Genomic DNA, 110791 nt, shown 5'->3' with positions numbered 1-110791 from the left:
GTCGACAGGAACAGGCTCTCCGGTCGCAGCGCCTCCATCAGCAGGGCGCCCACCACCGGGCCGATCATGGTGCCGAAGCCGTAAAGCAGCAGCAGGCCGCCCGACACCTTCACGAAGTCCTCGTTCGCGGCGTGGTCGTTGGCATGCGCAACGGCGATCGAATAGAGCGTGTAGGCAAGAGCGCCGTAGGCACCGGTCAGGATGATGACCGCGATGCCGGAGCGGGCCGAGGCAATGAAGATCACCAGCCCGAAAAGCGCCGCGCCCAAGGAGGCCGCCGCCAGCACATAGCGGCGATCGGTGCGGTCGGAGATGCGGCCGGCCGGCATCTGCATCGCAGCGCCGGCGATCACGGTGATACTCATCATCAGCGCGATCTCGGCCGTCGAGATGCCGATGCGGGCGCCATAGACGGCGCCGAGTGTGCCCCAGGCGCCGTTGGCGACACCGACCAGGATGCAGCCGGCGAAAGCCACCGGCGAATTGAGGTAAAGCCCCTTGAGGTCGAGCGAGACGCTGTGCAGCGGTCGCGGGCTGGCCTGGGCGGAGATGGCGGTCGGGATCAGGGCAAGGCAGAAGAAGATGCCGGTCACCATGAAGAAGGTCGGCGTGGCGACGTCGCCGAGCGCGATCATCATCTGGCCGGCCATGATCGCGGCGTAGGTGACCATCATGTAGAGGCCGAAAACGGTGCCGCGGTTCTCGTTGGTGGCGCGTTCGTTAAGCCAGCTCTCGATCACCATGAAGGCGCCGGCCATGGCGAAACCGGTGAAGGCGCGCAGCACGATCCAGACGTATTCGTGGACGACGAGACCGGTCAACAGGGCTATGATGGCGGCCGAGGCGGCCAATGCGCCAAATGAGCGGACGTGACCGACCCGGCGGACCAGCCGCGGCGCGAACAGGCAGCCGGCAACGAAGCCGCCGGCCCACGCCGTGCCCAACAGGCCGAGCGATGCGGTCGAGAACCCTTCTTCCTGGCCGCGCAAGGGCAGAAGCAGGCCATGCAGACCGGACGCCGCCAGCAGAAAGGCGGTTCCGCCCAACAGCGACAGGATGGGCGCGAAATTCCTGATCATGCCGGTCTCCGCTTGCGGTCGGGATACATTGTCAAAGTGGCGGAGGGGTTGCGGACGCCATCCGCGTTCAGCCGCGGCGGAACAGGGCTTCCGCCGCCGCCTTGGTCGAGCCCTTTTCCTTCATGTCAGCTTCGAGGCGGTCGATTTCGGCGCGAAGGACGCCAATGCGCTGCGCCAGTTCGTCGACCGAAAGCAGCGACAGGTCCTGCCCGATCTCGTGCGGAACGGTCTTGGCCCGCGATTCCTCGTCCGGAAAACTCATAACCAGCTCCCGTATTTGGCCGGATTTCGCCGAAAGGATACATTTCATGCTGGCGGAGAATCAATTCACCCGCCTCCACGAATCGAAGGAGCAACAGCGCATGGCCAAAAACCTACCGGAGACGATGACCGCGATCGCCATCTCCGAGCCGGGCGGGCCGATGGTGCTGAAACCCGAAAAGCGCAAGCTGCCGGAACCGGCAAAGGGCGAAATCCTGGTGCGGGTTCGCGCCGCCGGCATCAACCGGCCCGACGTGCTGCAGCGCAAGGGAGCCTATCCGCCACCGCCCGGGGCGTCGGACCTGCCGGGGCTGGAAATCGCCGGCGAGGTCGTCGCCTGCGGCGAAGGCACGAGACGCTGGACGGTCGGCGACACGGTGTGCGCGCTGGCGCCGGGTGGCGGCTACGCGGAATTCTGTGTGGTGCCGGAAAGCAATGCATTGCCGATCCCGCATGGCTTCACCCTGACCGAGGCGGCGGCGCTGCCGGAGACTTTCTTCACCGTCTGGCACAACGTCTTCGAGCGCGGCGGGCTGAAAGAAGGCGAGCGCTTTCTCGTCCACGGCGGCTCCTCCGGGATAGGCACGACCGCGATCCAGCTCGCCAAGGCGTTCGGTGCCGAGGTGTTCACGACCGCCGGCTCGGCTGACAAATGCAGCGCCTGCGTGGAGCTCGGCGCGGACCGCGCGATCAACTATCGCGAGGAGGATTTCGTCGCCGTCATCAAGGAAGCGACCGGTGGCAAGGGCGTTGACGTCATCCTCGACATGGTTGCCGGCGATTATGTCGGGCGCAACTACGAGGCCGCCGCCGTCGACGGACGCATCGTCCAGATCGCCGTTCTCGGCGGCCCGGTCGCGAGTGCCGATTTCTCGAAGCTGATGGTCAAGCGCCTGGTTCACACCGGATCCACGCTCAGGCCGCGCAGCGTCGATTTCAAGGGTGCGATCGCGGCGGCGCTGGAACGCGAGGTCTGGCCATTGCTTGCCGAGCGCCGCATCGCGCCGGTCATGGACATGATCTTCCCGCTGCGCGACGCCTGGCGGGCGCATGAACGCATGGAGGAAGGCGATCATATCGGCAAGATCGTGCTCGACGTCGGCTAGAGGGCGGGACGCCGGCTGGCGGCCAAACGCGGCGGGTCGCGATCAGGCCATACCGAGGGCGGCCTTGTAAAGGTCGAGGATCGCCTCCTGCTCCTGGCGCTCGGCCTGGTCCTGCTTGCGCAGCCTGACGATGGCGCGAACGGCCTTGGTGTCGAAGCCCGAGCCCTTCATCTCCGCGTAGACCTCCTTGATGTCGTCGGAGATCGTCTTCTTTTCCTCCTCGAGGCGCTCGATGCGCTCGATGAAGGCACGCAGCTGTCCCGCGGCGACGGTCTCGGTGGTGGGCTCGTTGGTCTCGTCGGCCATGTCGGTCTCCGGCTGGTTCGGAATCGGCGCCGCGAGGTCGCGGCCAGGGTCGGCGCGTGGATGCCCCAGTCGCCCTTTCCGGTCAAGCGCCGGGCGCGATCAATCCGGTCGTCGCACCAATACTGAGGTCGAGGCTGGCGCTCAGCCCTCGGCGCGTGCCTTGACGGTCAGCCGCGTCGTCAGTGCCTCGATGCGGTCGGCGACCTCGGCCAGCGTGCCTATCAGGGCGGCGTCGTTCTTGTCGGCCTTGACGAGGGCGTCGTCACGGGTCTTGCGCAAGGTGCCGATCTCACTTTCCAGCCCTTTCACGCGGCGTTGCAATTCGGAGAGTTCGTCCATCACCATGATGCCGGCCATGACGGCCAGCCGATGGTCGCCGATCTCGCCGAACGAGCCCTTGAGGTGTCCGATATAGCGGTCGAAGCGCTGGGCAAGGTCGAGCAGATGCTCTTCCTGGCCCTCGTCGCAGGCCATCCGGTACGACTTTCCGTCAATGGTGACCGTGACCTGGGCCATGGCGACGTATCCTATCGGTCGAGAACGGCGCGGATCGTCTCCATGGCCGTCACGAGGCGCCGCGACACCTCCTTGTTGGCATCCGCCAGCCGCTCGGCGCGCGCCTCGGAGGCATCGAGTTCCTGCGCAAGCCGCGACCGGTCGGCGTTCATGCGCTGCACCTCGGCCTCCGCCTCGGCATAGTCCTGATCCTGCTCGATTCGGGCAGATGCGGCATTTTCAAGCGCATCGAGCGCCTTGGCGAGACGAGCCAGAACTTCCTTAAGTGTCGATTCGCCGGTCATTCCCTTGGGGCAATCCCGAATCAAGGCGCGATCGTAACGCCTTATCGATGAAAGATTAGACGGCGCGTGAAAGCCGCGTCAACAAAGTCGCGCGGGCCTCCCCAGCTATTGCGTGCTGCCAGGCCAAATCCGCGGGTTTCGGCCGCCGCAAGCGGGCGGTTTTGTTGACTCCCGGTCGCCAACTGCTATTTGGAGCCGGCCTGAATGGGGCGAAATTCGGGACCGGCCTCCCCGCGCAGCGGCGCTTCACGACCAGAGAGCAAAAAATGTCCTCACGCGACAAACACGACCGCATGGCGAATGCGATCCGTTTCCTTTCCGCCGATGCCGTCGAAAAGGCGAAATCGGGCCATCCCGGCTTGCCGATGGGCGCTGCAGACGTCGCGACGGTGCTGTTCAAGAAGTTTCTCAAGCACGATCCGCACCATCCGCTTTGGCCCGACCGCGATCGTTTCGTGCTTTCTGCCGGGCACGGATCGATGCTGCTTTATTCGTTGCTTTACCTGACCGGCTACGAAGACATCACGATCGACGAGATCAAGAATTTCCGCCAGCTCGGTTCGAAAACCGCCGGCCATCCGGAATTCGGTCATGCGGCCGGGATCGAGACCACTACGGGCCCGCTTGGCCAGGGACTGGCGAATGCCGTCGGCATGGCGCTTGCCGAACGCATCCTCAACGCCCGCTTCGGTGACGGTATCGTCGATCACCATACCTATGTGCTCGCCGGTGACGGCTGCCTGATGGAGGGCATCAGCCAGGAAGCGATCACGCTGGCCGGGCATCTGAAACTTGGCAAGCTGATCGTCTTTTTCGACGACAACAACATCTCGATCGACGGGCCGGTCTCGCTGGCGGACTCGACCGACCAGTGCGCCCGCTTTGCGGCGTCCGGCTGGCATACGCAGCGCTGCGACGGCCATGACCCGGACGCGATTGCCGAAGCGATCGAGGCGGCGCGCGCCTCGGACCAGCCGAGCCTGATTGCCTGCAAGACCACCATCGGCTTCGGCGCCCCGACGCGTGCGGGCACCAACAAGGCGCACGGCTCGCCGCTGGGTGCGGAAGAGATCGAAGGTGCCCGCAAGGCACTCGGCTGGGAAGCGCCGGCCTTCGAGGTTCCTTCCGACATTCTCGACATGTGGCGGCTCGCCGGCCTGCGCTCGGTCAAGGACCGGAAGGAATGGGAAGGCCGGCTGGCGGCTGCCGACGCCGAATTGCGCAGCGAGTTCGAGCGGCGCATGCGCGGCGAATTGCCGGGCGGCTTCGAAACAGTCATCGCCGACTACAAGAAGGCACTGGTGAAGGACAAGCCCAAGGTCGCGACGCGCAAATCCTCCGAGATGGCGCTCGAAGTGATCAATGCCGCGCTGCCGGAAACGATCGGCGGCTCGGCCGACCTGACCGGCTCCAACAACACCAAGACCAGCCAGACAAAGCCGATCACGCCGGACGACTTTTCCGGCCGCTACATTTACTACGGCGTGCGCGAACATGGCATGGCGGCGGCGATGAACGGCATCGCGCTGCATGGCGGGCTCATCCCTTATGGCGGCACCTTTTTGGTCTTCACAGACTACTGCCGCCCGGCGATCCGGCTTTCGGCGCTGATGGGGCAGCGCGTCGTCTACGTCATGACGCATGACTCGATCGGGCTTGGCGAGGACGGACCGACGCACCAGCCGGTCGAGCATCTGGCGGCGCTGCGCGCTATCCCCAATCTGCGTGTGTTTCGGCCGGCGGATGCCGTGGAGACGGCGGAGTGCTGGCAGCTTGCGCTCGCCGACACCAGCGGACCGTCGGTGCTGGCCCTGACGCGACAGAACCTGCCGGCCGTTCGCAAGGAGCATTTCGAGGAAAATCTCTGCGGGTTCGGTGCCTACGAACTGGAGAAGCCGGAGGACGAGGCAGAGGTCACGATCTTCGCCACGGGGTCGGAGGTCGAGATCGCGCTCGCTGCACGCAAGCTCATCGAGGCGAAGGGTCGTCGCACGCGCGTGGTTTCGGTGCCGTCAATGGAGCTGTTCGTGGCGCAGAGCGCCGAATACCAGGCGGCGATCATCGGCGAGGCTGGTGTCCGCGTGGCGATCGAGGCGGGCGTCCGACAGTCATGGGACCGCCTGATCGGACCGGACGGCATCTTCATCGGCATGTCGGGCTTCGGCGCCAGCGCACCCTACGAAGATCTCTATGCGCATTTCGGCATCACCGCGCAGGCTGCTTGCGATGCCGTTCTGGAGCGGCTTTCGACCGCAAGCTGACGCGGCTTCGGCCCATTTGCCCGGCAGCAGGCAAGAATCCACCGGTCCAGCGGCGCTGGCGGCTGGATTCTTGGCCCTTGCGTCGCTATGAAGCGCCTCGTCTGCGGCCTGCAGCCTTCGCTTGCACTGAAATGAGGGCAGCGGCCGATCGATCACCGGCGTGGCACCCGCGCGCAAGCTCCTGAAGGAATTATCGATGACCGTAAAAGTCGCCATCAACGGATTTGGCCGCATCGGCCGGAATGTCGTGCGGGCCATCTATGAGTCGGGCCGCAAGGACATCGACGTCGTGGCCGTCAACGACCTCGGCCCGGTCGAGACCAATGCGCATCTGCTGCGCTACGACAGCGTGCACGGCCGCTTTCCTTCCGAGGTCTCGGTTTCCGGCGACACGATCAATGTCGGCAGCGATTCCTTCAAGGTGCTGGCCGAACGCGACCCGGCCAAGCTGCCCTGGGGCGAACTCGGCATCGACATCGTGCTGGAATGCACCGGCATCTTCACGTCCAAGGACAAGGCCTCGGCGCATCTGACCGCCGGCGCAAAGCGCGTCGTGGTGTCGGCACCGGCCGACGGTGCCGACCTGACGGTGGTCTATGGCGTCAATCACGACAAGCTGACCAAGGACCATGTCGTTATCTCGAATGCATCCTGCACGACCAACTGCCTGGCCCCGGTCGCCAAGGTCGTCAATGACGCGTTCGGCATCGAAAAGGGCTTCATGACCACGGTGCATTCCTATACGGGCGACCAGCCGACGCTCGATACCATGCACAAGGATCTCTACCGTGCCCGTGCGGCGGCGATGTCGATGATCCCGACGTCGACCGGCGCGGCCAAGGCGGTCGGCCTGGTGCTGCCGGAGCTTCAGGGCAAGCTCGACGGCGTTTCGATCCGCGTGCCGACGCCGAACGTCTCGGTGATCGACTTCAAGTTCGTTTCGAAGAAGACGGTCAGCGTCGACGAGGTCAACGCCGCGCTGGTCGCGGCAGCCGAGGGGCCGCTCAAGGGCATCCTCGCCTATACCAAGGAGCCGCTGGTCTCGATCGACCTCAACCACAACCCGGCGTCGTCGACCTTCGCCCTCGACCAGACCAAGGTCATCGAGGGCAATCTGGTTCGGGTGATGTCGTGGTACGACAATGAATGGGGCTTTTCGAACCGCATGGCCGATACCACGGCGGCGTTCGCCAAGACGCTCTGAGAACGCCTCGTCAGCTATCCGATCGACGCCCGGACAACTCGTCCGGGCGTTTTTCGTTTCGGGCTTTCCTGCGCGCTACTGGCCTGTGCGGACAGGAAAAATCGCGTCACGGCTTGCACATTGCCTCGGCTTCGCCCCACTCTAGCAGCACGGACAAGGGGAGGCCGAGCGGAGCGGGCGGATGGAAGGCGTTTACGTGGTGGTTCTGGTCGGCACAGCGCTGATCCTTGCCGCCGCCTTTTCCAGCCTGATCGCCTTCCGCTTCGGCGCCCCGCTGCTGCTGCTCTTCCTCGGCATCGGCCTTGCCGCCGGGGTCGACGGCCTCGGCATCAATTTCGACAATGCGCAGGTCGCCTATTTCGTCAGTTCGCTGGCGCTGGCCGTCATCCTGTTCGATTCCGGGTTCGGCACCAGGCTGGCCTCCTTCCGCCAGGCTGCGGGGCCGGCGCTGTCGCTGGCGACTGTGGGCGTGGCGCTGACCACGGCGCTGTTCGGGGTGGCCGCACATTATTTGACCGACCTCAGCTGGAGCGCATCCTTCCTGTTGGGAGCCGCCGTCGCCTCGACCGACGCCGCGGCCGTGTTCTTCCTGCTGCGGGCCGGCAATCTGCACATCCGTGACCGCGTGCGCTCGACACTGGAGGTCGAATCGGGTTCGAATGACCCGATTGCCATCTTCCTGACCATCACCTTCGTCTCGCTCGTGGCGACGGGGCTCGACCCCGAGGCCGATGTGCTGATGGTCGATATTCTGGTCGGTTTTGCTGTCCAGATGGGACTTGGCCTTGCCGCCGGCGTCACCGGCGGTTTCGTCATCGCGAGGCTGGTCGAGCGGCTGACGCTCGATCGCGGGCTGCTGCCGATCTTCACCATCACGCTGTCGCTGCTCCTGTTCGGGCTCGCCGGCGCGGTCGGCGGGTCGGGGTTCCTCGCCGTCTATGTGGCGGGACTGATCGCCGGCAATTCCGGCGTGCGTTCGGAAGCGCATCTCAAGCAGTTTCAGGACGGCATCACCTGGCTTGCGCAGATCATCATGTTCCTGGTGCTCGGGCTGTTTGCGACGCCGTCGGAGTTCCCTGCGATCGCGCTGCCGGCCGTAGGGCTCGGCCTGTTCCTGATCTTCATCGCGCGGCCGGTGGCGGTGTGGCTGTGCCTGGCGCCTTTCCGCTTCACCCGCGCGGAGACGGCCTTCGTGTCCTGGGTCGGCCTTCGCGGCGCCGTCTCGATCCTTCTGGCGCTGACACCCTTCCTGGAGGGGCTCACGGTTGGCAGCGTCATCTTCAACACGGCCTTCATCGTGGTGCTGGTATCGCTGATCGTGCAGGGCTGGACGATCGGGCCACTGGCGCGGCGCCTGGGACTTGTCATTCCGGCGCGTACCGGGCCGCTCGACAAGGTCGAGCTCGAACTGCCAGGTGCCGCCCATCACGAGCTTCTCGCCTACCGTGTGGTTGCTGGCAGTCCGGTCGCGACCGGTGTGCGCATTCCACGCTGGGCGCGCCCGTCGCTGGTTGTGCGCGAGGGGCGTTCGATGACCTATCAATATGCCGGACGGCTGGAAGCGGACGACCATGTCTATATCTTCGTCTCCGACCGCTACCCGCGCCTGCTCGACCGGCTGTTCGCCAGCCGGGCCGAGCTCGATCCCGAGGACGCGGAATTCTTCGGTGCCTTTGCGATCGACGCCACCCGACCGGCGGCCGATCTCGACGCCGCCTACGGGCTCGGCCTGACCGAGGCGGAAGCGGCGATGCCGATCATCGATCTGATGCGCCTGCGGCTCGGCGGCAATGCCGAATATGCCGACCGCGTCACCATCGGCCCTGTCGAGCTGATCGTGCGCGACGTCGACGAGAAGGGCGCGATCACCGAGGTGGGGCTGTCCTTCGAGCCGCATTCGGACGCGCCGAAGATCCCGGTCTTCCTGAGCGCGGGCGAGATCCGCGACCGTATCCTCGACTGGCTGCGCAACTGGCGTGAACGCCGTCGCGCGCGCCGACTGCGGCAGGCTGACAAGCCGAAGCCAGGCGGTGCGGGCGATCATGACGATGCCGACGAGGTGATTTTGCCGAGATAGGGGCGGTGCAACGGCTTGCGCGGCGGCGCGCAGCCGCTATGGTCCGCGCGATTTCGTGCCAAGGAGACCAGCGGCCATGCCGGCATTCAAGACCCTCGATGACCTCGGCGATATCGCCGGCAAGCGCGTGCTGGTGCGCGTCGACCTGAACGTGCCGATGAAGGACGGCAAGGTCACCGACACGACGCGCATCGAGCGCGTGGCGCCGACGATCCTCGAACTGTCCGACAAGGGCGCAAAGGTGATCCTGCTGGCGCATTTCGGCCGGCCGAAAGGCACGCCGGCACCGGAGATGTCTTTGGCGCCGATCGCCGGAGCCACCGAGGCCACGCTCGACCGCCGGGTGCACTTTGCCGCCGACTGCATTGGCGACAAGGCCGCGGCCGCAGTTTCGGCGATGGCCGGCGGCGACATCCTGCTCCTGGAAAACACACGCTTTCATGCCGGCGAGGAGAAAAACGATCCCGATTTTGTCGCAGCACTGGCGGCCAATGGCGACATCTATGTCAACGATGCGTTTTCCGCCGCGCATCGCGCCCACGCATCGACCGAAGGACTGGCGCACCGGTTGCCGGCCTTTGCCGGACGTACCATGCAGGCCGAACTCGAAGCGCTGCAAAAGGGGCTCGGCGACCCGGCACGTCCCGTGGCGGCGATCGTCGGTGGGGCCAAGGTCTCGACCAAGATCGACCTTTTGATGAACCTGGTGAAGAAGGTCGACGCGCTGGTGATCGGCGGCGGCATGGCCAACACCTTTCTGGCGGCGCGCGGCACGAATGTCGGCAAGTCCTTGTGCGAGCACGATCTTGCTGCGACCGCGAAGCAGATCATGGTCGAGGCGGCTTCGGCAGGCTGCGCCATCGTCTTGCCGGTCGACGGCGTTGTGGCGCGCGAGTTCAAGACCGGTGCCGAGAGCGAGGTCGTCGACATCGACGCCATTCCTTCCGACGCGATGGTGCTCGATGTGGGCCCGAAAACGGTCGATGCCGTCACCGGCTGGATCGAGCGCGCGGCGACGCTGGTCTGGAACGGCCCGCTGGGCGCCTTCGAGATCGCGCCCTTCGACGCGGCCACGGTGGCGGCAGCCAAGTTCGCCGCCGCACAAACGGAAGACGGCCGGCTGGTCTCGGTGGCGGGTGGCGGCGATACCGTCGCCGCACTCAACCATGCCGGCGTTGCCGACGATTTCACCTATGTCTCGACTGCTGGAGGCGCGTTCCTGGAATGGATGGAAGGCAAGCCGCTGCCGGGCGTCGAGGTATTGACGAGCTGAGGCTTCCGGCACTCTTTCCCGCAGTTTGACTTGTTAACAATGGCGTTGGAAAGCCTCAAAGCTAAACCGATTGAAGTTCTTTCAATCGATTCAAAGGTTTGGCCGCCCAGTTCCGTTTCGCGGCGGGCTCTGGTAGACGCCGGTCCAGTTTGGAACGCAGGACGAGGCGCACGATGGGCGAAACGCTCGCAGACAACACGCAAGCCATGGCCGAGCAGGTCGCAAACAAGGACGGGTTTATTGCGGCCCTCGACCAGTCCGGCGGTTCGACGCCGAAAGCTCTGAAGCTTTACGGTGTAGAAGAAGGCTCCTGGTCGAACGAGGCGGAGATGTTCGACCTCATTCACCAGATGCGTGCGAGGATCATCACCTCGCCGGCCTTCAGCGGCGACAAGGTGATGGGCGCGATCCTGTTCGAACAGACTATGGACCGTGATATCGTTGGTACGCCGACCGCTCAATATCTTTGGGACAAGCGCGGGGTCGTGCCGTTCCTCAAGGTCGACAAGGGGCTCGCGGAGGAAAAGGACGGCGTCAAGCTGATGAAGCCGATGCCGGGCCTCGATGCGCTGCTCGAGCGCGCGGCGGCGAAGGGCGTCTTCGGCACCAAGATGCGCTCCGTGATCGATGCGGCGAACCCCGCGGGGATTGCCGCCATCGTCGGACAGCAGTTCGAAATTGCCCGGCAGATCCTTGGCCATGGCCTGGTGCCGATCATCGAGCCGGAGGTCACGATCTCGATCGCCGACAAGGCGGAAGCCGAGGACATCCTGCTGGCCGAAATCAAAAAACATCTCGACGGCGTGCCGGCGGGCCGGCAGGTCATGCTAAAGCTGACACTGCCGACCAAGCCGAACCTCTACAAGCCGCTGATCGACGACCCGCGGGTGATGCGGGTGGTTGCGCTGTCGGGCGGATATTCCCGTGACGAGGCGAATGCGAAGCTGAAGCAAAATGCGGGCATGATCGCGAGCTTCTCGCGCGCCTTGACGGAGGGGCTGTCGGCACGGCAGAGCGACGCCGAGTTCAACGCCGCCTTGGCTTCCGCGATTGACAGCATTTTCGAGGCCTCCCGCGCCAGTTGAGGCTGCTGCCTGACAAGCCAACCAAGCCCGGGCATCAATGTCCGGGCTTTTTCTTTCGGACGCGGGGCACTATTCGGATTGTGAAACCGAATGGACCCACGCCATGTCTCGACTGCTGCCGCTCCTCTCCTGGATTGCCTTGCCGGTCTACGCCTGGCAGGGACTGGCCGTCAGGCGACGGACCGAGCGGCTGACGCCACCAGAAGGGGCGTCCCTACACACAATCCCGGGCCGCGGCGAGCCGGTGCGGCTGCTGGTGATCGGCGATTCCTCGGCCGCCTCGGTGGGGATCGACGATCCCGCCTACGGGCTGGCGGCCCGGTTGGCTCATGGGATCAACCTCGAAACCGGACGCCCGGTCGCCTGGCGCGCAGCCGGCTTCAACTCGGCGACCTCGGGCCAGTTGCGCGACCACGTCGTGCCCAACCTCGCCGCCGAGCCATGGTCCCATATCGTCGTTTCCGTCGGCACCAATGACGTCAAGAATTTCCACACGGTCGGGCGCTTCAAGAAAGAGTTCGGCGGACTGCTCTACGCCATTCGGGCCAAGTGGCCGCTGGCGCGCATCGTGTGGTCGCCGGTGATCGACATGACGCGGGTGCCGGCCTTGCCTTCAGCGCTCGGCCGTATCCTCGAAATCCGGGCGCAGGCGATCAACGCGATGGGCATACGGCTTTGCCACGAGCGCGGCGCGCTGCCTGCGACACGGCTGCCGATCATCGATCCGGCGGGATTTTCGAGCGACGGCTTTCACGCCTCCAGGGCGGGCTATCAAGCCTGGGCGGATCACGCGCTGTCCTTCCTAATGGGCACGGACGAGGTGACCGCCGGCGAAGAAGGGCCGGTCGCGTTCGATCATCCCCCGCACGGGTGATGAAGCCGGCCGCCTGGCTGCGCATCTTGCGGGCGAATTCGGTCCGCCAATCGGGAGCGCCCAGCCATGCAACGCTCGATGCTTTTCGCCGTCCTGATCGTGACAAGCGCCACCGGCATTGCACTGGCGGAGAAGAAGACCAAGCCCGGCACGCCCGAGCGCTCTGCGCAATGCGAGTTCGACAAGCAGTCCTGCGAGTTGATCGGCGACGACCTCTATCTCGGCAAGGACATGAACAAGCTGCGGGCCTGGTACCAGGACTGTTTCGACGCCTACGAATATTGCCTCGTCAAGGACCGCACCGCCGGAAAGGGTTCGGTGGGCGGTCCCGGCAGCACCGTCCGCGATCCGGGCAATGCAGGCCGCAACGTCAAGCCGTTCAGCCGCGCGAAAAGTTTTGCACAGGACTGAGCCGCGCGCGTCGCCGGCGGGCTACAAGCGGGACCGGCTACCGCTTACGGCTGACAGCGTTTGCTGAAGCCGGCGTCAACGGCCGTGGCTGAGCAAGACCGTGAGCGAAATCGCGGCGATCGCCAACAGCGCCAGCTTCCAGAAATCGCGGCGGTAACGCAGGCCCGGCAGGCCGAGCGGCTTGATGATATGGACCGCCATCATCAAGATAATCACGAGCGACAAAATCTTGGTCATGCGGCCTCGTGCGCTGCTGACGGGGCGAGTGTTGCTGCGCCCTTTGACCAGCATCAAGGCGACGTGTCAAAGCTTGCGGTGTAGGAGCATAGTCAAATGGACGCCCGCAGGCCTGTCCGGGTAGAAGGGCGCCGGATCAAGGTCGCGGCGAGGGAGGTGCAGTATGGCTTCGCGCTATCGGGAGGTTTACGACAGCTGGAAGAGGAATCCGGACGCCTTCTGGGCCGAAGCGGCGAAGGCAATCGACTGGGTTTCGCCGCCTGAACAAATCTTCGACGCCGCAGCCGGGGTCTATGGACGCTGGTTCCCCGATGCGACCTGCAACACCTGCTTCAATGCCGTCGACCGCCATGTCGAAGGTGGGCGCGCCGACCAGATCGCCCTGATCCACGACAGCCCCATCACCGGCCGCAAGAAAAACTTCACATTCGCGCAGCTGAAGGCCGAGGTCGAGGCGCTGGCCGCGGTGATCTCGGATCAGGACGTGACGAAAGGTGACCGGGTCATCATCTACATGCCGATGGTGCCGGAGGCGGCGTTCGCGATGCTCGCCTGCGCGCGGCTTGGTGTCGTGCATTCGGTCGTGTTCGGAGGCTTCGCGGCCAAGGAACTGGCAACGCGCATCGACGACGCGCAACCGAAACTCATCATCACCGCCTCCTGCGGCATCGAGCCGGGCCGGGTCATCGCCTACAAGCCGCTCTTCGACGCTGCGATCGAGATGGCGCGCCACAAGGTCGACGGCTGCATCGTGTTGCAACGGCCGGAGCAGCAATGTGAACTGACCGAGGGCCGCGACGTCGACTACGCCGGGGCGGTTGAGGCGGCGAAATCCGCTGGGCGCGAAATACCGTGCGTGACAGTGAAGGCCACCGACCCGCTCTATGTGCTCTACACCTCCGGCACGACCGGCCAGCCCAAGGGCGTGGTGCGCGACAATGGCGGCCACATGGTCATGCTGAAATGGTCGATGGACAACCAGTTCGGCGTCGCCCCGGGCGAGGTGTTCTGGGCCGCATCCGACGTCGGCTGGGTGGTTGGCCATTCCTACATCGTCTATGCGCCACTGCTGCACGGCTGCACGACGGTGCTGTTCGAGGGCAAGCCGGTCGGCACGCCCGACGCGGGCACCTTCTGGCGGGTGATTTCCGAGCACGGCGTTGTCGCCCTGTTCACGGCGCCGACGGCCTTCCGCGCCATCAAGGGCCAGGATCCCCAGGGCGAGTTCGTCGGAAGATACGACCTGTCGACGTTCCGCACCCTGTTCCTGGCCGGAGAGCGCGCCGACCCGGAAACGATCAAATGGGCCGAGCAGAAGCTCGAGGTGCCGGTGATCGACCATTGGTGGCAGACCGAGACCGGGGCCCCGATCTCCAACAATCCGGTCGGGCTCGGCATGCTGCCGGTCAAGTACGGCTCGCCGGCGGTGCCGATGCCGGGATACGACATGCGGGTGCTCGACGATGCCGGACACGAGGTCGGGCACGGCAAGCTCGGCAATGTGGTCGTCAAGCTGCCGCTGCCGCCGGGCTGCCTGCCGACCCTGTGGAACGCCGACCAGCGCTTCAGGAGCGCCTATCTCGAGGAGTTCCCTGGCTATTACAAGACGGCTGACGCCGGCTATGTCGATGATGACGGCTACCTCTTCATCATGGCGCGCACCGACGACATCATCAATGTCGCCGGGCACAGGCTTTCGACCGGCGGCATGGAGGAGGTGGTCGCCGAACATCCTGATGTCGCCGAATGTGCGGTTATCGGCATCGCCGACGCGATGAAGGGACAGGTGCCCTGCGGCTTCGTGGTGCTCAATGCCGGAGTGGCGCGCGAGCCTGCCGACATCGAGCGCGAGGTGGTGGCGCTGGTGCGCGACAAGATCGGTCCCGTCGCCGCGTTCAAGTCGGTGGTGACGGTGAAGCGGCTGCCGAAGACGCGCTCGGGCAAGATCCTGCGCGGGACGATGCAAAAGATCGCCGACAAGGAAGCCTGGAACATGCCGGCGACGATCGACGATCCCGCGATCCTCGACGAGATCACGACGGCGCTGAACGACAAGGGTATCGGCATCTGAGGCTGGCGCGAGGACGGCGTAATCGTATGTCGTGGCTCTGGCCGCGCCCAAGCGTCGGCGTTATAAGCCCGCTCATGTCATCAACGGGAGTATCCCATGCCGCTTGACGGAAAAATCGCCATCGTGACCGGTGCCGCGGGCGGCATCGGCTACGCCATCGCCGAGCGCTTTCTGCGCGAAAAGGCCAGGGTACTGATTGCGGACATCGATCCGGAGAAAGGCGGCAAGGCAGAGGCAGACCTCTCGCCGCTTGGTGAGGTGCGGTTCGTCAAGGCGGATGTGGGCAAGCGCCTCGACGTGCACAATCTGGTCGCTGCGGCGATCGACGGGTTTGGAGATATCGACATCCTCGTCAACAATGCCGGCATCGTGCATGGCGCCGATCTTCTCGACCTCAAGGAAGAGGATTTCGACCGTGTCCTCGACGTCAATTTGAAGGGTACCTTTCTGACCGGGCAGGCGGTGGCCCGCTACATGGTCGACAAGGTCAAGAGCGGCGGGACACCCGGCGCTATCGTCAACATGTCGTCGATCAACGCCGTGTTCGCGATCGCCAACCAGGTGCCCTACTCGGTCTCCAAGGGAGGTGTGAACCAGTTGACCAAGGCGATGGCGCTATCCTTGGCGCCGCACGGAATCCGGGTCAATGCCATCGGTCCAGGTTCGATCATGACGGAAATGCTGGCCAGCGTGAATGCCGACCCGGCTGCGCGCAACCGCATCCTGTCGCGCACGCCGATGGGCCGCATCGGGGAACCGTCGGAAATCGCTTCGATCGCGGCCTTTCTGGCTTCCGACGATGCCAGCTACATCACCGGCCAGACCATCTATGCCGATGGCGGCCGTCTGCCGCTCAACTACACGGTGCCGGTAAAGCACGACTGACGCTGCCGATCGCGGCAGGCTGCTGACGAAGGGCTGTCGGGAGCCCTGTGCGATGATGCCTTCATCGAAATCGACGGAGGCACGCCATGAACCCTTTCTCCCGTTCCCTGATCTCAGCCGTTGGCCATTTCGTGACCGAGTGGCGGGCCCTGCGCGACGTGGCGCGCACCGAGCGTATCCTTGGCGAATTGTCGCCGCATATCCGCAAGGATATCGGCTGGCCCGACGTGTTGCGCAAATCCTCCCCTGACGGGCCCGTCAGACATTGACCGGCCCGAGCTTCGATGGAGGAGGCGGCGGCATGACTCCGGAAAAGGCGATCGGCTTCGTGTTCATCGACCGGTTCGCTGACTGGGAGTATGGTTTCCTCTCCGCTTCCGCGGTCGAATGGTTCGGCGCGCGCGTGACGGCGATGACGCCGGGCGGTAGATCGGTGATCTCGGCGTCCGGCTTTGAAATGAAGGCCTTGCGCGGCCTTGGTCCTGCCGACGCGGACGGCCTCGACGCGCTGGCGGTAATCGGTTCCGATGGTTGGACGGCGCGCGACGTGCCCGACCTGTCAGGCCTGTTCGAAGCGGTCTCCGGGCGCGGCGGTGTGGTCGGCGGCATCTGCGCCGGAACTTTGCCGATGGCGCGAGCCGGACTGTTCGATGGTCGCCTCCACACAAGCAACGGCCGGGTCTGGATCGCCGACCACCTAGCCACCTATCGCGGCCAGGGTCACTACCGCGACGTGCCGCACGCGGTCGCCGACGGCAACATCATCTCCGCGCCCGGCACGGCGCCGGCGAGTTTCGCGCTGGCCTTTCTCGGAGCACTCTATCCGGGGGCGGCTGCCCAACTGGAGCAGATGCGAGCCCTCTTCGCGGCGGAACACGTCTCGCGCGAGGCTCAAACGGAAATGCACTCCTGACACTATGCTGTCAGCAGGAACATGTCACTCTCACCAGCTTGGAAGGAACCTGCCATGAACGCTTTCGTGCCCCAAAACGCCGTCGTATGGGCCGAGATCCCCGTGACCGACATGGACCGCGCCAAGGCGTTCTATGCGACCGTGCTGCAGAACGAGTTGACCGAGCAGAACGATGGCCCGAACCCGATGGCGGTCTTTGCTGCCGGGGACAAGGAGGCGATTGCGGGCCATCTCTATCCGGGCAAACCTGCGGCCCACGGCACCGGCAACACCATCCATCTCGCCGTGGCGGCGCCTCTGGAAGCGGCGCTCGAGCGGGTCACGGCCAGCGGTGGCAGCGTGATTTCGCCGGTGATCGCCATTCCGGCCGGCCGCTTTGCCTATTGTCTCGATCCCGACGGCAACAGCATCGGTCTGTTCAGTTCGTGACCGCACCGAATGGCGACGAGGAACGGGGCTGGCAAGGAAAAGGCGCCTGCGACCGGCCGCTGCAAACGGCTGCTGATCTGGTGGATCGGTGTGACCATGACTATCTTTCCGTCGCGGTCACCGAAAAGGTGCATGAGGCTTCGGGCGGGGAGCTTCCGGAAACGACATCACGCTTTGCAGGCGTGGTTTCGACATGAGGGTGCCGGTGACCGGGCGGCGGGCCTTCGAGGCCGCTCTCGTCGCCGGGCACCGAAACGAGAGGGCCTGCCCGATGAGACGTGCCGACAGACTGTTCCAGATCGTCCAGCATCTGCGAGGCGGGCGCCTCGTAACTGCCCGTATGCTGGGAGAGTGGCTTGAGGTATCCGAGCGTACCATCTACCGAGATATCGCGGACCTGCAATCGACCGGCGTGCCGATCGATGGCGAGGCCGGCGTCGGCTACATCATGCGTTCCGGCTACGAGTTGCCGCCGCTGATGTTCACCCGCGACGAGATCGTGGCGCTGGTCGCCGGGGCGCGCATGGTCCGCGCCTTCGGTGGTGCGGCGATGGCACGCTCGGCCGAGGAGGCGCTGGTCAAGATCGGCGCCGTCCTCCCCGACAATGAGCGAGACCGCATCGCGCGCACCGAAATTCACGCGCCGCTCTACGTCGTGTCGCAGAGCGACCGTGAATCGATCGACCGTATCGAGCGCTCCATCGAGGCGCGCACGGTGCTGACGCTCGACTATCGCGACGAGGGCGGGCGCAGCACGATGCGCGACGTGCGACCGCTCGGGCTATGGTTCTGGGGCAAGGTGTGGACGCTGGTCGCGTGGTGCGAGATGCGCGGCGATTTCCGCGCCTTCCGCATCGATCGCATCGCCACGCTCAAGGCGGCCGGCCGCACGTTCCGGCCCGAGCGCGGCAAGCAACTGGCCGATTTCTACCGCACGATGGAAATCCGCGAAGGCGAACCGCGCAGCGTGCCCGAGAAGAAGCCGGCCTGAGGAAAAAGCCATCAACCGGACTTGGTGGCGGGGGATGCAACACGGGGCCCGTGTCGGCCGACTCTGGCTGATGGTGTTGGCGCGATGCCGTACCATCGTCCACAGCGCGCTGAGGGGCGGTCATTCCGTGTGGCTTCGTCAGTGCTTGCGCGACAGCTCTTTCGTCGCCGCTTCGAGCCCGGCCAGCGTCAGCGGATACATGCGATTGGCGAAGATATCGCGCATCATGCCGATTGAGTGCGTGTAGCCCCAGTGCTTCTCCTGTACGGGGTTGAGCCAGACCGCGTTCGGCCACTGGTTGAGCACGCGCTGCAGCCAGAGGATGCCCGGTTCCTCGTTCCAGTGTTCCACCGAGCCACCCGGATAGGCGATCTCGTAAGGGCTCATCGAGGCGTCGCCGACAAAGATCGCCTTGTAGTCGTGGCCGTATTTGTGCAGCACGTCGAAGGTCGGAATGACCTCGGCATGCCGGCGGCGATTGTCCTTCCATACACCCTCATAGAGGCAGTTGTGGAAGTAGAAATATTCGAGCTGGCGGAACTCGGCCCGCGCCGCGGAGAAAAGCTCCTCGACAACGCGGATATGGTCGTCCATCGAACCGCCGACATCGAAGAACATCAGCAACTTGACCGCGTTGCGGCGTTCGGGGCGGGTCTGGACATCCAGGTAGCCGTGCTCGGCGGTTGCGTGGATGGTGCCGGGCAGGTCAAGCTCCTCATGCGCGCCTTCGCGCACCCAGCGGCGCAGGCGCTTCAGCGCCACCTTGATGTTGCGCGTGCCGAGTTCCACCGTGTCGTCGAAGTTTTTGAACTCGCGCTTGTCCCAGACCTTCACCGCGCGGCGGTGGCGGGATTCGTGCTGGCCGATGCGAACGCCCTCGGGATTGTAGCCATAAGCGCCGAAGGGGGACGTCCCGGCGGTGCCGATCCATTTCGAGCCGCCCTGGTGGCGACCCTGCTGCTCTTCGAGCCGCTTCTTCAGCGTCTCCATCAGCTTTTCGAAGCCGCCCATCGCCTCGACAAGCTTCTTTTCCTCCTCCGTGAGGTGTTTTTCCGCGAGCCGCCGCAGCCATTCCTCGGGAATTTCGGCAACGTCGACTGCGCCGTCGCCCGACACCGCCTCGACGCCCTTGAAGACATGCGAGAATACCCGGTCGAAGCGGTCGATATGGCGCTCGTCCTTCACCAGCGTCGAGCGCGCGAGGTAGTAGAAGCCTTCGACGTCATAGGTGACGAGATCGGCCTCCATGCCTTCGAGCAGGGTGAGATATTCGCGCAGCGAGACGGGAACGCGCGCGACTTTCAATTCGAGGAAGAAGGGGATGAACATCGGTGCAAACTAATTGGCCTCGGCTGCGTTGTCAGCCCGCAAAAACCGGTCACCCGACCTGTCGCCAGAGGCAGAGGGAATACATGCTGGAGTTGTATCTGGTGGATATTTGTCGGTACACTGGCAGCGTGGTTCTTGAAGCGACTACGCCAATGGCGTATATGAGAGGCAAGCCGCGTGGCGCTGAAGGTCAAGTTCGAATCGGCGGACGAATTCAAGCTTGCCTGGGCCGACTACGGGCTGTCCGAGGATGCGCTCAGCCTCTTGAAACGGAATATCGCGCGCAATCCGGTCATCGGAAAGGCGTCGAAAAATGACCCCCAGATCAGACGGTGCAGGTTCAGACAGCATGTCGTGGCGTATACTGTGCTCGATACCAATCTCGACAAGGGCGAGGTGGTCATATGGTTGCTGAACGTAACGCCCGCGCAGGAGCCGCAGTCGGCGCTCGGGCGCTGGAGCAGAAGGGCTCTGGCAGGCGCAGCCTGGGTCATGCGCTTCAGGCGCGGTGATCTTCCTGGAGATGATGATGACGAGTAACAGGCAAACCCATCGGCGAGTGCGCGAAGCCACGAAAGTCGAGGCGGACAAGGCCGAGGAGTCGCGACTCGACCGTGCGGTCCGCCAGATGATCGAGGTGGAGAGCGGGCGGCTTGCGCGACCCGAAGGCGGCAGTGTCGAAATCGTCGACGATCCGGACATCGGCGGCATCCGGCGTGATCTCGGTCTCACGCAGCAGGAACTGGCGGCCATGCTCGGCATGCCGATCGGCACCCTGCGCAACTGGGAGCAGGGCAGGCGGAAGCCGTCGAATGCGGGCAAGCTGGTGTTGCGGCTGCTGGCAGAAGCGCCCGGCGCAACAGGCGAGACGGTGAGCGGGGAAGTTGACGCCGCCACCATGACGATCGGACGAACGGAACTCGCTCAGGCGGTAGCAACGGCGGCGCATCTGACCGTCGGCGAGGCCCGTATCGTCGTGGAGACCGTGCTTGACGAGATCGCTACGGCGCTGGCGCATGGCCATTCCGTGAAGCTGAAGGGTTTCGGCGCATTCAGCGTCGCACGCCGCGAGGGCGGCAAGGCGCGCCATCCCCGTACAGGGGACATCGTCGAGGTCGCGCCCCGCAATGTCCCGAAGTTCATGCCTGGCAAAGGTCTGAAGGACGCTACCAACTAGAAGACGTGTCGATCGCCGGGCGCACCGCTCTCAGCGCTGGTATTTGATGAACGGGGTCAACCGCGCAATGCGATCGTAAAGCTGGCGCGCCGTCGTGTTAAATTCCTGGGTCATCCAGTAAACGCCGGCGGCATCCTGCCGGTCGGCAATGTCATAGACGGCTTCGATCAGGGCGCGGCCGATGCCTTTGCCGCGAACCTCGGGATCGGCGTAAAGGTCCTGCAGATAGCAGTTGTTCTTCTGCGACCAGCAAGTGCGGTGAAAGATATAGTGCACCAGCCCGACCGGCCGGTCGTCGGCGATGGCAATGAAGCCGTTCGGCTCGTACGCACCGGGGTCGAAAAGGCGCTTCCAGGTCGTTGCATAAACATCTTCCGGCACCGAGGTCTGGTAGAACTCCAGATAGGCGGTCCACATGCGCCGCCACTCGTCATGGTCATTTTCCTCGAGCGGGCGGATGGTGATGTCGGTCACGGTCGGGCTCCCTCCACGGCAGTCCGCACCCTTTGCCCGCAAGCCGCGGGCAGCAAGAGCCAGGCCGGGAGGAGCGGTTGCGCCTGCCCGGTGCAACGACCGTCAGCGCGGGAAGGATGCCAGTGCTGAGCGGGCGACCTCCTCGCCCCATTCCTGAACGAAATGGCCGGCATCGGGCAGCACCAGCGGCTCCGGGCATCCGCGGATCAGCTTGCGCATCGCCTGCATCACATCGACGCCAAGCACGGGATCCTGGGCGCCAATTGCCATGAAACTTTGCCCGCGCCAGGCCTCGCGCCAGAACTTCGCGGCCCGTTTCGAGGTCTCGACGCCATCCATGTCGGGGTCGGTCATCACCATCGCCGGGAAACGACGTACGCCTGCCTTGTAGGAGACGTCCGGGAAAGGAGCATCGTAGGCAGACGCTTCCGCATCGGTCAGATGCGGGCAAGACCGTTTCATCAGCTTGCCGACGGCAAGATCGGGATTGGCGGCCACATAGGCGCGCCATTGCATGAAGCCGTCGCTGGGGGCGACGCCGGTGGCAAGGGCGGTGTTCATGATGATCAGGCGGGCGAAACGTTCCGGCATTTCCATAGGCAAGGTCAGACCGAGCAAGCCGCCCCAGTCCTGGACCACGAGCGTGATGTTGCCGAGGTCCAGCCTTTCGATGAAGGCAAGCAACATGTCGCGGTGGAAATCGAACGTGAAGAGGCTATCGTCGGCCGGCTTGTCGGAACGGCCGAAGCCGGCAAAGTCCGGCGCCACCACGCGGCCGCCGGCGGCTGTGAACACTGGGATCATGCGCCTGTAGAGATAGGACCAGGTCGGCTCGCCATGCAGGCAGAGATAGGTGTGTTCGGCATTGCGCGGGCCTTCGTCGAGATAGTGGATGCGCAGTCCATCGAAGCGGGTCAGGCCGTCTGCGTAGTTTGGCGCGAAGGCGAAGCCGGGCAGATTGTCGAACCGGTCCTCCGGCGTGCGCAGGATGGTCATCGACGTTGCTCCCCCTGTTGCGGTTGAAGACGCTGCGTTTGCAGGCGCTACCCCTGCCGCCTGGCCATGAAGGCAAGTCGTTCGAACAGGTGCACGTCCTGTTCGTTTTTCAACAGCGCGCCGTGAAGCTTGGGCAACGCGTTCTTGGGGTCGGCACGCAGATCGGCCGGGTCGATGTCGTCCGCGACGAGAAGCCTGATCCAGTCGAGCGCCTCCGAGGTCGAGGGTTTTTTCTTCAGCCCCGGCACGTCGCGGATCTCGTAGAACTGGTTCAGTGCCGCGCGCACCAGGTTCTGCTTGATGCCTGGGTAGTGGACCTCGACGATTTGCGCCAGCGTTTCGGCCTCGGGGAAGCGGATGTAGTGGAAGAAGCAGCGGCGCAGAAACGCGTCCGGCAGTTCCTTCTCGTTGTTGGAGGTGATGACGACGATCGGGCGATGTCTCGCCTGGACCGTCTCGCCGGTCTCGTAGACGAAGAACTCCATGCGATCGAGTTCCTGCAGCAGGTCGTTGGGAAACTCGATGTCGGCCTTGTCGATCTCGTCGATCAGCAGCACCACCTTCCTGTCAGCCGCGAAGGCCTCCCACAGCTTGCCGCGCTTGATGTAGTTGGCGATGTCGTTGAAGCGCGCGTCGCCGAGCTGGCTGTCGCGCAGGCGCGAGACGGCGTCATATTCGTAGAGCCCCTGCTGCGCCTTGGTGGTCGACTTGACGTGCCACTCGATCAGGTCGAGGCCGAGTGCAGCGGCCATCTGGCGGGCCAGTTCGGTCTTGCCGGTGCCCGGCTCGCCCTTGACCAGCAACGGCCGCTCCAGCGCGATCGCCGCATTCACGGCCACCATCAGATCCTTGTCGGCGACATAGGCCGACGTGCCTTCAAAACGCATTCACACAGTCCCGGATAATTGTTCAGGTTTGGCGCAAACCGTAAGCAGGCGCGGTCGGAGGCGCAAGGTCCGTTGGCAGTGGAAATGCGCCTGGCAGGCTCTGGCGGACAACCCGCGCGGCGACTATATTCGGCGGCGACGGTCTGCGCCTCGCGGCAGGAGTAACATTCCCCGGGGCCTTATTGATCCCAAGGGAGCTGTCCCTGGCCGGGCTCGTGGGCTCGGACATACGGCGCCCACCTACTTTGTAGGCACCCGGGATCAACCTCTCCACCGGTGTGTGCGGATCGTCGCGCTTCCCCGATCGCCCGATACCATCCGCCCCGCGTGCCCGCTTGGTGGGTTCAGCGTCCCGAGCGCACCTCGGCCATGCGCCGTTCGGCAAGACCGCCATCGGTAACGGGCCGTTCGATCGATATGATGCGGATCGTGCGCTGGCGCAAGGAGCGCTCCGGCGGGCTGGCAGCGCGGTTGACAACCGCTTCGGTGCCCCGGTGCGCATCGGAGACGCTCGGCGACAGCCGGCCGCGCAATTGCGGCGCTTCCTGTGCGAAGGCGCCGGGCATCGTGCCTGCGAGGGCCAGTGCCGTAAGCAACAGTCGGTGCATGCCAGGTTCCTCATGCGTGCCCGAAGCTACTCATCGACGTTTTCGAGCCGACGGTCAAATCGAAGCTACCGGCGGTCTACACGGACCCGCGCCGGCTCACGGCCGACGCGGGCGCATCCAATTTTGAGATGTGTGGTCAGCGACCGGAATAGCGGTCGTCCTGGAACCGATCATACGGCCTTGGCGTGGGAGTCGGGACGCGCGTGGCTTCCCGGGCAAAAATCGACGCGACCGGATTGCGGTCGAGCCCCTGTCCAGTCCGTGGCCGGTCGCGGTTGTACTGCCGTTCCACGCTGGCGGAGAGATTGCCGATCAATTGCGGGGCTTCCTGGGCCACAGCGAGTGCGGGCAGTCCGGCAAGCAGCGCCGCCGACAAGAGAACGCGTTTCATCGTCTTCTTTCTTCTCAGTTGGAGGAGCACGAGAGCGTCGTAGGCCCGGCTCCAAGGGTTGGATCACAAAGCCGTTCTGGGCTTCGTTTGTCACGTGGGTGGCTCGGCGAACGCGTTCAATACAACAATGTTTGATCGAGGGCGTAAGCCGGCCTCGAGCCTCCGTGAGATGTGGGTAGCACCGCGTTGGCCAACGCATGCCTGCCGCGCGCCGGGAGACTTGACCACCGCCCGCGCTATGCAGTCTCCTCCGGGCGGGGATGGGGAGTTTCATGATGGAGCATCAGCGACTGAAACGACAACTGCGCGCCGCCGCACTTGCCCGGCGTGACGCGCTTGATCCGCAATGGCGTATCGAGGCCTCGCTGAGGATCGCCGAGTTCGGAGCGCGCGCCATCGCGATCGACCCCGGCGACGTCGTTTCGGGGTTCTGGCCGATGCGCTCGGAGGTCGATGTGCGGCCGCTGCTGTTTGCCTGCCGCGAGCAACTGGCGCGGCTGTGCCTGCCCGCCATTATCGACAAGACGACGATCGTGTTTCGCGAATTGTTGCGCGGCGCCCCGATGATCGACATGGGTTTTGGAACGATGGGCCCGACGGAGGACGCCGAGGTCCTGTGGCCGACAGTGATGCTGGTGCCGCTCGCCGCCTTCGACAGGCGCGGCCACCGCATCGGTTATGGTGCCGGCTACTACGACCGTGCGATCGCGCGCCTGCAGGAGAACGGCCACAGCCCAAGGCTGGTCGGCATCGCCTTCGACTGCCAGGAGGTCGAGGCCGTGCCCGACGAGGCTCACGATGTGGTCATCCCGGAGATCCTGACCGAAACCGGCTTGCACAATTTCGCCACCGCCCGCTAGATGGCCGCTCGCTTCCGGTGGCCGGCTCGTCCCGAGCTTCCGGTCGGGTGCGGTGTGTGCAGGTTGGACTGTATGAGGCTTCTTTTCCTGGGAGACATGGTGGGGCGGACCGGCCGTACGGCGGTATGGGAAAAGCTCCCGGGGCTGATATCCGACTTCAGGCTCGACTTCGTCATCGTCAATGGCGAAAACGCCGCCGGCGGCTTCGGTATCACCCAGGACATCTTCAAGACTACGCTCGAGGCCGGGGCCGATGTCGTGACCACAGGCAACCATGTCTGGGACCAGCGCGAGGCGCTTGAATTCGCGCCGCGCGAGGAACGCTTCCTGCGCCCCGCCAATTTTCCGCCCGGCACGCCGGGCCGCGGGACCGGCGTCTATGTCGCGCGCAACGGCGCCCGGGTCATGGTTTCCAACATCATGGGCCGCGTCTTCATGCATCCCGAACTCGACGATCCGTTCCAGGCCGCCGAGCGCGAGATCGCCGCTTGCCCGCTCGGCGAGCAGGTCGACGCGATGGTGTTCGACTTCCACGCCGAGGCGACCAGCGAAAAGATGTGCTTTGCGCATTTCGTCGACGGCCGTGCAAGCGTCGTTGTCGGTACCCATACCCATCATCCGACGGCCGACCACCAGATTCTCAATGGCGGCACCGCCTTCATGTCGGATGCTGGCATGTGCGGCGACTATGATTCCTCGCTCGGCATGGACAAGGAGGAGCCGCTCAACCGCTTCCTCTACAAGGTGCCGAAGGGCCGCTTCGAGGCCGCCGCGGGACCGGCCACGATCTGCGGGCTGGGCGTGGAGATTTCCGACCGTACAGGGCTTGCCGAGAAGGTGGCGCCGCTCAGGCTGGGGCCTCGGCTGGAGGAGACCGTACCGTCCTTCTGGAACGGGCATTGACCCTCAAAGCCGCCGCGAATACGTCTGGAACCCTTCCGTCCTGACAAGCGAGGGTCTTCGACGATGGCGATCATGGAGTTTCTGGCGCCGCATTTTGCGTGGCTTTCCGATCCGGCCGGCTGGGTGGCGCTGGCGACGCTGGTGGTGCTTGAGGTGGTGCTCGGCATCGACAACCTGATCTTCATCTCGATCCTGACCAACAAGCTGCCGCAGGAGCACCAGAAGATGGCGCGGCGGCTGGGCATCGGCGCCGCGCTGGTGCTGCGGCTGGTGCTGTTGGCGACGATCTCGTTTATCGTCCAACTCACCACGCCGGTGTTTGAACTCTTCGACCACGGCTTTTCCTGGCGTGACCTGATCCTGATCGCGGGCGGGCTGTTCCTGGTCTGGAAGGCGACCAAGGAGATCCATCATTCCGTCGATCCCGAAGACCCCAAGGACAACATGCTCGGGCGCGCGGCGACGATGACCGTGGGCGCCGCCATCTTCCAGATCCTGCTGCTCGATCTGGTGTTCTCGATCGATTCGATCATCACCGCCGTTGGCATGACCGACGAGATCGCCATCATGTACATCGCGGTGATTGCAGCCGTGACGGTGATGCTGATCGCGGCCGAGCCGCTGTCACGCTTCATCGCCAAGAACCCGACCATCGTCATGCTGGCACTGGGCTTCCTGCTGATGATCGGCACGACGCTGATCGCCGACGGCTTCGGCTTCCACGTGCCGAAAGGCTACATCTACGCCGCCATGGGCTTTTCGGCGCTTGTCGAGGCGCTGAACATGCTGGCCCGGCGCAAGCGGGTGCTCGACAAGGCGAACGCGGCCAAGGAGCAACCTGGTGGCTAGATGTCTTCTCCGACCGGTCCGGGCGGCTCGGGCAGGAGCATGGAACGCTCCTTGAGCCAGGGATGGATGCCCACGGCTCGGCGCAGCGCCTCCTGCGCGAGCCGTGGGCGGCCCTGCTGCATCAGGATGATCGCCTTGCCGGCAAGCGCGGCGAAATGTTTCGGCTCCAGCTCGAGGGCGTGGTCGATGTCTTGCAGCGATTCGTCGAGATTGCCCTGAAGGAAGTGAATGAAGGCGCGCTGGTTCCAGCCTTCGGCATAGCCGGGCGCCGCCCTGACCACCTCGTCGAGAATGTCGCGGGCGCGGGCAAAATCGTAGCCGTCGCGCGCCGACATTGCCTCGGCGACATCCCGGCGGATCGCCGCCGTCGGCGCCTCGGCCATCCACAAACGCCAGATCGCGTCTTCGACGGCGCGGCCCTGCTGCTCGGTCGGAGCCGATTCCAGTTCCGCGAACAGGCGTGCGCGCTCTTCCGATAGCGCGTCGGCATCTTGCGCGGCGGCGGTCGTGATCCCCGCGGCGATGGCGAGGACCAGGGCGATTGCAAGCCGCATCAGACGCCGTCGAGGATCAGGATGGTCGGCCGGCGCGGCAAGGTCCTGAGCGATACGGTGAAGCTGCGCTCGGGCCTGAAGTCGGTGGCGAAGTCCTCGCCCATCATCGCCAGGAACTCGCCGATCGGGGTCGAATGCCGGTGCATGGGCAGCACGATCGACGAATAGAGCCGCTCGGCGATCTGGCTCATATTGACCAACGACTGGGTCATGCCGCCGTCGACCGGCACCATCAGGATGTCGAGGCGCCCGATCGCTGCGTAGTGGGCGTCGGTCAGGTCGTGGTGCAAGTGGCCGAGATGGCCGATGCACAGGTCGGCGACCTCGAAGATGAAGATCGAGTTGCCGTCCTTCTCCATGGCACCGAAGCGGCGGATGTCTGTCGGCACGTTGCGGACATAGACGTCGTCGACGACAAGCGCGTGGCGAGCCGGCCCGTCGCCTTCCGGATTCCAGCCGGGCAGCACATGTTCGATCCCGGGGTCCGGGTTTGGCGTAAAGTGGGTGCGGTGGGCCTTGTTCATGGTCACCACGCGCGGCAGCGGGTCGCGCCCGTAGATGCCCGAATAGTCTGTGGCGATGCGCACGCCTTTCGGCGTCTCGATGACGTAGGTCGAATGGCCGGCATAGGTGATGGTGACCTCGTCGGTCGCCGCGGTGGAGCCGGCGGGCGTGAACGACGCCAGCATCACCGACGGCAGCGCCTGCGCGATGGCGAGGCATTTCGAGGGCACGGGGTCGTTTTCCTGGGCCACGGCGAGGGCCGGCGCCGCCAGGAACAGGATCAGGAATGCGGCCATGCGCAGAAGGGTCATGATGGGCTCCTTTGCGTCCGCTTGCGAGTGCCGCATTAGCGCATGGAGAGGCGGGCGCGCGTAGTCACGATTTCGAGAGCGCTCGGCTGGCTGCTTCTGGACCTCAAAGCACGAAATATCTATAAGGCGCGCCAAATCCGCAGAAAAGCAACGACAGGGGCGCCATGGCCGGCCATTCTCAGTTCAAGAACATCATGCATCGCAAGGGACGCCAGGACGCGGCGCGCTCCAAGATGTTCTCCAAGCTCGCGCGCGAGATCACGGTTGCGGCCAAGCAGGGCATGCCCGATCCGGACATGAACCCGAGGCTGAGGCTGGCGGTGCAGAACGCCAAGGCGCAGTCGATGCCGAAGGACAACATCCAGCGTGCCATCAACAAGGCCTCTGGCGGCGATTCCGAAAATTACGAGGAAGTGCGCTACGAAGGTTACGGGCCGGGCGGGGTGGCCGTCATCGTCGAGGCGCTGACAGACAACCGCAACCGCTCGGCCTCCAATGTGCGCGCCGCCTTCACCAAGGCAGGCGGCTCGCTGGGCGAGACCGGCTCGGTCGCCTTCATGTGGGACCGGGTCGGCGAGATCGTCTATCCGGCCGCGGCGGGCGACGCCGAGAAGGTGATGGAGGCAGCGATCGAGGCGGGTGCGGAGGACGTCCAGTCCGACGAGCACGGCCACACCATCCTGTGCGCCTTCGAGGATATCGGCGACGTATCGAAATCGCTGGAGGCCGCCCTCGGCGAGGCCGAATCGGTCAAGACCATTTGGCGACCGCAGAACACGGTGCCGGTCGACGAGGACCGGGCGCAGTCGCTGATGAAGCTGATCGCCGTGCTCGAGGACGACGACGACGTGCAGAACGTCTACGCCAATTTCGAGGTCGACGACGAGACGCTGGCCAAGCTGAGCGCCGCGTGAGTGACGATGTCTCACGGTCGCAACAAGTATCAATCGCGCGAAAGTCGAGGCCGTGTACGCGAAGTGTTCCTTCGTGATTGGGATCCGATGGGCATCTCAGACTTCCCGGGCTTTGACCATGAGTACGACAACTACGCCGACAGAGCCTATGTCATGCTGATGGATGAGAACGCAGGAACAGAAGAGATATACTCGTACCTTGTCGAAATCGCGTTTGGCCATATGGGGCTGACAGGGACGCCCAAGCTTCGGGCGAGGTGCCGAACAGCTGCGGAACGGTTGGTGTTTCTTCGCCCAGAATTCCTGACGCATTAGCATGGCGGAGAACATACGCCCGGCAGTCCGCATTACCTATTGCACCCAATGCCAATGGCTCTTGCGCGCGGCCTGGATGGCGCAGGAACTGCTGTCGACCTTCGGCGCCGATCTGGGTGAGGTGACCCTGGTGCCCGGCACCGGCGGTGCGTTCGAGATCACGCTCGACGGCGAGACGATCTGGGAACGCAAGCGTGACGGCGGCTTTCCCGAGGCCAAGGTGCTGAAGCAGCGCGTGCGCGACCGGGTGTGGCCGGAGCGCGATCTGGGCCACAGCGATCGGTGAGGAGCGGCGGCGGGACACGTGGCGGTTGACGCTCCGATGCCAGACGGCTACGGGCGATCATGGAAACCGTTGAACCCAAGAAATCCCGAGTGTCGGTGCGAAAGCGGGCGGAGGCAATCAGGTCGTTTCGCTGCAAGAACCTTGTTGCCGTCATCGAAGACCCGAACGACATCAAGAACATCGGGACGGTGATACGAAACGTAAACGCGCTCGGTGTCGAGAAGGTCTACATCGTCGATCCGCGCAAGGCACTTCCCGACGACTGGCAGGACATGCGTGAGCGGAAGGGGCTTTCTGCGACATCGGTCTCTGCTGTCAAATGGACCTTTGTGAAGCGTTTCGACAGCACCGAAGCGTGCCTTGCCCACTTGGCGAAGCATGGTTTTGTGTCGATCGTCACGTCACCACATGTGAAGGGCAAGACCAATGTCTACCTGCACGAAGGCGACTACACGCTGCACACGAAGCTTGCCGTCTGGTTCGGCAACGAGAAACGCGGGATCAGCGATCTTGCGGTCGAGCACAGCGAGATGTGCGTGGCGATCCCGATGTTCGGCATGATTGAGAGCCTCAATCTCGGGACCAGTTCCGGCATAGTCCTCTACGAGGTCGCGAAACAGCGACGCCAGTATCAGAGCCAATACCGGCGTCGCAAGCGGAAGGGCAAACGGACCGAGCCGCTGCCGACGGTGATGCCGCGCGAAGGCGAGCCGTTTTCCGCCGGCTGATCCGGACGGGAAATGGCGCCGCACCTCGTGTGTGCATCAAAAAATCTTCTGATGCACACTGCTTAGTGCTGGGCGGCTCGCGGCGTTGGTTTGACGGATAGCGAACTACTGGTGTTCGACGCGGCGATCATCCGGCGGCAGCCACGTTCGGCCTTGGCCCGAGCGTGTCCGCGACGAGCTGGGTGTCCATATACTCAACCAGTTCGACCAGCTGGCCATCGCGCAGGCGGCACACCCAGCAATAGCGGTTGTTGTAGGGCTTGCCGGACTTGGTCACGACGTCGCCGCGGCATTCCACGACGACCATGTCGCCCTCGGCCACCATGCGCTGTGCGGTGTTGGTGTAGCGGGTGGCAAATTCCTTCATCAGCGGCTTGAGCAGGTCGCGGCGTACCGCGTCGCGGCCGCGATAGGTGCCCGACCAGGAATTGGAACCGATCATCACCCAAATGAAATCCTCGGCCATTGCCTCGTTGAAGGGGCGCCCGTCACCGTTCGCAAGGGCGTCGAAGATCGACTGCATCAGCTTCTTGTTGGCGGCGGCGGACATGGCGCTCCTCCGGTATATTGTTCAATGATGAACAATATACCGGAGATTGACAAAAGAAAACCCCGCCGAAGCGGGGTTCCTGACATGCCGCAAGATTTCGCGTCGCGGCTCAGATGCCGAGATTGGCGAACTTGTTCTTGAACTTCGACAGGCGGCCGCCGCGGTCGAGCAGGTGCTGATGGCCGCCGGTCCAAGCCGGATGCGTGGTCGGGTCGATGTCGAGATGCATCGTGTCGCCTTCCTTGCCCCAGGTGGAGCGGGTGACATATTCGGTGCCGTCGGTCATCACGACCTTGATGGTGTGGTAGTCGGGGTGGATCTTGGCTTTCATCGGTCTCGTCCTGATCTTCCGGGGCGCTGTCGGCCCGCCCGCCTGCGGCGATGCGCCTGCCCTGTAAAGCTTGAAGCCGCGGCCATTCACGGCTACGGCTTCGGCAATGGTTGGCGGGCCTATACATCAGGCGCTCAGGATTCACAAGACCGGGACGCCGCGTGGCGGCAGATCGTATTCGGGAGCAATCATGGCGGAGCAGGCGGCAGATGCGGAGGCACGCAGACGGTCGCTCAGGCCGCTGGCGACGCTGTTTCCCTATCTCGGCCGCTATCCGCGGCTGGTGGCGGGCGCAGTGTTCTTCCTGCTCCTGGCGGCCGGTACGACACTGACCCTGCCGCTGGCGGTCAGGCGCATGGTCGATCACGGTTTTTCCGGCCAGGATTCGACCTTCATCGCCAACTATTTCTCGATGCTGATCGTGATCGCCGCCGTCCTCGCGCTCGCCTCGGCCTGCCGCTACTATTTCGTCATCTCGCTCGGCGAGCGTGTGGTCGCGGACGTGCGCCGCGACGTCTTCGCCCATGTCGCCAGCCTCTCACCCGGCTTTTTCGACAAGGTGCAGTCGGGCGAGATCGTGTCGCGGCTGACAGCCGACACGACGCAGATCAAGTCGGCGGTCGGTGCGACCGCGTCGCTTGCCTTGCGCAACACCATCCTCGGGCTCGGCGCGCTGGCGATGATGGTCGTCACCAGTCCGAAACTGTCGCTGCTGGTGATCGCGGCCATCCCGGTCATCGTCCTGCCGCTGGTGGGGTTCGGGCGCTCGGTCAGGCGCAAGTCGCGCGCCGCCCAGGACACGCTTGCCGAGGCGACGGCGTTCGCCAGCGAGCAGATCGGCGCCGTGCGCGCCATGCAGGCCTTCACGAATGAAGGCTTCGTGGCGAAAAAATTCGCCGCCGCGGTCGAAAGCGCCTTCCGCGCCGCGCAGTCGTCGATCTTCGCACGCTCCTTCCTCACCTTCTTCGCCATCTTCATGGTGTTTTCCTCGGTGGTGGCGGTGTTGTGGATGGGCTCGCGCGACGTGCTTTCCGGCGCGATCACGCCAGGTACGCTCGGCCAGTTCCTGCTCTATTCGGTGTTTGCCGCCGGGGCGCTGGGCGCGCTGTCGGAGGTCTGGGGCGAACTCAGCCAGGCGGCGGGGGCGGCCGAGCGGCTGACCGAGCTTCTCGCCGAGACCTCCCCGATTGCTACCCCGGCCCATCCGGTGCCGTTGCCGGAACCGGCGCGCGGCGAGGTCGAGTTCCGCGACGTCGAATTCGCCTATCCCTCACGCCCCGACCAGTCGGCCCTGCACGGGCTGTCCTTCACCGCCCGGCGTGGCGAGACGATCGCGATCGTCGGCCCATCGGGCGCCGGCAAGAGCACCGTCATTTCGCTGCTCCTGCGCTTCTACGATCCGCAGGCGGGCGAGGTACTGATCGACGGCGTCGACCTTGCCGAAGCCGACCCGAAGGAGGCGCGGAGCCGCATCGCGCTGGTGCCGCAGGACCTGACGATCTTCGCCGCTAGCATACGAGACAACATCGCCTTCGGCCGACCGGACGCGAGCGAGGCGGAGATCGTCGCGGCAGCGCGCGACGCGCATGCGGAAGAATTCATCATGAAGCTCGACAAGGGCTACGACACGCCCGTCGGCGAGCGCGGCGTCACGCTTTCCGGCGGCCAGCGGCAGCGGGTGGCGATCGCCCGCGCCATCCTGCGCGACGCGCCGATCCTGCTGCTCGACGAGGCGACCTCGGCGCTCGATGCGGAGAGCGAGACGCTGGTGCAGGCCGCGCTCGAGCGGCTGATGCAGGAACGCACCACGATCGTCATCGCGCACCGGCTGGCGACCGTGCTCAAGGCCGACCGCATCCTGGTGCTGGAGGACGGGCGCATCGTCGAGGAAGGGACGCATGCGAGCCTGGTCGAGAAGGACGGCGTCTATGCGCGGCTGGCGCGGCTGCAGTTCGAGCTCGGCGCCGGCGCGTTCCGCAAGGCGGCGGAGTAGTTTCGGCCGCTACGGCGGCGCAGCGGGTCACAGGAACGTCGCGATCTCCTCCAGCGGCTTCTTTTCCATGGCGTGGGCGGGGATGGTCGCGCCCTCCTTCGGATAACCGACAACCATCAGGATATAGGGTTTGTCGTGCGGGTCGCGGCCGCAGAGTTCGTTGAGAAAGCTCATCGGGTTCGGCGTGTGCGTGAGTGTCGCAAGGCCGGCGTGGTGCAGGGCAGCGATCAGGAAGCCGGTGGCAATCGAGACCGATTCCGGCACATAGTAGTTCTTGCGCCTGACCCCGTCGGCCGAACGGCTGCGGCGCTCGCCGAAGACGCAGATCAGCCACGGCGCCTCCTCCAGGAACGCCTTCTCGGCGTCGGTGCCGAGCGGGGCCAGCGCCTGGAGCCATTCCTCTCCGGCGCGGCCTTCGTAGAAGGCGCGCTCCTCGACCTCGGCCGCCTCGCGGATGCGCCGCTTGACGGCCGGATCGCCGATGACGGCAAAATGCCATGGCTGGTGGTTGGCGCCGTTGGGCGCGGTGCCGGCGGCGCGAATGCAGGTCTCGATGATGTCGCGCGGCACCGAGCGGCTTGAAAAGTCGCGCACGGTGTGGCGCGTCCTGATCTCGTCATAGAAGGCCTGGGCGCGCCTGCGCATCTCCTCGACGGGAAGCTCGACATAGTCGGGCAACGGCACGGGATGGTATTCCTTGGTCGCGGCAACGGTCACCCGAGTCTCCTGAGGCATCTCGATCTTGACTGACAATATTGTCAGACAATATTTCGTGTCAAGCCGGTGAAGCTGCGAAATGCTCGTCCGACAGCGACTGGATAAGGCGTCGAGACCGCTCGACATGGTCGCGCATGGCAGCTTCCGCCGCCGCGGCGTCGCCGGCCACAATGGCGTCGACGATCCTGTCGTGTTCGCGGTTGGTGTCGAAAACGGCCGGACGATCGACCAGGACGCGAAACTGCAGCCAGTAGATTGTGTTCGAAAGCCGCGTCAGCGTCTGCGCGAGCAGCGGATTGTCGGCGGACGCCGCCAGCAGCGCGTGGAAGCGGGCATTGCCGCCCGTGAAGCGGTTCATGTCGCCGGCCGTGGCCGCCTCGTCCATTTCGCGGCGCAGGGCGACGAGTTCATCCGGTTCGGCATGAAGGCGGCGCGTGGCGAGTGATACGACAAGCGCTTCCAGCGTGCCACGGATCGCGAACAGGTCGTCGACTTCCTTGCGGGTCAGCTGGCGTACGGCGACCCCGCGATGCGGGGCGAAATCGAGCAGCCCGTCTGCAGTCAGTCGCCGGAACGCCTCGCGCACGGACGAGCGCGAGACGCCGAGGCGGGCGGAATATTCGGCCTCGGTCAGGCGCTGGCCGGGCACGATGCGTCCGGCGCGTACGGCCGCGACGATCGCGGCGGTGACCTCGTCAACCGTGGAGACCGCATTCACGTTCAAGACCGCCCCGCTCCTCGTGTCCGGTTTCAGTTGCATGTCATCGGCGCATTGCCGCCAGACAATCGTTGCCCGACGACAGGACCGCTAGGCCCGGGCAATGTGGCGGCCGGCATTGCGCCCCGAAAAGATGCAGCCGCCAAGGAAAGTGCCTTCGAGCGCATTATAGCCGTGATAGCCGCCGCCGCCGAAGCCTGCCACCTCGCCGGCGGCATAAAGGCCTGGCACCGGGTCGCCGGAGTGTCCCAGCACCTGGCTGTCGAGATTGGTGTGCAGTCCGCCAAGCGTCTTGCGGGTGAGGATGTGGAGGCGCACCGCAATCAGCGGCCCGTTGGCCGGGTCGAGGATCTTGTGCGGCGCGGCGGTGCGGATCAGCTTGTCGCCGAGATAGTTGCGTGCGCCGCGAATGGCGGTGACCTGGGCGTCCTTGGAGAAGGGATTGTCGATCTCGCGGTCACGTGCCTCGATCTGCGCCTTGAGCCGATCATGGTCTATCAGCTTTTCGCCGGCGAGCGCGTTCATGGCGTCGACGAGATCGGCGAGCGTGTCGCGGACGATGAAGTCCTCGCCTTTTTCCTTGAAGGCCTCTACGGGCGGCGGCGCGCCGGCACCGCGACGGCTTTTCAGAACTTCGCGCCAGCTCTTGGAGGTGAAGTCCGGATTTTGTTCGGACCCCGACAGCGCGAATTCCTTCTTGATGACCTTCTGGGTGAGCACGAACCAGGAATAGTCGTGCCCGGTGGCCAGGATATGCTTCAGGGTCGCCAGCGTGTCGAAGCCGGGCAGGCAGGGCGCCGGCAGCCGGTTGCCGGTGGCGTCGAACCAGAGCGAGGACGGACCGGGCAGGATGCGGATGCCGTGCTGTGGCCAGATCGGGGCCCAGTTCTTGACGCCTTCGGTATAGTGCCACATTCGGTCGGCGTTGATGATCGTGCCGCCCGCCTCCTTGGTGATCGCCAGCATGCGGCCGTCAACATGGTGCGGCACGCCGGCGACCATGGTGACCGGCGGCAGGCCGAGCCGGTCGACGGGCCAGTTCTTGCGCACCAGATCGAAATCACCGCCGATGCCGCCGCTGGCGACGACGACCGCTCCAGCGCCAAGCTCGAACTCGCCGGTGACGGTGCGGCCCGACTTCTGCCCGCGCTCGGCCGTTGACGGCTCAAGCACCTCGCCGGCCACGCCGCTGACTGCGCCATCGGTCTTGATGAGGCGGCTGACGCGGTGGCGGAACCTCAGCTCGATGCGGCCCGCATCGGCATGTTCGCGTACCCGGCGCAGGAACGGTTCCAGCACACCGGGCCCGGTCCCCCAGGTGATGTGGAACCGCGGCACCGAGTTGCCGTGGCCATGCGCGAACCCGCCGCCGCGCTCGGCCCAACCGACGACCGGGAACCAGCGCATGCCCATTCCGTGAAGCCAGGACCGCATCTCGCCGGCGGCGAAATCGACATAGGCATCGGCCCAGCGGCGCGGCCAGGCATCCTCCGGACGATCGAATCCGGCCGAGCCGAGCCAGTCCTGCAAGGCGAGCTCGCGGCTGTCCCTGATGCGCAGCCGGCGCTGTTCGGGACTGTCGACGAAAAAAAGCCCGCCGAGCGACCAGAAGGCCTGGCCGCCGAGCGAATTTTCGCCTTCCTGATCGAGGATGACGACGCGCCTGCCGGCATCCGCGATCTCGGCCGCCGCGACCAGACCGGCCAACCCTCCGCCAACGATGATCGCGTCCGCATCCGCCATGTCGCAACGTCCCTCCCACGCGGCTCTTCTTGCGCCGCGGTCGCCATCGTAGGCGTTTTGCAACCGCTGACAATCACGGCCGTGCGGTTGGGGCTTGCGAAGGTGGCGAATTGCAGGGTTAGCTGGGGCAAGTTCGACGCCACGAGGACATCGTCATGATCGCCAGCATCCTGACCGGGCTTGTCGCCCTGCTGCACCTCTATTTCCTCTATCTGGAGATGCTGGTCTGGAACACGCCCGCCGGCCGCAAGGTGTTTGGCACGACTGCGGAGTTCTCGGCCCAGTCGAAAGCGCTGGCAATGAACCAGGGGCTCTATAACGGCTTTCTTGCCGCGGGGCTTGCATGGGGGCTGTGGCTGGGAGCGGAAGGCTTTGCTATCAAGGTGTTTTTCCTTGGCTGCGTGGTGGTGGCCGGGCTGTTCGGCGCCGCCACCGTCTCGCGCAAGATCCTGTTCGTGCAGGCTGTTCCGGGCGCGCTGGCGTTGATCGCGGTGCTGGCCGGCTGGTAGCGGCTAGCGCTCGGTCAGCTTGAGTTCGATACGGCGGTTGCGGGCCCGAACCTCGGGGGAATCGCCCTCTTCTAGTGGCTGGTACTCGCCGAAGCCGGCGGCTACCAGCCGGTTGGCCGGCACGCCGTTTTCGACCAGGAACTTCACCACCGAGGTCGAACGCGCGGTCGACAGTTCCCAGTTGTCGCGGTAGCGGCCCGTGCCCGACAACGGAACGTTGTCGGTGTGGCCGTCGACGCGCAGGACCCAGTTGATCTCGGGCGGAATTTCCTTCTGCAGGTCGAGGATGGCGTCGGCAAGCTTCTGCATCTCGGTGCGTCCGGCGTCGTTGATCACGTCGGAGCCTGAGGGAAACAGCACCTCCGATTGGAACACGAAGCGGTCGCCGACAATGCGGATGTTCTCGCGGTCGGAGAGGATTTCGCGCAGGCGGCCGAAGAAATCGGAGCGGTAGCGATTGAGCTCCTGCACGCGCTGGGCCAGCGCGACGTTCAGCCGGCGGCCGAGATCGGCGATCTTGGTGTTGGACTCGCGGTCGCGCTCCTCGGAGGCTTCCAGCGCGTCTTCGAGTGCTGCGATCTGCTTGCGCAATGCCGAGATCTGCTGGTTGAGCAGTTCGACCTGGCTGAGCGCCCGCTGCGAGATCTGGCGCTCATCGTCGAGTTCGTCCGACAGCACGCCGATGCGGTCGCGCGCGGCCTCGTCGGCGCCGGCCCCGGCCGCCAGAAGCTGTTGCAGCCGCGAGCGCTCTTCCTGCGCCGACTGAAGCGACGCGCGCAGATTGGCGAGCTGGTCCTCCGCGTCCTGGGCGTTCGAGCGTTCGAGCGCCAGCAACTGGGTCAGTTCGTTGATCTGCGAGTTCAGCCGGTTGAGCACCTCGTCCTTGCCGGTGATCTCGCGGCTGAGCAGAAACTGCGCCAGAACGAACACCGACAAGAGGAACATGATGGCGAGCAGCAGCGTCGACAGGGCGTCGACGAAACCCGGCCAGTAGTCGACGCCGCGATTGCGTTGCCTTGCGCGCGCCAGGGCCATGTCAGTCGGCTCCCTGCTTCTGGCGGTCGAGCGCCTTGGCAATCTTTTCGAGCGCGGCCCGGGTTGCCTTCTGCTCTTCCGACTGCGCCTCGACCCAGTCGCGCATCATCTGCTGCTCGTTGCGCATGTTCTTGACTAGTCCCGAAATGCCTTCGGCGAGGCTGGCCATCGAGGTGGCGACGCGCTGGCTGGAGCCGCCGGCCTCCTGCAAGGACCGCAGCCTTTCAGCCACAAGACGCAGCTCGTCGGCCGAGCCCCCGTGCGCGCCTTCGACCGGAGCGGGCATGTCGGAGCCGAGATCGGTGACCGACGAGAGCCAGTTTTCGAGTTCGGTGTAGAAGCGGTTCTGCGCGCGACCGGCCTGCAGATCAAGGAAGCCCAGCACCAGCGAGCCGGCAAGGCCGAACAGCGACGAGGAAAACGCCGTTCCCATGCCGGCGAGCGGCGCCGACAGGCCCGATTTCAACGCATTGAGCACGTCGTTGGTGTCGCCCGAAGCGGGATCGAGCGACTGGATCGTGCTGCCAATGGCGCCGATGGTCTGCAACAGGCCCCAGAACGTGCCGAGCAGGCCCAGGAAGACCAGCAGTCCGATCAGGTAGCGCGAGATGTCGCGGCTTTCGTCGAGCCGAGTGGCGATCGAATCGAGGATCGATCGCATGGACAGCGTGGTCAGCGCCGTCGCCGAGGAGCGGCTCAGCATGACCTTCATCGGCGCCAGCAGAACCGGATTACCGGTCTCGCTTCCCTGGCGAAATGAGTTGACCCAGCGGACCTCGCGGAAGAGCCGCGTCACCTGGCTGAAGACGAGCAGGATGCCGACGGCCAGCACGCCGAGGATCAGGCCGTTGAGGCCGGGGTTGGTCGAGAATGCGGACGAAATCTGCCGGTAGAGGATGGCGGCGACAAAGCCGGCGATCGCCAGAAAGATGAGCATGGACAGCAGGAAGACCTGCGGGCTCGACAGCTTGTGCGGGTCGTAGTCCGCGCTGCCCGCCAGGCCGTCATCCGCCAGATTTCTGAACCATGCCATGTGCCAAGCCTCGAATCCGATCCCGCCAAATCGTGTGCGCGACTCTAAGCGGAATTGTGACGAAATTGAAAGGCAATCGCCCGGCGCGCCGGGCTCAGAAGCGGTTGATTACCAGGAGGTCCATCATGGCGGCGAGATGCAGGCCGGCGCCGGAGACGACGAAGCCGTGCCAGACCGCGGACTGGAAACGCAGCTTCTGCCAGGCGAAGAACAGCACGCCGAGCGAATAGACCATGCCGCCGGCGACGATCAGCCAGATCGTGCTGTCGGGAAGAACCTTGCCGATGTCGCCGGCGATCACCACGCCGCTCCACCCGATCGCCAGATAGAAGGCGACGGCGAGGCGGTCGAAGCGTCCGGGCAGGAACAGCTTGATCGCGATCCCGAACAGCGCGGCAGACCAGACGACGGCCAGCATGGTGGTCGCGCTGGCCGGCTCGAGTTGCGCCAGAAACGGCGTGTAAGTGCCGGCGATCAACAGGTAGATCGCGGCGTGGTCGAAGCGCCGCAACACCCATTTGAAGCGCGATACCGGCCACAGATTGTAGGCGCAGGACACGGAAAAAACGGTGAGCAGCGAAGCGACGTAGAAGATCACGGCGACATATTCGGCCGGCCCGGTGCGGAAGGCTGAAAGCGCGAGCAGGGTGGCGCCGGCAGCAATCGCCAGCACGATGCCGACCGCATGCACGATGCCGTCGGCCCAAAGCTCGGCGCGTGAGTGATGGAAGCGTCCCTTGAACGGGATTTCGATGCTTGTGCCGCCTTTTGCCGAACCTGCCATGCCGACATCAAAGCAGCAGGTTGTGACGATAATGTTGACGTCCGACGAAAATCGTCGCCGTGTCAGGCCTTGGTCAGCGGCTTCTTCAGCTGTTTCAGCAAAGCGCGGTGGATCGCCTCGTTGCCTGCGACGATCGAACCGGTGTCGAGGAAATCGGCCCCGCCGTCATAGTCGGTAACGAAGCCGCCGGCTTCGCGGATGAGCAGTGCGCCAGCGCCCATGTCCCATGGCGAAAGGCCGTGCTCCCAGAAGCCGTCGAGGCGACCGGCCGCCACATAGGCGAGATCGAGGGCGGCCGCGCCCATGCGCCGCACGCCGGAGACTTCGCCCATGACATTGCGCAGCTCGATCAGTGCGTTGCCGTGATGACCGCGGCCAAGATGCGGAATGCCGGTGCCGATGACGGTGTCGGCGAGTTTTGAGCGGCTGGCGACGCGCAGGCGGCGGTCGTTCATGAAGGCCCCACCGCCGCGTTCGGCGGTGTAGAGCTCGTCCATGGCCGGGTTGAAGACCACGGCGGCGGCGAGTTGGCCTTGCCGCTCGAGCGCGATTGAGACCGCAAACAGCGGAATGCCGTGCAGGAAATTGGTGGTGCCATCGAGCGGGTCGACCAGCCAGCGGTGCTGGTCGTCGTCGCCCTCGATCACGCCGCGCTCCTCCATCAGGAAGGCGTAGCCCGGTCGCGCCTTGGACAGTTCGGCGTGGACGATCTCCTCGGCCCGGCGATCGGCCTGGCTGACATAGTCGCCGGGTCCCTTGAGCGAGACCTGCAGGTTCTGCACCTCGCCGAAGTCGCGCGCCAGCGAGCGGCCGGCCTTGAAGGCGGCCTGGACCATGACGTTGATGATGGCCGAACGCGCCATTGGCGGCGTGCCTTTCCCCGAGGTTGCGAGCCGTCAGTCGGCGCGGCGGACGTAGGTGATCTCGTTGGTGTCGACGATGATGCGCTCGCCCGATTCGATGAAGGGCGGCACCATGACGCGGATGCCGTTTTCCATCATTGCGGGCTTGTAGGACGACGCCGCGGTCTGGCCCTTCACGACGGGGTCGGCCTCCGAGATGGTCAGCGTCACCTGGTCGGGCAGCGAGATGCCGATCGGCTTTTCCTCGTAGAGTTCGACCGTCACGGTCATGCCGTCCTGCAGGAAGGAGGAGCGGTCGCCGACGAAATCCTTCTGCAGTTCAAGCTGCTCGTAGCTTTCGGCATCCATGAACACCAGCGAGTCGCCCTGCTCGTAGAGATAGGTGAATTCCTTCTGCTCGAGCCGCACCCGCTCGACCGTCTCGGCGGAGCGGAAGCGCTCGTTGAGCTTGGTGCCGTCGATCAGGTTCTTGAGTTCGACCTGGTTGTAGGCGCCGCCCTTGCCCGGCTTGACCGCGTTGGTCTTCACCGCGACCCACAGGCCGCCATTGTGCTCGATCACGTTACCCGGGCGGATTTCGTTGCCGTTGATTTTCATCGTTTCAGTTCCGGAAAGACATTCTGGCGCGCCAAGGGCGCGCTTCGCGGCCTCCAAGACCACAATTCAGCCGGGGAGGCAAGAGAGCCGAGCAGGCGGGCCTGGCCGCGCCTGCGCGCTCAGCGCAGCCGGTTGGCGCGTTCGATCGCCTGCTTCTGCTGTTCGGTGGTGAGGCCCTGGAGAAAGTCGTCCATCTCCAGGTCGCGCAATCCGGCGCGCCGCGCGCTGATGTACCAGGCTGCCGCCTCGATCGGGTCAGGTTCGGTGCCGAGGCCGTGCATGTAAAGCTTGGCGAGACGGTTGCGGGCAGCGACGTTGCCGCTCTGGGCGGCGCGCTTCATCCACCCGAACCCCGCCTCGTAGTCGCGCTTGCCGCCGCGTCCCTCGACCAGCCAGGTGGCAAGGTCGAGCTGCGCCGTATCGTAGTTCTGCCGCGCAGCCCGGGCGAGGTAGCGGCGCGCTTCCTCCTCGTCGCGGGCGCGGTCGCCGGCGCCGTGGGCAAGTACTTGCGCCATGGCGTATTGCGCGTCCGGCAGGCCGAGCCGGGCCGACTTCTCATAGAAGGGAATTGCCTTGGCCATGCCCGACGGGCCGGGTTCGCGGTTGGTCAGCATCTGCGCAAGGTTGAACATGGCCAGCCGGTCCCCGGCGGCCGCGGCATCCTGCATCAGTTCGAAGGCGCGTTCGCGGTCCGGGCCGGCATAACGCCCGTCGATCAGCACCAGCGCATATTGCAGCTGGGCCTCGGGGATGCCGGCCTCGGCCGCCTTGCCGTACCATTCCGCCGCGGCGGCGGCGTCGCGGGCGACACCGAGGCCGCGCGACAGGATCTCGGCCACGAGCGTCTGGGCCGCGGCGTCGCCCTCTTTCGCGCGCGGCAGGGCGAGATTGTAGGCGGTGAGGTAGAGCCCGCGCTGATAGGCACCGAAGGCGGCGTCGTCGGCCTTGCCGCCGAAACGGCCCGGATCGATCTGGCGGGCGTCGCTTGCCTTGGCGCGGTCGGTCTCGGCCGCGGTTGCCGGCATGCCCGGCGCCAGCAGCGCGGTCAGGGCAAACAGGGCGGCCAGGCGTCTCATGACGCTGTCTCGAATGCGGGTGCTGTCTCGTCAAGAATGCGGTTCGCTTGCGCGACCGCAGCCGTCGCGTCGACGCCTTCACCGAATACCGCCGTCGAAAGGACGACGAATTCGGCTCCGGTGGCGGCGACGTCGGCGACCGATTCGACGGTCGCACCGCCGAGGACCAGGCAGGGAATCTCGACCATTTCCGACCACCAGCGCCCGAGCGCCAGGTTGCGCGCATGCGGCTCCGTTTTGGTGTCGTAGCCGAAGCGACCGAAGAAGAGGTAATCGGGACGCAATTCCCCCAGCTCCAGCGCCGCGTCGCGATCCTTGGCGCCGCCGGCGCCGACCATCATCTTCGGCTGGTAGCGGTCGATCAGGTCGGCGAGCGCCGCGCGGCCGCCTTCGGCATGGACGCCGTCAGCTCCGGTGCGCGCGGCGATGCGTGGCTCGCCGGCAATCATCACCGCCACGCCCTGCGCCTGTGCCGGCGCGACCACCGCCTCGGCCAGTGCCTGGAAGGCGGCGTCGTCGAGACCGTATTGCGGCAGGATCAGCGATGCCACGTCTCCGCCCGCGCAGGCGTCCGCGATCCTTGCTGCCAACGACGCGCGATCGGCGCCGGCGGGCGCGGCAAGAACCAGGCGGCAGCGAGTGGGTGGCGTGTCGTTCATTGTTTCCGAAATCCTGTCCGCTCTTGGCGCGCGAACGTGGTCGCAATGCGGCATAGCGGAGGCGGGGTCGGATGGCCATAGGTCGCGGCCGACCATGAAGCGCGTTCGGGACCCTCGCCATTTGCCGGCAGGAGCGCTATTGCAGGTTTCGAATCACGCCTGCGACCTGATGCTCTCCCTTATCACCGATCCCACCTTCTACCTCGCTGCGATCCCCGCGGTCGTTCTCGTCGGCCTCGCCAAGGGCGGCCTCGGCGGTGCCATGGGCTTCCTCGGCGTGCCGCTGATGGCCCTGGTGATCTCGCCCGTTCAGGCGGCGGCGATCATGCTGCCGATCCTGGTGATGATGGACGTGGTCTCGCTATGGTCGTGGCGCGGCTTCTACGACCGCCGCACGCTCGCCATCATGCTGCCCGGCGCACTGGTCGGGATTGCCATCGGCTGGTTGACCGCCGCCATGGTCACTGCCGACATGGTACGGCTCATCCTCGGCATCGTCACCTTCCTATTCGTGCTGCGCTGGCTGGTTCAACTGGTCGCCGGAAGCGGTCGCGCGACAAGCCACAGCGTGCCGCTCGGCGCGTTCTGGGGCACGGTCAGCGGCTTCACCAGCTTCGTCGCCCACGCCGGCGGTCCACCCTACCAGGTCTACACCTTGCCGCAGCGGCTCGACCCGAAGCTCTTCACTGGAACCAGTGTCATCTTCTTTTCCGTCGTCAATGCGGTGAAGCTTGCGCCCTACTTTGCACTTGGCCAGTTCGACAGCGTCAATCTCGGCACCTCGCTCGCCCTGTTGCCGCTCGCCCCATTGGCGACGCTCGCCGGCGCCTATGTCGTCAAGCGCATGAGGGCCGAAGTATTCTACCCGCTGACCTACGCGACCGTTCTGGTCGTTTCGCTCAAGCTCCTTTGGGACGGCGCGGCCGCACTCTATGGGTGAGGGTCGTCAGTGTCGCGCATAGCGGTTTCTACGCGGATGACGGCGTGCCGATTGGCGGCTAATCTCATCGAAAACACCTCAGGGAGACCAACGTGCCGGGCATTTTCGAGACGGACCTCGACCGCAACGCCGCCAATTTCCAGCCGCTGTCGCCGCTTTCCTATCTGGAACGCGCCGCGCGCACCTTTCCCGACCAGACGGCGATCATCCACGGTGCCCAGCGCATCTCCTATCGCGATTTCTTTGCCCGTTCGCGCCGTTTTGCCTCGGCGCTCGCGGCCAGGAGCATCGGCAAGGGCGACACGGTCTCGGTTATGCTCTCCAACACACCGGCCATGCTGGAGGCGCATTTCGGCGTGCCGATGGTCAAGGCGGTGCTGCATTCGCTCAACACGCGGCTCGACGCGGCGATCATCGCGTTCCAGCTCGACCACGCCGAAACGAAGGTGCTGATCGTCGACAGGGAGTTCTCGGGCGTGGTCGAGGAAGCGCTGGCGACGACCAAGGTGAAGCCGCTGGTGATCGACTATGACGATCCCGAGCATGGCACGGATGCCCCCTATCCCAAGGGCGGACGCATTGGTTCGCTCGACTACGAGGAATTCGTGGCGGCGGGCGATCCGGAATTCGCCTGGTCGATGCCCGACGACGAATGGGACGCGATTTCGCTCAACTATACCTCCGGCACCACCGGCAATCCGAAGGGCGTGGTCTATCATCACCGCGGCGCAGCACTGATGGCCTATGCCAACACCATCCATGCCGGCATGGGCCGGCACCCGGTCTATCTGTGGACCTTGCCGATGTTTCACTGCAACGGCTGGTGTTTCCCGTGGACGCTGGCGGTGCAGGCCGGCACCCATGTCTGCCTGCGCTGGGTGAGGGCCAGCGCCATGTATGACGCCATCGCCGACCATGGCGTCACCCATCTCTGCGGCGCGCCGATCGTCATGGCGACGCTGCTCAACGCGCCGGACGAGGAAAAACGCGACTTCCCGCACACCGTCACCTTCAACACGGCGGCCGCGCCGCCGCCCGAAGCCGTGCTTTCGGGCATGGCCGATGCCGGCTTCGCCGTGACCCATCTCTACGGCCTGACCGAGACCTACGGCCCGGCGGTGGTCAACGAATGGAAGAGCGAGTGGGACGCGCTCGAGAAGGGCGCCCGCACCACCAGGAAGGCGCGACAGGGGGTGCGCTACGCGGCGCTCGAAGACTTGACCGTGATGGACCCGGCGACGATGGAAAAGACCCCTGCCGACGGCGAGACCATCGGCGAGGTCATGTTCCGCGGCAACATCGTCATGAAAGGCTATCTGAAGAACGCCGCCGCGACGGAGGAGGCGCTAGCCGGCGGCTGGTTCCATTCCGGCGATCTTGGCGTGATGCATCCCGACGGATACATCCAGCTCAAGGACCGCTCCAAGGACATCATCATCTCCGGCGGCGAGAACATCTCCTCGATCGAGGTCGAGGACGCGCTGTACAAGCATGCCGCCGTCGCCGCCTGCGGCGTCGTCGCCAAGGCTGACGACAAATGGGGCGAGACGCCGGTTGCCTATGTCGAGCTGAAACCCGGCCGGACGGCGAGCGAGGCCGAGATCATCGAGCACTGCCGCACCTTGCTGGCGCGGTTCAAATGCCCGAAGCAGGTGATCTTCGCCGAAATCCCCAAAACGAGCACCGGCAAGATCCAGAAGTTCCGGCTGCGCGAGATGGCGAAGGAGCTTTGAACCTGGCGTAGTCGCGCCTTCGTCGCCCCAGTTTTTCAGGCGTTGGGCGCGGGCCCTGTCAAAAAAGTCGCGATGCGTTAACCCGGCGTTAAGCTTTATGGGTGTTTACTAATTCCCGTCCAGTTTTCTGGATTCTTACCGAGCGGCTGGGGCTGCTCTGTTTGACGCCTCCCTGTTAAACTCCTGAGAGCCGCTGCCCGCGGCTCTTTTTTTGTCCGCATTCGGGGCAGGTCGCCGGCGCGGCGTTAACCGTCCGTTAAACATCACCTTGCCTTCGCGGGGGAGAACGCGCATTTTTCGCCGCCAGAGGCGTGAGGCTGCGCGGCCCGGCGGGTTATATCCGGGCGGAGCCGGCCAGAAGACGTCGAGCGTGCGGGGTGAAGTTCAATGCGTGAACCGGCAAGAGACAGCGGTACGACCATCAATCTCGCGGAGCGCCGGCTGTTCTCGCCGTCGTTCAAGCCGCTTTATGACGAGGGCATGGGGCTGGTCGAGCGCACGGCCGAATATCTGGACGGCGCCGGTCGCGCCGAGGCCAAGAAGCTGTCGCGGGTGGCGGCCACGCTCTATGCGGCCGAATCGATGCGGCTGACCACCCGGCTGATGCAGATCGCGTCGTGGCTCCTGTTGCAGCGGGCGGCGAATTCCGGCGAGATGACGCGCGAGCAGGTGGCGTCGGAAAAATCGAAGGTCAGGCTCGATACGGCGTCCGCGCATGAGGAAGCCGCGGGCTGGAACGAATTGCCGGACGCCTTCCGCGCCCTTGTCGAGCATTCGCTCAATCTCCAGTCGCGGGTGCGCCGCCTCGATGCCGAGATCTATGGTGATGGCGCCGACGCCGCGTCCGGCGTTCATCAGGCGAACCCGGTGTCCGACCAGATCACACTCCTGAACACCGCCTTCGCCCGCGGCTAAGACGGGCTCTAGTCTAGGCCGTAGCTCGACCGAGAATGGCAAAGAGCGGGTCGGCAGCCGGCAGCGCCAGCAATGCCGCGAGCAGGATGAGCATCAAGGTCGTGCGGCGATAGGCTTCCTCGCTGGCAAGCCCGAACAGCCGCCACCCGCCGAGAAGGCCGAGAAAGTAGACCGGAGTGGCGGCCAGCCCCAGCATCACTGCCGGGCGCTCGAACAGGCCCGCGATCCACAGATTGCCGATCGACAACACCTCGGCCAGGAAAAACAGCACCAGAAGATTGGCGCGCACGATCGCATGCGAGAGCGGCGACGCCAGCCAGTACATGATGACGGGCGGGCCGGGGATCGAGGCGATGCCGGATAATGTTCCGGCGATGCCGCCGACGGTCAGCGAGACCGTAGCGTTGCGTGGACCGCGATAGCGAACGCCGCGCCACAACCCGGTCGCGCAGGCGAGAATCGCGACGCAGATCACCCAGCGCAGCATCAGCGGATCGCCAATTCTCAGGATGGCGACGCCGGCCGGCAGCAGCAGCGCCAGCCCTACAAGCACCGGCACCACCTCGCGCCAGCGTGCGTGGCGCATCGCTGGCAACGTCAACGGGATCACCGGCAGTGAATCCATGATGACGATGATGACGAGAGCCGTTTTCGGGCCGTAAAGGGCGCCGGCGACCGGCGCCACGATCATGCCGGTGCCGAAGCCGGACATGCCGCGTGCGACCCCGGCGACCAGGACGGTCGCAAGGAGCAGGAAAAGCGGCAGGTCGGGTTCTGGAAAGGGCAAGGCGGGCACCATGCAAAATTCCGGGGCTCGGCGGGCCGTTATGCGCGAGTTTGTTTCTCATTTGTTCACATTCGGCTGGCAATGGTCCTGCGCGCGATTAAGGTAAGGCCATGCAGCAGGCGATTCGTATCATGGGCGTCGATCCGGGGCTTCGGCGGACCGGCTGGGGCATCGTCGAAATCGTCGGCAACTCGCTGCGTTTCGTGGCCGCGGGTACGGTGCGGTCCGACGATCGCGCCAGCCTCGCGGCGCGGCTTTGCCAGCTCCATGACGGGCTCTCGGACGTTGTGCGCGACCACATGCCGGAAGAAGCGGCGGTCGAACAGACCTTCGTCAACCGCGATGCGGCGGCGACCCTGAAACTTGGACAGGCGCGCGGCGTTGCGATGCTGGTGCCGGCGCTTGCCGGGCTGGTGGTCGCCGAATACGCGCCCAACGCCGTCAAGAAAGCGGTGATCGGCGTCGGTCATGGCGACAAGAAGCAGATCCACATGATGGTGAAGGTGCTGATGCCGAAGGCGGTCTTCGACACGGACGACGCCGCCGACGCGCTGGCGATTGCGGTCTGCCATGCCCATCACCGGCAGAGCGTTCCGGCCCGGCTCGCGGCCGCACAGGCGGGCGTCGGCGCATGATCGGCAAGCTCAAGGGCACGCTCGACGAGATCGGCGAGGACTATTGCGTGGTCGACGTTCACGGCGTCGGCTACGTCGCCTACTGTCCGGCCCGAGTGCTTGCCGGCCTGCCGGGTACCGGCGAGGCGGTGACGCTGTACATCGAGACCTATGTGCGCGAGGACATGATCAGGCTCTACGGCTTCGCCTCGGTGCTCGAACGGGAGTGGTTCCGGCTGCTGCAGAGCGTGCAGGGGGTGGGCGCCAAGGTGTCATTGGCAGTGCTGTCGACGCTGTCGGCGACCGATCTCGCCAATGCCGTGGCGTTGCGCGACGTCGCCATGGTGAGTCGGTCGCCTGGCGTCGGCAAGAAGGTCGCCGAGCGCATCGTCAGTGAATTGCGTGACAAGGCGCCTGCCTATGCGGGCGCCGCCACCGGCACCATCGGGTTGAAGCAGGAACTCGGGGAAGGTGCAGCGCCGGCGCCGGTCGCCGACGCGGTCTCCGCGCTCACCAACCTCGGCTATGGGCGCGATATCGCCGCCAATGCGATCGCCGCGGCAATGAAAGCGGCAGGAGAAGACGCCGATTCGGCCAAGCTGATCCGCCTCGGACTGAAGGAACTGGCTCGGTAAATCGCCGAATCGACCAAATCCGGAGCCGGCAGATATGCTCTCGGCAAATTAGAATACTCTAATCTGTTTGCGGCGCTGTTCTTGCGGTTCAGGCTTCAAATATAGCCAAAGCACTGTTTGATCGTCCGCCCCATCGCTGATACCTTTTGCGGCAGCTTGAGGTGCGGGTGAACGGCCATGTTCCTTGATCAGGTTGTCTGTGGCGCAGTCGGCGGGTTCATGAACCTGCGACGGGCGGATTTTCCCAAGATCATCCGTGTCGAAACCACGAATGGCTGCAACGCCAAATGTGTCATCTGTCCGCATTCCGCCATGGAACGGCAGATCATCAACATGCGGGCCGACCTCTTCAAGCGGATCGTCGAGGAAATCAGGCAGGAAGGGCTCGACACCATCCACCTGCACAATTTCGGCGAGCCGCTGCTCGACAAGAACCTGGAAGAGCGGGTAGCGCTCTGCCGTGAGATCGGCATCCGCCGGGTCAAGATCTTCTCCAACGGCTCGCTGCTCAACGAGCGCCGCGCGCGGGGGCTGATCGAGGCCGGGCTCGACGAGATCATGATTTCCTTCGACGGCGCCAACAAGGAAGAGTTCGAGCGCATCCGCTACCCGCTGAAGTACGATGTGGTGATCAAGAACGTCATGCGTCTCGTGGACCTGCGCAACGAGATGAAGTCGCCGATGCGTATCGGCGTCGGTTGTGCGACGACCTCCGACAAGGACGAGACGATGCACGCGCTGGAAGACTACGTCGACCGGTTCAGCTTCGGCCGGCTGCACAACTGGTCGGACTGGGACGATCCGGAGGTTTCCGACGCGCATATTTCGAGAGGCATTCGCCAGCCCTGCTCGCGCGTGTGGCGGACCTTCACCATTCTGAGCAACGGCAAGGTGGCGCTGTGCTGCCTCGACTACGAGGGCAAGATCGAACTCGGCGATCTCAACGAACCGGGCACGACGATCAAGTCGATCTGGAACAGCGCCCGTTATCACGAGATCCGCGAATATCACCGCACCGGCCAGCAGGCGAAAATCCCGAATTGCGCCAATTGCTCGAAGGCCTATCTTCACATAGGTGATTCTCACTAATATCGGGTTTCGCCGACACTTGGGTTCCGTGGCGCCTTGCGGGCGGACGAACGCGGGTGTCGCCATGCCGGGCCGCAGGGTTCGCATGTCCCTGAACGCACCGGACCACGGTCCGGCAAGACGGTAAGCTGATGAACGAGGCCACGCGGCTGATCTCCTCGGAAAAGCGCGGCGAAGACGCCGACGCCTCGCTCAGGCCGCAGTCGCTGAACGAATTCGTCGGTCAGCAAGCGGCGCGCGCCAACCTGAAGGTGTTCGTGGAAGCGGCGCGCTCGCGCGGCGAGGCGCTCGATCACGTGCTGTTCGTGGGCCCGCCGGGGCTGGGCAAGACGACGCTGGCGCAGATCATGGCGCGCGAGCTCGGCGTCAATTTCCGCTCCACCTCGGGCCCTGTGATCGCCAAGGCTGGCGACCTTGCGGCGCTGCTGACCAACCTCGAAGACCGCGACGTCCTGTTCATCGACGAGATCCACCGGCTCACCCCGGCGGTCGAGGAAATCCTCTATCCGGCTATGGAGGATTTCCAGCTCGACCTGATCATCGGCGAGGGACCGGCGGCGCGTTCGGTCAAGATCGACCTCGCGCGCTTCACGCTGGTTGCCGCGACGACGCGGCTCGGCCTGCTCACCAATCCGCTGCGCGATCGCTTCGGAATCCCGGTCAGGCTCAATTTCTACGAGGTCGGGGAACTGGAAACCATCGTCAGGCGCGGTGCCCGCATCCTTGGCCTGCCGATGGCCGACGAAGGTGCGGTCGAGATCGCGCGACGGGCCCGCGGCACGCCGCGCATCGCCGGCCGGCTGCTGCGCCGGGTGCGCGACTTCGCCTCGGTCGCCGGTGCGGAGATCGTCGACCGCAAGGTCGCCGACGAGGCGCTGTCGCGGCTCGAGGTCGACGGGCTCGGCCTCGACCAACTCGACCGGCGCTACCTGACCATGATCGCGCAGAATTTCGGCGGCGGGCCGGTCGGCGTCGAAACCATCGCCGCCGGGCTTTCGGAACCGCGCGACGCCATCGAGGACATCATCGAGCCGTTCCTGATCCAGCAAGGTTTCATCCAGCGCACGCCGCGCGGACGGCTCTTGACGGCGAACGCCTGGCGGCATCTCGGGCTGGAGCCGCCGCGCAACCTGGCCGAGGTACAAGGCCGCCTCTTCGAGGAGGAATAGGCGCTCCTGACGCGATGCTGTCAGGAGCCGGGGCATAGGTTCGGGGCGATCGTCAGGAGAGCCGATGCCGACCGCCCGCAAGCTCAACCGTACCCTGCGCGCCTTCATCGAAAGGCAGCCCCTGTTCTTCGTCGCCACCGCGGCCAGGGACGGCAAGGTCAACGTCTCGCCGAAGGGTTTGGACAGCCTGCGCATCCTTGCCGACGACAGGATCGTCTGGCTCAACCTTTCCGGCAGCGGCAACGAGACGGCCGCGCACCTTCGCGATGTGCCGCGCATGACCCTGATGTTCGCCGCCTTCGAGGGTGAGCCGATGATCCTGCGGGTCTACGGCCGCGCGCAAACGTTTCATCCGCGCGACGTGGAATGGCCCGAGCATGCGCCCCGCTTTCCGGACATGGCGGGCAGCCGGCAGATTTTTGACCTTGCGATCGATCTCGTCCAGACATCCTGCGGCACCGGCGTGCCGGTGATGAATTTTGCCGGCCAGCGCGGCGACAGCGAGCTGCTGCCCTTCTATGCGGAGATGGGCGAAGCCGGTGTGCGCGACTACTGGCGCCGGAAGAATGTCGTCAGCATCGACGACAGGCCGACGGGTATCTTTGGTCTGGAGGACGACGGAGACTAAACGGGCAGACAGTCCAACCTAGCGACGAGGCAGGCCGCGAACGACCGTCAGGACATCGTTCTCGGCCGCGTTGCCCTCGAACGCTTCGACCACGCCGAAGGCACCGCCATAACCCCATATCGACCAGGAAAAGCCGTGGCCTTCGGCAAGCGCGATCATGTCGGCGACGTAGGCCGCGCGCCACTCGGCCGGCATGACGAAGTCGTTGCCATATTCTTGGCGGATCATGCCGAACTCGCCCAGCAGAATGTCCGAAGGTGCGATGCCGTGCCGGTTGGCCCAGGAAGCGACGATCTCGAAGGGTGCGGCCATGGCCGCGCCCAATTCCACCTCCGTGTCGATCTTCGCGATTTCCTCGTCGAGATAGGCGAGCATGCCGGCACGGCGCGTCCACGGCGCGTCCGCCCTTATCTTCTCGCGCACCTTTTCGAGCGCCGTGTCGAGTTCGACCGGTGGCACTGCGTGCGGCGGATAGGGCAGGCCAGTCACGTAGGGGATGAAGTCGCCGGCCCAGGTCGCGCCCTGATGGGTCAGCAGAAACGGCGCGTAGGAATGGAACGACCACAGGATGTTGTCGTCCGGGATCGCCTTCGGGTCGAGCGCCGCCAGTCCCTCGGCCGAACCCCAGCAGGCGCCGGAAAGCACCAGCGTCAGCCGGGTGGCCGACGATCGTGCGGCGGCAAAGAGGCGGTAGAGCCGGTCCGGCCATTCGGTATCGCCTGGCCCGCACTCAAGCGTCGGCTCGTTCATCAGTTCGAGCGCTACCTGCCGAGGGTCCTCGCGGGAGAGCGTTTTGGCCATCTCGCGCACGATTTCAAGGTAACGTTCGAACAGGATGGGATCGGCCATCACCTCGGCCATGCCGATCGAGCGGTTTCCCCCCGCATGGAAAAGATGCAGGTCGACGATGACCTTCAGGCCCGCGGCGTTGATGGCGCGTGCCGAGGCCAGCACCTCCTCGTAGAGCCGGTCGCGCAATCCGGCGGTCCGGTCGGAGAGGAAGGGGGAGGGATCGATCGGCATGCGCACGAAATCGAAGCCGTCGTCGGCGAGCTTTTTTAGCGCTGCCTCGTCGACGCTGCGGCGCCATTCCGGGAACGGGAAGAGAACCTCAGGATCGTGCCAGCGGCTTTCGTCGGGCCAGGTGGTCCAGATGTCGAGATTGAGACCCCGGCTCGCCTCGAAGGTCGTTGCCTGCGAGGCCGTTGCGAGGGCAAGCAGGATAAGCAAAGCGGCGACGCCGTTCTTGAACAATGCCGCCGGGAATGCCATCGAGTTGCGCAGGCGCCTCATGGGCGCTGAATGGCAGAGGCGGCGGGCGAAGGGAAGCGCGATGGCGGATCATGGTGAATGGCCGAAGGGTATTGCCGGCGTATGGACCGCCGACGGCCACCGCCTCTACGCACGGGTCTATTACGCCGACACCGACTTTTCCGGTGTGGTCTACCACGCCCGCTACCTCGAGTTTTTCGAACGCGGACGGTCCGATTTCCTGCGCCTTGCAGGCGTGCATCACACCGAACTGGCCGACGGCAAGCATGGCGAGAGGCTGGTCTGGGTGGTGCGCAAGATGGAGATCGAGTTCCGCGCGCCGGCCCGCATAGACGACATCCTCACGATCGAGTCGCGCACTGCCGACATCTCCGGCGCCCGCATCTTCATGGAGCAGGAACTGAAGCGCGGCGAAACGGTGCTGGTCACAGCCAAGGTAGAGGCCGCGATTGTCTCGGAGACCGGTCGCCCGCGCCGCTTCCCCAAGGAGTGGGCCGACGCCTTCCTGCGTCGCACGCAAGGCTAGCCGCGAGGGCTGCACGTAGGCGCGGAATTTCGTCCAACCGTCGGTGGTCGGAGCCAAATCCTAACTGGTCCTTAACCTTAACCCTTCATCAAGGGAAAGGATCGGATTGTCGCCAATCGCCGCGCCTTTGTTTGACCAAGATTCCTCTCGAAAAGGCCGAATTCGCGCATCGGGGTGGAAGCCGGCACGATCTGGTCCGCCGGACGGGCGAAGGCGATGCGTGCGAGCCGGCGATCCGCGGCTCTCCACTTCTTAAGGACGGGACATCCCATGGAATCTCTTGCTCTCGCAGAGCCGACCGCGAGTCTATCGGTCTGGACGCTGTTCTGGCAGGCCGGCTGGGTGGTCAAGCTGGTCATGATCGGGCTGCTTGCGGCCTCGATCTGGACCTGGGCCATCATCATCGACAAGCTTATCGCCTATGGCCGCATGCGCGGTGCGCTCGACCGTTTCGAACAGAGTTTCTGGTCCGGACAATCGCTGGAAGACCTCTACCGGGCGCTGTCCGAGCGCACCACCACCGGAATGGGCTCGATCTTCGTTGCCGCTATGGCCGAGTGGAAAAAGAGCTTCGAAAAGGGTGCACGCTCGCCGATCGCGTTGCAGACACGCATCGACAAGGCGATGGACCTCGCGCTTACCCGCGAGATGGAGCGGCTGGAAGGCCGGCTCGGCTTCCTTGCCACCATCGGCTCTTCGGCCCCCTTCATCGGCCTCTTCGGTACGGTGGTCGGCATCATGACCTCGTTCCAGGCGATTGCCGGGTCGAAGTCGACCAGCCTCGCGGTTGTCGCACCCGGTATCGCCGAGGCGCTGCTGGCGACCGCGATCGGCCTGCTCGCCGCTATCCCGGCGGTTGTCGCCTACAACAAGCTTTCCTCGGATGCCGGCAAGATCGCGGTGCGCATGGAGGGCTTCGCGGACGAGTTCTCCGCCATACTCTCGCGGCAAATCGATGAAAGAGTTTCCCAGAAGGCCTGATCGGCAGGAGCAGCAGAAATGGCCATGTCGGTAATGCAGTCGGGCGGACGCGGAGGCAGGGGTCACCGCCGCCGCGGACGCCATCACGCGCTGATGTCGGAGATCAACGTGACGCCGTTCGTCGACGTCATGCTGGTGCTCCTGATCATCTTCATGGTCGCGGCGCCGCTCCTGACCGTCGGTGTGCCGATCGACCTTCCCGAGACCCAGGCCAAGGCGCTCAACTCTGATACGCAGCCGATCACCGTCTCGGTGAACAACCAGGGGCAGATCTTCCTGCAGGAAACCGAGGTGCCGATCGACGAGGTCGTGCCCAAGCTTGAGGCGATCTCCCGCACTGGCTACGACGAGCGCATTTATGTGCGCGGCGACAAGGCCGCCGACTACGGCACGATCATGAAGGTGATGGCGCGTATTTCGGCGGCGGGCTTCCGCAATCTTGGCCTCGTCACCCTTCAGGAACAGGACAGCTGATTTCGCATGAAGGTCGGCCTCGTCACCTCGACGGCGATGCATGCGGTGCTTCTGGGCTTTGGCCTCGTCACCCTCTCGGCGCCGCGCGCCTATGAGACGGTCGAGGAAGAAGCGGTGATGGTCGACACCATTCCGATCGAGGAATGGACCCGGATCCAGGAAGGCGAGAAGGAAGCTCCGGCGCGCGAGACGCCGGCGCCGCTGCCCACCGAGCGCCCGGAAGTGGTCGAGGAGGCGCAACGCGCGGGAGAGAACACCGTCGACACCGAAGTTGCGCCGACGCCGGAACCCAAGCCGAGGCCGGTGGAGACCGCGGCGTTGCCCGAGCCGCCGCCAGAGCCGGCGCCGCAGCCCGACCCCGAGCCGGAGCCCGCACCGGCCAAGGCCGCCGAGGAAAAGCCCGCGCCGGTGCCGGCGACCGAGGTGACGCCCGAGCCGCAGCCGAAGCAGGAGGTCGAGCCCGACCCGGTCGCCGAGACCGTCGTTGCGGAAAACCCGGAGGCCGAGGCAACTAGGCTTCCCGATACCGCGCCGACGCCGGAAGCCCGTCCGCAGCCGCCGCAGGCACAGACGGCCAAGGCGCCGGAACGCAAGGATGCGCAGGAGCCGGCCGAAAAGCAGGCCGCGAACCTGGCGGAAAGCTCCGACGAACTGCTCGACGACGTCGCCGCGCTGCTCAACAAGGAAAAGCCCTCCGGCGGTGGCGCCAAGCGCTCGACGCGGGAAGCCTCGCTGGGCGCCGAAACGCGGCGCAATGCCGAGAAGCTGTCACGCAGCGAGATGGACGGGTTGCGGCAGAAGCTTGCCGGCTGCTGGGCCATACCCGCCGGCATCGTCGATTACGAACTCCTGAAGGTGTCGGTGCGCTTCCAACTCGACCGCGCCGGCAACCTCGAGGGGCGGCCAGAGATCATCGAGGGCGGCGCTTCATCGGGCCCCGGCCGCATCGCCGCCGAATCGGCGGTGCGCGCGGTGCAGAAGTGCGAACCGTTCAATCTGCCGAGCGAAAAATACGATACCTGGGCCGAAGTGATTGTCCATTTCGATCCCAGCGATATGTTCTAGGGCTTTGATCGGCACTGCCGCAGCCCGCCCCTGACGACAAGACGAAGGGATAGTGATGAAGCTGACGATGAAATCCGTGCTCCTGGCGCTTGCGCTTGCCGTGTCGGGCGCCGCCATGGTCGCGCCGGCGCGTGCGCTGGTCGAGATCGACGTCAACAAGGGCGTCATCGAGCCGCTGCCGATCGCCATCACCGAATTCCTGTCGGCCGGTGCGCTCGGCAAGGAGATCTCCGATATCGTTGCGGCCGATCTCCAGCGCTCGGGCCTGTTCGCGCCGATCGACCGTGGCGCCTTCATCGAGAAGATATCCAATCCCGACGCGGCGCCGCGCTTCGAGGACTGGAAGGTGATCAACGCGCAGGCGCTGGTCACCGGCCGCGTCACCGAAGAAGCCGACGGCCGCGTTCGCGCCGAGTTCCGCCTCTGGGACACCTTCGCCGGGCAGCAGATGATCGGCGAGCAGTTCTTTGCCTCCAAGGCGAACACGCGCCGCGTCGCTCACATCATCGCCGATTCCATCTACGAGCGGCTGACGGGCGAGAAGGGCTATTTCGACACGCGCGTCGTCTTCATCGACGAGTCCGGGCCCAAGAACCAGCGCCGCAAGCGGCTGGCGATCATGGACCAGGACGGCGCCAATGTGCGCTATCTGTCGGACGGTCGTGCGATCGCGCTGACGCCGCGCTTCTCGCCCAACCGCCAGGAAATCACCTACATGTCCTACGAGAGCGGGCAGCCGCAGGTGTACCTGCTGCAGATCGAGACCGGGCAGCGCGAACTCGTCGGCAATTTCCCGGGCATGACGTTCGCGCCGCGCTTTTCGCCAGACGGGCAGAAGGTGATCATGAGCCTTCTGCGTGACGATGGAAACTCCAATATCTACACGCTGGACCTCAGGAGCCGGACCACGACCCGGCTGACCAATTCAAACGCGATCGACACCTCGCCGTCCTATTCGCCGGACGGCAGCGAGATCGTCTTCACCTCGGACCGCGGCGGCCGCGCACAGATCTACGCGATGAGCGCCGACGGCTCCAACCAGCGCCGCATCTCGTTCGGCGATGGCGCCTATTCGACCCCGGTGTGGTCGCCGCGTGGCGACTTGATCGCGTTCACCAAGCAGTCGGGCGGCGAGTTTCAGATCGGCGTCATGCGCACGGACGGGTCCGGCGAGCGCATTCTTTCGAGCGGCTTCAGCCAGGAAGGGCCGACCTGGGCGCCCAACGGCCGGGTGATCATGTTCTTCCGCCAGCCAGCCGGCGCGGCCGGGCCGCAGCTTTATTCGATCGATCTGACCGGCCGCAACGAGCAGAGGATCGGCAGCCCCAACTTCGCCTCCGATCCGGCCTGGTCGCCACTGCTCGACTGAGGCGCCGCGCCAGACGCAAAAGCGTTGTTCTTGCGCAAAATCGTGACCGGGCGCGCACAAAGGGCCGTGTTTCCGCCGCATTTTGGCATAGTTTGCGCGCCAAGTGTGCCGGTAGGACGGGCGCGCTCCAGGGGAGCAACCGAAAATTAACCTCGTTTCTTGTGCGCCGGTTAACCCAGCCGTGGTTACTGGAAGGTCAAAGAAACCCTTATAATGCGAAGGAGTGGCGGTCATGCGCCGTATCGCAGCGCTCAGCAGGAATCCCGCGGCCATGGCGCTTTTCATGGCCCTGGCGGTTGCCGGCTGCGCATCCAAGAAAATTCCCAACAACCCGGCCGACCTCGGCCTCGGCGCGGCAACGCCCGGCTCGGCGCAGGACTTCACGGTCAATGTCGGCGACCGCATCTTTTTTGATACCGACTCGTCGCTGATCCGCGCCGATGCCCAGGCGACGCTGGCCAAGCAGGCACAGTGGCTGGGCCAGTACGGCTCCTACGCAATCACCATCGAGGGCCACGCCGACGAGCGCGGCACGCGCGAATACAATCTGGCGCTTGGCGCCCGGCGTGCCGCCGCGACACGCGACTTCCTGGTGGCGCGCGGCGTTGCATCGAACCGGATCAAGACGATCACCTACGGCAAGGAGCGTCCGGTTGCGGTCTGTGACGACATTTCCTGCTGGTCTCAGAACCGGCGGGCGGTGACGGTGCTGAACGGCGCCGGCAGCTGATCCGGGCGGCATTTAGCAGCAAAGAAGCGGTCCCTGCGGGCCGCTTCTTGCCGTTTCAAGCCGGATCAACGGGTGCGCGTTGGGCCGAAACAAAATTTGGCCGAACTCGCGCGCCCTGATAATGTCGACGAGCGGGCCGGGGCGGCCCGAACTCTCAAGATTCCACAGCGGGACAGTCGATGAAATCGAAGATCACTTTTCTGGTGGCCGTCGCACTGCCGTTCGCGTTTTCCGCGCTCGCTCATGCCGGGCCGGCGGGAATGCCGGTAACGGGACTGCGCGCGGTCGATGGCGCGGCCAAGCCGCGGATCCTGAAGGTGCAGGCCAACGATCCGCGTATCGGTGAGCTCGAGGAGCAGGTGCGCCAGCTCACAGGCAAGGTCGAGGAACTGACCTTCATGATCCTGCAGATGCAGGAACAGGTGCGCAAGATGCAGGAAGACAACGAGTTCCGGTTCCAGCAGCTCGAGGAAAAACGCACCGATGCCGGCGCGGCATCGCCACAGCGGCAGGCCGCCGACGGTGCGACAGACGAGTCGGCCGGGAGCAATGATCGCGGTGAATTGCCGAAAAATCTCGGTACGATCACGTTCGACGAGAACGGCAACCCGACCGGCGGTACCGTCGAGACCGACAACGAGCTGCCGGGCGTCGAGGTGACCGGCGAAGGCGCTGGCGAGGCTCGCGATGAAACGGTGGTGGCCGCGTTGCCCGATACCGACAATCCGGACGAACTCTACCGCAACGCCTATTCGTTCATCCTGTCGGGCGACTATTCGACCGCCGAGGCGGGATTTCGCGAGCATATCGAGCGCTTTCCGGATGACGAGAAGACGCCCGACGCGCATTACTGGCTCGGTGAGGCGCTGCTCGGCAAGCAGGAGTACCGCGGGGCGGCGGAGATTTTCCTGAACGCCAGCCGCGACTATCCGCAATCGACCAAGGCGCCCGACATGCTCCTGAAGCTCGGCGTGTCGCTGGCCGCCCTCAACCAGCGTGACGTGGCATGCGCGACCTATCAGGAGATCGGAAAGCGCTACCAGAACCTGTCGCCGGCGCTGAAAGAGCGGGTCAAGGCGGAGCAGGCCCTGGCGGGTTGCTGAGCGCGGCTGAACGCTTTCTCGCGAACGTCGAATTCGATCCGGCCCGGCCGGTCATCGCCGCCGTTTCCGGCGGGGGTGATTCCCTCGCGCTACTGATCCTCCTCCATTCACATCTGAAACGTCACCATCCCGGGACAAGGCTGCTCGCGGTCACCGTCGATCACGGGCTGCGGGCCGGATCGGCGGCCGAGGCGCGAGCGGTGGGGGAGATCTGCCATCGGCTCGACCTCGACCACGAGGTGAGAAACTGGACCGGCGACAAGCCGAAGACCGGACTGATGGCGGCGGCGCGCGAGGCGCGGGTGCGGCTCCTGCTCGAAGCCGCGCACGATGCGGGCGCGCAGATGATTGTCACCGGCCACACGCTGGATGATCAGGCCGAAACCGTCCTAATGCGCCGCGCGCGTCGCTCCGGGCGCGGGCTGGCGGGTATAGCGCCGGCGACACTGCTTGGCGGGCGGACGTGGCTGTTGCGCCCCTTGCTCGGAGAGCGGCGAAAGACCTTGCGCGGCTACCTAGGCCGTGAGGGGCTGTCGTGGACCGACGACCCGAGCAACGAAAACGCCGACTTCGAGCGTGTGCGCGCACGCCGCGAGATGGCATCGGGCGGCGCGAACTTGTTCGAGGAATTGATCCGGGAGGGAAACGAAGCCGCGCGCCGGCGAACCGACGAGGGACGGCGCGCGGCGGCGCTGATCGGGAATTACGCCTGTATGGCCTCGCCCGGGCTACTGCGCCTGGCGTCCGAACTCCCCGATGATCCCGACTGCGAGGCAGCCGTGCTTGCGCTGCGTGCGCTGATCGCTGTCGTGGGCGGACGCGAACAGCTGCCGGACGAGGCGCGGGTCGCAGACCTGCGCACAAGGCTTGCGACCGGCCCGTTGCGCGCCACGCTCGCCGGCACCGTCATCGACAACCGCAAGGCCGGCATCTTCCTGCGTCGTGAATTCCGCAACGGCTGGACGAGTGCGGCGCCGGCGCGGCCGGGCTTGCTCTGGGACGGGCGTTTCCGTGTCGTCGGATCGGCGCCGCGGGGAGCTAGGGTCGAGGCCGCCGGACACGAGCGGGCGACGAGCCGGGCGGAACCTTCGCCTGACGTGCCGGTCTCGCTGCAACGGTTGGCCATGGCGGCCGAGCCGGTGCTTGCACAGCCGTCGGGAGGCGGCGAGATAGAAGCCTCGGCGGAGGTGTTGCGGCGTGTGCCGGCGCCATGGGCGCGCTACCTGCCGTTGTTCGATTTCGCTCTAGCCGAAGCCGTCGCGGTGCTCCTCGATGCGGAGCGTTTTCCGCCACCGCCTTTGCGCGGTCACAATGCCGCATATTCTCCTTAACCGAGCCCGCCGCAATTGCTTGGCAAGGCGCGGGGCCGACCCTATGTTAGGCGGAATAGTTTTCCAGGCACGCGCGTCGCCGCCTCAGACGCGTACGGGACGCAACGTATGAATCCGAACTATCGCAATCTCGCGCTCTGGGCGATCATCGCCGTACTGCTGATCGCGCTCTTCAACCTGTTCCAGACGCCGCAGCAACGTGGCAGTTCGCGCGAGGTCGCCTATTCGGAGTTCCTCCAGGATGTCTCCAACGGGCGGGTGAAGTCGGTGACGATTTCCGGCGAACGGATCACCGGCACCTACAATGACGGCGGCGGCAGTTTCCAGACCTACTCGCCCGGCGACCCGACATTGGTCAGCCGGCTCGAGGATCGCGGCGTGACCATCAATGCGCGACCTGAAGCGGATGGCTCCAACTCGCTCTTCGGCTACCTGATTTCATGGCTGCCGATGATCCTGATCCTCGGCGTATGGATATTCTTCATGCGCCAGATGCAGTCGGGCTCCGGGCGTGCCATGGGCTTCGGCAAGTCGAAGGCCAAGCTGCTGACAGAGGCGCATGGTCGCGTGACCTTTGCCGATGTGGCTGGCGTCGACGAGGCCAAGGAAGACCTCGAGGAGATCGTGGAGTTCCTGCGCGACCCGCAAAAGTTCCAGCGCCTCGGCGGCAAGATCCCGCGCGGCGTGCTTTTGGTCGGCCCGCCCGGAACCGGCAAGACGCTGCTGGCGCGCTCCGTCGCCGGCGAAGCCAATGTGCCGTTCTTCACCATTTCCGGTTCCGACTTCGTCGAGATGTTTGTCGGCGTCGGCGCGAGCCGCGTGCGCGACATGTTCGAGCAGGCCAAGAAGAACGCGCCCTGCATCATCTTCATCGACGAGATCGACGCTGTCGGCCGCCATCGCGGCGCCGGCCTCGGCGGCGGCAATGACGAGCGCGAGCAGACGCTGAACCAGCTGCTGGTCGAGATGGACGGCTTCGAGACCAATGAAGGCATCATCCTGATCGCGGCCACCAACCGGCCCGACGTGCTTGACCCGGCGCTGTTGCGGCCGGGCCGTTTCGACCGCCAGGTGGTGGTGCCGAACCCGGACATCTCCGGCCGCGAGAAGATCCTCAAGGTCCACTCGCGCAACGTGCCGCTGGCCCCCAATGTCGACCTCAAGGTGCTGGCGCGCGGCACGCCGGGCTTCTCCGGTGCCGACCTTGCCAACCTCGTCAACGAGGCAGCACTGCTTGCGGCGCGCCGCAACAAGCGGCTCGTCACCATGGCCGAGTTCGAGGACGCCAAGGACAAGGTGATGATGGGCGCCGAGCGTCGCTCGCACGCCATGACCCAGGAGGAGAAGGAACTGACCGCCTTCCACGAGGCGGGTCACGCCATTGTCGCGCTCAACGTGCCTTCATCCGACCCGCTGCACAAGGCGACGATCATTCCGCGTGGACGGGCGCTCGGCATGGTGATGCAACTGCCCGAGGGCGACCGCTATTCGATGAGCTACAAGTACATGATCTCCAGGCTGGCGATCATGATGGGCGGACGTGTCGCCGAGGAGCTCAAGTTCGGCAAGGAAAACATCACCTCCGGTGCGGCCTCCGACATCGACCAGGCGACGAAGCTGGCGCGCGCCATGGTGACGCGCTGGGGCTTTTCCGACAAGCTTGGTCAGGTTGCCTATGGCGACAACCAGGAAGAGGTCTTCCTCGGCCACTCGGTGGCGCGGCAGCAGAACATGTCGGAGGAAACCCAGCAGATTATCGACGCCGAGGTGCGCCGGCTGATCGACGAGGCCTATGATGCCGCGCGCGATATCCTGACCAAGAAGAAGAAGGGCTGGATCGCGATCGCCGAAGGCCTGCTCGAATACGAGACTTTGTCCGGCGACGAGATTCGCCAGTTGCTGGCGGGCCAGAAGCCGTCGCGCGACCAGGGCGACGACACGCCGCCGTCGCGCGGCTCGGCGGTGCCCAAGGCCGGCCACCGCGCCGAAGGCAAGAAGAAGGGCGGCGACGAACCCGAAGGCGGGATGGAGCCGCAGCCGCAAGGCTGAAGATCTCGCCGACCAAGTTGCGAAAAAGCCGCGGCCATGGCGCCGCGGCTTTTTTCATCCGGCAGCGGTGGAAAACGCGTTAGCGTGCCGCATTTTCGCCTACCGAACCCGAAAAGATGACATTTGCGTCCCATGGCGCTAGACTCGGCTTGGATCATCAGAAGCAGGGCGGTGGGTCGATGCTTCGTCGGTCAGCAACAATTTTTCCTCTTCGTGCCGGTGTGGTGCTGATTGCACTGGCGTTTGCGACGATGGCGGTTATCTCGTCTGCCCAGATCGCGGCGGCGCGCGATGGCGCGTTGCTCGTGAACCCGCGAGATTTCAAGCAGAAAGAACAACCGGCCAAGAAGGCCGCTACGCCGGCGCCGGCGCCGAAGGCCAGGAAAGCGGTGTCAAAGCCGCCGACGCCGCGCAAGACGATCCGCCGCACGCAGCGCCGCGTTCAGGCTCGATCAGTGCCACGGGAGACGGCGCCGAGTGGTCAGCCTCCGGCGGACGAAGCCCGCTTCATCAACGATCAGGTGATCGTGCGGTACCGGCTGAGTGCGGCCCAGTCGAGCATGGATGCACTGGTTCGGCGGCTCAATTTGCGCCACCTAGACGGCGCGACCTTCCGGCTCGCGGGCATCACGGTGCATCTTTACGAAATCGCCGACGGCAGCTCGGTAAGACAGGTGATCGCGGCGCTTGAGAACGATGCGACCGTAGTCTACGCCCAACCCAACTACATCTACGAGCTGCAGCAGGATTCCGCATCGGGCGGTCCGCAATATGCACTGGCGCGCATGGCGGTGGGTGCGGCTCACAAGCTGACGCGCGGCGCCGACGTGCCGGTCGCGGTGATCGATTCCGCGGTCGACAGCAGCCATCCGGAGTTCAACGGCACGGCGATTGAAACCGCCGACGTCACCGGCAAGCGCCCGGCGCCGCACCAGCACGGCAGCACGATCGCGGCGTTGATTGCTTCCAAGGGAACGCTGGTCGGCATCGCGCCGGATGTGAGGCTGCTTGGCATTACCGCCTTCGATGTCGATAGTGCCGGCAACGCGACCAGTTCGTCCTGGGCCATAGCGTCGGCGATCGACATGGCCGAGGAATGGGGCGCGCGCATTGTCAATATGAGCTTCGCCGGGCCGAAGGATCCGCTGATCGAGCGCAGCAGCAACGGCATGGCGCGGCGCAAGATGATTGCCGTGGCGGCAGCTGGCAACGCCGGTCCCAAGGCCGCGCCGCTCTACCCCGCCGCCTACGACACGGTGGTGGCGGTGACTGCGACGGATCGTTCCGACGCCGTGTTCGACATGGCGAACCAGGGGGCCTACGTGGCGCTTGCCGCTCCGGGCGTCGACATTCTCGGCATCGCGCCCGGTGGGCGCTACGCTGTGTCGTCGGGCACGTCACTGGCGGCTGCGCATATCAGCGGGCTTGCCGCGCTGATCCTTGGGCGCGCCAACGGCATCGACGCCGACGACCTCCTGGAGGCGCTGATCTCGACATCGCGGGATCTCGGTGATCCGGGGGTCGACCCGGTCTTCGGCGCCGGCCTGCCGGACGCTCGGACGGCCATCGTTCAGGTTGGTTCCTGACCAGCGTCTGCAAGATAATATAGTTTAAAATCAATTCGTTGATGCCAGGTCGCACGGCACGTGCGCTTTTTTTCGCGATCCTCCGTGAACCTTTCCAGCCCTGCCGCGACCAAGAGACATGGCCTTCGGGCCGCAAAGCAGCAAACCCTGGAGGATCAAATGTTCACGAAGCTCATCACCACCGCACTCGTTTCCGGCATTCTGGCGACGTCGGTTCTGCCCGCAACGGTTGCTCACGCCCGCGACGGCGGCGGCATGGTGCCTTTCGCCCGCCTGCACAATCCGGACGGTTCCACCGTCACCTCGCGCGGCGGCCCCAAGGAATCGCGGATCGAGACACACCGCAACAAGGGTGGCAAGGTCGTGAAGCGGATTCCGCATCGCAAGCCGATGAAGATTCGCGGCAAGCGTCGCAGCGTTCCGTGGGCGAGCTCGTATGACCGCCGCACCGGCACCAGCATCACCTCGATCGGCAATGGCAACGGCACCCGCACCGTGATCACCATCGGCATCGGCGGGTTCGGAATCAGCATTTCCCGCTAATCACCGGCGTACGGCACGGGTCCGCACAAATGGCGGGCCCGCTGCCTTGTAAGACAATGGCAGGAGGCAAACATGGCAGAACGTTTCGAAATGAGCGAAACTCGGCTCGGGCTGGCGTCATCCGGCCTGATGGCGGCTGGCTGCCGAAACACAAAGGGGACGCGGTTTGGCGCAGGGCGCGCAGGAAACGGACGAGGGCCTTATTCGACGCATCGAGGCCGGCGACCAGGCGGCCATGCGTGTGCTTTATGCGCGGCATGCGAAGCGGGTGTTCCATTATCTCATGCGTTTCACGCGCGACAGCGCGGCAGCGGAAGATCTGACCAACGACGTCTTCATCGACGTCTGGAAGGGCGGCAACCGCTTCGAGGGGCGCTCGCAGGCCTCAACCTGGCTCCTGGCTATCGCCCGCTACAAGGCATTGTCGGCGCGGCGACGGCAGAGGGAGACGGTCGATTCCGAGACGGTTCTGGAGAATTGGGAGGCGCCTGGCGACACGCCCGAGGTTACGGCTCAGAAAGCCGACAAGGGCAGGCGTTTGCGCGAATGTATCGAACAGCTTTCGCAGGAGCACCGCGAGGTCATCAACCTGGTCTACTACCAGGAAAAGTCGGTGAAGGAGATCAGCGAGATAACCGGCGCGGCGGAAGCCACGGTGAAAACCCGCATGTTCTATGCGCGCAAGAATCTGTCGGCGCTGATGGCGCAGGCGGGACTGGATAGAGGCTGGCCATGAACACGAAACTGACCGACGCCGAACGCGAGGAGATCGAACTGCTGCTGCCTTGGTTTGCGGCCGGTACGCTCGAACCCGCCGACGAGAGGCGCGTCGCCGCCGCGCTCGAGGCCGATCCCGAACTCGCGCGCAGTTTCGAGCTGGTGCTCGAGGACCAGGCGGCAGAGCTGGACGGCGTCGCCGAGGAGGCATTGCCCCAGTCCATGCAGGCGCGTTTCGAGGCGCAGCTCAACGCCACACCGCATCCCTCGGCGGCGCTGGCCCGACCGGCGACGGCGGAGCCGTCCGTTGTCGCCCATTTCGGCGCATGGCTGGGCGAACTGCTTTCGCCACGCCGGCTGGCCTATGCCGCAGCCGCGGCGGCGCTGGTGATAGCGCTCCAGGCAGGGGTCATTCTGTCGCTCGTGGGGCCAGGCGCGAAGGACAATTTCACAGTAGCCAGCGAGGAAGATACGCAGGAAGGCGGCATCGCCATGCTGGTGCAACTGGCCAACGACGTCGATTTCAACGAGCTTTCGGCATTCCTCGACCAGAAGGGTGGCCGGATCGTCGACGGGCCGATCCCCGGCGGTTTCTTCAAGTTGCGTTTCGTCGATGCAGAAGACCAGGAAGAGGTCGCCGGCTTGCTGCAAGCGGAACCGCGACTGTTCGCGCTGGTGTTGCCGAGCGAATGAAGCTGTGCGGCGGGCGTCGGGATGAAGGCAAGGAAATGGCACTCCCAACGGGACTCGAACCCGTGTTTCCGCCGTGAGAGGGCGGCGTCCTAGACCGCTAGACGATGGGAGCCTCGGAACCGCGCCGATATAGTCCGTCGGAACGCCGATTGCAACATCGCGATTCGTCGATGGCGAAGGAATCTGAGGCAGTGGGCGCGGTGAGCAGGGTGTCTTGTTACTCGGAGACGAGGTCGAAGCGTCCGGTCATGCGGCCTTCGGCGGTATCGTAGACGAAAACGGCCTCCCCGCCGCCGGCCAGCCTGACATGCAGCGATAGCCGGTGGCCGGAAACTGCCTGCGACAGGACCGTCGCGCCGGTCGGCAATGCTATGGTCTTCTCGACGAAAGGTGTTTCGGCTGGCGAGGGTACGCCGGCGCCATCGCTCGGTCCGCCGTCGTCGGTCAAGCCGACCTTGTAGACAACGGCGGCCAGCACCGCCATAACGGCCACGAACAGGATTCCGAGATTGATGGCGATGAAGCGGACCAGCCGGCGGCGCACCTTCTCGGCGGCCGGATCGAGCGGCTTTTCGTCAAGATCGTCGGCGGAAATGTTCGGTCGATCCATGCGGCGCTGTTCCGTTGCGGCCCTTTCGCGGCGCGCTCCTGATAGCCGAGGCGGCGGCCGAATGAAAGGGCTGCGCCATTGAGCGATGGGCGCGAAGCCGAGGGGATGAAGGCCCGGGAATTCGTCGCCGGGGCGGACGCGGCCGGTCAGCGGATCGATCAGTGGCTTGCCGCGCGGCTTGATGGCGAACTGTCACGCAACCGCATCCAGGCTCTGGTTCGGTCCGGCGCGGTGCAGGTCGGCGGCATCGTCGTTACGGAGACGAAGCACAGGCTGGCGCCCGAGGATGTCGTCCGGCTGGTTCTTCCCGAGGCGCAGGATCCGGTTCCGCGTGGCGAAGACATCGCCCTGACGGTGCTTTTCGAGGATGACGAACTGATCGTCATCGACAAGCCGGCCGGGCTCGTCGTGCATCCGGGCGCCGGCAATCCCTCCGGTACGCTGGTCAACGCGCTGATCCACCATTGCGGGGCGTCGCTGTCGGGGATCGGCGGCGTAAGACGGCCCGGCATCGTGCACCGCCTCGACAAGGACACCAGCGGGGTCATGGTGGCAGCAAAGACCGACCTTGCGCACAGGGCTCTTGCGGAAGCCTTTGCCGATCACGGGCGCTCGGGTGACCTGGAGCGGGCCTATTCGGCGCTGGTCTGGGGTGCGCCGGGACGCAGCGCCGGCACCATCGATGTGCCTCTGGGACGGGCGGCCAACGACCGTACGCGGCGCGCCGTCGTATCCGAACGTCATCCCGATGCGCGCCGCGCGGTCACGCACTACCGGCTTGTCGAGCGGTTTTGCCCGTTGCCGGGCGGAGAATACGCGGCATCGCTTGTCGATTGCCGGCTGGAAACCGGCCGTACACACCAGATTCGGGTCCATATGGCGCATGTCGGCCATCCTCTGATCGGTGATCTCGATTATGGCCGCGCCTTCAGAACCAAGGCGAACCGGCTTCCGGAAGCGGCGCGCGAGGTCGCCGCCGCGTTCCCGCGCCAGGCGCTGCATGCGCGACTGCTCGCCTTTCGTCATCCGGCTTCCGGTGCGACAATGCGATTCGAGACGCCCCTGCCGCGGGACATGGCCGAACTGGCGGACGCCTTGCGCAAAGCCGGATAAGCTGAGAGTTTGCGTTCACTTTTGTGTGACGCAGCATTTTCGTGCCGCAACGCACCGTGAAATGGCCAAGATCGTGCCTATATTTACATTGGTCGCGGTGCGCTGTCGTGCGGCCGCGCCCCTGAGGCCCGCCAAACGGGGGCTGAATTTGATGGAGAGGGAGGGTGCTTTATGGCCCAGACGCTACCCAGTATCGTTTCCGGAGAAGGCGGCCTCAGCCGCTATCTCGAGGAAATCCGGCGCTTCCCGATGTTGCAGCCGGAAGAAGAATACATGCTCGCTAAACGATATCACGAGCATTCTGACACCGACGCTGCGCATCGCCTGGTCACCAGCCATTTGAGGCTCGTGGCCAAGATCGCGATGGGCTATCGCGGCTATGGTTTGCCGATCGGCGAAGTGATTTCTGAAGGCAATGTCGGCCTGATGCAGGCCGTGAAGAAGTTCGAGCCAGAGCGCGGGTTCAGGCTGGCCACCTACGCGATGTGGTGGATCAAGGCCGCGATCCAGGAATACATCCTGCGTTCGTGGAGCCTGGTAAAGATGGGCACCACCGCGAACCAGAAGCGGCTGTTCTTCAACCTCAGGAAGGTGAAGGGCAAGATTCAGGCGCTGGACGACGGCGACCTCAATCCCGAGCAGGTCAGCGAGATCGCCACACGTCTCAACGTCTCCGAGGAAGAGGTGGTATCGATGAACCGCCGGCTCTCGGGTGACGCCTCGCTCAATGCGCCGATCCGTGCGACCGAGGGCGAATCCGGCGAGTGGCAGGACTGGCTTGTCGACGACAACCAGTCGCAGGAAGACATGCTCGTCGAGCAGGACGAGCTGGAAAACCGGCGCGGCATGCTCGACGAGGCGCTGACCGTTCTCAATGAACGCGAACGGCGAATCTTCGAGGCGCGGCGGCTGTCGGAAGACCCGCTGACGCTGGAAGAACTCTCGTCCGAATTCGACATTTCACGCGAACGCGTGCGCCAGATCGAGGTGCGGGCCTTCGAAAAGGTGCAGGACGCGGTCAAGGCAGCGGCGCGCAAACAGGCGCAGTCGCTGCGAACGATCGACGCGCACGCTGAAGCCTAGGCGCTTCCTCCTGCAAAGAAAGCCGTCGCTCGATCAGCGGCGGCTTTTCGGGAGTCTGGTCAGCCGCTTGAGGCGGCTTCCCAGGCCTTGAGCGCCTCCTCGAAGACCTTTTCGCCCGGCAGACCCTTTTCCATGGTGATCAGGGCGCGGCGGCCAGACTTGTAGACGATCGGCACGTCGATCCACTTCTGCTGGCGCAGCAGCCTCAGATTCTGCTCGACTTCGGTCTCGCCATCGTTGAGTGCGACGAGGAAGAAGCCGTCGGCGATCTTCGCCGGTATGCCAAGCAGGGGACTGCCCGCCGCCTGCTCCGTGTCTTTCAACGTCATGCGCAGTACATTGTCGATCGGTCCGCTGGCGAAGTTTTCCGGCGTAAGGAAGATCAGCTCGACGATATGGCTCGCCGGCAAGGTCTGGTCGGCATTGCGGCGCACGGTCAGGCGCAACTGCAGATCCTTGTCCGGAATGGTCGCTTCGGCGCGGATCGCCGGTTCGGGAGGCAGGTCGGCGCCGGGTGACTCCTGGGCGATCGACCAGACGACAGACCCCGAATCGGCCGTACCTTCGGCAACCGCGGTACGCTCCTCGTAGAAAATCGCCTTCTGGCCGACCAGGACGGCCGCTTCCGACGAATCGCCCTGTTCGACGGGAGCTTCGTCTCCAGCCGCCGCGGCCGCGGTCTCGCCGGTGCCCGGCAGCGGTTCCTCGCCCGGCTGCGTTGCCGAAGCGAGCGACGTCCCTTCGCCGACCTCGGCATCGCCGCCGGCCGGCCCCGGATCGGTCTCGCTGCCGTCCGGGTTGAGGCGCTGGGTGAATTTCTGCGTGCCGCCATCTTCGTCTGCCGGCTGGGTATCGGCGGGCTCGGCGGCCGCAACCTCGGGTTCTTCTTCGGCTGCTGCTACTGCCTCTTCCTCGAGGGGCTCCGGTTCGACCGGCGCAGTCGTTTCCTCTGCCACCTCTGCCGGCGCGCTGCCGAACAGGCCGGCGAAACTGTCGCGGTTGAGCCAGAGGCCATAGCCGGCGCCCCCGATGACCAGCAGGGCGACCGCGGCCGCGAGCCAGCGACCCGTCCCGCCAGGCAGGGCGCGGCGGTTGGAGGCGCGCGGTGGCGGTGGCGGCGGGGTGTCAAACTCCATCTCCACCGGCCCCTCGGCGGGGGCTTCCGAATGCTCTGGGCCGACCGGCGGCGGAGCAACGGCCGCCGCGGGCGTGCTCACGGCCTGTGTCGCCGGTTGCGCGCCGGCGAGCGATCGCGGTGGGGGTGCCGCCGGCTTCGCCGCTTCACCCGCCTGCGGTTGCTTGGCGGCACCGGATTTTGCCGGTGTCAGTTCGGCGAACAAGGCGTCGAGTTCGGCCAGAGGGTCGTTGTCCTTGCCCTGGGCCGTCTGGAACTGGCGCTCGATCTCCTTGATGGCATCCTCGAGCTGGCGGCGTTGACGATCGGCCACGGCGGCGGGCGGCGGCGGGTTCATCGCAGCGAGCCGCGCCCCGACCGTCGCGCGGGCCTTCTGGTAGACCTTCTCACGCGTCTCGGGCGTTGCGTCGCCGAGATTATCGATCGTCTTCTTCAGAACCGCTACGAAATCAGCCATTCGTCGCCGACCTGTCCTTTTCTATCTTGCGGCGAATCCGGCAATGCTCCCCGCCACTTCGCCGGTGCGCCAAACTAGTCTTGAAACGGGTCCGTCACAAGTATCGTGTCCTCGCGCTCGGGGCTCGTCGAAAGCAGCGCCACGGGCGCGCCGATCAGTTCCTCGACATAGCGCACATATTTGACCGCCTGCGCCGGAAGGTCGTTCCAGCTGCGCGCGCCGCGGGTTGAGTCCTTCCAGCCTTCCAGCGTCTGGTAGATCGGCTCCACGCGTTGCTGTGCGCCCTGGCTTGCCGGCAGGTAGTCGATCTCGCGGCCGTCGAGGCGGTAACCGGTGCAGACCTTGATCTCGTCGAGGCCGTCGAGCACGTCGAGCTTGGTCAGCGCGATGCCGTCCATGCCGTTGACGGCCACCGACTGCCGCACCAGGACGGCGTCGAACCAGCCGCAACGGCGCTTGCGACCGGTCACTGTTCCGAACTCGTGTCCGCGTTCGCCGAGGAAGTCGCCGATCTCGTTGTCCTGTTCTGTCGGAAAGGGACCCTCGCCGACACGGGTCGTATACGCCTTGGTGATGCCAAGCACATAGCCGATCGCGCCGGGTCCGGTGCCGGCCCCGGTAGCCGCCTGACCGGAGACGGTGTTGGAAGAAGTCACGAACGGGTAGGTACCGTGGTCGATGTCGAGCAGACTGCCCTGCGCGCCCTCGAACAGGATGCGCTCGCCGGAGCGGCGTGCATCGTCGAGAATCCTCCACACCCGGTCCATATAAGGGAGGATCTTGTCCGTTATCGTTTCGAGTTCTGCCATGATGGCGCCGTGTTCCACCTCGGGATGACCCAGGCCCCGCCGCAGGGCGTTGTGATGGGTGAGCAGCCGGTCGACCTTGAGGGCCAGGGTGTTAGGGTCCGCCAGGTCCATCACCCTCACCGCCCGGCGACCGACCTTGTCTTCATAGGCCGGCCCGATGCCCCGGCGCGTTGTTCCGATCCTGGTGCCCGAATTGGAGGCCGCGTCCTCGCGAAACCCGTCGAGCTCCCGGTGCAGGGACAGAATTAGCGCGGTGTTTTCGGCAATTTTCAGGCGCTGCGGCGAGACGTCGACGCCAAGCTCCTGCAAACGCTCGACCTCGGCCACGAAGGCATGCGGGTCGAAGACCACGCCATTGCCGATCACGGAAAGCTTGCCGGGCCGCACGACGCCGGAGGGCAGCAGCGAAAGCTTGTAGACCTTGCCGTCGACAACGAGCGTATGGCCGGCGTTGTGGCCACCCTGGAAACGAACCACCAGATCGGCGCGCTCGGACAGCCAGTCGACGATCTTGCCCTTGCCCTCGTCGCCCCATTGCGAGCCGACAACCACCACATTCGCCATGCGAACTTTCCCTCCGGACAGGATGCTCTGCGTCCGCTCGTGACGGACGGGCCTCTATAGCGACAGCATTGCCGTGTTGCGAGCCCCTGTTTGCCGGGAAACGACGACAGGCACAACCGATTCGCCCGCTGAGCGGCTTTACAGCACGGCTCGTGCCCCATAGGCGGAAGGGCCCGCCACTGGACAAGCCGGATGCACCGCACAGCCTATATCTTCCTTATCCTGACGATGCTGTTCTGGGGCGGCAATGCCGTGGCCGGCAAGTTCGCCGTCGGCCACGTGTCGCCATTGCTGTTGACCACGTTGCGCTGGGTGTTCGCATTCGCGCTTCTTGTCGCCATCGGGCATCGTCACCTGGTCGCCGACTGGGCCCTGGTGCGCCGTCATCTCGTGTTGCTGGCAACACTCGGCTTCTTCGGCTTCACCTGCTTCAACGTCACCCTCTACACCGCGCTCACCCACACCAGCGCCATCAACGTCACGATCGAGCAGGCCGGTATCCCGATGCTGGTCTTCCTGCTCAACTTCCTGTTTTTCCGGACCCGCGTTTCCGCCGGCCAATTCGCCGGTTTCGTTCTCACCGTCAGCGGCGTAGCGCTGGCCGTGAGCCATGGCGATCTTTCGACGCTGCTGCGGTTGCAGCTGAACTTCGGCGATGCACTGATGGTGATCGCGATCCTCGTCTATGCCGGCTATACCGTCGCGCTGCCGCTGCGTCCGGCCATACACTGGCAGAGTTTCATGATCGTTCTGGCGGGTGCGGCACTATTGACGTCGCTCCCCTTCGCCGCGGCCGAACTCGCCACGGGTGGGATGATCTGGCCGGACAGTGTTGGCTGGGCGACGGTCCTCTACATTGCGCTGTTTCCGTCACTGCTGGCGCAGGTCCTTTATGTGCGCGGCGTCGAGATGATCGGCCCCAACCGGGCTGGGCTGTTCATCAATCTGGTGCCGATCTTCGGCACCCTGCTGTCGATCCTGGTGCTCGGCGAGGTGCTGTATGCCTACCATGCCATCGCACTGGCGCTGGCGCTCGGCGGCATCTGGATCGCCGAACTGTCCGGAAGGCATGTGGCGCGACGCTAGCGGCCGCGCCACCGCCTTCCATCTGTTCAGCCGCCGTTGATGTCGAAATGCAGCGGCTTGGCGGAATCGATCTTCGGGTTGGAGCGCAGTTCGGCCAGCACATCCTCCGGAATCGGCGCGTCCAGATAGAGCAGCGCGATCGCGTCGCCGCCGGCCCGGTTGCGGCCGAGCTGGAAGTTGGCGATGTTGACGTCGCTCTTGCCGAGAACGGTGCCGAGCAGGCCGATGATCCCCGGCGCGTCCTGATTCGTTGTATAAAGCATGTGCTCGCCGACCTCGGCTTCCAGGTTGATGCCCTTGATCTGGATGAAGCGCGGCTTGCCGTCGGAAAAACAGGTGCCGGCAATGGCGCGCGTCTTGGTAGCAGTCTTGACCGTCAGCTTGATGTAGCCGTCGAAAACGCCGGACTTGTCGCGCTTGATCTCCGAAAGGATGACGCCGCGCTCCTTGGCCATGATCGGCGCCGAGACCATGTTGACGTCGGCAACCTGCGGACGGATCAGGCCGGCCAGGGCGGCGCTGACCAGCGCACGGGTGTTCATCGTCGCCACCTGCCCGTCGAACAGGATCTCGACCTCCTTGATGGCGTCGTCGGTGACCTGGCCGACAAAGGCACCCAGCACCTCGGCGAGCTTGATGAACGGCTTCAGACGCGGGGCCTCTTCGGCCGTGATCGAGGGCATGTTGATGGCGTTGGTGACCGCGCCCTTGATCAGATAGTCCGACATCTGCTCGGCGACCTGCAGGGCTACGTTTTCCTGGGCCTCGCTGGTCGCCGCCCCCAGATGCGGGGTGCACACGACGTTCTCCATGCCGAAGAGCGGGTTCTCCGTTGCCGGCTCGGTCTCGAAGACGTCGATACCGGCGCCGGCGACCTTGCCGGATTTGAGGGCGTCGATCAGGTCCTTCTCGACAATCAGGCCACCGCGGGCGCAGTTGATGATGCGCACGCCGTCCTTCATCCTGGCGATCGACTTGGCGTTGATGAGGTTGCGCGTCTTGTCGGTCAGCGGCGTATGCAGCGTGATGAAATCGGCGCGCGCCAGCAATTCGTCGAGTTCCACCTTCTCGATGCCGAGTTCGACGGCGCGCTTTTCCGAAAGGAACGGGTCGAAGGCAATCACATGCATCTTCAACCCGACGCCGCGGGTGGCGACGATCGAGCCGATATTGCCGCAGCCGACGACGCCCAGCGTCTTGCCGGTGATTTCCACGCCCATGAAGCGGTTCTTCTCCCACTTGCCGGCATGGGTGGAGGCGTTGGCTTCCGGGATCTGGCGAGCGACGGCGAACATCAGCGACACGGCGTGTTCGGCGGTGGTGATCGAGTTGCCGAAGGGCGTGTTCATCACGATGATGCCGCGGCGCGAGGCGGCGGGAATGTCGACATTGTCGACGCCGATGCCGGCACGCCCGACCACCTTGAGGTTGGTCGCTGCCTCGATCAGCTTGGCCGTGACCTTGGTGGCGGAGCGGATGGCGAGGCCGTCATATTCGCCAATGATCTCTGCGAGCTTTTCCTTGTCCTTGCCGATGTCGGGCAGATAGTCGACCTCGACGCCGCGATCCTTGAAGATCTGCACGGCGGTCGGAGAAAGCTTGTCGGAGACAAGAACGCGAGGGGCCATGATGTCCTTTCCTTCGTAGTTGCGGGTCAGAACCCCTCATCCGCTTTCGCTTCGCGGCCACCTTCTCCCACAAGGGGAGAAGGGAGGTACTGCACCGTCGCTTTCGCCAATCGACAGTTCCTCGATTGGCTCTTGGGATTGAGGCCGGCGACTCCTTCTCCCCTTGTGGGAGAAGGTGGCCGCGAAGCGGCCGAATGAGGGGTGACGCAGTTAGGCCGCCGCCTTGAGTTCGGCTTTCCTGACCGCGAAAGCCCAGTCGAGCCAGGGCATCAGCGCCTCGAGATCGGCGGTCTCGACCGTGGCGCCGGCCCAGATCCGGAGACCTGGAGGGGCGTCGCGATAGGCGCCGATGTCATAGGCCACGTCCTCGGCGTCGAGCAGTGAGACGATGCCCTTGGCAAACGCCGCCTGCGCGTCCTTCTCGAGGGCGGTGACGTCCGGGTCGGAGATCGTCAGGCAGACCGAAGTGTTGGAACGCGTCTCCGGCACGATCGCCAGGTGGTCGATCCATGCGGCCTTTTTGACGAAGGCATCGATGACGGCGAAATTGGCATCGGCTCGGGCGACCAGCCCGTCGAGTCCACCGACCGACCGCGCCCATTCGAGCGCGTCGAGATAATCTTCCACACACAGCATGGAAGGCGTGTTGATAGTCTCACCCTTGAAAACGCCCTCGATCAGCTTGCCGCCCTTGGTGAGGCGGAAGATCTTGGGGAGCGGCCACGCCGGCGTGTAACTTTCGAGGCGCTCGACGGCGCGCGGCGACAGGATCAGCACGCCGTGCGCGGCTTCGCCACCGAGAACCTTCTGCCAGGAGAACGTGACGACGTCGAGCTTGGCGAAGTCGAGCCGCTGGGCGAATGCGGCCGAGGTAGCGTCGCAAATGGTCAGGCCCGCGCGTTCTGCCGGAATGAAGTCGCCATTCAGCACGCGTACGCCGGACGTTGTGCCATTCCAGGTGAAGACCACGTCGCGGTCGAAGTCGATCCTGCCGAGATCGGGCAGTTCGCCGTAGTCGGCTTCGATGCGGCGCACGTCGTCGATCTTGAGCTGCTTGACCACGTCGGTGACCCAGCCGGAGCCGAAGGACTCCCAGGCGACCATGTCGACGCCGCGCGCGCCGAGCAGCGACCACAATGCCATCTCGACGGCGCCGGTGTCGGAGGCCGGAACGATGCCGATGCGGTAATCAGATGGCACCTGCAGCACCTCGCGCGTCAGCGCGATGGCGCGTTCGAGTTTCGCCTTGCCGAGTTTTGAGCGGTGGGAGCGTCCGAGCGCCGCGATATCAAGGGCCTCGGCCGACCAGCCGGGACGCTTTGCACAGGGACCAGAGGAAAAGTTGGGATTTGCCGGACGGAATCCGGGCTTGGGATGTGTCGTCATCGTGGTTCTATCCTTCCAGATAGCTCGCCCCTCGTTGGGGAGGGGTGGCCCACGGACGGCGTTAGGGCTTCGCGGCGACGGCGTCAAGGGAAAACCGTGCGTCGCATGTGGAACATTTTTTCGCCGCCGGGTCGACAGCGTGGGAACCGCCGGCGCGGGGGAATCGCGGCGTGGGGTGACGGGCGCAAACGAAAGACGGCGGGTCGCCCCGCCGTCTTGATGGTTTCCGAGTTGGTCGTTGTCTACCAGATCTCGTAACGAATGCCGACCTTGACCTCGTGCTGGTCGAAGCCGCTTTCGGTCCCCTGGATGCCGGTCGCGCCGGCGGTGACGCTTGCCGGGTCGAAGCGGAACATGTCGCCGCCGTCGATATGGCGGTAGCGGTAGCCGACATCCAGCTTCAGCACATCGGTGACGTCATAGGCGACGCCGGCCATGAAAGCGTAGGTGAAGCGCCAGCTTTGCTCGCCCGGATGGGTGACCGTGGAGATATAGGCCTGCGGCGGCGGACAGGCTCCGCCGCCATCCACGCAGTAGGTGTCGTTGTTCAGCCCGCCCCAGCGCAGATAGGTGTAACCCGCACCGGCGCCGGCATACGGCGTGAAGCCGGCAAAGGTGCCAAGATCGACATAGGCGTTCGCCATGATCGACATGCCGTTGTAGCGGGCCTCGTCCTCCGAGCGGCAGGTCGTGCCCACATAGGCAGGATTGGCGACCGGGTCGAGGCAGGGAAGGGCGCTGGTCGTGGTGCCTTCGAACTTGCCCTGGAAACCCTCGATCGTTGCGTCGGCGCGGATCCACTCATTGAAGCGGTAGCCTATGCCGCCGCCAAAGGTGAAGCCGGTGTCGATCGAACTCGTTGCGAAGGTCGAGGCGCCATAGGTGGCGGTCAGGGCGTCGAAGGTCCGGTAGTTGAATGGTCCCTTGGCGCTGGTCGTGACCGCATAGCCGATATCGCCGCGCAGGTACCAGCCGGAGCCGACCTCCACGGGCACGTATTCGGGCGCTTCCTCGACGAAAATCGGGGGATCGTAGTCGGCGGCCATCAGCGACGGTATCGGCAGCACCGCCAGCGCGGTCCCCGTCAGGATCATGCGAGAAAGAAAAGTCATGTACCTCACTCCGCAAAAAGCGGGCCATCGGTCCGCCGGTCTCGTGAGGCATTGTTAACCATAGTGGTTAAGCGCCGGTTAAGCATGACGCCGCCGAGCGCATCTTCCAAATATCTGATACACAAAGAAAAACCGCCCGGGGGCGCCGGGCGGTTTCGGGTTTCCTTGGAGGCCGGCCTATTTGTAGACCGGCGGCTCGATCGGAGGCGGCTCGTAGGCGATCGGCGGTGCGCAGCGGCTCGATCCGCCGAACTGGTAGCGCAGACCGGCGCGAACCTCATGCACGTCGAAGCCTTCGTCGAAGCCCGGCCCGGCGATCGGCGCATATTCGAACATGCGGCCGCCATTGACATGCGTGAAGCGGTAGCCGGCATCGAGCAGGATATTGTCGGTCACGCAGTAGGACGCGCCGGCCATCAGCGCCCAGGCGAAGCGCCAGTTCGCGGAGCCTTCGTGAACGGTGGTCACGCCGCCGACCGTGTTGCGCAGGTCGTCCCACTTGATGCGGGCACCGCCGATACCGGCGCCGACATAAGGGGTGACGCCATGCCAGGTGCCGAACTCGGCGTAGGCGTTGGCCATCAGCAGCCAGGCCGAATAGGCCGACACGTCGGACGAGGTGCAGGGCACGCCGCCGCAGACGCCGGAGGTCTGGCCGTTGAAGTCCGACTTCGCCCAGTAGTCCAGCGTCAGGTCGGTGCGGAAGTAGCGGTTGATCTGATAGCCGACGCCGGCGCCGACGGACCATGCGCCGCGCAGTTCACCGAAGTCGAAGCTGCCGTAACCGGGCGGGGCATAGGTGACGTAGTCGGCGTCATTCCAGCGCGACCAGTGATAGTCGATATCGCCACGGATGTACCAGCCGCCATGGTCGACCTCCTCGTAGACCACCGGCGGCGGGATTTCGACCACCGGCGGTTCGATGTAGTCGGCAGCGGAGGCTCCGGACACGCCACTCATCAAAAGCGCGCCAACGAGCGTGAGCCTGGCATGCTTGGTCATGAGGATCACCTTTGCTTTGCCCGGCCCGATACGCGCCGGGTTCAATTGAACTCGGCCGGATAATGATTTGCAAAGGTTAAGGGCGGCTTAACCCTGCTTCTTTACCATGTTTGGTGGAAAAGCAGTCGAAGCCGGCGTGGCAATAGTGCCACGCGCCTGGCAGGCAGAGGGGGTTGTCAGGCTGCGGTCTTGACGGTGCCGATGACGCCGATGATGTCGTTGACGACCTTTTCCACAAGCGAGCGATCGTCGCCTTCAGCCATGACACGGATCAGTGGTTCCGTGCCGGAAGGACGGATCACCAGACGCCCGGCCTTGCCGAGACGGCTCTTGGCGTCCTCGATCATGGCGCGCACGGAATCGGTCTCCAGCGGCTTGCCGCCATTGAAGCGGACATTCTTCAGCACCTGGGGCACCGGCTCGAACTTGCGGCAGACCTCGCTGGCCGGCCGGTCGGAGCGCTTGATGCAGGAGAGGACCTGAAGCGCCGAAACAAGGCCGTCGCCGGTGGTCGAATAGTCGGAAAGCACGATATGGCCCGACTGTTCGCCGCCGACATTGAGCCCGTTGGCACGCATATGCTCGACGACGTAGCGGTCGCCGACCTTGGTGCGGTGAAGCTGCAGGCCGAGATCATCTAAACGGCGCTCCAGGCCGAGATTGGACATCACCGTGGCGACGACGCCGCCGCCGGCCAAACGCCCGGCCTGGTGCCAGGATTCGGCGACCAGCGCCATGATCTGGTCGCCGTCGACGACCGAGCCGTTTTCGTCGACGATCAGCACGCGGTCGGCGTCGCCGTCGAGCGCGATGCCGATGTCGGCCCTGACCTCGCGCACCTTCTTGCAAAGATTGAGCGGATGGGTCGAGCCGCAATCATCGTTGATGTTGAGGCCGTTGGGCTCGTCATTAATGGCGATGACCTCGGCGCCAAGTTCCCACAGGGCTGCCGGCGCCACCTTGTAGGCCGCACCGTTGGCGCTGTCGACGACGACCCGCATGCCGGCCAGCGACACCGAGCGCGGCAGGGTCCGCTTGGCAAATTCGATATAGCGGTCATGCACGCCGTCGATACGCTTGGCCCGTCCGAGGCCTTCCGAACTGGCAAGTTCGCCCGACAGGTCGCGGTCGAGCATGCTTTCGATGCGCATCTCGATCTCGTCCGACAGCTTGTAGCCGTCTGGCCCGAAAAGCTTGATGCCGTTGTCATGGAAGGCGTTGTGCGACGCCGAAATCATCACGCCAAGGTCGGCGCGCAGGGATCGGGTCAGCATGGCAACGGCCGGAGTCGGCACCGGGCCGAGCAGGAAAACGTCCATGCCGGCGGCGCAGAAGCCGGCGACGAGCGCGTTCTCGATCATGTAACCGGAAAGGCGCGTGTCCTTGCCGATCACCACACGGTGGCGATGGTCGCCGCGCTGGAACGACAGTCCCGCCGCCATGCCGACCTTCATGGCCACATCGGCGGTCATCGGGAACGAGTTCGCCCTGCCGCGGATTCCGTCGGTTCCGAAATATCGTCTCGACATGCCTGTCGATTTCCCCACCTCTGAAGCGCCCCTTCAATGGTCTGCCACAGACGCGGCCGACGCAGGAATCACATTGTATAAGCCAATGTAACCGATTCTTGACGCAGGGGCGAAGCGAAGGAGCTTAATTCACAAAGGGTTAACGGAGCGTCGCGATCCAGTCGCGCAGCAGCTTGCCCGCGTCCGGCTGGGGCAGGCCGCGGCCGAGTTCGGGCATCATAACGCCGGGCTCGGTGCTTTCGATCCGGTAGAGCAGGATCGAGCCGTCCGGATCGCCGGGCTTGATGTCGAATTCGCGGCCGCCCGAACCGCGCCCGGCGGCGACCGGCCGCTTGCCGATGCCAAGCGCCACCGGGTCATCCTCTCCATAGGTCAGGAAGAGCCCGGAATTGCTGGCCGGCCCCTCGCGGCGATGGCAATGGGCGCAGTTGACGTCGAGCCAGGCGCGGGCGCGGGCCTCGAGCGGCGCGGCCTCGTCGCCCCATGCGGGAACCGCGGGTGCGTCGCGCGGAGCCGGGGCACCTTGCAGGATGCCGGCAGCGCTCCAGTGTTCGAGCTGGTTTGCCGCGCCGTCGGCATAGGCAAATTCGCCGTTGAGGTTGCGTGCCTTGGGCCCGAGCGGCGCGATTTCGCCGTTGAACGCGTGGCAACCCTTGCACTGGTTCTTGTTGGGCACCGAATAGGTGAAGCGAACAGGCTCCGGCGCGATGCCGCCAAGCTCGATGTCGACCTTGGCGCCGGCGATCTTGAGCACGGCGTCCTGCTGGGCCTCGTCCCAAAGATAGGCCCAGGCCTGCCAGCCGTCCTCATGCCTGATCAGAACCCGCGTCTCGATCAGGCGCACATCCTTGTCCGGCTCCCTCATGTCGGCCGGGAAAGCGAAGGTCTTGATCAGCGCGGCGCCGGCCGGAAAGGCAAAGGCCTCCTGCGGGTCGTAGCGGGCCGCCTTGCCCTCGGGCAGGTAGACGAAGCGGAACTTCAGCGCGTTGTCGGAAAAGAGCGGCGTGTTGATCGCGAAGGGAACAACGCCTTCGGCCGGCTTCTGAGTGCGGCTATCCTCGAAGAAGCCAAATTCGGAGAGGAGCTTTGGCGGCCGCTCGGCGAGGATCGCCGCGTCGGAGACGGCGAGAGCCGGGACGACGAGGGCTGCGCACAGAGTGACGGAAACGAGGAGGGCAGCCGCGAGTCTGGCGATACCCACGCCGCTACGCGCCGACCGGCCGCCAGTCGACCATCTGCCCAAGGAAGGGCCCAGCGACGTCAGACGCCCATGGTCCGAGATCATCGGTACTTTTTCTTGTGTTTCAGGCACCGCCATCCTGCGGCAGCTTCACGGGCGCCGGTTCCGGCAGTGAACCCTTGTAGCCGGAGATGTCGGTGTCCGGGGACGTCGACCAAGGCAGCAGCAGCTGCGAAATCATCTTCAGATTGACGAAGGTCGTGCCGTCCGGCTCATCGACATAGATGCGGTTTTCGGCCGAGACCCAGGAAAAATACTCCGGGATCGTTGTCACTCCGTCCCAGACAATGTCCGGCACGGGCGTGCCCGAAACATCCGAAATCGTCTTGCCGACCTCGCCGTCGGGCTCGCCGCCGCCCTCGCCATACTCGTTGTCATGCACGTAGACCCCGCGCGGCACGAACAGATAATCGTCGTCCTCGTAGTCTTCCGGATAGGCGGCGATCAGCACGTGGGTGGTCGCGTTGCCGGAAAGGCGGTTGTTGAAGACGTGGACGTTGCGATTGGCCATCACCATGATGCCCATGCCTTTCGGCACGATGGCGACGATGTTGCCTTCCGGGGCAAAATTGGGCGTGTCGTTGTCGACAACGTCGTTGTCGAAGACGCGGATGTCATGACCGCCCTGCACCGGCAGGTTGGGCAGATCGAAGACGAGAATTCCGCCGGTGTTGCGGGTGGCAACGTTCTTGTAGACATCGGCGCGGAAGGAATTCTCGATCTCGATGCCGGCCACGTTGAATTCGGCGCGGCTGTTGCGTACCACGATGTCCTCGCTCTGGCCGACATAGATGCCGGCATCCGAAGCGCCACGCACCAGCACGCCTTCGATGAGCACGTTCTTCGACGACACGGGATAGACGCCATAGGCGCCGTTCTCGGCCTTCGGCCCGCCGGTCCATTCGACGCGCAGGTTGCGGAACGTGATCTGGTCCGAGCCCTTCGACTTGACGCCGTCGCCCCTGGTGTCCTCGACCGCGAAATCCTCCAGCACCACCCGGTCGGAGGTGACCAGAAGACCCTCGCCGGCCCCGGTCTGTCCCTTGAAGGAAAGAACGGTGCGATCCGTGCCTTCGCCGCGCACGGTGACGTCGTCGACGTCGAGCGACAGGCCGTCGGTGAGTTCGTAGCGTCCGGCGGCGATCAGCACCGTATCGCCCGGCTGCGCCAGGATCAGCGCCTCGATCAGCTTTTCATTGGCATCGTCGTCCGGCTCGACGCGAAGCTCCGCGGCGGCGACAGCGGCGGTCAGTGCAAGCGATACGGCCAAGCCAGCCGCGGCCCTGAAGATAGCTCGCATCGGCATTCCTCCTCCATTTCCGGCTTGACGATGCGCGCTCGGCAATGCGAAGTCAACAAAAATGAAACTGTTTCATTTTTGAGCGCATGGCCGGACCACCGATGAGCGACGCGACCGCCCGCGAGCAGGCCTATCGCCCGCGCCAGACACGTGCGCTCCAAACCCGCGCGGCGTTGATCGCGGCGGCCGAAAGGCTTATCGCCGAGTTCGGCGAGGAAACGGTGACAACGTCGCGGGTCGCGGCGGAATGCGGTGTCGCGGTCGGTTCGGTCTATCGCTATTTCCCGGACCGCGATGCGCTGTTGCTGGCCGCTTATGACGAAACCGTCGCCCGGGTCGTCCAAGCCTGCAGCCAGGCGCTGGAGGGGCTGGAACAGGGCCTTGCGGCCCAAGTCGCCGCGCGAAAATTGCTCCGCGTCTACCTCGACGCCGCCGAGGCCATCCCGGCGCATGCGCGACTCTTGCGCGCCATGCGCCGCATCCGCCCGGTCGAGCACGACCAGGGCGAGGCCGAGGATCGTATCGCCGGTGACATTCTGGCGCCGTTCCTCGAGCGATTTGCGCCCGGCGCCGGTCGGGTCGACCGAGCGTCGCTGACCTTTCTCAACGTACTGTTGGGCACGCTGGTCGATCTCTACCTCGTCGAGGAACGCACAGCTGTGCGTGCGCGCCTACGCGATGATATCGAGGCGCACATGCTGCTTGCGCTCGGGCGCATTATTGGGGGGGACGCGCCGTCAGCAGGCTGACCAGCGGCGGCTTGCCGTACAGGTGAAGCATGGCCATACTTCGCGGCTTCGTGGCCGGAAGGAATTGCCCATGGACCTCGCCTCGCTCATCATCTTCGCCGGCGCCCTGCTTGTCGCCGCCGGCTCGCCGGGGCCAAGCATCGCCGCGCTGGTGGCGCGGGTCATCTCGAAGGGCTTTCGTGACGTGTTCCCCTTCCTTGCGGCGATGTGGATCGGCGAGGCGATCTGGCTGTCGCTGGCCGTCTTCGGACTGGCCGTCGTTGCGCAGAGCTTCCATGTCGTCTTCGTCGTGATCAAATGGGTCGGAGTCGCCTATCTAGTGTGGCTGGCCTTTAAGATGTGGACAGCGCCGGTCGTCGTTCAGGGCGAAGATGAATTGCCGCGCCAGGATTCGCCGTGGCGGCTGTTTCTCGCCGGCATGGCGGTCACCCTAGGCAACCCCAAGATCATGATGTTCTACCTTGCGCTGCTGCCGACCATCGTCGACCTGGCCTCGGTCGGCCTCCTTGGCTGGGTCGAACTCACCGCAACGATGGCGGTGGTGCTGATCCTGATCGATCTGGCCTGGGTTCTTGCCGCCGCGCAGGCCCGACGCCTGCTGCGCAGCGCGCGCGCCATGCGGGTCGCCAACCGGGTCAGCGCGACGACCATGGCGGGCGCAGCGGCCGCGATCGCATCGCGCTGACGGCCACCGGCAGGTGATTACATGTCCATCGTCTCGGCGACCTCGACGCTGCCGCCGGCATCGAGGATCGGGCAGCCCTTGGCCTTCGCGAGCGCATCGTCCATGTCGGCAGCGTTGATCAGACTGTAGCCGCTGGCCGGGTTGGCGCCGCCATTGGCCTCGACCTTGCCTCCGGGCACGACGGTCTTCGACATGCCGACAGGGTTGCCGCCGTCGATGATGGCATCGCCCAGCGATCCCATCCAATCCATCCAGGCCTGCATGACCTTTTTGCCTTCCTCCTCGGATTCCGGCACGCTGCCACCGTGATAGACATAGAGAAATTTCGGCATGTTTCCCTCCGTTGTCGCCCGGCCGATGCTGACCGTTCACCCTCACTTCCTCGCATTGTTTAACATAAACACGAAATAACGTTTTCGCGAGAGCGGGCGAGGGCTTTTGAGGGTTATCGTGCCGTGGTGTGGTATTCCGGGTTCGGCCGCATGTCGACGGCGGCGGCAACGCGGTTGGACATGTTGAAGAAGGCTGCTGTCGAAGCAATGTCCCAGATGTCGCGATCGGAAAAGCCAACCTCGCGCAAAGCCGCCCGGTCGCTCTCCTCGATCCGGTCGGGCGCCTCGGTCAGCTTGACCGCAAAATCAAGCATCGCCTTCTGGCGCTCGCCCAGATCGGCGGCGCGGTAGTTCATCACCATCATCTCGCCTAGTGCGGGGTCCCCCGAGAGCTGGCGCACGGCCGCCCCATGCGCGGTCAGGCAGTAGAAGCAGTGATTGACCGAGGAGACCGCGACCGCGATCATCTCGCGTTCGAGCTTCGACAGGCCGGAATCACCCAGCATCAGGTCGTTGTACATGTCGGTGAAGGCTCGTAGTTTCTTTTCGTCGAAGGCGTAGGACAAGAGCACGTTCGGCACGAGGCCGAGCTTTTCCTGGCACTTGTCGAAATAGGCCCTGGTTTCCGGGCTGAGTTCTCCGGACGGCGCCAGATCGAGGGCCGTTACGGCGTCCTTGGCTGCTGTCATCTTTCGTTGTCCACCTGTCCCGCATATTCGACTGTGACGCGACCCCCGGCCGGGGTCGCAATCGTGATTGTCTCTGATACGATAGCGAAAAATTCCCGCCGGAGGAAAGCATGGCTGCGAGCAAGGGCAAGGCGAGGTCCAAGGCAGGCAAGGGCGGCGCCGACCCCGCCGGCGGCAGCAAGATCGACTTCAAGGAACTGCTTCTTTCGCGCGCGCCGGCAGAAGATGTCGCCGCCTACGAGCCTGGTGCTCTGGCGCGGGCTGCAGAACTGGTGCGCAGCGCGTTGCTCGGACACCGCAAGGGTGAGAGCGTCATCGAGATCGTGCGCGACAGTGGTGTCGAGCGCGACGGCAGGCAGCTCACCGCGATCACCGTCGTCAACGACAACATGCCGTTTCTGTTCGATTCGGTCATGGGCGAGATTGGCGCCGACGGTGGGGAACTGCTGCTTGTCGCGCATCCGGTGCTGATCGTCACCCATGACGAGAATGGCGTGTGCGCCATATCCGGCGACGCAGGCGGGCGCGCCGAAGGCGACAAGGTCAGCATCATCCATGTCCATGTCGCGGCCATCACCGAAGACGATGCGGCTGGCCTGAAGGCGCGGCTGGCTGCTGTTCTGAAGCAGGTGCGAGCAGCTGTTACCGACTGGAAGCCGATGCTGGCGCGGCTCGAACATACCATCTCGGACTATCGCTACATGCCGATCCCGCTCGAGCCGGAAGCGGTGTCCGAGGCGGTTGCCTTCCTGGAGTGGCTGCGCGACGACAACTTCACCTTCCTCGGCATGCGCGAGTACCGCTACACCGGCGAGGGCAAGGACGGAACGCTGGAGCGGACCGGCAATCGCGGTCTCGGCATCCTCTCCGATCCGGACCTCAAGATCCTGCGCGGCAGCACCTCTTCGGCGATCACAACGCCCGAGATTCGCGAGTTCCTGCTTGGTCCCGAGCCGCTGATCGTGACCAAGGCCAATGCACGTTCGGTCGTCCACCGGCGCGCCTATCTCGACTATGTCGGCGTCAAGACCTTCGATGCCGACGGCAAGCTTTCGGGCGAATTGCGGCTCGTCGGCCTGTTCACGTCGACGGCCTATACCCGCTCGGTGTTCCGCATCCCCTATCTGCGCTCCAAGGCCGAGCGGGTGATGACCAAGTCCGGATTCGAAAAGACCGACCATTCCGGCAAGGCGCTGATCAACGTCCTGGAATCCTATCCGCGCGACGAGTTGTTCCAGATCGATACCGCCATGCTGCGCCGCCATGCCATGGCAGTTCTGGCGCTCGGCGAACGGCCACGGGTGCGGGCTCTGGTACGTGTCGATCAGTTTGACCGCTTCGTCTCGGTGATCGTCTTCGTGCCGCGCGACCGCTACGATTCGGAGGCACGCTCCAGGATCGGCGACTATCTCAGGAAGGTCTTCGACGGGCGGCTTTCGGCCTACTACCCGGCCTTTCCGGAGGGTTCGCTGGCGCGCGTCCATTTCATCGTCGGGCGCTCGGGCGGCAAGACGCCGAAGGTCGATTCGGCGGAGATCGAGGCCGAAATCCGCGGCATCGTCCGAACCTGGGACGACGCGCTGCGCGAAGCGGCGACCGATGCCGGCGCCGGCGCGAAACTCATCGGCATCGCCACGCGCTTTCCGGAAGCTTACCGCAACAGCTTCAGGCCCGCGGTGGCGTTGCGCGACGCGGAGCGCATCGACCCGCTCTCGCCCGACAATCCGATTGCCGTCGACTTCCACCGTCACGGCGATCAGCAGGATCATCAGGCGGCGCTGAAGATCTACCATCACGGCGAGGCAGTCTCGCTGTCCTCGCGCGTGCCGCTTCTGGAGAACATGGGCTTCCGCGTGATTTCGGAGCGCACCTTCGAGATCGAGACGGCGGGCAACGGGCTCGTATTCGTGCACGACATGGAACTGGAAAGCGCGGTCGGCAAGACGATCGCGCTCGAGACCGACGGGGCGCTGTTCGAGGATGCGTTCCTGGCTGTCTGGCGCGGACTTGCCGACAATGACGCCTATAACGGCCTCGTACAGACTGCCGGGCTGAAGGCGGGCGAGATCGTCATCCTTCGCGCCTATGGCCGCTATCTCCAGCAGGCCGGAATCCCGCAGAGCCAGGATTTCATCGCCGCTGCGCTCAACCGCTATCCGGAGATCGCCCGACAGCTGTACGAACTCTTCGTGGCCCGCTTTGATCCTGCCGTCGGCGATGCGGATGCGGCGCGCCGGCAGGAGGCTGCCGTCGAGGCCATCCTGGCTGCGCTCGAGGACGTTCCGGTGCTCGATGACGACACCATCGTCCGCCGCTTCCTGAATCTCATCCAGTCGACGCTGAGAACGAGCTGCTTCAAGCCCCGCGACGGCTCGGAAAGCCGGTCGCTCGCCTTCAAGCTCGATTCGCGCATGCTCACCGGCTTGCCGGAGCCGCGCCCGTGGCGCGAGATCTTTGTCTACGGCCCGGAGGTCGAAGGCGTGCATCTGCGCTTCGGTCCCGTCGCGCGTGGCGGGCTCAGATGGTCGGACCGGGCCCAGGATTACCGCACCGAGGTGCTCGGTCTGGTCAAGGCGCAGCAGGTCAAGAACGCGGTCATCGTGCCGGTTGGCGCCAAGGGCGGCTTCTTTCCCAAGAAGCTGCCGGTGGGCGGCAGTCGCGACGAGGTGTTTGAGGCCGGCCGCAACGCCTACATCAACTTCATCTCCAGCCTGCTTTCGATCACCGACAATCTCGACGGCGACAAGGTCGTGCCGCCCGAACATGTCGTGCGGCGCGACGGCGACGATCCTTATTTCGTGGTCGCCGCCGACAAGGGGACGGCGACCTTCTCCGACACCGCGAATGCCATCAGCCAGGAGCATGGTTTCTGGCTCGACGACGCCTTCGCCTCCGGCGGCTCGGCCGGTTATGACCACAAGAAGATGGGCATCACCGCGCGTGGCGCCTGGGAGGCGGTGAAGCGACATTTCCGCGAGATGAACCGGGACATCCAGTCGGAGCCGTTCACGGTCGTCGGCGTTGGCGACATGTCCGGCGACGTGTTCGGCAATGGCATGCTCTTGTCGGAGCAGATACGCCTCATTGCCGCTTTCGACCACCGTGACATCTTCATCGACCCGGCTCCGGACCCGGCGACGACTTTCGCGGAGCGCAAGCGGGTCTTCGAGCTCGGCCGTTCGAGCTGGCAGGATTACGACAAATCGAAGATATCACGCGGCGGCGGCATCTTTCCGCGCTCGCAGAAGTCGATCACGCTGTCGCAGGCGGCCGCCGACGCCATCGGTTTAGGAAAAACCACGGCCTCGCCAGCCGAGATCATGACCGCGATTCTGAGGGCCCCGGTCGACCTCTTGTGGTTCGGCGGCATCGGCACCTATGTCAAGGCAGCCGGCGAATCCCATCCGGACGTCGGCGACCGCGCCAACGATGCCATTCGCATCAATGCAGGCCAAGTCGGCGCCAAGGTGGTGGGCGAAGGCGCTAATCTGGGCCTGACCCAGCGCGCCCGCATCGAATACGGCCTTGCCGGCGGCCGCTGCAATTCCGATGCGATCGACAATTCGGCCGGCGTCAATTCGTCCGACGTCGAGGTCAACATCAAGATCGCGCTCGCGGCGGCGATGCGCACGGACAAGCTGGCGCGTCCGGCGCGCAACAAGCTTTTGGCCTCGATGACGGAGGAGGTCGCGGAACTGGTGCTGACCAACAACTACCGCCAGACGCTGTCGATCTCGCTCGCGGAGCGGCGCGGGCTCTCCGACCTCGGGCACCAGGCCCGTTTCATGACCGCGCTCGAGGCGCGCGGCCTGCTCGACCGCGTGGTCGAGACGCTGCCCGGCGACCAGCAGATCGCCGAGCGCACGGCGCGCGGCGAACCGCTGACGCGGGCCGAACTTGGGGTGCTGCTCGCTTATGCCAAGATCGTGCTGTTCGCGGACCTTGTCGAAAGCAGGTTGCCGGACGATCCGCATTTCGCCGACGATCTCGTGAGTTATTTCCCCCGACAGATGGAGAAGAAATATGCGGGCGAGATTGCCGGTCACCGGCTGCGTCGCGAGATCATCTCGACACTTCTGGCCAATGACGCCATCAATCGCGGCGGTCCGTCCTTTGTCAGTCGCCTGCAGGACATCACCGCCTGTACGCCGGTCGAAGCAGTCGGCGCCTTCGTTGTCGTGCGCGACGGTTTCGAGCTCGACGCTGTCTTCGACGATATCGACGCCCTCGACAACAAGGTCGATGGCGAGGCGCAACTCGGTTTCTACCAGGCCGTCGGCCGGCTGATCCATTCTGCCTCGGCCTGGATGATCAAGAACGGCGACAACGTATCGCCCGTCGGCGAACGAATCGCTGAGCTGCGCAAGGCACGCCGGTTCCTGGAGCCGAAATTCGCCGAACTGCTGCCCGATTTCATGCAGGCACGCCTTGCTGAACGCGTGCATGAATTCCACGTCGCCGGCGCGCCGGAGAAGCTGGCGGCGATCCTGGCCTATTTCGGCCATGCCGAGATCGTGCCGGATATCGACCTCGTGGCGCAGCGCGCCAATGCCGATCTCGAACGCGCTGCACGGACCTATCTCGGCATCACCGAGGCCTTCCGAATCGCGCGGGTCGAGGACGCCGCGCGCGCGGTATCGCCGGTCGACTATTATGACGGGCTTGCGCTTTCGCGTGCCAATGACATGATCGGCGCGGCGCGCAGGGGCATGGCCGTCTCGGCGCTTTGCCGGCACGACAAGGCGGAGGATCCCGTCGCGGCCTGGATCGAGGCGGGCGGTTCGCGTGTCTCGCGGGCGCGCGAACGGCTGCAGGCGCTGACCGAGGGGGGCGACCTCTCGCTTTCGCGGCTGACGGTCGCGGCCGGCATGATGGCGGACCTCGCCGATATCTGATCGCGGCGTTCGTGCCGACGGAGGGGACATGGACGAAGCGGTTGAGCGGCGGGCCTCGCGCCGGGGTATCTGGGGCTGGATGTTCTTCGACTGGGCCCAGCAACCCTTTCACACGCTGATCATTACCTTCGTCTTTGCGCCCTATTTCGCCGCCAGCGTGGCCTCGGATGCCGCGCGCGGGCAGGAACTCTGGGGTTATGCGACCGGCATCGGCGGGCTCTTGATCGCGCTCTCCTCGCCTGTGCTCGGCGCGATCGCCGACGCCACCGGGCCCCGCAAGCCCTGGATCCTGTTCTTTTCGGTGCTGGGGGTCGTTGGTTGCTTCATGCTTTGGCAGGCGGTGCCGGGCATGGAGAATATCGGTCCGGTCCTGTTCTTCGTTGCGCTCGCCGTCTTCGGCATGGAGTTCGCCGCGGTCTTCAACAACGCCATGATGCCAGACCTTGTGCCGCGCTCCGAACTCGGGCGCCTGTCCGGCTCGGCCTGGGGGCTGGGTTATGTCGGCGGCCTGATCACGCTCATCTGCGTGCTCGGACTGATGTCGGCCTCGCCTGAAACCGGCCGCACCCTGCTCGGCCTCGAGCCGATCTTCGGCCTCGATCCGGCCACGCATGAGGGCGACCGAGCGTCGGGTCCGTTCACCGCGATCTGGTACATCGTGTTCGCGCTGCCGATGTTCCTGTTCACGCCGGATGTGGTGCGGCGTGCGTCGGCCTCCGGGGCCGTGCGGCGGGGGCTTGCCCAGCTCGGGCGAACGTTGAAGAGCCTGCCGTCGCAGCGCAGCTATTTCAGCTTCCTGATCTCCAGCATGTTCTACCGCGACGCGCTTAACGCGCTCTACACCTTCGGCGGGATTTATGCCGCCGGAGTGCTCGGCTGGTCGATCATCCAGATCGGCATCTTCGGCATCCTCGCCAACATCACCGGCGCGGTCGGGGCTTGGTTCGGCGGGCGCATCGACCAGCGTTTCGGGCCGCGCTTCGTCGTCGCCTGCTGCGCGGTGCTTCTCACCGTGTCATGCCTGCTCGTCATCTCCACGACCAAGACGGAGATCCTGTTCATGACCGTTGCGGCCAGCGGCGAGGGCAGCCGGCTGCCCGACATCATGTTCTATTTCGCCGGCGGCGTGATCGGGGCGGCGGGCGGTGCGATCCAGGCCTCCTCACGAACGCTTCTGGTCGACCAGGTCGAGCGCGAGCGCGTGACCGAGGCCTTCGGCCTCTACGCGCTTTCCGGCAAGGCGACGACCTTCATCGGGCCGTTGGCAATCGCGGTCGCGACCGGCTTCTTTGCGTCGGAAGCGTTCGGGCTATCCGCGCAGGATGCGCAGCGGCTCGGCGTGACCCCGATCATCGTCTTGTTCGCGCTCGGTCTTGTCCTGCTGCCGTGGGTCAAGAGTCGTCATCAGGGCGCGGCCGCCGCCACGGAGTCGTGACGCGGTATTTCTAATGCCGGAAATGGCGGATGCCGGTGACGACCATGGCGATGCCGTGCTCGTCGGCAGCGGCGATCACCTCGTCGTCACGCATCGAGCCGCCGGGCTGGATGACGGCGGTGGCGCCGGCTTCCACGGCGGCCAGAAGCCCGTCCGCGAACGGGAAGAAGGCATCCGAGGCCACGACCGAGCCTTTCGTCAGCGGCTCGGCGAGCCCCTTTGCCTCGGCCGCGTCCAGCGCCTTGCGCGCAGCGATGCGCGATGAATCGACCCGGCTCATCTGCCCGGCGCCGATGCCGACGGTAGCGAGGTCGCGGGCATAGACGATGGCGTTGGACTTGACGTGCTTGGCGACGCGGAAGGCGAATCTCAGGTCGGCCATCTCGCGCGCATCGGGGGCGCGCCGCGTCACCACCTTCAGGTCGAGATCATCGATGACGGCATTGTCGCGCGACTGAACGAGAAGGCCGCCGGCGACCGACTTGACCGCCAAGCCGCCGGCACGCGGGTCGGGCAGGCCGTCGGTCAGGAGCAGGCGCAGGTTCTTCTTCGCGGCGATCACCGCTTCGGCTTCGGGATTTGCGCCCGGCGCGATGATGACCTCGGTGAAGGTCTTGACGATCTCCTCGGCCGCCTCGGCGTCGAGCGCGCGGTTCAGGGCGACGATACCGCCAAAGGCCGACACCGGGTCGCAGGCGAGCGCCTTCAGGTAGGCTTCCTTCAGGTCGGCGCCTTCCGCGACGCCGCAGGGGTTGGCGTGCTTGATGATCGCCACCGCGGCGGTGCGGGCGGGATCGAACTCGCCGGCGAGTTCGAAGGCCGCATCGGTGTCGTTGATATTGTTGTAGGAAAGCTGCTTGCCCTGCACCTGGCGCGCGGTCGCGACCCCGTGACGCTTCTCGCCGGAGCGATAGAAACCGGCAGACTGGTGCGGGTTCTCGCCGTAGCGCATCTCGGCGGCGAGCCGGCCACCGAAGGCCCGGTAGTCGGGCGCGTCGAGTGCCAGCGTTTCGGCGAACCAGCCAGAGATTGCGGCGTCGTAGGCGGCTGTGCGCGCGAACGCCTTGGCGGCGAGTTCCTGGCGCAGGCGGTAGGGCAGGCCGCCGGCATTGCCGGCCAGTGCTTCCAGCACACGCGCATAGTCCGCCGGTTCGGTCAGGACGGCGACATAGGCGTGGTTCTTGGCCGCCGCGCGCACCATGGCCGGACCGCCGATATCGACGTTCTCGACGGTCGTCGGGTAGTCGCCACCGGCAAAACGCACCTCTTCGAACGGGTAGAGGTTGATCACCACCAGATCGAACGGGCGGATGCCGTGTGTCTCCATGGCGGCTGTGTGCCCGGGATCATCGCGTACGCCCAGAAGCCCGCCGTGGACGAGCGGATGCAGGGTTTTTACGCGCCCGTCCATGATCTCCGGGAACCCGGTGATGTCGGCGACATCAGTGACCGCAAGCCCCGCCTCGGCGATCGCCCTGGACGTACCGCCGGTGGAAACCAGTTCGACGCCGCTGGCTGCGAGCGTACGCGCGAAGGCGGCCAGCCCGACCTTGTCGGAAACCGACAGCAGCGCCCGGCGCACGGGCACGAGGTCGGGCGCGGGGATGTTTTTCGACGCGACGGCCATAGACCGGCAGCCTCCTGTGCGATTTGTCCGGGGATTGTGGCGCCGCCCTAGCACAGGTGCGGGCGAAAACAAACGCAGTTGCGGGGCCATGCACAGCGGCGCTGTCGGTTCAGATGCGGTCGATGTCGGTACGCGTCAGACGCCAGGCGAGTTCGCCGAGTTCCGAGGCGCGGAAGGACAGCACGATCTGCAGGTTGCGGCGCGGTCCGCTGATGCCGGCGAAGAAGATCGATTCCTCCACCGACGGCATGACGCCGTCGCAGGAAAACACCCAGGCATGGCCGTCACGGGCGTTCAGCACCAGACGCCCGGTGTCGTCGCGCAGAAGGTCGATGTCGGGATGGACGTGGAACCGCACCGCAACCTGATCCTTCGCCCCCGGTGCGACTGGCAAGCCGTCGGGTCGGCGAAAGCGGTCGGTGCCGTCAAGGACGTCACCGTCATGTGACAAGGCAAGCTGCCTTTCGTGCACGATCCCGAAAGGGGCGCCATAGCCGTCATGCGAGGCCGTGAAGCCTTGTGCGCCGTCGCCGTCCCTACGCTCCACGCGCACCTCGCGCGGACCGCTGATGACGGCGGCGCCGATCAGGCCCTTGAGCCGTGGCGAGGCGGAGAACCGGCAGGAGGACGTGTCGTTGAGGGTTGCGGTCGAGTGAGCGGCGGTCGCGCGCGACAAGGGCCTGAAATCCTCCGGCCCATATTTGTCGACACCGGCATTGACGACGAACATGCGCCGGCCCGACGACAGCTCGAAGGACAGGCAGCCGGCATGGGCGCCGGCGGCGGCTTCCGGCTCACGGGGTGCCCCGGTGTCGGCGATGACGGTGGTGTCGCCCATCGTCAGCCTCTCGAAGCCGGAATGCGGCGCATGCAGCAGCGGCTTTCCCTCGGTGTCGTCGTGGCGAAGGATGGCGACGATGCGGTCCGGTACCGTGGCGCCCATACCGTTGAAGCGGGCAAGGTTGCCGTCCTGGTGGCGGAAGAAGCGCAGGGCAGGCAGCATGCGGTCGATGGCGCCGATGAGTGCGGGAGGCGGCACCTCGGCCTGGTTGGCATAGGTCTGGCGCAACGGCAGGAGGTCGGCCAGGATTTCCATCACCGCCGCCGGCCGGCGCGAAATATGGCCGCCGTCGGGCAGGATCTGGTGCTCGAGTTCACGCGCCAGGTGGCGGGTCGCGTTGCGTAGCACGGAGGGCGCGGTCGGAAGCGAGAGAGCGGCGAAGGCAAGCGAGATGCGGGCGCGCAGGCGCTCCTCGCCGCCCGGCATGTGCTGGCACATGGCCCGCAAATAGCGGATCTGGGTGATGAGGGATCTCAGGAAGTCACGATAGAACTGGAACTCCGCGCCCTGCAGCACGATTGTCGAATGCTGCAGCCAGGCAATCACGCGGCGTGCGACGACGGCCGGTTCCCAGGCGACGCCTGAAATATGCATGCCATGCGTTTCGATCCAGTCGCCGACCAATGCACGCGCATTGGCGGCGGCAAGCTCGGTACCGGCCTCGCGCAGATGGCGCAGCCAGCGGAAGCCGTGCAGGGATTCGAGCCAGGCCGCGCTGGCGCCCTCCACCGCGAAGGGCGAACGTCCGCCGGTCTCGACCAGCCTGCCGGCCAGTGGAAAGCGGCCGTGATAGATTTCGGTTGCGATTTGCGGGTCGGCGAGGCGCAGGTCGGGCGGCGCGATCAGGACGCGCTCGGGCGTGCGGCCGGCATAGCGCCAGCGATAGGCCGGCGCCGTCCGCAGCTTCTGGCGCGCACGACGCCAGATCTCCCTCGCAACAAGCCCCCATAAGCGCGGTGATTGGCCCGTCGCCGTCGCCAATGGCATTCCCTCAGTACTCTCCGGGCACAAGTCTATCCGATTCAGGATTCACCGCGACAGCAATTTTTTGGCGGCGTTCAGCCCTTGCGGCGAAGTCGCGCCGCAAAAAACCCGTCCAGCCCGGCCTCGCGGGGATCTTCGGCGGGCCAACCGGCGGGTGTGGTACGCAAATCGCCGTTGGCGTCGAGGAGGCCGTCGATGCCGGCGATTTCGTCGGGCGCAACCGGTGCGCGCTCGACCTCGGCATGATCGGCGAGAAAATTTGCGACAAGCGTCTCGCCTTCGGCGGGATCGAGGGAACAGTTGGAAAAAACGAGCAGCCCGCCCGGCCTGACCAGCTTCACCGCGGCTTCGAGCAGCCGCCGCTGCACGGCGGCGAGTTTTTCGATGTCCTCGGGGGACTTGGTCCAGGCGACGTCCGGATGGCGCCGGATGGTGCCGGTCGAGGAGCACGGTGCGTCAAGCAGGACCGCGTCGAACGGCGTTTCCGGCGTCCACGCCGCGAGGTCGGCATGGACGATCTCGGCGTCGAGCTTCAACCTGTCGAGATTGGCGGCGAGGCGCTTCAGCCGGTTTTTCGAGCTGTCGATGGCGGTGACCGACGCACCTGCCGCGGCCAGTTGCGCCGTCTTGCCCCCGGGTGCGGCGCAAAGGTCGGCGACGCGCCGGCCGGCGACATTTCCGAGAAGCCGCGTCGGCAGAGCGGAGGCCGCGTCCTGAACCCACCACTCGCCGTCGCCGTAGCCGGGGAGCTCGGTGATCGCGCCCGCGATCCGGGCGACGCGCACGCTCCCTGTCGGCAGCACGCGGCCGCCAAGGCGTTCTGCCCAGCCCGGCGGATCGGATTTGACCGTGAAGTCGAGCGACGCTTCGGCGCGATGCATGGCGACGATCGCGGCGGCCTTGTCGGCGCCATAGGCCTGCGAAAGGCGTTCGAGAAGCCATGCAGGCGCATCGAGCGTGGTTGCCAGCACTTTCGGCAGCGAACGCTCCTTGCGCCGCGCCAGTTCGCGCAACACGGCGTTGACCAGACCGGCGAAACGCCTGGTTCGCGGGTCTTCGCCGGCGTGGGCGACGGCGAGGTTGACGGCCGCACTGTCGGGCACGTCGAGGAACAGGATCTGTGCCGCCGCAACGTGAAGGATATGCGACAGCATGCCGGCGCGCGCAGGCAGCGGGCGATCGAGACGGCTTTCGATCAGGCTTTCGATGCTCACCCGGTGGCGCAGCGCGGAGGCGAGAATGGCGCGCACCAGCGAACGGTCACGGGGATCGAGCGTACGGAACTGCGGATGGCCGTGCTCATTGTCGGTCAGGCCGTCGAGCGCCGTCTTCGCCTCGATTACCGCGGCCAGGAGCCTGGCCGCCGCCTTGCGCGCCGCCAGTCCCGGAAGTTCGGAGCCGTTGCTACGGGCCGTCGGTCCTGGCGTCACGACCACGGGCCTTTCGGCCCGGTCGGGTTGCGGCCCCACGGATTGGGCTTGGCGGCCGGTTTTTCGCCCCGGCTCTCGGGCTTGTCGGCCTTGCGCTCCCACGGCCCGTCGCTGCCGGTCGTGGCCGGCGGAGGGGCGTCGTCGGGCCCGGTCGGCGCCACGCTGCGCGTTTCCTCGAACTCCGCCGCCATCGCCTCGAGCGCGGCGATGCGGTTTTCCGTGTTCGGATGGGTGGAGAAGAGACTGTCCATGCGCTCGCCCGAGAGCGGGTTGATGATGAACATATGGGCGGTCGCAGGGTTACGTTCGGCGTCGTCATTGCGGACACGGCCGGCGGCCCTTGCGATCTTGTCGAGCGCGGAAGCAAGCCACAGCGGCTGGTCGCAAATCTCGGCGCCGAGCCGGTCGGCCGAGTATTCGCGGGTGCGGCTGATCGCCATCTGCACCATCATGGCGGCCAGCGGTGCCACGATCATCGCCGCCAGCACGCCGATCAGGCCGAGCGGGTTGTTGTTGCGGTTGCCGCCGAAGAAAAACGCGAAATTGCCGAGCATCGAAATCGCGCCGGCGAGCGTCGCGGTGATGGTCATGGTCAGCGTGTCGCGGTTCTTAACGTGTGCGAGTTCGTGCGCCATCACGCCGGCGACCTCCTCGTAGGAAAGCCGGTCAAGCAAGCCGGTGGTTGCGGCCACCGCGGCATTCGCGGGATTGCGGCCGGTGGCGAAGGCGTTGGGTTGGTCGCTCTTGATCAGATAGACCTTCGGCATCGGCAATTCGGCATTTTGGGAAAGGCCGCGCACGATTTCGAACAGTTCAGGCGCGGAACGCTCGTCGATTTCGACGGCATGGTGCATACGGAGCACCATCTTGTCCGCGTTCCAGTAGCTGAAGAGATTCATCCCCGCCGCGATCAGGAACGCGATCATCATGCCGCCGGAGCCGCCGATCAGATAGCCGACGCCCATGAAAAGCGCCGTCATCACGGCGAGCAGCATCGCGGTGCGAATCATGTTCATCGGCTTCTCCACGCAGGGCCCGGCTCGAATTCCAGGCGCGACCGCTTTATATGATGGGTCGGACGCACGCCAACTTCAATCTCCTCAGCGAGGCGCGAATGCCGGCATCCAAAGGCCCCGAAACCGGTCAGAGCGGCGACAAGTCCGCAACTGGACACAAAAAATTGCCGCCGCATGCCGAGCGTGCGCTGGCCGAGGCGCAGGCGCGGCGCGATGCCTACCGCAAGGCGGAAGCCGGGCGGCCGAAGGAAGTCGGCGGCCGCGATGGCCTCGAACCCGCTCGGTACGGCGATTGGGAAGTCAAGGGGATCGCGTCCGACTTCTAGCGTTCGGGATTGCCTGTTGGACATCACAGGAATATATTCCTGTGATGTTATGTCGAACAGACCTGACCTGCCGACTGGCCACGTTCGCGGCCATCCTCGGCCTTGTGCAGATATTCGTCGGCCGGGCCATGGCGGCGGATGTTTTTCGCGGACCGGTCGAGGCGCGCGTCATGCGTGTCATCGACGGCGACACGATCGCGGCCGAGGCGCGGCTTTGGCCCGGGCACACGCTGGCCGTCAGTGTCAGGCTGCGCGGGATCGACGCGCCGGAACTGCGTGGCAAATGCGCCGCCGAAAGGCGGGCCGCGATTCGGGCGCGCGCGGCTCTCACGGCCCTGATCGGCCACGGGTCGGTATCGCTCTCCAACATTGCCGGTGGCAAATATTACGGCCGCGTGCTTGCGGATGTGGCGGCGTCGGACGGCCGGGCGCTGGCGCCCCTTCTGCTCGACCGCGCGCTGGTGCGCCCCTATCGCGGGCGGCGGCGCGAATCCTGGTGTTGACGCCTCGCACTAGCTATTCGCCGCGTCCCGTTTCGGGACGAAACACGCACGCGTCCGCTTCATCTTCCCGCAGCGGGGCATGGAGGATGACCGGCCGCCCGCGCATGCGCTGAGGCCGTTAACCGGTCGCTAACCCTGCGGAAACGTCGCTCCCAACAATATCAACTGGTTGGAACGACCCGTTCCCGGCGGGCTCGCCTTCGCGGTCGTCCGGCAAGATACCTGCATCGTCCCTTTCGACAAGTTTTGGCGCGTCGCAAAGGGAGACAATCGATGCCGGCGACCACAAGGGTGCCCCGCCTTTTCCGCAGCTTCGTTTCCGATCGCTCGGGCAATTTCGCCCTCGCCACCGCCGCCGTCATGACGGCGCTGCTCGCCGGCGGCGGCTTTGCCATCAATCTCGCTCAGGTCACGCTGACGCAATCGAACCTGACCAACGCGCTTGATGCGGCGGTTACCTCGACCGCGCGCGACCTCACCACCGGAAAGATCACGCCGGAAGAGGCCAGGGAACTGATCTCGGCGTTTTTGAAGACCAACGGCTCGACCGGGTTCGCCCGAGCCAACCGTGTCGTGCTCGACAACGTCACCGTCGACAAAAACGCGCGCACCGTCACGGCGCTGGCCAGCGCCGACATCGACCTCGCCTTCCCGGTCTTCAAGACCTCGGCCTCACGCCTCATTCAGGTGGGGTCGACGGCGCTTTATTCGGATCGCAAGATCGAGGTCGCGATGATGCTCGACGTTACCGGCTCGATGAGCGGCCAGAAGATCAGGGATCTGCGAACAGCCGCCAGCAACGTGGTCGACACTTTCCTTTCCGGGCAGAACCCGGCCGATCCGCGCGTGCGGGTGGCGATCGTGCCCTACGCCGATGCCGTCAACACCGGCGATCTCGCCCACACGGTCCATGTCGAGACGGGGTTCACCACCGGCGAACCGCCGCCGCTGACCAATCTGCTTCTTGCTGCGATCGGCAGAGGCGCCGGGGCGCTGCTGCCCGGCGGGTCGAGCCGCCCCGACGCCTGCGCCACGGAGCGCAAGGGCTCGCACCAGTTCAGCGACGCCTCACCGCGCATGGCGATGATCAACCGTGACGTCCGGCTCGCCTTCTGCCCACAGGCCGCACTGGCGCCGCTGACCGCGGATATCGGGCGGCTCAAGTCGGCGATCCGCGATTTCAGGGCCAGCGGCCACACCGCCGGCCATATCGGCATCCAGTGGAGCTGGTATCTCCTGTCGCGCAAATGGGCCGACATTCTGCCCGCCGGCTCGCAGCCACTCGCCGGTGATCCCAAGAAGGTCGGCAAGTTCGCCATCCTGATGACCGATGGCGAGTTCAACACCGCGTTCGCCGGCGTGGCCCAGGGAGGCTCGACCAAGGGCGGACAGCCGCGGCGGTCACGCGACGCCGCCGAGCGGCTCTGCGACGAGATGAAGAGGGACGGCATCGAGATATTCACCGTCGGCTTCATGCTGAAGGAAAAGGCCGCAAAGGACGTCATGCGTGGCTGCGCATCGCCCGACCGCGGCTCGGTCGTGCACTATTTCGAGGCGGTGGACGGCGACGAGCTTAACGCCGCTTTCCAGAAGATCGCCGCCAATATCGAGCGGCTGGCGATCGTCAAATAAGCCTCCCGGAACGGAAAGGGCCGCCTCGATGAGGCGGCCCCCGTGTTTCCGTTCGCAGCGCGACCGTCGGAGGTGATCCAGGGATCACCGGCCGCGCGTCATGCCGCAATCAGGAAGGCTGCTTCCCGAAAGGGCAATCCGCCGAGACCACGCTACGGAAAACGAAACCACTCGACATTGGATCACCTCCTTTCAGTTCGTTGAACACATCCCGAAGGTGGGCGATTTCGGTCCTTCTTTCAAGGCCGAAGATCGTCCTTCCTATCCCTTCTTGTTCTGCCGGTTCTTGACCAGGTCGTCGACGACGGCCGGATCGGCCAGCGTAGAGGTGTCGCCGAGCGCGCCGTAATCGTCCTCGGCGATCTTTCTCAGGATACGGCGCATGATCTTGCCGGAGCGGGTCTTGGGCAGGCCGGGCGCAAACTGGATCTTGTCGGGCGAGGCGATCGGACCGATCTCGCTGCGCACGTGCTTGACCAGTTCCTTGCGCAACTCGTCCGAACCTTCCTCGCCGGCCATCAGCGTCACGTAGCAATAGATGCCCTGTCCCTTGACGTCGTGCGGATAGCCGACGACGGCGGCCTCGGAGACCTTGTCGTGGCTGACCAGCGCCGATTCCACCTCCGCCGTGCCCATGCGGTGGCCGGAGACGTTGATGACGTCGTCGACCCGCCCGGTGATCCAGTAGTAGCCGTCCTCGTCCCGGCGGCAGCCGTCGCCGGTAAAATATTTGCCCTTGTAGGTGGAAAAATAGGTCTGCACGAAGCGTTCGTGATCGCCATAGACCGTGCGCATCTGGCCTGGCCAGGAATCGGTGATGCACAGATTGCCGTCGGCCGCGCCCTCGATGATATTGCCTTCATTGTCGACCAGTTGCGGCTGCACGCCGAAGAACGGGCGCGTCGCAGAGCCTGCCTTGAGGTCGGTCGCGCCGGGCAGCGGCGTGATCATGATGCCGCCGGTCTCGGTCTGCCACCATGTGTCGACGATCGAGCAGCGCTTTTCGCCGACGACGTTGTAGTACCATTCCCAGGCTTCCGGATTGATCGGCTCGCCGACCGAGCCGAGCACGCGCAACGACTTGCGCGAGGTCTTCGTTACATGATCGTCGCCGGCGCCCATCAGGGCGCGGATCGCGGTCGGGGCGGTGTAGAAGATGTCGACCTTGTGCTTGTCGACCACCTCCCAGAAACGCGCCGCCGTCGGGTAGTTGGGCACGCCCTCAAACATCAGCGTCGTGGCGCCGTTGGCGAGCGGTCCGTAGACGATATAGGAGTGACCGGTGACCCAGCCGACATCGGCGGTGCACCAGTAGATGTCGCCGTCATGGTAGTCGAACACATATTGGTGGGTCATCGAGGCGTAGACGAGGTAACCGCCGGACGTATGCAGCACGCCCTTGGGCTTGCCGGTGGAGCCTGATGTGTAAAGGATGAAGAGCGGGTCCTCGGCCTTCATCTTTTCCGGTTTGCACTCGGGTTTTACCGCCGCGACCGCGTCGTGGTACCAGATGTCGCGCCCGTTGGCCCAGCCGACCTTGCCGCCGGTGCGGCGCACCACCAGCACATTCTTGACCATCACGTGGTGCCTGGCGGCGATGTCGATCGCCTTGTCGGTGTTTTCCTTGAGCGGGATCGTGCGGCCGCCGCGCAGGCCCTCGTCGGCGGTGATGACGAAGGTCGATTCGCAGTCGACGATGCGCCCGGCGAGCGCGTCGGGCGAAAATCCGCCGAACACCACCGAGTGGATGGCACCGATGCGGGTGCAGGCAAGCATCGCATAGGCGGCTTCGGGGATCATCGGCATGTAGATGGTGACGCGATCGCCCTTCTTGACGCCGTTCTTCTTCAGGACGTTGGCGAGCCGGCAGACATGCTCGTAGAGCTCGCGATAGGTGATCTTCTTGTCGTCATAGGGATTGTCGCCTTCCCAGATGATCGCGACCTGATCGCCACGTTTCTTGAGATGGCGGTCGATGCAATTGGCGGAAACGTTGAGGCGGCCGTCCTCGAACCACTTGATTGCCACCTTGCCCTTGAAGGAGGTGTTCTTCACCTTGGTGTAGGGCGTCATCCAGTCGAGGCGCTTGCCGTGCTTGCCCCAGAACTTGTCCGGGTTCTTCACGCTGTCCTTGTACCATTTCAGGTAGGTGTCGTTGTCGATCAGTGCGTGCTTCTTCCAAGCAGGCTGGACGCGGTGAACATGTACCTCGGACATCATTTCCTCCAAATCGGGATCGGCAACCTCTTCGCTGCCAGATCGCAGCCGTGCGGCGGCGAGTTGGCGGCATTATTAACATTCGTCTGCCGCACACAACATTAGACATTGGTCCGTTTTGCAAGGCGGACAGCGAAGGGAATCTCAGGCGCCCGGGCTCAGCCCGCACGGCGGCCGGCAAGCGGCGGGACCCGTGCCGGCAACGACTGCAGCAGCGCCCGAAAATGGCCGAGCGGCCGCTCGAAGGCCTGGGCGAACACGAAGCAGGCGGCAAGGGTGGCCGCGAGGATCAACCCCTGGCGCGAGCCCGATGCCATCTCCGCCGGCAAGACGGCGTCGAGGAACTGAAGCAGCGGGTAGTGGACGAGGTAGATCGAAAAGCTGGCGCCAGCGAGCCAGCGTATGCTCGCCACCGGCACTTTGACGTCGTCTCGTGGCAGCCGTCGGCGGGAAAGCCCGGCGGCGCCGGCGAGGTGGACGGCGACGAGGACGCCGAGAACGAAGTTCCAGACACATTCATCGGAAAAACCCAGCACCTTTCGCAGCACGTCGGGGTCAACGCCCGCGAGCGCCGCACTGGCCTGAAACAGCATCGCCGGCACGCCCGCCCACAGGCAGGCTGCGTAAATGACCGGCGGCAAAATTAGCATCATGGCGCATGCCCTTGCGGAGGTCGGCATGCGCCCTCGCCGGATCATCTGCCAGGTCGCAACACCGAGGTACCAGACCGGCAGGAGCAGCAGCACCTTGAGCCCGGCGATCACGGCGAGCGCGGCCAGCACCAGAATGCGCTTCGCGCCGGAGAGGAACAGGGCAGCGGCGAAGATCAGATAATAGGCGACTTCGTAGCTGAGCGACCAGTAGGGACCGTTGGTGCCGAGCCGCGTACCGGGAATGTGCCATTCGCTGGAAAAGGTGAGCCCGTGCCAGAGAAGGGTCGCGAGCGGCGCCTCGGCATACCACCAGCCATCATAGGCGGCGGGGTTGATCGATGCACCGAGCCGGTCGAGCGCAAAGGTCAAGAGCAGCGCCGGCAGGGCGACCGAATAGATGCGGGTGGCGCGGTTGAAGAGATAGCGCCCGGCGTCGGCGTCCTTTTCCTCGGCGGTGTAGGCGATCACCAGTCCCGACAGGACGAAGAAGATCACGACGGCGTCGCTGCCGAGGTTGAGTTCGCGCACCCACAAATGCGCGCCGCCGCTGATGCGCTCATAGGCGAAATGCGAAAACAGCACAGTCAGGGCGGCTACAAAGCGGACGGCGTCGAGATAGGTGGAAAAGGTGCGATTCATCATTCGGCTGGCGGGTCGGCAACCGGTCGCGGCTCTGCGAGGCGGTTCCGGAACTGACGCCAGCTTTCCTCGACCGGACCGATCAGGGCGCGGGCAAGCGAGGGATGCGGCTGGTCGATCGGCGTTCCGTCGCGTTCGGCGAGGCCGAATTCGAGCTTCTCCTCATGAGCGGGCACATAGAGCGTTCCGAACATCCAGTCCCAGATGGCGAAGATTTCACCATAGTTGCGGTCGTGATGGACCACCGCGCGGCTGTGGTGGATCTGGTGCTGGGCCGGAGAGATCAAGACGTGTTCGAGCACCGGGCCGTAGCTGATCCAGATGTGGCTGTGGCGGAAATTGGCGCCGACAGCGTTGAACACCACGAACACGACATTGGCGCCGCCGATCGAGATGATGTCGATGTTGGGCGAGATGGCGAAAAGCAGCGCGCCGGCCAGGAAGCCGATGGCGAGCGAGCTCACGGCATCCGACAGGAGATCATAGACAGGGTGCTTCCGGTAGACCGTCACCGGGGTGAGCACCTCGGCGCTGTGATGGACGGAATGGAACGGCCACAGCACGGGATATTCGTGATGAATGCGGTGCACCCAGTAGGTGCAGAAATCCGAAACGACGGCAAAGAGCAGCGTCGCCAGCGCGATCTGCCCCCAACTCCAGCTGCCGGTGCCGGGCTCGGTGCCGAACGACGCGGCGAGCAAGGCCATTGCGAAGGCCGCCGATGCGGTGCGCACCACGACGAGGTTGATCACGCCGGCAACCGATAGCAGGCGCCCGACTACGAAGAGCTTCAGGTCGACGATGTGGGAAGGGTGCAGATAGATGTCCTTCGGCGTCAGCCAGCGGAAAAAGCTTCTCCATTGGCGCCAGCCGTACCGCCAGCCATAGATCACAACCGCGATCAGAAGCGTGGCGCCGACATAAAGTGGCATCAGCCGGAGCGTGAAATCTCCGAACACGGCGACAATGATCGAAGCCAGCCAGTCCATGACGCGCTCCCGGGAAGGATGGGCGAAATCTAGGCGGCGGACGTTAGGGAAGCCTTAAGGGCAGAAGCAGCGGCGGCCTCGACATCACGTTGCGGCCTGTCAGCACTCCTGTCTTCCGGCTGCTAAGGCAATGTTTTTCAAGAGAAAAATCTTGATTCAAATCCCATCGCAAGGGATGGTTAAGGAATGCGGCGCACCATCAGGCGCGAGGAGGAGACCCCAGCGTGCGGAGTGAGCACATGAAACGGACCTCTGAACTGGAACGGATGCTCGAGGGCTACGGTCTCACGACCGCCCGCATCCTCTATCACATGCCCGACCATCCGCACCTTCTGCAGACCTATGTCTGGCAGGATTACGATCTGGCGCCGCGCTTCCCGGTGCTGATGAAATTCGTTGAATTCTGGATCGACAAGCTCGACGGGCCGCTGCATTCGATCGCCTACACCCATAACAAGCTGATCGCGCCCAACGAGTGGAAGAGGGTAGACGGCGAGATCATGCTGCACTGACCGGCGCTCGCGGCAGTCTCCGGTCCGATTAGCCTGGTTCGCGCGACGCCTTTTCCACGATCGCCTCGATGAGCCAGTGTATGGCCGGCAGCACGGCCTCTCGCTTCATGTGGCAACTGTCGACGGCGGAGACGAACATCTCGGGTCCGACGACGAGCGCAGCCATCTCGACAATACGGGCGCGCTGATCGTCGGGGATGCCTGAACTCTCAAGCGCCTTTTCCAGCAGCCCCATGCGCCGCCCGCCGCGCCGGAAGGCCTCACGATCGCCCGACGAGAGTTTTCCGGCACTGTCGAGCAAGGTGGCGGCGAGGAAGCGGCGAAAATTGGCCTCGTCCTTGATCATCACGGAGATCAGCAGGTCGGGCACGCTTTTCAGGCGATCGGTTCCTGAACGGTCCTGCTGGTCGGCAAAATAGTCGGCCGGCGCCGGAACTTCGGCGTCGAAGCCGGCCTCCATCAGCATGGTCTGGATGTTCGGGTAATATCGGTAGGCCGTGGCGCGCGAGACCAGAGCCCGATCGGCGACCTCCTCCATTGTCGGTTCGGCGTGCTCCTTCATCAGTTCGCGTGCGGCCGCGAGCAGCGCCCGTCGCGTGCGGAGGCGCTGGTTGTGGCGGGTGAAATCGTTGCGGCGTGTTTTTGTCATTGACACTTCGTCGCTTTATAAGACAAAATCTCATTACAGGATGCAGTATCATCAATGGGTGGAGGCGACAATGAAAATTGCGACGATGAAGGAACAGTTTTCACCGGGTTACGTGCTCGGCCACCGCGTCACGCCATTGCCGACCATCGGCGATTTCGCCATGCTCGAAGTCGTCACCGACCCCGGGACCCCAGGTCCTCCGATGCACCATCACCCTGGCTTCTCCGAGTTCTTCTACATTTGTGACGGCACGCTCGACCTCGTGCTCGAGGACGGCAAGCGTCGGCTGGAAGCCGGCGAGGGCGCGACCATTGCTGCCGGAGTGTTGCACAGCTTCGACAACCCGGGCGATGCACCGGTACGCTTCGTGACCGGCTTCTCGCCGCGCGGTTTCGAGGCCTTCTTCGAAGGCGCGCGGGTACCGTGCGACGAGCCGGACGCAAGGGCGCGCTCGGTTTCACCGGAAAAGCTCGGCTGGGTGGGCGCGAACGCCGCCCCGCTGGGAATGGTCATCAAGGAGGGTTAGATGAACACGCTTTCCAAGGCCTGCTGGATCGGCGCCGCGATCTACGCATCGCTCGGCATGATCTTCGGCATCGTTATGTCGGCCACCGGCGATCACAGCCTGGCGCCGGCGCACGGACATCTCAACCTGCTCGGCTGGGCCTCGCTGGCGCTTTACGGGGCGTTCTATTCGATCTTTCCGGGTGCCGCCGACGGCTGGCTGGCCAGGGCGCAGGTGCTACTTGCCCATCTCGGCGTCATCGTGCTGACTCCGGGCATCGTCTTCGCCCTGCGCGGCGAGGGGGAAGGGCTGGCAAAGGCCGGCTCGGTGATAATCCTGCTATCGATGCTTCTGTTTCTGCTGGTCGCTCTCATGCAGTCGCGGCGCACGCCCGAGGCAGCCTGACGCTGTCCGACGCCCGCCCGCGCGCGATTGCGGCGGGGGTTTCCGGCCAGGTCAGCGTGCGCCGAAGATCGCCGAGCCGACCCTGACGCTGGTCGCGCCGAAGGCGATGGCGGTCTCGAAATCGGCCGACATGCCCATGGAGAGCCGATCGAGGCCCGCCTCGACGGCGATCTTCGCCAGCAGGGCGAAATGCGGGCCGGGGTTCTCGTTAAAGGGCGGAATGCACATCAGCCCCTCGACTTCGAGCCGGTGGACATCGCGGCAGCGTGTGACGAACGTCTTCGCCTCACGCGGATCTATCCCGGCCTTCTGAGGCTCGGCTCCGGTATTCACCTGGACGTAGAGCCGAGGGATGCGCCCCTGCTTCTTGATCTCCTTGGCGATCTCGGCGGCGATCTTGTCGCGGTCGACCGTCTCGATCACGTCGAAAAGCGCCACGGCGTCGCCGGTCTTGTTGGATTGCAAGGGGCCGATCAGGTGCAGTTCGATGTCGGCATGATCCGCCTTGAGTGCCGGCCATTTGGCTTGCGCCTCCTGGACGCGGTTTTCTCCGAAGACGCGCTGTCCGGCACCGATCACCGGGCGGATCGCTTCGGCGTCGAACGTCTTGGAGACGGCGACCAGCGTGACCGACCCGGCTGGCCGCCCCGCCTCCTGCTCGGCACGGGCGATTTCGGCCCTTACCTTCGCCAGGCGCTCGGTCGCATCCGTCATGGCAACACCCTTGCAGTTTGGCCGCGCCGGCATCGCCGGCGGAGTTGACGCTTCGCGAAAACCATGGTGAAGGTCCGCCCCGGCACATTCCAGCCCTCCTCTTAAGTGAAAAACCGGTCATGGCAACCGAGCGATACAATCCACGTGTCTCCGAACCCCGCTGGCAGAAGGCGTGGACCGAAGCCAGGCTTTTCGAGACCGCGAACGACGATCCACGGCCGAAATATTACGTGCTGGAGATGTTTCCCTACCCCTCTGGCCGCATCCATATGGGGCATGTGCGCAACTACACGATGGGCGATGTCGTGGCCCGCTACAAGCGCGCCACCGGCCACAACGTTTTACACCCGATGGGCTGGGATGCGTTCGGTTTGCCGGCCGAGAACGCCGCGCGCGACAACAAGGTCAATCCGCGCGACTGGACCTATGCCAACATCGACACGATGAAGGGCCAGTTGAAGACGATGGGCCTGTCGCTCGACTGGGCGCGCGAATTCGCGACCTGCGACCCGGCCTATTACAAGCACCAGCAGAAGATGTTCCTTGACTTCTGGAGGGCCGGGCTGGTGGAGCGCCGCTCGGCCAAGGTCAACTGGGACCCGGTCGACATGACGGTGCTCGCCAACGAGCAGGTGATCGACGGCCGCGGCTGGCGCTCCGGCGCTCCGGTCGAGCAGCGCGATCTGACGCAATGGTTCTTCAAGATCACGGCCATGAACCAGGAATTGCTGGACGGGCTCGAAGCGCTCGACCGCTGGCCCGAAAAGGTCCGCGTCATGCAGCAGAACTGGATCGGCCGTTCGGAGGGATTGTTGATCCGCTGGCCCCTGGCTGCCGGCACGGCGCCGGCCGGCGAAAACGAATTGGAGGTCTACACCACACGGCCGGATACGATCTTCGGCGCCTCCTTCATGGCCATCGCTGCCGATCATCCGTTGGCCAAGAAGGCGGCCGCGAACAACCCGGAACTCGCCGCCTTCATCGAGGAAATACGCCGCAGCGGTACCTCGGCCGCGGCGATCGAGACCGCCGAAAAGAAGGGCTTCGACACCGGCATCCGGGTCGTGCATCCTTTCGACGACAGCTGGACGCTGCCGGTCTATGTCGCGAATTTCGTGCTCATGGACTACGGCACCGGCGCCATCTTCGGCTGCCCTTCGGGCGATCAGCGCGACCTCGACTTCGCCAACAAATACGGCCTGCCGGTGGTGCCGGTGGTCATGCCGGAGAACGCTGACGCCGCGACCTTCCAGATCATCGACGAGGCCTATGTCGATGACGGCGTGATGATCAATTCGCGCTTCCTCGACGGCATGAAGCCGCAAGCCGCTTTCGACGATGTCGCCGACCGGCTGGAGAAGATCTCGATCGGCAACCGGCCGATGGCTGAGCGCAAGGTGCAGTTCCGGCTGCGGGACTGGCTGATCTCGCGTCAGCGTTATTGGGGCTGCCCGATCCCCGTCATCCACTGCGAGGCGTGCGGGGCGGTGCCGGTGCCCGATTCGCAACTGCCGATCGAACTGCCGACGGACGTCTCCTTCGACCGGCCCGGCAACCCGCTCGATCACCACCCGACCTGGAAGAACGTCGCCTGTCCGCAATGCGGTGGCGAGGCGCGCCGGGACACCGACACGATGGACACCTTCGTCGACTCGTCCTGGTATTTCGCGCGCTTCACCGACCCATGGAACGAGGACCAGCCGACAACCCTCGACTATGTCGACGGCAAGAACGGCTGGCTCCCTGTCGACCAGTATATCGGCGGCATCGAGCACGCGATCCTGCACTTGCTCTATTCGCGGTTCTTCTCGCGGGCGATGAAGGCGACCGGCCATGTCAATACGGTCGAGGAGCCTTTCGCCGGGCTCTTCACCCAGGGCATGGTGGTGCACGAAACTTACAAGGGGCCGCAGGGTTGGGTCACACCGGCCGAGGTCAAGGTCGAGGAGGCCGACGGCAAGCGCAGCGCGACGCTTCTGGCGACCGGCGAGCCGCTGACGATCGGCCCGATCGAGAAAATGTCGAAGTCGCGCAAGAACGTCGTCGATCCCGATGACATCATTGCCAGTTACGGCGCCGACACCGCCCGCTGGTTCATGCTTTCGGATTCGCCGCCGGACCGCGACGTGATCTGGACCGAGGCGGGGGTGGAAGGCGCGCACCGCTTTGTGCAGCGCCTGTGGCGGTTGACCTCGGGCGCGGCGCCGCAGCTTTCGAAGACCGCGCCGGCGACGGCGCGAGACGGCGAGGGCGCGGCGATCTCGAAGGCCGCGCACAAGGCGCTGAAAGCGGTCGGCGAGGACATCGAGAAGCTGTCCTTCAACAAGGCGGTGGCGCGCCTCTACGAGTTGACCAATGCGCTGCAGGAACCGCTCAACCAGGCGGCAGAGGGCACACTAGCTCCGGAGAAGGCGCCGGCCTTGCGCGAGGCGGTCGACATGCTTGTCGCCATGATCGCGCCGATGATGCCGCACCTGGCCGAGGAGTGCCGGGCGGCGCTGGGCGGAACCGGTATGGCCGCCGAGCAGGGCTGGCCCGGTTTCGATCCGGCTCTGGTGGTGGACGACCAGTTTACCTATCCGGTCCAGATCAACGGCAGGAAGCGTGGTGATTTGACAATTGCGCGCGACGCAGATCAAGCTGCCGTCGAAACGGCGGTGCTCGAGCTCGATATCGTCCGCAAGGCGCTCGACGGCAAGGCTCCGCGCAAGGTGATCGTCGTTCCGCAGAGGATCGTCAATGTCGTCGCTTGAGCGCCACACACATTCCCTCGGCGGGATCGCCCGAAACGTGATCCTCGCCATGGTGCTTGCCATGGCCTTTGCCGGGTCGGCCTGCACGGTGCGGCCGCTCTACGGCGACATCTCGTCGTCGGTCGATGGCGGTAGCACGGCCAGGCTGGCCTCGATCTCGGTCAAGCAGGTCTCCACGCGCTACGCGCAGGAGGTCCGCAACCACCTGATCTTCGGCTTGAATGGCGGCGCCGGCGAGCTTTCTTCGCCGCAATATGTGCTCGACCTCGGCGTGACCTCCTATGTGCGCTCCTCGGCATCAGTACAGGTGGTTCTGGAAAACGAGCCGACCGCCGGCGCGGTCGTCATGACCTCCGTCTACAAGCTGATCGATGCCGAGACGGGCGATGTCGTGGCGCGCGGCAAGCGCTCCGCCACGGCTTCATTCGACAAGCCGCGGCAGGAATTCGCGGCATTGCGCGCCGAGCGCGACGCGGAAAACAGGGCAGCGCGCGAACTGGCGGAGTTCATGAAGCTGGCCGTTCTGCAGGATCTGGAGAACCTTCCTTCAAGTTGAGCGTTGATTTCCTGTCGGCAGCGGACAGGTGGGCTTCGGGGGCGTCATTCTTGCGTCACAGAGATTGGCCACACAGGGCCGACCGGAGTGGATGACCATGGATATGCCGACGTCACCGTCCTCGATCGCCAGACTTTTCGGCGGGCGCTCGCTCTACGGCCTCGTTCCTACCAGTCAGGGCCACATCATCGACCAGTTGATCGAGGAGCGGACAGTCAACCTTTCCCGCCACCCTCTGTGGCCGATGTTCAAGCCACTGCTTTACCGGCTTTTTCACTATGGCGAAGCGGTACGTATGGCCGACCGTATCGCGCCGATGGCTGGCCGCGACGCGTTCGAACATATCAGCGAGCTCCTGTCGCTTGACCTTGAGGTGAGCGGCCTCGAGCATCTGCCGCGCGAAGGCTCGGTGATCGTTGCGCCGAATCACCCGACCGGGATCGCTGACGGCATTGCGATGTACGATGCGCTCAAGCGTTATCGTGAGGATATCGCCTTCTTTGCCAATCGTGATGCCTTGCGCGTGGCGCAGGGTTTTCGAGACGTCATCATCCCTGTCGAATGGCGCGCCGGCGAGAAGTCGCACGCCAAGAGCCGCGACACGCTGGAGATGACCGCACGCGCCTTCGCCGCGCAGCGCGCGATCGTGCTCTTTCCCGCCGGCCGGATCGCCTATTGGCACGCCGGCCGGTTGACCGAACGGCCCTGGCAGCCCTCGGCGGTGACACTGGCGCGGCGGTTTGAGACGCCGATCGTGCCGGTCCACATCACGGCTCGCAATTCAGGGCTGTTCTATTTCCTGGCCAAGCACTCGACGGAGTTGCGTGACATGACGCTGTTCCACGAACTCCTCAACAAGAAGCGGTTCCACTTCTCGATCACCTTCGGCAAGCCGGTCGCACCGGCTGACCTCGACGGCGATGCGGCCGATGTTACCGCGCGGTTGCAGGATCACACGGTTTTTGCGCTGGCCGCCGACCCGCGGGCCGAATTCACGGCCCGCGTACCGGCCTGAACCGCGTCAGCCGATCTTCTGCCCGGTCTTTGCCCAGTCGGCGAGGAAGGCATCAAGCCCCTTGTCGGTCAGCGGGTGCT

111 protein-coding genes, 1 tRNA gene and 1 other RNA gene (2 of these 113 running past the window's edge) are annotated in these 110791 nt (G+C 65.0%); 62 read left to right on the top strand and 51 right to left on the bottom strand.

From position 1 onward, the window contains the following. Together FQ775_RS17570 and FQ775_RS17565 are read right to left on the bottom strand one after the other, a co-directional pair. A protein-coding gene (locus FQ775_RS17570; RefSeq protein ID WP_146298680.1) for an MFS transporter crosses the window boundary here: on the bottom strand, positions 1-1079 show its 5' portion. It extends 232 nt beyond the left edge of the window; 1079 of the gene's 1311 nt are visible here — the first part of the coding sequence; it begins with the start codon at positions 1077-1079; its stop codon lies beyond the left edge, outside the window. A gap of 67 nt (positions 1080-1146) precedes the next feature. Beyond that, positions 1147-1341, bottom strand: coding sequence for a DUF1192 domain-containing protein (locus FQ775_RS17565; protein ID WP_146298679.1), 195 nt, complete (start codon positions 1339-1341; stop codon positions 1147-1149). 100 nt (positions 1342-1441) lie between these two features. Here FQ775_RS17565 and FQ775_RS17560 point away from each other — a divergent pair, with 100 nt between their 5' ends. Then, positions 1442-2446: an NAD(P)H-quinone oxidoreductase gene (locus tag FQ775_RS17560; protein WP_146298678.1), complete on the top strand. Its 1005-nt coding sequence runs from the start codon at positions 1442-1444 to the stop codon at positions 2444-2446. A 42-nt stretch (positions 2447-2488) separates the two neighbouring features. On the opposite strand, the gene FQ775_RS17555 is transcribed toward FQ775_RS17560, so the two are convergent. From FQ775_RS17555 to FQ775_RS17545, 3 genes are all read right to left on the bottom strand, one after another. Then, entirely contained in the window at positions 2489-2752 is a 264-nt protein-coding gene (locus FQ775_RS17555; RefSeq protein ID WP_146298677.1) for a DUF2312 domain-containing protein, read from the bottom strand. 141 nt (positions 2753-2893) lie between these two features. After that, a complete protein-coding gene (locus FQ775_RS17550; protein WP_146298676.1) occupies positions 2894-3268 on the bottom strand; it encodes a cell division protein ZapA in 375 nt (124 codons plus the stop codon). A gap of 11 nt (positions 3269-3279) precedes the next feature. Then, the gene (locus tag FQ775_RS17545) at positions 3280-3552 is read right to left on the bottom strand and encodes a DUF4164 domain-containing protein (RefSeq protein ID WP_146298675.1); all 273 of its coding nucleotides are present in this window, start codon (positions 3550-3552) and stop codon (positions 3280-3282) included. 266 nt (positions 3553-3818) lie between these two features. Between FQ775_RS17545 and tkt the strand changes: the two genes are divergently transcribed. From tkt to FQ775_RS17510, 7 genes are all read left to right on the top strand, one after another. Continuing rightward, complete coding sequence (tkt, locus tag FQ775_RS17540) at positions 3819-5813, top strand: transketolase (RefSeq protein WP_146298674.1); 1995 nt, start codon at positions 3819-3821, stop codon at positions 5811-5813. Between the two features lie 196 nt (positions 5814-6009). Further along, positions 6010-7017, top strand: a complete 1008-nt coding sequence (gene gap / locus FQ775_RS17535; protein ID WP_146298673.1) for a type I glyceraldehyde-3-phosphate dehydrogenase — start codon at positions 6010-6012, stop codon at positions 7015-7017. A 181-nt stretch (positions 7018-7198) separates the two neighbouring features. Next, the gene (locus FQ775_RS17530) at positions 7199-9094 is read left to right on the top strand and encodes a potassium/proton antiporter (protein WP_146298672.1); all 1896 of its coding nucleotides are present in this window, start codon (positions 7199-7201) and stop codon (positions 9092-9094) included. Between the two features lie 76 nt (positions 9095-9170). Next, complete coding sequence (locus tag FQ775_RS17525; protein WP_146298671.1) at positions 9171-10367, top strand: phosphoglycerate kinase; 1197 nt, start codon at positions 9171-9173, stop codon at positions 10365-10367. Positions 10368-10540: 173 nt separating this feature from the next. After that, entirely contained in the window at positions 10541-11452 is a 912-nt protein-coding gene (locus tag FQ775_RS17520) for a fructose bisphosphate aldolase (RefSeq protein ID WP_146298670.1), read from the top strand. A 103-nt stretch (positions 11453-11555) separates the two neighbouring features. Continuing rightward, positions 11556-12326 (top strand): SGNH/GDSL hydrolase family protein, encoded by a 771-nt coding sequence (locus tag FQ775_RS17515; RefSeq protein ID WP_146298669.1) that lies wholly within the window; start codon positions 11556-11558, stop codon positions 12324-12326. 66 nt (positions 12327-12392) lie between these two features. Beyond that, positions 12393-12737, top strand: a complete 345-nt coding sequence (locus FQ775_RS17510) for a hypothetical protein (RefSeq protein ID WP_146298668.1) — start codon at positions 12393-12395, stop codon at positions 12735-12737. A 75-nt stretch (positions 12738-12812) separates the two neighbouring features. On the opposite strand, the gene FQ775_RS17505 is transcribed toward FQ775_RS17510, so the two are convergent. Then, positions 12813-12974: a hypothetical protein gene (locus tag FQ775_RS17505; RefSeq protein ID WP_206064776.1), complete on the bottom strand. Its 162-nt coding sequence runs from the start codon at positions 12972-12974 to the stop codon at positions 12813-12815. Between the two features lie 163 nt (positions 12975-13137). Here FQ775_RS17505 and FQ775_RS17500 point away from each other — a divergent pair, with 163 nt between their 5' ends. The 6 genes from FQ775_RS17500 (at position 13138) to FQ775_RS17475 (ending at position 18263) form a co-directional block, all read left to right on the top strand. After that, on the top strand, positions 13138-15045 hold the full coding sequence (locus FQ775_RS17500; RefSeq protein WP_146298667.1) for a propionyl-CoA synthetase: 1908 nt from the start codon (positions 13138-13140) through the stop codon (positions 15043-15045). 96 nt (positions 15046-15141) lie between these two features. Continuing rightward, complete coding sequence (locus FQ775_RS17495) at positions 15142-15930, top strand: SDR family NAD(P)-dependent oxidoreductase (RefSeq protein ID WP_146298666.1); 789 nt, start codon at positions 15142-15144, stop codon at positions 15928-15930. Between the two features lie 86 nt (positions 15931-16016). After that, positions 16017-16199: a hypothetical protein gene (locus FQ775_RS17490; protein ID WP_146298665.1), complete on the top strand. Its 183-nt coding sequence runs from the start codon at positions 16017-16019 to the stop codon at positions 16197-16199. Positions 16200-16231: 32 nt separating this feature from the next. Then, positions 16232-16843, top strand: coding sequence for a DJ-1/PfpI family protein (locus tag FQ775_RS17485; protein WP_146298664.1), 612 nt, complete (start codon positions 16232-16234; stop codon positions 16841-16843). Positions 16844-16897: 54 nt separating this feature from the next. Further along, positions 16898-17272, top strand: a complete 375-nt coding sequence (locus tag FQ775_RS17480; protein WP_146298663.1) for a VOC family protein — start codon at positions 16898-16900, stop codon at positions 17270-17272. A 271-nt stretch (positions 17273-17543) separates the two neighbouring features. Continuing rightward, entirely contained in the window at positions 17544-18263 is a 720-nt protein-coding gene (locus FQ775_RS17475) for a helix-turn-helix transcriptional regulator (RefSeq protein WP_146298662.1), read from the top strand. Positions 18264-18401: 138 nt separating this feature from the next. Here the strand turns inward: FQ775_RS17475 and FQ775_RS17470 are convergent, their stop codons facing one another. Further along, positions 18402-19592 carry a vWA domain-containing protein gene (locus tag FQ775_RS17470; protein ID WP_146298661.1) on the bottom strand — a complete coding sequence of 397 codons (1191 nt, stop codon included), beginning with the start codon at positions 19590-19592 and terminating at the stop codon, positions 18402-18404. Between the two features lie 177 nt (positions 19593-19769). Here FQ775_RS17470 and FQ775_RS17465 point away from each other — a divergent pair, with 177 nt between their 5' ends. Both FQ775_RS17465 and FQ775_RS17460 read left to right on the top strand, forming a co-directional pair. Beyond that, positions 19770-20132, top strand: coding sequence for a hypothetical protein (locus FQ775_RS17465; RefSeq protein WP_146298660.1), 363 nt, complete (start codon positions 19770-19772; stop codon positions 20130-20132). Continuing rightward, complete coding sequence (locus FQ775_RS17460; protein WP_167813033.1) at positions 20122-20769, top strand: HU family DNA-binding protein; 648 nt, start codon at positions 20122-20124, stop codon at positions 20767-20769. Before FQ775_RS17465 ends, FQ775_RS17460 begins: the two co-directional genes overlap by 11 nt. Before the next feature lie 30 nt (positions 20770-20799). Here FQ775_RS17460 and FQ775_RS17455 read toward each other — a convergent pair whose 3' ends face one another. The 3 genes from FQ775_RS17455 to FQ775_RS17445 all read right to left on the bottom strand — a co-directional run bounded on the left by FQ775_RS17455 (position 20800) and on the right by FQ775_RS17445 (position 23126). Continuing rightward, positions 20800-21243: a GNAT family N-acetyltransferase gene (locus FQ775_RS17455; protein WP_146298658.1), complete on the bottom strand. Its 444-nt coding sequence runs from the start codon at positions 21241-21243 to the stop codon at positions 20800-20802. A gap of 102 nt (positions 21244-21345) precedes the next feature. Further along, on the bottom strand, positions 21346-22239 hold the full coding sequence (locus tag FQ775_RS17450) for a haloalkane dehalogenase (RefSeq protein WP_146298657.1): 894 nt from the start codon (positions 22237-22239) through the stop codon (positions 21346-21348). Between the two features lie 47 nt (positions 22240-22286). Continuing rightward, entirely contained in the window at positions 22287-23126 is an 840-nt protein-coding gene (locus FQ775_RS17445; protein WP_146298656.1) for an AAA family ATPase, read from the bottom strand. A gap of 137 nt (positions 23127-23263) precedes the next feature. Here FQ775_RS17445 and ssrS point away from each other — a divergent pair. Further along, a non-coding RNA gene (gene ssrS, locus FQ775_RS17440) (6S RNA) lies at positions 23264-23419 on the top strand. A gap of 51 nt (positions 23420-23470) precedes the next feature. Here ssrS and FQ775_RS17435 read toward each other — a convergent pair. Together FQ775_RS17435 and FQ775_RS17430 are read right to left on the bottom strand one after the other, a co-directional pair. Then, positions 23471-23734, bottom strand: coding sequence for a hypothetical protein (locus tag FQ775_RS17435; RefSeq protein ID WP_146298655.1), 264 nt, complete (start codon positions 23732-23734; stop codon positions 23471-23473). 136 nt (positions 23735-23870) lie between these two features. Then, positions 23871-24125, bottom strand: coding sequence for a hypothetical protein (locus tag FQ775_RS17430; RefSeq protein WP_146298654.1), 255 nt, complete (start codon positions 24123-24125; stop codon positions 23871-23873). 272 nt (positions 24126-24397) lie between these two features. Here FQ775_RS17430 and FQ775_RS17425 point away from each other — a divergent pair, with 272 nt between their 5' ends. The 3 genes from FQ775_RS17425 to FQ775_RS17415 all read left to right on the top strand — a co-directional run bounded on the left by FQ775_RS17425 (position 24398) and on the right by FQ775_RS17415 (position 26737). After that, positions 24398-24985, top strand: a complete 588-nt coding sequence (locus tag FQ775_RS17425; RefSeq protein ID WP_146298653.1) for a 5-formyltetrahydrofolate cyclo-ligase — start codon at positions 24398-24400, stop codon at positions 24983-24985. A 72-nt stretch (positions 24986-25057) separates the two neighbouring features. After that, positions 25058-25888, top strand: a complete 831-nt coding sequence (locus FQ775_RS17420; RefSeq protein ID WP_146298652.1) for a TIGR00282 family metallophosphoesterase — start codon at positions 25058-25060, stop codon at positions 25886-25888. 63 nt (positions 25889-25951) lie between these two features. Then, positions 25952-26737 carry a TerC family protein gene (locus FQ775_RS17415; protein WP_146298651.1) on the top strand — a complete coding sequence of 262 codons (786 nt, stop codon included), beginning with the start codon at positions 25952-25954 and terminating at the stop codon, positions 26735-26737. Here the strand turns inward: FQ775_RS17415 and FQ775_RS17410 are convergent. Then, the gene (locus tag FQ775_RS17410) at positions 26734-27291 is read right to left on the bottom strand and encodes a tetratricopeptide repeat protein (protein WP_146298650.1); all 558 of its coding nucleotides are present in this window, start codon (positions 27289-27291) and stop codon (positions 26734-26736) included. The two genes, FQ775_RS17415 and FQ775_RS17410, sit on opposite strands and share 4 nt — an antisense overlap. Further along, complete coding sequence (locus FQ775_RS17405; RefSeq protein WP_146298649.1) at positions 27291-28106, bottom strand: MBL fold metallo-hydrolase; 816 nt, start codon at positions 28104-28106, stop codon at positions 27291-27293. Before FQ775_RS17405 ends, FQ775_RS17410 begins: the two co-directional genes overlap by 1 nt. Positions 28107-28270: 164 nt before the next feature. On the opposite strand from FQ775_RS17405, the gene FQ775_RS17400 reads away from it, so the two are divergent. From FQ775_RS17400 to FQ775_RS17390, 3 genes are all read left to right on the top strand, one after another. Next, positions 28271-29020 (top strand): YebC/PmpR family DNA-binding transcriptional regulator, encoded by a 750-nt coding sequence (locus FQ775_RS17400; RefSeq protein ID WP_146298648.1) that lies wholly within the window; start codon positions 28271-28273, stop codon positions 29018-29020. Between the two features lie 316 nt (positions 29021-29336). Further along, positions 29337-29621, top strand: a complete 285-nt coding sequence (locus tag FQ775_RS17395; RefSeq protein ID WP_146298647.1) for an Rdx family protein — start codon at positions 29337-29339, stop codon at positions 29619-29621. Between the two features lie 89 nt (positions 29622-29710). Then, on the top strand, positions 29711-30349 hold the full coding sequence (locus FQ775_RS17390; RefSeq protein WP_206064775.1) for a TrmH family RNA methyltransferase: 639 nt from the start codon (positions 29711-29713) through the stop codon (positions 30347-30349). A gap of 127 nt (positions 30350-30476) precedes the next feature. Here the strand turns inward: FQ775_RS17390 and FQ775_RS17385 are convergent, their stop codons facing one another. Beyond that, positions 30477-30899 (bottom strand): nuclear transport factor 2 family protein, encoded by a 423-nt coding sequence (locus tag FQ775_RS17385; RefSeq protein WP_146298645.1) that lies wholly within the window; start codon positions 30897-30899, stop codon positions 30477-30479. Positions 30900-31008: 109 nt separating this feature from the next. Continuing rightward, positions 31009-31230, bottom strand: coding sequence for a 50S ribosomal protein L31 (rpmE, locus tag FQ775_RS17380; protein ID WP_146298644.1), 222 nt, complete (start codon positions 31228-31230; stop codon positions 31009-31011). A gap of 190 nt (positions 31231-31420) precedes the next feature. Between rpmE and FQ775_RS17375 the strand changes: the two genes are divergently transcribed. Beyond that, positions 31421-33223: an ABC transporter transmembrane domain-containing protein gene (locus FQ775_RS17375; RefSeq protein ID WP_146298643.1), complete on the top strand. Its 1803-nt coding sequence runs from the start codon at positions 31421-31423 to the stop codon at positions 33221-33223. 27 nt (positions 33224-33250) lie between these two features. Here the strand turns inward: FQ775_RS17375 and FQ775_RS17370 are convergent, their stop codons facing one another. From FQ775_RS17370 to FQ775_RS17360, 3 genes are all read right to left on the bottom strand, one after another. Then, on the bottom strand, positions 33251-33958 hold the full coding sequence (locus tag FQ775_RS17370) for a nitroreductase family protein (protein ID WP_167813031.1): 708 nt from the start codon (positions 33956-33958) through the stop codon (positions 33251-33253). A 40-nt stretch (positions 33959-33998) separates the two neighbouring features. Next, a complete protein-coding gene (locus tag FQ775_RS17365) occupies positions 33999-34658 on the bottom strand; it encodes a GntR family transcriptional regulator (RefSeq protein WP_246730391.1) in 660 nt (219 codons plus the stop codon). A gap of 90 nt (positions 34659-34748) precedes the next feature. Continuing rightward, on the bottom strand, positions 34749-36401 hold the full coding sequence (locus tag FQ775_RS17360; protein WP_146298640.1) for an FAD-binding dehydrogenase: 1653 nt from the start codon (positions 36399-36401) through the stop codon (positions 34749-34751). A gap of 155 nt (positions 36402-36556) precedes the next feature. Here FQ775_RS17360 and FQ775_RS17355 point away from each other — a divergent pair, with 155 nt between their 5' ends. Beyond that, complete coding sequence (locus FQ775_RS17355; protein WP_146298639.1) at positions 36557-36910, top strand: DUF1304 domain-containing protein; 354 nt, start codon at positions 36557-36559, stop codon at positions 36908-36910. Between the two features lie 3 nt (positions 36911-36913). On the opposite strand, the gene FQ775_RS17350 is transcribed toward FQ775_RS17355, so the two are convergent. The 7 genes from FQ775_RS17350 to FQ775_RS17320 all read right to left on the bottom strand — a co-directional run bounded on the left by FQ775_RS17350 (position 36914) and on the right by FQ775_RS17320 (position 42957). Continuing rightward, on the bottom strand, positions 36914-37945 hold the full coding sequence (locus FQ775_RS17350; RefSeq protein ID WP_146298638.1) for a peptidoglycan -binding protein: 1032 nt from the start codon (positions 37943-37945) through the stop codon (positions 36914-36916). Position 37946: 1 nt separating this feature from the next. Continuing rightward, a complete protein-coding gene (locus FQ775_RS17345) occupies positions 37947-38978 on the bottom strand; it encodes a MotA/TolQ/ExbB proton channel family protein (RefSeq protein ID WP_146298637.1) in 1032 nt (343 codons plus the stop codon). Between the two features lie 94 nt (positions 38979-39072). Continuing rightward, positions 39073-39762: a PAQR family membrane homeostasis protein TrhA gene (gene trhA / locus FQ775_RS17340; RefSeq protein ID WP_146298636.1), complete on the bottom strand. Its 690-nt coding sequence runs from the start codon at positions 39760-39762 to the stop codon at positions 39073-39075. Positions 39763-39824: 62 nt separating this feature from the next. Next, on the bottom strand, positions 39825-40625 hold the full coding sequence (locus FQ775_RS17335; protein ID WP_146298635.1) for an inositol monophosphatase family protein: 801 nt from the start codon (positions 40623-40625) through the stop codon (positions 39825-39827). A 33-nt stretch (positions 40626-40658) separates the two neighbouring features. After that, on the bottom strand, positions 40659-41222 hold the full coding sequence (gene efp / locus FQ775_RS17330; protein WP_146298634.1) for an elongation factor P: 564 nt from the start codon (positions 41220-41222) through the stop codon (positions 40659-40661). Between the two features lie 119 nt (positions 41223-41341). Further along, positions 41342-42298: a tetratricopeptide repeat protein gene (locus FQ775_RS17325; RefSeq protein WP_146298633.1), complete on the bottom strand. Its 957-nt coding sequence runs from the start codon at positions 42296-42298 to the stop codon at positions 41342-41344. Further along, complete coding sequence (locus FQ775_RS17320; RefSeq protein WP_146298632.1) at positions 42295-42957, bottom strand: thiamine phosphate synthase; 663 nt, start codon at positions 42955-42957, stop codon at positions 42295-42297. The genes FQ775_RS17325 and FQ775_RS17320 overlap by 4 nt, the downstream gene beginning before the upstream one ends. A 169-nt stretch (positions 42958-43126) precedes the next feature. On the opposite strand from FQ775_RS17320, the gene FQ775_RS17315 reads away from it, so the two are divergent. The 3 genes from FQ775_RS17315 to rcdA all read left to right on the top strand — a co-directional run bounded on the left by FQ775_RS17315 (position 43127) and on the right by rcdA (position 46545). Further along, the gene (locus FQ775_RS17315; RefSeq protein ID WP_146301855.1) at positions 43127-43897 is read left to right on the top strand and encodes a sulfite exporter TauE/SafE family protein; all 771 of its coding nucleotides are present in this window, start codon (positions 43127-43129) and stop codon (positions 43895-43897) included. A 92-nt stretch (positions 43898-43989) separates the two neighbouring features. Beyond that, positions 43990-45630: an acyl-CoA synthetase gene (locus FQ775_RS17310; RefSeq protein ID WP_146298631.1), complete on the top strand. Its 1641-nt coding sequence runs from the start codon at positions 43990-43992 to the stop codon at positions 45628-45630. A gap of 387 nt (positions 45631-46017) precedes the next feature. Next, positions 46018-46545, top strand: coding sequence for a protease adaptor protein RcdA (rcdA, locus tag FQ775_RS17305; protein WP_146298630.1), 528 nt, complete (start codon positions 46018-46020; stop codon positions 46543-46545). 13 nt (positions 46546-46558) lie between these two features. On the opposite strand, the gene FQ775_RS17300 is transcribed toward rcdA, so the two are convergent. Then, positions 46559-47344 (bottom strand): sulfite exporter TauE/SafE family protein, encoded by a 786-nt coding sequence (locus FQ775_RS17300; protein WP_146298629.1) that lies wholly within the window; start codon positions 47342-47344, stop codon positions 46559-46561. A gap of 98 nt (positions 47345-47442) precedes the next feature. Here FQ775_RS17300 and ruvC point away from each other — a divergent pair, with 98 nt between their 5' ends. The 5 genes from ruvC (at position 47443) to FQ775_RS17275 (ending at position 51467) form a co-directional block, all read left to right on the top strand. After that, a complete protein-coding gene (gene ruvC / locus FQ775_RS17295) occupies positions 47443-47967 on the top strand; it encodes a crossover junction endodeoxyribonuclease RuvC (protein WP_146298628.1) in 525 nt (174 codons plus the stop codon). After that, positions 47964-48581, top strand: coding sequence for a Holliday junction branch migration protein RuvA (ruvA, locus tag FQ775_RS17290; RefSeq protein ID WP_146298627.1), 618 nt, complete (start codon positions 47964-47966; stop codon positions 48579-48581). Before ruvC ends, ruvA begins: the two co-directional genes overlap by 4 nt. 219 nt (positions 48582-48800) lie before the next feature. Beyond that, positions 48801-49670 (top strand): radical SAM/SPASM domain-containing protein, encoded by an 870-nt coding sequence (locus FQ775_RS17285; protein ID WP_167813029.1) that lies wholly within the window; start codon positions 48801-48803, stop codon positions 49668-49670. 131 nt (positions 49671-49801) lie between these two features. Then, positions 49802-50839 (top strand): Holliday junction branch migration DNA helicase RuvB, encoded by a 1038-nt coding sequence (gene ruvB / locus FQ775_RS17280; protein WP_146298625.1) that lies wholly within the window; start codon positions 49802-49804, stop codon positions 50837-50839. A 64-nt stretch (positions 50840-50903) separates the two neighbouring features. Further along, a complete protein-coding gene (locus FQ775_RS17275) occupies positions 50904-51467 on the top strand; it encodes a pyridoxamine 5'-phosphate oxidase family protein (protein WP_146298624.1) in 564 nt (187 codons plus the stop codon). An 18-nt stretch (positions 51468-51485) separates the two neighbouring features. Here FQ775_RS17275 and FQ775_RS17270 read toward each other — a convergent pair whose 3' ends face one another. Continuing rightward, entirely contained in the window at positions 51486-52739 is a 1254-nt protein-coding gene (locus FQ775_RS17270; RefSeq protein ID WP_146298623.1) for a glycoside hydrolase family 5 protein, read from the bottom strand. A 61-nt stretch (positions 52740-52800) separates the two neighbouring features. Here FQ775_RS17270 and ybgC point away from each other — a divergent pair, with 61 nt between their 5' ends. The 13 genes from ybgC (at position 52801) to FQ775_RS17205 (ending at position 65906) form a co-directional block, all read left to right on the top strand. After that, on the top strand, positions 52801-53265 hold the full coding sequence (ybgC, locus tag FQ775_RS17265) for a tol-pal system-associated acyl-CoA thioesterase (RefSeq protein WP_146298622.1): 465 nt from the start codon (positions 52801-52803) through the stop codon (positions 53263-53265). Between the two features lie 270 nt (positions 53266-53535). Further along, complete coding sequence (gene tolQ / locus FQ775_RS17260) at positions 53536-54246, top strand: protein TolQ (RefSeq protein ID WP_146298621.1); 711 nt, start codon at positions 53536-53538, stop codon at positions 54244-54246. An 18-nt stretch (positions 54247-54264) separates the two neighbouring features. Next, on the top strand, positions 54265-54720 hold the full coding sequence (gene tolR, locus FQ775_RS17255; protein ID WP_146298620.1) for a protein TolR: 456 nt from the start codon (positions 54265-54267) through the stop codon (positions 54718-54720). 6 nt (positions 54721-54726) lie between these two features. Continuing rightward, positions 54727-55785 carry a cell envelope integrity TolA family protein gene (locus tag FQ775_RS17250; protein WP_146298619.1) on the top strand — a complete coding sequence of 353 codons (1059 nt, stop codon included), beginning with the start codon at positions 54727-54729 and terminating at the stop codon, positions 55783-55785. Between the two features lie 67 nt (positions 55786-55852). After that, positions 55853-57154, top strand: a complete 1302-nt coding sequence (tolB, locus tag FQ775_RS17245; RefSeq protein WP_432420074.1) for a Tol-Pal system beta propeller repeat protein TolB — start codon at positions 55853-55855, stop codon at positions 57152-57154. Positions 57155-57386: 232 nt separating this feature from the next. After that, the gene (gene pal / locus FQ775_RS17240; protein ID WP_146298617.1) at positions 57387-57884 is read left to right on the top strand and encodes a peptidoglycan-associated lipoprotein Pal; all 498 of its coding nucleotides are present in this window, start codon (positions 57387-57389) and stop codon (positions 57882-57884) included. A 179-nt stretch (positions 57885-58063) separates the two neighbouring features. After that, the gene (gene ybgF, locus FQ775_RS17235; RefSeq protein WP_146298616.1) at positions 58064-58987 is read left to right on the top strand and encodes a tol-pal system protein YbgF; all 924 of its coding nucleotides are present in this window, start codon (positions 58064-58066) and stop codon (positions 58985-58987) included. After that, complete coding sequence (gene tilS, locus FQ775_RS17230) at positions 58981-60318, top strand: tRNA lysidine(34) synthetase TilS (RefSeq protein WP_167813027.1); 1338 nt, start codon at positions 58981-58983, stop codon at positions 60316-60318. The genes ybgF and tilS overlap by 7 nt, the downstream gene beginning before the upstream one ends. Before the next feature lie 108 nt (positions 60319-60426). Next, positions 60427-62367, top strand: coding sequence for an ATP-dependent zinc metalloprotease FtsH (ftsH, locus tag FQ775_RS17225; RefSeq protein WP_146298614.1), 1941 nt, complete (start codon positions 60427-60429; stop codon positions 62365-62367). A gap of 251 nt (positions 62368-62618) precedes the next feature. Continuing rightward, on the top strand, positions 62619-63953 hold the full coding sequence (locus FQ775_RS17220; protein WP_167813025.1) for a S8 family serine peptidase: 1335 nt from the start codon (positions 62619-62621) through the stop codon (positions 63951-63953). 159 nt (positions 63954-64112) lie between these two features. Next, positions 64113-64496, top strand: coding sequence for a hypothetical protein (locus FQ775_RS17215; RefSeq protein WP_146298612.1), 384 nt, complete (start codon positions 64113-64115; stop codon positions 64494-64496). A gap of 235 nt (positions 64497-64731) precedes the next feature. Continuing rightward, positions 64732-65232 carry a sigma-70 family RNA polymerase sigma factor gene (locus tag FQ775_RS17210; RefSeq protein ID WP_246730389.1) on the top strand — a complete coding sequence of 167 codons (501 nt, stop codon included), beginning with the start codon at positions 64732-64734 and terminating at the stop codon, positions 65230-65232. Beyond that, positions 65229-65906, top strand: a complete 678-nt coding sequence (locus FQ775_RS17205; protein ID WP_146298610.1) for a hypothetical protein — start codon at positions 65229-65231, stop codon at positions 65904-65906. The genes FQ775_RS17210 and FQ775_RS17205 overlap by 4 nt, the downstream gene beginning before the upstream one ends. 36 nt (positions 65907-65942) lie before the next feature. Here the strand turns inward: FQ775_RS17205 and FQ775_RS17200 are convergent. Together FQ775_RS17200 and FQ775_RS17195 are read right to left on the bottom strand one after the other, a co-directional pair. Beyond that, positions 65943-66018 (bottom strand) — tRNA-Glu (locus FQ775_RS17200). Between the two features lie 105 nt (positions 66019-66123). Then, positions 66124-66516 (bottom strand): fimbrial protein, encoded by a 393-nt coding sequence (locus FQ775_RS17195; RefSeq protein ID WP_146298609.1) that lies wholly within the window; start codon positions 66514-66516, stop codon positions 66124-66126. Positions 66517-66621: 105 nt separating this feature from the next. On the opposite strand from FQ775_RS17195, the gene FQ775_RS17190 reads away from it, so the two are divergent. After that, a complete protein-coding gene (locus FQ775_RS17190; protein WP_146298608.1) occupies positions 66622-67629 on the top strand; it encodes an RluA family pseudouridine synthase in 1008 nt (335 codons plus the stop codon). 171 nt (positions 67630-67800) lie between these two features. Next, a complete protein-coding gene (gene rpoH, locus FQ775_RS17185; protein WP_146298607.1) occupies positions 67801-68712 on the top strand; it encodes an RNA polymerase sigma factor RpoH in 912 nt (303 codons plus the stop codon). 59 nt (positions 68713-68771) lie between these two features. Here the strand turns inward: rpoH and FQ775_RS17180 are convergent, their stop codons facing one another. Together FQ775_RS17180 and FQ775_RS17175 are read right to left on the bottom strand one after the other, a co-directional pair. Beyond that, a complete protein-coding gene (locus FQ775_RS17180; RefSeq protein WP_146298606.1) occupies positions 68772-70304 on the bottom strand; it encodes a hypothetical protein in 1533 nt (510 codons plus the stop codon). A 74-nt stretch (positions 70305-70378) separates the two neighbouring features. Next, on the bottom strand, positions 70379-71677 hold the full coding sequence (locus tag FQ775_RS17175; protein WP_146298605.1) for an adenylosuccinate synthase: 1299 nt from the start codon (positions 71675-71677) through the stop codon (positions 70379-70381). Positions 71678-71869: 192 nt separating this feature from the next. Between FQ775_RS17175 and FQ775_RS17170 the strand changes: the two genes are divergently transcribed. Continuing rightward, the gene (locus FQ775_RS17170) at positions 71870-72763 is read left to right on the top strand and encodes a DMT family transporter (RefSeq protein ID WP_146298604.1); all 894 of its coding nucleotides are present in this window, start codon (positions 71870-71872) and stop codon (positions 72761-72763) included. A gap of 26 nt (positions 72764-72789) precedes the next feature. Here the strand turns inward: FQ775_RS17170 and serA are convergent, their stop codons facing one another. From serA to FQ775_RS17135, 7 genes are all read right to left on the bottom strand, one after another. Further along, positions 72790-74391: a phosphoglycerate dehydrogenase gene (gene serA / locus FQ775_RS17165; RefSeq protein ID WP_146298603.1), complete on the bottom strand. Its 1602-nt coding sequence runs from the start codon at positions 74389-74391 to the stop codon at positions 72790-72792. 210 nt (positions 74392-74601) lie between these two features. Then, positions 74602-75777 carry a phosphoserine transaminase gene (locus tag FQ775_RS17160; RefSeq protein ID WP_146298602.1) on the bottom strand — a complete coding sequence of 392 codons (1176 nt, stop codon included), beginning with the start codon at positions 75775-75777 and terminating at the stop codon, positions 74602-74604. A gap of 242 nt (positions 75778-76019) precedes the next feature. Next, on the bottom strand, positions 76020-76889 hold the full coding sequence (locus tag FQ775_RS17155; protein WP_146298601.1) for an outer membrane protein: 870 nt from the start codon (positions 76887-76889) through the stop codon (positions 76020-76022). Positions 76890-77066: 177 nt separating this feature from the next. After that, a complete protein-coding gene (locus tag FQ775_RS17150; RefSeq protein WP_146298600.1) occupies positions 77067-77891 on the bottom strand; it encodes an outer membrane protein in 825 nt (274 codons plus the stop codon). A gap of 176 nt (positions 77892-78067) precedes the next feature. After that, entirely contained in the window at positions 78068-79420 is a 1353-nt protein-coding gene (gene glmM / locus FQ775_RS17145; RefSeq protein ID WP_146298599.1) for a phosphoglucosamine mutase, read from the bottom strand. Between the two features lie 139 nt (positions 79421-79559). After that, positions 79560-80621, bottom strand: coding sequence for an SO2930 family diheme c-type cytochrome (locus FQ775_RS17140; RefSeq protein WP_206064774.1), 1062 nt, complete (start codon positions 80619-80621; stop codon positions 79560-79562). A 103-nt stretch (positions 80622-80724) separates the two neighbouring features. Next, the gene (locus FQ775_RS17135; protein WP_146298598.1) at positions 80725-81960 is read right to left on the bottom strand and encodes a parallel beta-helix domain-containing protein; all 1236 of its coding nucleotides are present in this window, start codon (positions 81958-81960) and stop codon (positions 80725-80727) included. Positions 81961-82061: 101 nt separating this feature from the next. Between FQ775_RS17135 and FQ775_RS17130 the strand changes: the two genes are divergently transcribed. Next, complete coding sequence (locus FQ775_RS17130) at positions 82062-82709, top strand: TetR/AcrR family transcriptional regulator (RefSeq protein ID WP_167813023.1); 648 nt, start codon at positions 82062-82064, stop codon at positions 82707-82709. Between the two features lie 70 nt (positions 82710-82779). Then, complete coding sequence (locus tag FQ775_RS17125) at positions 82780-83394, top strand: LysE family translocator (protein WP_146298596.1); 615 nt, start codon at positions 82780-82782, stop codon at positions 83392-83394. Between the two features lie 17 nt (positions 83395-83411). Here the strand turns inward: FQ775_RS17125 and FQ775_RS17120 are convergent, their stop codons facing one another. Both FQ775_RS17120 and FQ775_RS17115 read right to left on the bottom strand, forming a co-directional pair. Then, the gene (locus FQ775_RS17120) at positions 83412-83726 is read right to left on the bottom strand and encodes a YciI family protein (RefSeq protein WP_146298595.1); all 315 of its coding nucleotides are present in this window, start codon (positions 83724-83726) and stop codon (positions 83412-83414) included. A gap of 113 nt (positions 83727-83839) precedes the next feature. Beyond that, positions 83840-84415: a peroxidase-related enzyme gene (locus tag FQ775_RS17115; protein ID WP_146298594.1), complete on the bottom strand. Its 576-nt coding sequence runs from the start codon at positions 84413-84415 to the stop codon at positions 83840-83842. A gap of 110 nt (positions 84416-84525) precedes the next feature. Here FQ775_RS17115 and FQ775_RS17110 point away from each other — a divergent pair, with 110 nt between their 5' ends. Further along, positions 84526-89310, top strand: coding sequence for an NAD-glutamate dehydrogenase (locus tag FQ775_RS17110; RefSeq protein WP_146298593.1), 4785 nt, complete (start codon positions 84526-84528; stop codon positions 89308-89310). A gap of 28 nt (positions 89311-89338) precedes the next feature. Then, positions 89339-90745 (top strand): MFS transporter, encoded by a 1407-nt coding sequence (locus FQ775_RS17105; RefSeq protein ID WP_146298592.1) that lies wholly within the window; start codon positions 89339-89341, stop codon positions 90743-90745. 10 nt (positions 90746-90755) lie between these two features. Here FQ775_RS17105 and purH read toward each other — a convergent pair whose 3' ends face one another. The 4 genes from purH to htpX form a co-directional block, all read right to left on the bottom strand. Further along, positions 90756-92372, bottom strand: a complete 1617-nt coding sequence (gene purH, locus FQ775_RS17100; protein WP_146298591.1) for a bifunctional phosphoribosylaminoimidazolecarboxamide formyltransferase/IMP cyclohydrolase — start codon at positions 92370-92372, stop codon at positions 90756-90758. Positions 92373-92481: 109 nt separating this feature from the next. Next, complete coding sequence (locus FQ775_RS17095) at positions 92482-94200, bottom strand: heparinase II/III family protein (protein WP_146298590.1); 1719 nt, start codon at positions 94198-94200, stop codon at positions 92482-92484. Between the two features lie 71 nt (positions 94201-94271). Next, on the bottom strand, positions 94272-95633 hold the full coding sequence (locus FQ775_RS17090; protein ID WP_246730161.1) for an RsmB/NOP family class I SAM-dependent RNA methyltransferase: 1362 nt from the start codon (positions 95631-95633) through the stop codon (positions 94272-94274). Beyond that, positions 95624-96643 (bottom strand): zinc metalloprotease HtpX, encoded by a 1020-nt coding sequence (htpX, locus tag FQ775_RS17085; RefSeq protein ID WP_146298588.1) that lies wholly within the window; start codon positions 96641-96643, stop codon positions 95624-95626. The genes FQ775_RS17090 and htpX overlap by 10 nt, the downstream gene beginning before the upstream one ends. Before the next feature lie 98 nt (positions 96644-96741). Between htpX and FQ775_RS17080 the strand changes: the two genes are divergently transcribed. The 3 genes from FQ775_RS17080 to FQ775_RS17070 all read left to right on the top strand — a co-directional run bounded on the left by FQ775_RS17080 (position 96742) and on the right by FQ775_RS17070 (position 99104). After that, a complete protein-coding gene (locus FQ775_RS17080; RefSeq protein WP_246730160.1) occupies positions 96742-96969 on the top strand; it encodes a DUF1674 domain-containing protein in 228 nt (75 codons plus the stop codon). 44 nt (positions 96970-97013) lie between these two features. Continuing rightward, a complete protein-coding gene (locus FQ775_RS17075; RefSeq protein WP_146298586.1) occupies positions 97014-97472 on the top strand; it encodes a thermonuclease family protein in 459 nt (152 codons plus the stop codon). Between the two features lie 273 nt (positions 97473-97745). After that, on the top strand, positions 97746-99104 hold the full coding sequence (locus FQ775_RS17070) for a pilus assembly protein (protein ID WP_146298585.1): 1359 nt from the start codon (positions 97746-97748) through the stop codon (positions 99102-99104). 261 nt (positions 99105-99365) lie between these two features. Here the strand turns inward: FQ775_RS17070 and acs are convergent, their stop codons facing one another. The 3 genes from acs to FQ775_RS17055 form a co-directional block, all read right to left on the bottom strand. Beyond that, positions 99366-101321, bottom strand: coding sequence for an acetate--CoA ligase (gene acs / locus FQ775_RS17065; RefSeq protein WP_146298584.1), 1956 nt, complete (start codon positions 101319-101321; stop codon positions 99366-99368). Between the two features lie 158 nt (positions 101322-101479). Next, complete coding sequence (locus FQ775_RS17060; protein ID WP_146298583.1) at positions 101480-102616, bottom strand: acyltransferase family protein; 1137 nt, start codon at positions 102614-102616, stop codon at positions 101480-101482. Continuing rightward, positions 102613-103602 (bottom strand): sterol desaturase family protein, encoded by a 990-nt coding sequence (locus FQ775_RS17055; RefSeq protein WP_146298582.1) that lies wholly within the window; start codon positions 103600-103602, stop codon positions 102613-102615. Before FQ775_RS17055 ends, FQ775_RS17060 begins: the two co-directional genes overlap by 4 nt. A 239-nt stretch (positions 103603-103841) precedes the next feature. Between FQ775_RS17055 and FQ775_RS17050 the strand changes: the two genes are divergently transcribed. Beyond that, entirely contained in the window at positions 103842-104114 is a 273-nt protein-coding gene (locus tag FQ775_RS17050; RefSeq protein WP_146298581.1) for an usg protein, read from the top strand. Positions 104115-104142: 28 nt separating this feature from the next. Here FQ775_RS17050 and FQ775_RS17045 read toward each other — a convergent pair whose 3' ends face one another. Then, on the bottom strand, positions 104143-104763 hold the full coding sequence (locus FQ775_RS17045; protein WP_146298580.1) for a TetR/AcrR family transcriptional regulator: 621 nt from the start codon (positions 104761-104763) through the stop codon (positions 104143-104145). 70 nt (positions 104764-104833) lie between these two features. Between FQ775_RS17045 and FQ775_RS17040 the strand changes: the two genes are divergently transcribed. Both FQ775_RS17040 and FQ775_RS17035 read left to right on the top strand, forming a co-directional pair. Then, on the top strand, positions 104834-105289 hold the full coding sequence (locus FQ775_RS17040; protein WP_167813021.1) for a cupin domain-containing protein: 456 nt from the start codon (positions 104834-104836) through the stop codon (positions 105287-105289). Next, a complete protein-coding gene (locus FQ775_RS17035; RefSeq protein ID WP_146298578.1) occupies positions 105290-105673 on the top strand; it encodes a hypothetical protein in 384 nt (127 codons plus the stop codon). It begins immediately after the preceding gene. Positions 105674-105724: 51 nt separating this feature from the next. On the opposite strand, the gene FQ775_RS17030 is transcribed toward FQ775_RS17035, so the two are convergent. Further along, positions 105725-106387, bottom strand: a complete 663-nt coding sequence (locus FQ775_RS17030; protein WP_146298577.1) for a YggS family pyridoxal phosphate-dependent enzyme — start codon at positions 106385-106387, stop codon at positions 105725-105727. Positions 106388-106506: 119 nt separating this feature from the next. On the opposite strand from FQ775_RS17030, the gene leuS reads away from it, so the two are divergent. The 3 genes from leuS to FQ775_RS17015 all read left to right on the top strand — a co-directional run bounded on the left by leuS (position 106507) and on the right by FQ775_RS17015 (position 110711). Then, complete coding sequence (gene leuS, locus FQ775_RS17025; RefSeq protein WP_146301853.1) at positions 106507-109140, top strand: leucine--tRNA ligase; 2634 nt, start codon at positions 106507-106509, stop codon at positions 109138-109140. Further along, a complete protein-coding gene (lptE, locus tag FQ775_RS17020) occupies positions 109127-109696 on the top strand; it encodes an LPS assembly lipoprotein LptE (RefSeq protein ID WP_146298576.1) in 570 nt (189 codons plus the stop codon). Before leuS ends, lptE begins: the two co-directional genes overlap by 14 nt. A 97-nt stretch (positions 109697-109793) precedes the next feature. Beyond that, on the top strand, positions 109794-110711 hold the full coding sequence (locus FQ775_RS17015) for a 1-acyl-sn-glycerol-3-phosphate acyltransferase (protein WP_146298575.1): 918 nt from the start codon (positions 109794-109796) through the stop codon (positions 110709-110711). 6 nt (positions 110712-110717) lie between these two features. Here FQ775_RS17015 and fsa read toward each other — a convergent pair whose 3' ends face one another. Continuing rightward, positions 110718-110791: the 3' portion of a fructose-6-phosphate aldolase gene (gene fsa, locus FQ775_RS17010; protein WP_146298574.1), read on the bottom strand. Its footprint extends 580 nt past the window's final position; only the last 74 of its 654 coding nucleotides appear in the window; its start codon lies beyond the right edge, outside the window; its stop codon occupies positions 110718-110720.

Origin of the sequence: Nitratireductor mangrovi, assembly GCF_007922615.2 — a bacterium.
Classification (GTDB): domain Bacteria; phylum Pseudomonadota; class Alphaproteobacteria; order Rhizobiales; family Rhizobiaceae; genus Mangrovimarina; species Mangrovimarina mangrovi.
The sequence above is the reverse complement of the archived record's forward strand: the minus strand, read 5'-3'. Positions and strand labels throughout refer to the sequence as shown.

Coding starts and splice junctions, on each gene's coding strand:
- FQ775_RS17325 (WP_146298633.1), bottom strand. CDS start 42,298: ATGAGACGCCTGGCCGCCCTGTTTGCCCTGACCGCGCTGCTGGCGCCG.
- FQ775_RS17050 (WP_146298581.1), top strand. CDS start 103,842: ATGAAACGGACCTCTGAACTGGAACGGATGCTCGAGGGCTACGGTCTC.
- FQ775_RS17080 (WP_246730160.1), top strand. CDS start 96,742: ATGCCGGCATCCAAAGGCCCCGAAACCGGTCAGAGCGGCGACAAGTCC.
- FQ775_RS17370 (WP_167813031.1), bottom strand. CDS start 33,958: ATGCCTCAGGAGACTCGGGTGACCGTTGCCGCGACCAAGGAATACCAT.
- FQ775_RS17095 (WP_146298590.1), bottom strand. CDS start 94,200: ATGCCATTGGCGACGGCGACGGGCCAATCACCGCGCTTATGGGGGCTT.
- FQ775_RS17015 (WP_146298575.1), top strand. CDS start 109,794: ATGGATATGCCGACGTCACCGTCCTCGATCGCCAGACTTTTCGGCGGG.
- FQ775_RS17110 (WP_146298593.1), top strand. CDS start 84,526: ATGGCTGCGAGCAAGGGCAAGGCGAGGTCCAAGGCAGGCAAGGGCGGC.
- FQ775_RS17135 (WP_146298598.1), bottom strand. CDS start 81,960: ATGCGAGCTATCTTCAGGGCCGCGGCTGGCTTGGCCGTATCGCTTGCA.
- FQ775_RS17030 (WP_146298577.1), bottom strand. CDS start 106,387: ATGACGGATGCGACCGAGCGCCTGGCGAAGGTAAGGGCCGAAATCGCC.
- acs (WP_146298584.1), bottom strand. CDS start 101,321: ATGTCCGAGGTACATGTTCACCGCGTCCAGCCTGCTTGGAAGAAGCAC.
- ybgC (WP_146298622.1), top strand. CDS start 52,801: ATGGCGGATCATGGTGAATGGCCGAAGGGTATTGCCGGCGTATGGACC.
- FQ775_RS17150 (WP_146298600.1), bottom strand. CDS start 77,891: ATGACCAAGCATGCCAGGCTCACGCTCGTTGGCGCGCTTTTGATGAGT.
- FQ775_RS17525 (WP_146298671.1), top strand. CDS start 9,171: ATGCCGGCATTCAAGACCCTCGATGACCTCGGCGATATCGCCGGCAAG.
- FQ775_RS17485 (WP_146298664.1), top strand. CDS start 16,232: ATGACTCCGGAAAAGGCGATCGGCTTCGTGTTCATCGACCGGTTCGCT.
- FQ775_RS17460 (WP_167813033.1), top strand. CDS start 20,122: ATGACGAGTAACAGGCAAACCCATCGGCGAGTGCGCGAAGCCACGAAA.
- FQ775_RS17555 (WP_146298677.1), bottom strand. CDS start 2,752: ATGGCCGACGAGACCAACGAGCCCACCACCGAGACCGTCGCCGCGGGA.
- FQ775_RS17170 (WP_146298604.1), top strand. CDS start 71,870: ATGCACCGCACAGCCTATATCTTCCTTATCCTGACGATGCTGTTCTGG.
- trhA (WP_146298636.1), bottom strand. CDS start 39,762: ATGGCAGGTTCGGCAAAAGGCGGCACAAGCATCGAAATCCCGTTCAAG.
- FQ775_RS17285 (WP_167813029.1), top strand. CDS start 48,801: ATGAACCTGCGACGGGCGGATTTTCCCAAGATCATCCGTGTCGAAACC.
- FQ775_RS17375 (WP_146298643.1), top strand. CDS start 31,421: ATGGCGGAGCAGGCGGCAGATGCGGAGGCACGCAGACGGTCGCTCAGG.
- FQ775_RS17115 (WP_146298594.1), bottom strand. CDS start 84,415: ATGACAGCAGCCAAGGACGCCGTAACGGCCCTCGATCTGGCGCCGTCC.
- FQ775_RS17400 (WP_146298648.1), top strand. CDS start 28,271: ATGGCCGGCCATTCTCAGTTCAAGAACATCATGCATCGCAAGGGACGC.
- efp (WP_146298634.1), bottom strand. CDS start 41,222: ATGAAAATCAACGGCAACGAAATCCGCCCGGGTAACGTGATCGAGCAC.
- FQ775_RS17190 (WP_146298608.1), top strand. CDS start 66,622: ATGAAGGCCCGGGAATTCGTCGCCGGGGCGGACGCGGCCGGTCAGCGG.
- FQ775_RS17480 (WP_146298663.1), top strand. CDS start 16,898: ATGAACGCTTTCGTGCCCCAAAACGCCGTCGTATGGGCCGAGATCCCC.
- FQ775_RS17125 (WP_146298596.1), top strand. CDS start 82,780: ATGGACCTCGCCTCGCTCATCATCTTCGCCGGCGCCCTGCTTGTCGCC.
- FQ775_RS17040 (WP_167813021.1), top strand. CDS start 104,834: ATGAAAATTGCGACGATGAAGGAACAGTTTTCACCGGGTTACGTGCTC.
- FQ775_RS17565 (WP_146298679.1), bottom strand. CDS start 1,341: ATGAGTTTTCCGGACGAGGAATCGCGGGCCAAGACCGTTCCGCACGAG.
- FQ775_RS17445 (WP_146298656.1), bottom strand. CDS start 23,126: ATGCGTTTTGAAGGCACGTCGGCCTATGTCGCCGACAAGGATCTGATG.
- serA (WP_146298603.1), bottom strand. CDS start 74,391: ATGGCCCCTCGCGTTCTTGTCTCCGACAAGCTTTCTCCGACCGCCGTG.
- ruvC (WP_146298628.1), top strand. CDS start 47,443: ATGCAGCAGGCGATTCGTATCATGGGCGTCGATCCGGGGCTTCGGCGG.
- FQ775_RS17520 (WP_146298670.1), top strand. CDS start 10,541: ATGGGCGAAACGCTCGCAGACAACACGCAAGCCATGGCCGAGCAGGTC.
- pal (WP_146298617.1), top strand. CDS start 57,387: ATGCGCCGTATCGCAGCGCTCAGCAGGAATCCCGCGGCCATGGCGCTT.
- ruvA (WP_146298627.1), top strand. CDS start 47,964: ATGATCGGCAAGCTCAAGGGCACGCTCGACGAGATCGGCGAGGACTAT.
- FQ775_RS17420 (WP_146298652.1), top strand. CDS start 25,058: ATGAGGCTTCTTTTCCTGGGAGACATGGTGGGGCGGACCGGCCGTACG.
- rcdA (WP_146298630.1), top strand. CDS start 46,018: ATGCGTGAACCGGCAAGAGACAGCGGTACGACCATCAATCTCGCGGAG.
- FQ775_RS17505 (WP_206064776.1), bottom strand. CDS start 12,974: ATGACCAAGATTTTGTCGCTCGTGATTATCTTGATGATGGCGGTCCAT.
- FQ775_RS17035 (WP_146298578.1), top strand. CDS start 105,290: ATGAACACGCTTTCCAAGGCCTGCTGGATCGGCGCCGCGATCTACGCA.
- glmM (WP_146298599.1), bottom strand. CDS start 79,420: ATGTCGAGACGATATTTCGGAACCGACGGAATCCGCGGCAGGGCGAAC.
- leuS (WP_146301853.1), top strand. CDS start 106,507: ATGGCAACCGAGCGATACAATCCACGTGTCTCCGAACCCCGCTGGCAG.
- FQ775_RS17105 (WP_146298592.1), top strand. CDS start 89,339: ATGGACGAAGCGGTTGAGCGGCGGGCCTCGCGCCGGGGTATCTGGGGC.
- FQ775_RS17490 (WP_146298665.1), top strand. CDS start 16,017: ATGAACCCTTTCTCCCGTTCCCTGATCTCAGCCGTTGGCCATTTCGTG.
- FQ775_RS17405 (WP_146298649.1), bottom strand. CDS start 28,106: ATGACCCTTCTGCGCATGGCCGCATTCCTGATCCTGTTCCTGGCGGCG.
- ftsH (WP_146298614.1), top strand. CDS start 60,427: ATGAATCCGAACTATCGCAATCTCGCGCTCTGGGCGATCATCGCCGTA.
- rpmE (WP_146298644.1), bottom strand. CDS start 31,230: ATGAAAGCCAAGATCCACCCCGACTACCACACCATCAAGGTCGTGATG.
- FQ775_RS17395 (WP_146298647.1), top strand. CDS start 29,337: ATGGCGGAGAACATACGCCCGGCAGTCCGCATTACCTATTGCACCCAA.
- purH (WP_146298591.1), bottom strand. CDS start 92,372: ATGGCCGTCGCGTCGAAAAACATCCCCGCGCCCGACCTCGTGCCCGTG.
- FQ775_RS17410 (WP_146298650.1), bottom strand. CDS start 27,291: ATGCGGCTTGCAATCGCCCTGGTCCTCGCCATCGCCGCGGGGATCACG.
- FQ775_RS17210 (WP_246730389.1), top strand. CDS start 64,732: ATGCGTGTGCTTTATGCGCGGCATGCGAAGCGGGTGTTCCATTATCTC.
- FQ775_RS17550 (WP_146298676.1), bottom strand. CDS start 3,268: ATGGCCCAGGTCACGGTCACCATTGACGGAAAGTCGTACCGGATGGCC.
- FQ775_RS17315 (WP_146301855.1), top strand. CDS start 43,127: ATGCTCTCCCTTATCACCGATCCCACCTTCTACCTCGCTGCGATCCCC.
- FQ775_RS17515 (WP_146298669.1), top strand. CDS start 11,556: ATGTCTCGACTGCTGCCGCTCCTCTCCTGGATTGCCTTGCCGGTCTAC.
- FQ775_RS17350 (WP_146298638.1), bottom strand. CDS start 37,945: ATGGCCCTGGCGCGCGCAAGGCAACGCAATCGCGGCGTCGACTACTGG.
- FQ775_RS17320 (WP_146298632.1), bottom strand. CDS start 42,957: ATGAACGACACGCCACCCACTCGCTGCCGCCTGGTTCTTGCCGCGCCC.
- FQ775_RS17300 (WP_146298629.1), bottom strand. CDS start 47,344: ATGGTGCCCGCCTTGCCCTTTCCAGAACCCGACCTGCCGCTTTTCCTG.
- FQ775_RS17070 (WP_146298585.1), top strand. CDS start 97,746: ATGCCGGCGACCACAAGGGTGCCCCGCCTTTTCCGCAGCTTCGTTTCC.
- FQ775_RS17360 (WP_146298640.1), bottom strand. CDS start 36,401: ATGGCGGATGCGGACGCGATCATCGTTGGCGGAGGGTTGGCCGGTCTG.
- FQ775_RS17530 (WP_146298672.1), top strand. CDS start 7,199: ATGGAAGGCGTTTACGTGGTGGTTCTGGTCGGCACAGCGCTGATCCTT.
- rpoH (WP_146298607.1), top strand. CDS start 67,801: ATGGCCCAGACGCTACCCAGTATCGTTTCCGGAGAAGGCGGCCTCAGC.
- htpX (WP_146298588.1), bottom strand. CDS start 96,643: ATGAACATGATTCGCACCGCGATGCTGCTCGCCGTGATGACGGCGCTT.
- FQ775_RS17475 (WP_146298662.1), top strand. CDS start 17,544: ATGAGACGTGCCGACAGACTGTTCCAGATCGTCCAGCATCTGCGAGGC.
- FQ775_RS17335 (WP_146298635.1), bottom strand. CDS start 40,625: ATGGCGCGTTCGGCCATCATCAACGTCATGGTCCAGGCCGCCTTCAAG.
- FQ775_RS17055 (WP_146298582.1), bottom strand. CDS start 103,602: ATGGACTGGCTGGCTTCGATCATTGTCGCCGTGTTCGGAGATTTCACG.
- FQ775_RS17155 (WP_146298601.1), bottom strand. CDS start 76,889: ATGACTTTTCTTTCTCGCATGATCCTGACGGGGACCGCGCTGGCGGTG.
- FQ775_RS17510 (WP_146298668.1), top strand. CDS start 12,393: ATGCAACGCTCGATGCTTTTCGCCGTCCTGATCGTGACAAGCGCCACC.
- FQ775_RS17075 (WP_146298586.1), top strand. CDS start 97,014: ATGTTATGTCGAACAGACCTGACCTGCCGACTGGCCACGTTCGCGGCC.
- tolB (WP_432420074.1), top strand. CDS start 55,853: ATGAAATCCGTGCTCCTGGCGCTTGCGCTTGCCGTGTCGGGCGCCGCC.
- tolR (WP_146298620.1), top strand. CDS start 54,265: ATGGCCATGTCGGTAATGCAGTCGGGCGGACGCGGAGGCAGGGGTCAC.
- ruvB (WP_146298625.1), top strand. CDS start 49,802: ATGAACGAGGCCACGCGGCTGATCTCCTCGGAAAAGCGCGGCGAAGAC.
- FQ775_RS17120 (WP_146298595.1), bottom strand. CDS start 83,726: ATGCCGAAATTTCTCTATGTCTATCACGGTGGCAGCGTGCCGGAATCC.
- FQ775_RS17560 (WP_146298678.1), top strand. CDS start 1,442: ATGGCCAAAAACCTACCGGAGACGATGACCGCGATCGCCATCTCCGAG.
- FQ775_RS17205 (WP_146298610.1), top strand. CDS start 65,229: ATGAACACGAAACTGACCGACGCCGAACGCGAGGAGATCGAACTGCTG.
- FQ775_RS17045 (WP_146298580.1), bottom strand. CDS start 104,763: ATGACAAAAACACGCCGCAACGATTTCACCCGCCACAACCAGCGCCTC.
- FQ775_RS17270 (WP_146298623.1), bottom strand. CDS start 52,739: ATGGCATTCCCGGCGGCATTGTTCAAGAACGGCGTCGCCGCTTTGCTT.
- ybgF (WP_146298616.1), top strand. CDS start 58,064: ATGAAATCGAAGATCACTTTTCTGGTGGCCGTCGCACTGCCGTTCGCG.
- FQ775_RS17175 (WP_146298605.1), bottom strand. CDS start 71,677: ATGGCGAATGTGGTGGTTGTCGGCTCGCAATGGGGCGACGAGGGCAAG.
- FQ775_RS17500 (WP_146298667.1), top strand. CDS start 13,138: ATGGCTTCGCGCTATCGGGAGGTTTACGACAGCTGGAAGAGGAATCCG.
- FQ775_RS17345 (WP_146298637.1), bottom strand. CDS start 38,978: ATGGCATGGTTCAGAAATCTGGCGGATGACGGCCTGGCGGGCAGCGCG.
- FQ775_RS17215 (WP_146298612.1), top strand. CDS start 64,113: ATGTTCACGAAGCTCATCACCACCGCACTCGTTTCCGGCATTCTGGCG.
- FQ775_RS17450 (WP_146298657.1), bottom strand. CDS start 22,239: ATGACCATCCTGCGCACGCCGGAGGACCGGTTCGACAATCTGCCCGGC.
- FQ775_RS17545 (WP_146298675.1), bottom strand. CDS start 3,552: ATGACCGGCGAATCGACACTTAAGGAAGTTCTGGCTCGTCTCGCCAAG.
- FQ775_RS17425 (WP_146298653.1), top strand. CDS start 24,398: ATGATGGAGCATCAGCGACTGAAACGACAACTGCGCGCCGCCGCACTT.
- FQ775_RS17130 (WP_167813023.1), top strand. CDS start 82,062: ATGAGCGACGCGACCGCCCGCGAGCAGGCCTATCGCCCGCGCCAGACA.
- FQ775_RS17415 (WP_146298651.1), top strand. CDS start 25,952: ATGGCGATCATGGAGTTTCTGGCGCCGCATTTTGCGTGGCTTTCCGAT.
- FQ775_RS17275 (WP_146298624.1), top strand. CDS start 50,904: ATGCCGACCGCCCGCAAGCTCAACCGTACCCTGCGCGCCTTCATCGAA.
- FQ775_RS17195 (WP_146298609.1), bottom strand. CDS start 66,516: ATGGATCGACCGAACATTTCCGCCGACGATCTTGACGAAAAGCCGCTC.
- FQ775_RS17355 (WP_146298639.1), top strand. CDS start 36,557: ATGATCGCCAGCATCCTGACCGGGCTTGTCGCCCTGCTGCACCTCTAT.
- lptE (WP_146298576.1), top strand. CDS start 109,127: ATGTCGTCGCTTGAGCGCCACACACATTCCCTCGGCGGGATCGCCCGA.
- FQ775_RS17470 (WP_146298661.1), bottom strand. CDS start 19,592: ATGTTCATCCCCTTCTTCCTCGAATTGAAAGTCGCGCGCGTTCCCGTC.
- FQ775_RS17220 (WP_167813025.1), top strand. CDS start 62,619: ATGGCGGTTATCTCGTCTGCCCAGATCGCGGCGGCGCGCGATGGCGCG.
- tolQ (WP_146298621.1), top strand. CDS start 53,536: ATGGAATCTCTTGCTCTCGCAGAGCCGACCGCGAGTCTATCGGTCTGG.
- FQ775_RS17385 (WP_146298645.1), bottom strand. CDS start 30,899: ATGTCCGCCGCCGCCAACAAGAAGCTGATGCAGTCGATCTTCGACGCC.
- FQ775_RS17250 (WP_146298619.1), top strand. CDS start 54,727: ATGAAGGTCGGCCTCGTCACCTCGACGGCGATGCATGCGGTGCTTCTG.
- FQ775_RS17160 (WP_146298602.1), bottom strand. CDS start 75,777: ATGACGACACATCCCAAGCCCGGATTCCGTCCGGCAAATCCCAACTTT.
- FQ775_RS17060 (WP_146298583.1), bottom strand. CDS start 102,616: ATGATGAATCGCACCTTTTCCACCTATCTCGACGCCGTCCGCTTTGTA.
- FQ775_RS17435 (WP_146298655.1), bottom strand. CDS start 23,734: ATGCACCGACTGTTGCTTACGGCACTGGCCCTCGCAGGCACGATGCCC.
- FQ775_RS17495 (WP_146298666.1), top strand. CDS start 15,142: ATGCCGCTTGACGGAAAAATCGCCATCGTGACCGGTGCCGCGGGCGGC.
- FQ775_RS17430 (WP_146298654.1), bottom strand. CDS start 24,125: ATGAAACGCGTTCTCTTGTCGGCGGCGCTGCTTGCCGGACTGCCCGCA.
- tkt (WP_146298674.1), top strand. CDS start 3,819: ATGTCCTCACGCGACAAACACGACCGCATGGCGAATGCGATCCGTTTC.
- gap (WP_146298673.1), top strand. CDS start 6,010: ATGACCGTAAAAGTCGCCATCAACGGATTTGGCCGCATCGGCCGGAAT.
- FQ775_RS17180 (WP_146298606.1), bottom strand. CDS start 70,304: ATGGCTGATTTCGTAGCGGTTCTGAAGAAGACGATCGATAATCTCGGC.